Genomic DNA, 113,648 nt, shown 5'->3' on the forward strand with positions numbered 1-113,648 from the left:
CAACAACCGGCCCCGCAAGACCCTCGGTTGGCGGACACCAGCCGAGGTCTTCGAGGAGCAACTACGCTCACTACAACAGCCCGGTGTTGCAACGACCGGTTGAACTCGCCCAATACGGGTCCCGGCGCTTTCGCCGGGCCTGTCGCCGCTTGGGCGTGACCCAGTCCATGGGCCGCGTCGGGTCGTGTTTCGACAACGCCGTCAGCGAGGCGTTCAACAGCGTGCTCAAGGTCGAGTACGTCCACCGGCACACGTTCGCCACCCGCACCGAGGCCCGGCTGCGGATCGCGACCTGGATCACCGGCTTCTACAACACACACCGACTACACAGCGTGTGTGGGTATCAGAGTCCGATCGACTACGAGCACGACCATCGAGCCAACTCCGCCCTGGAGCTGGCCGCTTAGAAGATCTCCACAGTTCGAGGGGATTGACAATCGTGCGTACAGGTCCATGCCGCAGACGACCTCGCCGGCATGGCCTTACGCAGCGATCTTGCTCGCACTTCCCAACCTGGCGGCCGGGTCGTCGTGGGGCGCCGGGCGGCACGGTATCTGTCCAGGACTTCCCATATCGCCCCGCGGTGCCAGTCGCCAGCGGGCTGCGCTGGTCGGCGTGAGCAGACGGCTGCCGAAGGCATGATTCCCGTCATCGCCCGGGACCCTGCGCAGTCCGGGCGCGGGTGCGTTTTGCCGTCAGCGCGGAGGAACTCCCACCCGATGGTAACGGCTGTTACCATCGGAGGTATGGCGAAGAAACAGTTGGGCGCGCGCGTCGAGAACGAGATCGCGGAACTCGCCAAGGCTCGCGCCAAGGACCGCGGCCTGCCCCTGGGGGACTACATCGCCGCCCTTGTCCTGGACGACGCCGAAGGGCTGCGCCGACGGAGCCTGGACGCGGCACGCCGCTTCCTCGACGAGCACCGGGATGTCTTCGACGAGGCCGAAGACAGTGACCGCCACGCCCCGGGGGCGCACGCCGCGTAATGGACCTGTACATCGACGTCCCCTGGATCCTGCAGGTCGCCGAGATCGCGGGCGTGGAGGATCCCGCCCCTGATGATTACGGGGTGCCAGTGGCCGCGGTGGCTGGCCACCGGGCCGAGCTGCTGGAAACACCCGTCTATGACGGCCCCTACGCCCGCGCCGCCGCCCTGGTGCACATCCTCGGCCGCTGCCGCTGGCTGGAGCATTCCAACCTGGCCGTCGCCGCCGCAACGGGCGTGATGTATCTGGAGGCCTCTGGCATGCCGGTCAAGCCCACCAGGGAGGAAGCCGTCGCCCTGCGCGACCTGCTGCGTGATCCTGGCTGTACCGCCAAGAGGATCGCCGAGTTGCTGCGCGCCTGGCCGCAGGCCACCTGAGAAGCCGCCCCCGGTGTCGAGGCGCGCCCTGCCCTCGTGACGCTGGTGGCGGGCGACACCGGTTTGCCCCCGCCCTGCTGGCGACGATGGACCAGCCGAAGGTCCTCGGCCCCCGTCTGCACACCTATTCCCATGCCGGCGCCATCGAGGACGGCGTGCTGGCCGACTACCTACTCGTGTGCCCACCGTCACCGACGGCGAAAGCACGGCGCTCACCGCCCCGGACGCCGGACCCACCGCACGTCGCACCACCGCCCTGCACCTGGCCGTCCTCAAAGCCATGCGCCACCAGAATCTGCGCCACGTCATCGTGTACTTCCAGCAGATCGCCGACGCCGCCGACTTCGCCCGCCAGTCCCCCGCACCCTGCGCACCCTGACCCCCGACCAGCGCCCCGACTGGGCGGACGAGCTGAGCGTGCAGTCGATCAATGGCACCCACAAACCCCACCGGCGCGCCGACATCCTCGCCCGCTTCGCCGACGCCGACCGCGGGGTGCTGACCAACGCCCAGGTCCTCGGAGAAGGCGTCGGCCTCATCTGGAACTGTCAGGTCTTGCTGCTGGTCAGCTTCTTCTTGATAGTGAGGAACGTAAGGCACGATCGTGAATCGGTGCCACCGGCAAGCAGCTACTGGCCGGTTCACAGCCCGAGGTGGTGACGCACAGGGCCGAGTGCTGTCTGGAGGTCGTGGAGGTCAGTCGGGTCGGCGTGAGGGTTGAGCGAGGCGGCCAGATGCGGTGATGTGAAGTCCTTGCGGCCCTCGGGGTTGGTGGCTCGTAGATAGCGGAACCGGTTTCTCATATGGTCCAGCCCGGCGGGTCCGGACCTCTCCAGGATGTCGAGCATGTTGTTGAAGGTGGTCAGGACAGGGTCTCGCCACCACGTGTAGCGCACGCCTGGTGGAACGGGGAGATCGGCTGGCGGACCGAACAGAGCGAGCAAAGGATGGTCCTGGCTGTTGCCGAGCCACGCGCGCAGGACCGGCACGGCCTGCGCTTCCTCTTCACACTTGGCCGCCGTGCCGGTGTCGGCCGCACGATTCGCCGACTGCGCCTCGCTGCTCACGAAATGCTCTGCATCCGTCATGCCCCCATTCTTCGGTAGAGGTATGACATTCGGCTCGCCCGGGGGTAGCTCCGGCATGCTGCGGCGCCACATCTGCGACAGCTTCCGCTGCGATCCGGCTTCGGCCCGTTGCACCTGCCGCTCCAGCTGGGGCACGGCGCTCATGGCCACTCCAACTTCGAGGCGTCCCACCGGAGGCTGGCGAGGCCGATCCCCTACCTCGGGAGTGACGGTCCCTCAAGGGAATGGCGTGGGCGTTTGTCGTACCGATGATCTAAGGTCGCGCTGTTCTCTGGGGAGGGGATGACGCATGGTGCGTGGGGGACGGTGGGCTGTGCTGTGCGCGGCCGCGGTGCTGATGCTGGCGGGGTGCGGGCAGCGGGCGGCGGAGGCCAAGCCTGGGTTCGAGAGCGCGGAGAAGCTGCCGGAGAAGCTCGGAAAGGACGGCACCACCATCCTGGTGGGCGATCCGGACGCGAAGATGACCGTGCACCTGTACGAGGATCCGCGCTGTCCGTACTGCGAGAAGTTCGAGACCACCGGCGGTTCCTCGAAGTTGCGGGATGCGATGCTCGACCGCCGGACGAGAACCGAGTACACCCTGGCCTCCTTCCTGGACGACCGGGCCGGCGGCAGCGGCTCGAAGAAGGCGGTCAACGCACTGCGCGCCGCACTGGAGCAGGGCAAGTTCGTGGAGTACCACGAAGTGCTCTACGCCAACCAGCCCGAGGAGAGCGCCGACGGCTACACCGACGCCTATCTGCTGGAACTGGCCGACAAGGTAGAAGGCCTGCGCGGCCCGGAGTTCAACGCGGCCGTGAAGAACATGAAGTACCGCTCCTTCGTCACCGCCTCCGAGAAAGCGTACGAGCGGGCCGGAGGCGCAAAGGACCCCGAAGGACCGGGAACGCCCACCGCTGTGATCAACGGCAAGCAGATCCCGACGAAGTACAACGGCCTGCTCTACGACAGCGATGCCTTCGCCGAACTGCTGCAGCAGATCTACGCCAAGCCCTGGGAATGGGAAGAGACCTCCTCGGACTGGGGCGCCGTGTTTGAGGACCCGGACCAGTTCAAGGCCGCTCAGCAGAAGCTCGACAGCATCCGAGCGGAATCAGGAGCACGCCTGAAGCAGGCCGCTGATGCCCTCAGCACACCTCTGCAGGGCGGTGGTCCAGCGGCCGCGAAGGAGGCGGGCGGCCACGGAGCCGCGGACCGGCGCAGCCAGAACCCAATGCCGCCGACCGGCGGTCAGCGTGGTGCGGCTCGGGGTTAGAGTTCCACCCGGTCCGTTCAGTGAATCTACGTAAAGCCCCTTCAAACGTAAGGACGTTGATGAGACGTAATTCCCTCACCGGCTTAGCCGCAGTGTTCGTTTCGGCTGCGGGTCTGGCCGCATCGCTGCTGGGCGCCGGCCCGGCCGGTGCTGTTTCCGGCCAGCCGGTGATCACTCTTGACGCGCCGACGCCGGCGGCCTTGCCGGCTGCTCCTGCCACAGCGGGCGTGTACTTCGACTTCCACACCAAGACCAAAAACCTGACGGCACACGATGCCACGCTGACCGTGGACGCCCGGGGCCTGTCGAAGATCGCCAAGGTGGAGTTCTCGAGCAACTGCACCGCCCATGGCCTGGTCGCCACGTGCTCGGAGTCGTTCGAGTCAGGCTCCAACCCGAACATCGGCCTCGGGTCCATGACCCGGTTGACCCTGACGGCGCTCAGGGGCAGCCGACTGGGCGCCACGGGAACGTACAAGATCACCGGCCGGTCCGCGCATGCGCAGATCGTGGGCGGCACGGGATCGGTCACCGTGGGAGGGCCGTCCTTCGGCCTCGACCGCCTCGCCGATCACACCAACCTGAAGGTCGGCAGCAATGTTGCCGAACCGGTCCGGTTCACCAACGTGGGCAACCGTCCGGCCCGCGGTGTGCAGACTGTCCTGGCCGCCTCACCCGGCCTGGACTTCGCCGACCACTACTCCAACTGCAAGTACGGGTTCAACGGCGCGATCCACTTCGCGGAGTGCTACCCCAAGGACGCCATCAACATCGGAGAGACGGCTGCCCTGGCCGCCCCGGTGCGCCTGCATGTGAGCTCCACCGCTCTCAACACCTACCTCGACGCGCTCACCGCGCCTCTCGGTCAGCCGGGCTGGCCGGACGGCCAGGGCATCAGGTGGACGTGGGGCAAGGGGTCCGCGCTCAAGCTGAAGGTGATCAAGGCGGGCCGGCGGTCCTCGGCCCCGGCGGGCTCCGTCTCCCTGCCGCAGACGGGCACCGTCACCGACTACTGGGTCGCCACCCTGAGGGCCCGCAACACAGCCGATTTCGCCGTCTCCGGCGCGAGTGCTCAAGCCGGGGCGGGCACAACCGCGACCCTCGCCTTCCACCTGACTGCCAACGGTCCGGCGACCCTGTACGACCGCAGCGGCGGTGAGGGAGTGCCCACCGCCTGGGTGACGCTCCCGCCAGGCACCACCGCCGTCGGTCATTCGGCCAACTGCGCCCCGTGGCAGGAGAACAACCCAACCGCCGAGGCAAAGGGACCGTACGTCTGCAGGCTGCCAGGCATCATCGTGCCCAAGGGACAGGTCACCAACTTCGCCCTGACCCTCCGGGTCGACGACGTGGTCACACCGGCCAAGGGCGGCGTCCAGTTGGTCTGGGGTCCGGATCCGGCCGACTCCCACCGGCCTGATTTCGATCCGAACAGCCGCAACGACTCCGCCGTCCTCACCGTGAACTGAGCCACGGTCCATGACGGGAACCCGGACGGTGGTGCCGGCGCCCCTTCCTCCCCCGTCATGGTCGAGCGACCTCTTTGCCGCCGTCCGCGATATGTAAGCCGATGCCGGGCAGCGCCTGCTCGGCATCGGCGCGCGAGGCACCGCTGAGTAGGCCCGGAGCGCGGCACCGAGATTACTCCCAGCTCGTTTCTCCGGACCTCTCGCCGACCCACTCAACGAGCGGGGCCCCGTCGGCGTCACGCCGCCGCGGCCTGCTTCGCCAGCGCCGCGAGCGGGGAGCGCCGCCCCTTGGGGACCGCGCGCAACTTAGGAACAGTTGGGCTGTCTCAGCGGCTGCGGTGTCTCAGCCGTGGCGGCAACGTCGAGGCGTGGGTATCAACTGGATCGCCGAGTGATCTGTCTCAGATGGGGTTGGGCAACTTCATCCTTGCGTGGCGGAGATGGACGGCTGGAACCGTCGCGCGAGGTCAGCATCGCGCGGCACACCCTCTGAGGTCTTACCGGTCGCATTGGTGTGGAGATCCCGTAGTGAAGTCGAGTGATCCCCCAGGTGGCGTTATCTCTGGCCGATAATTGGACATGTGTGCCAGCACTGTGAAGGCGGCAAACGGGCAACTACTAGGGCGCGTATCTGGTTTTGATCAAGGGGTGGCCCGCGCGAGCTCCTTGATCCAGATCATCGAGCCGCGCAGGTGGACTCCGGCGAGGTAGCTCTTGGGTGTCTTGTCGTAGCGGGTGGCGATGCCTCTCCACGCCTTGAGCTTGTTGATCAGACGCTCGACTGTGTTCCGCTCTTTGTAGAGCGCGGTGTCGTGGCTGACGGGCCGGCCGCCCCGGCTGCCCTTCTTCTTGCGGTTGGCGGCCTGGTCCTTCTTCTCCGGGATGACCGCCTTGATGCGTCGTTTGCGCAGGTAGGAGCGATTGCCGCGGGACGAGTAGGCCTTGTCGCCGGCAGCAGCGTCGGGCCGGGTCCGGGGGCGGCCGACCGGCCCGGGCACCCGGACTTTCTTGAGTACCGGGATGAACTGCGGGCTGTCCGCCGCCTGGCCGGCGGTCAGGACGAAGACCAGCGGGCGGCACTTGCGGTCGGCGGCGACGTGGATCTTGCCGGTCTGCCCGCCCCTCGAGCGTCCGAGCAGGGCTGCTTTCAGGCGGGCCTTGTGCCGGCGCCGGATACGTCGCCGTTCCTCCCGCTCGGGATCAGCTAAAGCACCCTGCCCGTCTTGTCCTTCCGGACTGCCCCCTTTTGGCGGGCATTCTCCTCCTCGGCGGCCGCCTTCTCCAAGGCGGCCATGACCTCTTGACCGAGGTGCATCCCGGCAGCGTCGTGGTGAGCCCGGGCGGTGGTGGAATCCACACTGACCAGGGACAAGTCCACCTCACCCCGCTTCGCGGCCTCCGCGATCATCCCCTCCAGAAGCGCCTCGAAGACCCCGGCGTCCCGCCACTGCCGGAACCGGTTGGACACAGTCGTCCAGGCGCCGAACTCACTCGGCACCTCACGCCACTGCGCACCCGCCCTGAACCGCCAGATCACTCCCTCGAACTGCTGCCGCAGCCGCTCCGGGTACGGACCCCGCTCGCCGACCGGCAGGTACGGCTCGATCAACGCCCACTCGGCATCAGTCAGTTGCGCACGCGTCATACACGACGATCTACCGGATCCACCCCACCGCGCGGGCCAGATCCGGCAGATTGATCGAAACCAGATACGCGCCCTAGACGAGTCATTCCGATGTGATCAGTGGTCGTAAGCGATCAAGGACCGCGTGACGGGCTGGCCGGTCTTGTGGTTGTGCCAGAGTGCGTCCTGAACGTGAAGGGGAGCTTGGTGTAGGAATAGCTGCTCGATGCGATGCTCGCCCTGTCTGCGTTCCCGGACGCACCGTCAGCATTCGGAATGACTCGTCTAGGAGAACCCCCAACACCCAGGGGTCGACAATGCTCAGGTCTGGCTAAACGGTGGCCAGGTCAGGAGGCCATGATGAGTCCCATCTCTGAGCAACAGCACGGCTACCGCAGGGCGATGTCCGCCGGCGAGTGGCTGTACGCCGGCTTGGCTCCCCGTAACTCCAACATGGTTCAGTACGTGGTGGAGGGCGCGGGGACGATGGACGAGTCGCGGCTGGCCGACGCTGTGGCTCGCGCCTCGGAGGCCAGTCCTGGTACCCGGCTGGTGCGTGACGGCCGCCATCTCGTCGATGGTGGTGTTCCCCCACGTGTCCGGGTCATGGAGGCGGGCTCGTTCGACGCACGCCTGCTGGACTCGCCCGCGTTGCGGGACGTACTACGTAGTCCGGGCGCCACGTTCGAGGTGCTTCTCTTCCCGGGCGGCGTGAAGGGTCCGGACTCTGCCGAGGCGTCCGTCACGGTCGTCTTCCGGGCCTCGCACGGCGTGACGGACGCCCGTGGGCTGATGCTGTGGATCGAGGACGTGTTCGGGGTCTTGCGGGGATCGGAGCCGTTGGGTGCCCCGTCCACCCTGAGCAGGGACGAGTTCGTCCAAGACCTGGACTTGCCCGGCGGGCTTCCGCCGGTCTCCCGAAACGTCGCTGAACTGGCGTGGTCCTCGCCGCTGGGCCGACTGCCTCGCAAGCCTTCTGGAATAGTCTGGCGCCGGCGATCCGTCGACGGAAGCCACCCGGCGGCGACGGCGAAGGTGGCCGCCGCGGTGGCCGAGGTATACGGCCCGGACGGCAACGGCCGCTTCCTGGTACCCGTCGACCTGCGCCGACACGCACCCGGGATCCGTTCCACGGCCTGGCTGTCGCAGGCGTTCGTGCTGGACGTCAATGCCGGGGACAGCTGGCAGGAGGTGCACGGACACGCCATCAAGGCACTCGCCGACGGTGCGGAACTGGCGGTGCGCACGGACCCGAAGATGCTGAAGACCCCGCTGCCGCTGATCCGGATGTTCACCTCGGCCGTCGGCCGGGCGGCTGTACGGAAGAATCGGTACTCGGCGCTGTCTCTCGTCACGCATCTCGGCACCTACGATCCGGCGTCCTTCGACGCGGGTGACTTCAAGGCGACATCCTTGTACGCGCTGGGCGGTACGGGCCCCGGGGCCCCGCCCTCGATCGACATGATCGAGAGCGGTGGCCGAACCGAGGTGACCGTGACGTGGCAGGACGGACCCGGTGTCGCGGAGCGGGCGCAGGCGCTGCTGGATGTTGTCGAGGAGGCCCTGTCGCCCCGGACCAACAGGGTATGGGTGGGTAACGACACCGCGCGCGAGCTTGCGTCGAGTGCCTCGGTGGTGCGGCGCTTCCGAGAGCAGGTGTGGCGCACGCCGGACCGTATCGCGCTGAGCGGACCCGAAGGGTCGGTGACCTACCGCGAGTTGAGCCGACAGGCCGATGCGGTGGCCATGGCGCTGAGGAACCGGGGCGTGGGTCCCGGCGCGATAGTAGGGCTGCTCGCTGATCGTTCGGTAGCCCTGGTGGCGGGCTTGTGGGGAATCCTGCGTGCGGGTGCCTGCTACCTACCGTTGGACGCACAGCACCCGGACGCCCGGCTGTCCGGCCTGTTGTCGGATGCTGCGGCGGCATACTGCCTGGTGCAGGAGGTCCACGGGCAACGGGAGGTCGTACCGGAGGGGTGTGAGCGACTGTCGCTCGACCGACTGACGGCGTCTGCGGACCCGGAGAATGGCGATGAACCGCCGTTCGCGGACATTGAAGTGTCCCCGGATGACCTGGTGTACGTGATCTACACCTCCGGCTCGACCGGCCGGCCCAAGGGTGTGCAGATCGAGCACCGCAGTCTGACGCACTATGTCGATTGGGCCACACGCGAGTTCGGGGTGGACGCGGACACGCGGCTGCCGTTGATCACCTCTCCGTCGTTCGACGTCACGGGCACCTCGATCTTCCTGCCTCTGCTGGCCGGTGGCGAAGTCGTCTTGATGCCGCAGGAGCCGAGCCATCTGTCGCTGCGGCAGTTGTTGCAGTCCTCCGGTGCCACCATGCTCAACCTGACACCGTCCCACCTGGACCTCATCGGGCAGCTCGACATCGCACCGGCCGGTTACCGCAGTGTGGTCGTCGTCGGCGAGCAACTGCGTGTGGAAGTCGCCGCGCGCGCCCAGGAGATGTTCGGGCCGCAGTGCCGGATCATCAATCTTTACGGTCCCACCGAGGCGACGATCGGCTGCACCACCCACACCTTCAGGGTTGGCGACGACACCGGCATCGGCGTACCGATCGGGGTGCCGGGAGACAACACCAGCGTGCATCTGCTGGACCCAGGCCGCCGTTTCGTGGCACCGGGGGACGTCGGGGAAATGTACCTGGGCGGCGTACAACTGGCCCGTGGATACCTGGGCCGTCCCGACCTGGACCGCGAACGCTTCGTCCGACTCGCCGACGGCAGCCGCGTCTACCGGACCGGCGACCTCGCCCGCGTCACGCCTTCAGGTGACCTGGAGTTCATCGGACGCATCGATGACCAGGTGAAAGTGCGAGGCCACCGGGTCGAACCGACCGAGGTGGCGCGAACGCTTGAGGACCATCCAGGAGTGACCCGGGCGGTGGTGATCGCCAAAGCCCGGCGAGGAAGCACCTCGAAGGCGTTGCACGCGTACGTGGTCACCGACCTTGGAGCGGACGAACAGGACACCGTGGTTGCGGAGTTGGCGGCGTACGCCGCAGAGCGCCTGCCTGGGTACATGGTTCCCGCGACGATCACGGCGTTGCCCGCGCTTCCCTACACGGTGAGCGGCAAGGTCGACACGAAGGCACTTCCGGACGCTTTCGTGGAGGTTCAAGGGGCCGATGCGGGCGCGGTTGCGGAGGGGCCCATTGACCCGGTGGAGGAAGCTGTGGTCGAGGTATGGGAACGGACCCTCGGGGTGGAGCGCTCCCGGCTGGAAGGACGCTCGGACTTCCACCAGTTGGGCGGGGACTCGCTGTCCCTACTTACCATGATCGCCGGGGTTTGCCAGTCCGTGTTGGACGCCGAGGGAGAGGAGGCCTTCATGGCGGAACTGGCACAGATCGTGGGAGAGCCGACGCTGGATCAGGTCGTCGCCCTGTGCCGGAAGGTGACTTCATCACTGAACGCGGCAGGTCGCTCCTGATCCCATCGCGACCAGCGAGTCCGCCCCGGTCAAGACAGCGGCCGCCAGCAGCGCGAGGACGTAAACCAGAGTTGGGTGTGGCTCGTCTTGAGGGAGGATGAGTCGGGCTGCCACCTGGGTGGTGGAGATGGGTAAAGTTGTGACGGCCGCGCGCGAGTGTCGAGATGATGGATGCCGTGATGGATCGGATGTCTCTGAAATCTGAACTCGTGTCGTTCATGCGCGAGTACGAGTCGGCGAACAACAACCACGACATCGAGTGTGTCGTGCCGTTCATTGCCGAGGACGCCAGCTACTGGTTCTCGGACGGTTCATATCAGGGTATAGAGGAGATTCGATCCGCGGTCGAGAAGACGTTTTCGACCATCCTCGACGAGGTGTATGAGGTCCGGGACTTGAAGTGGCCCGTGCTTACAACCGATGTGGCCGTGTGCCGCTATCGGTTCGCGTGGACCGGTGTCGTTGAAGGCGAACCACGCTCCGGTCAGGGGCGGGGCACCAACGTCATCGTGCGGCGGAACGGCGTGTGGATGATGCTCCATGAGCATCTGAGCAGCTGATCCCTTCCGGCGGGTGATCAGGCGGTGAGAGTGTATTCGGCCTGGTCAGCGGTTTGGTATAGGCGTTCGTGTTCGCGGGTGACGTGGTAGCGCCAGTAGGCGTCGAAGTCGTTGTTGTTGTGGACGGCGCGGAGTTTGAGGACGGCTTCGGCGCCGGCCAGGCCCCAACGGGCGCCGGAGATGTCGAGTCGGTCGGCGATCAGATGGCGGCACGCGCCCTCGATCACGCCGGTCGCGATCGGCCAGCCCTGGGCGAGTGCCTGGTCGTAGCGCAGGAACTCTGCCTTGCCGGTCAGGTAGCGGACGCACGCATCGGCGCCGCGGCGCTGATCACCTTTCAGCCCGGCCCTGTCCGCCTGGGCGGTGATCGCCTCGGAGGCCCGGCCGCAGTCGCCGGCGAGGATCGCCAGTGCGTGGACGGCCACCCAGTCCTCGGCCGCCGGATCACCGGCGTCGTGGAAGCACCACGCCGCAGTCCACAGATATTCCAGGACGTGGACGATGTCGATGACGACGCTGATCGGGGTATCACGGCGGGCGGCCTCGGCCTGGATCAGCTCCAGTTGGTGAACGGCGCCGTCGACGAGCACGACCCACGGCCGCCGACGACCGGGATCGCGGGATCCGGCCTGGTCGAAAGCGCGGGAGATGACGGCGGCGGGGTCATCGACGACCGACCCGGACAGCCACTTGTTCCGCGCCGTGGGGCCCGGACGCAGTGTCCGGTCCCCGTGCCGGCCGCCGGGCGGGGCGATCACATCGTGCGGGCGGCGGCCGGCCGGTTCGGTGTCGTAGACGCAGGCGAGGGTGGCCATCCGCTTCCTCGTGGGTTTCTCCCCCGAGGCCAGCCGGGTGCGGAAACGGCCGCCTCCCCGTGCGGCGGCGGCTTTCCTCGTGGCGGGCCGCAGCGCGTCGGGCCGCATCACGATCCCCTTGCCGTCCACGGACATCACCAGCACCGTCGAGGAGGTGGACGGCAGGGCAATCCGTTGCGCGTAGAAGGAGTCGATGTCGGCGGCCGCGTCCACGACAGCCTGCTCGATCTGCCGTTTGCCGATCACCGGCCCGCGCCTTCGGCCGATCGCTGCGGTGGCGGCGTCGAACGAGCCGCGGGCGGCCTCGATCGCCGCCAGCCGGACCAGGCAGTGACTGTCGATGGTGCGGCAGTGACAGTGCCACGTCAGCGGGGTGGAGGTTGCTCACGCCCGGCGCCCGCCACGCGCACCGCCGCACGACCACCGTGCCGAACAGCGTGGCCAGCAGCCGCCGATGTCCGTACTCGACCCGCGTGCGCGTGACACCGTCGGGACCAGTCGGCGGGTGGGGGTGGGTTCGGGCGGCGTCCTTCTCCCGGATCGCACGCAGCTCAAGGTGGTCCGACAGAAGCTGCCGCAGGAAATCCCGACCACGGATGTCGAGGAGTTCTTCCAGCTCATCATGGTGCAGTGCATTGGCCGCCGGATCGGTGAGATCCGCAACGAGCGAGGTGAATAAACGAGTTGAACGGTCAAAGGGGTCAGCACTCGAAGGCGTGTCGTACGGTTCCACGGGGCTCTTCTTCCGGACACGTTTGGTTGGCACCTTCGAATCTAGGCAGGAGAGCCCCGCTCCCGTCGCGGCTTCACGATTCCACCCCGCCCTCCCGGCCGGCCGGAGTGAAACGGCCCGGCCCGTCCTCGAACAGCCAGCCGCGTTCCACCAGCCGTTTCAGCTTCGAACGCAGCCCCTCGACCTTCGACTTGTCCGTACTCAGCCCGGCCGCGGCGGCCACCTGGGCAGCCCGCAACGGCTGCCCGGCGTCGACCAGGACCTCAACAATGTCCTGATAGGCCCTCGGCAGCACCGACACAGCGATACCCGGGCGCCACGGCGGCACCGTCAGTACCCCGATCGGCGAAGCGGGAGCGACAACGGCAGACGAGGGCCCCGGCCCCGCGGTCACCACAGCATCCGCGACCGGCCCGGCCACCGACTGATCCGTACCCGCCCCGCCGAGGATCTCGGAAACCGTCTCCCGGGCGATCTCCAGCCGGGACAGTCGCTCCTCAGCCACTGCCAGACGCTCGTTCAACAACCCGATCTCACGGCGGATCCCGGCTACTTCCTCCCGCGCCGCCGCCTCACGCCGGTGCAGCTCTTCGATCAACGAACTCATCCGGCATCGCCTCACTCCCACCCGAAACGGTAGAAGCTACCGGACCCCCACAACAGGCCGACTCACAACTTCGCAGGTCAGCACGTCACTTCAGAAGAGCCGCACCCACCAGAGTTGGGTGCGGATCCTTTGAAGTGATGCTCGACTCGGGTCAGTGACCGCCTTCGTGCTGTGGTCGTTTGCTCAGCAGCTGGCGGGCAGCCTCGACCGCTTCTCGGTTGAGCTGTTCACGTGAGACGCCCCAGTTCTCTTCCCAGCCGTCCAGATTGTGTGCGCAGTGGACGAGTGGCTCCAAGTCGCCTGGATAACCGAGGTCGTAGGCGATGTCTGCCAAGATGAGGTGTGTGCCGGTGGCCGGATGGAGAGACCCGTCCGCCATCTGGCCGGCGATCCAATAGGCCATCGCCCACTTCGCAGCCCGGGGGTCGGCAGGCGGGTGAAAGGCCAGCCCCAGCTCCTCCAGCACCTGGTCGAAGAGAGCAGGTGCTTCGGGTTCCTCGCTACGCAGAAGCCCCGCGAGCATGGCGAGGGACGGGGCCTCGACTCCGGCGATCAGGGCGTCCACCCCGGCCTGAATGAGGCGGTCAGATCCGACGTGCCTTCCGAATGCCCTCTCACGCGCAATGTGGCTGAACTGCTTGAGTGCCTCGTCGTGCGTCATCTGGGCCTTTCCTACCGGCGTCTGGAGACGGCAGCCTCGCATCTGGGGCGCATCAGCGCCAACGGGTTCCGGTGTACTTCCTACTCGGGGCGGTTGGCCTGGGAAGACGCTGATTGGCGTGTGGTCGGCGCCGTCGTACTTCTACCGTGGCAGGGTGGAGGTGGGGCGCCATGGTGTCTTTGCTGGAAGAACTTCAGTTGCGGGAGGCCGCCGCTCGACAGCGAGTGGAGGAACTTCAGGCTGAAGCTGCGGAGTTGGCCGTTCGGCTGGAGAAGGCGCGGGAGAATCTTTCGCGGTTGGAGATCACGCGGGAGACCGTCGCGCAGGTGTTGGCGGAGCTCTCGGCTGCAGAGGCCGAACCAGAGGTTCCGGCCAGGGATGCGCCAGAACCGAACGAGACAACGGCACCTCACGGCGTCGGGGTGATGATGGTACCGCCATGGCGGGAGGGCCTGGTCGTGGCGGTACTGCCGGATATGTACCGGGACATCGTGGAGATCATCGCTGACTCGCCGGGACCATTGCAGGCCAAGCAGATCGTGCCGCGGATCGGGCTGCCGACGACGACCGGGAAGATCGAAGGGACCCGAGGCAAGCTGAAGCGGCTGGTGGAGCGAGGCTGGCTGGACGAGGACGTGCCGGGACAGTTCGCCCTCGCCCGCCGAGGCCCGGGGCGGGACCGGGCCAACTCCTAGTGACCAAGGGGCTCTTCTCCGTAGATTCGAAGGTGCCAACCAGAACGAATCACTGCCGAAGAAGAGCCCTCGATGGAACCGTACGACGCCTTGTCCCAGCCTGACCCGTACTCCACCTCCCGTGATGCCTTCGAACACCTCATCTCGACGCTGGCCGGCGCCCCGGCGGCGGAAATGTCCCACGACGAACTGGAAGCTCAGCTCGAACAGCTGGGACGCGAGCTGCTCCGGCAGCTGATGCAGGACCACCTTGATCTGCGAGCCAGGAAGGAGGAAGACGCCGTGCGTGCGGACGGAGGGCAGCCCGTGGTTCTCGGGCCGGAAGGACTGCCGCGGGCCTGGCAGGAGAGGGGGCACCGTCGCTGGCTGACCTGCGTGTTCGGGCCAGTGCGAGTGACCCGGATCGCCTACCGCGGCCGAGGCGTGCCCAACGTGCACCCGGCGGATGCAGCATCGTCGTTGCCCGCGGGCCGGCACTCACGCGGTCTGGTCCGGCTCGCGGTCCTGGAAGCGGTGCGCGGCTCGTTCGACCAAGCCGCCGCCGCGATCGAGCGACGGTGCGGGAAGGTACTGGGCAAGCGCCGCCTCAAAGAACTGGTGGTCGCCGCCGCCGTCGACACGGCCGCCTACTACGCGGTGAAGATCCCCACCCCGTGCACCCGCGAGATGCCGCTGGTCATCCAGATCGACGGGAAGGGCGTGGTGATGCGGCCCGAAGCCCTGCGCGAAGCCACCCGCCAGGCCGCGGCCAAGACCGCGGCGGCCGGGCGGCGCGGACGCCTGGCTCCGGGAGAGAAACCCAACCGCAAACGCATGGCGACGGTGGCCTGCGTCTTCGATACCGCTCCCGCTCCGCGTCGGCCGCACGACATCATCCACCCACCCGGCGGCCGCAGCGAGATACGGCCGCCGCGGCCGGGCCCGAAAGCACAGCAGAAATGGTGCACCGCCTCGGTGATCCGTCCCCCGGAACAGGTCGTCGCCGACGCCTTTGCCCAGGCCGAGGCCCGCGACCCGCAGCATCTGCGCGATTGGATCGTGCTCGTCGACGGCGCCCGCCACCAACTCGACCTGATCCGCGCCGAAGCCGCCCGCCGCGGCATCCGCCCCCACGTCCTGCTCGACTTCGTCCACGTCGCCGAGTACTGCTGGACGGCCGTGCACGCCTTCCACCCGCCCGGCAGCCGCGAGGCCGAAACCTGGGCCGCGGACAAACTCACCGCAATCCTCGCCGGACACGCCGACCGCGCTGCCACCGAGATGACCGCCCAGGCCGCAGCCGAACAGCTTCCCGCCGCCCGCCGCGAGGCAGTGATCACCTGCCACCGCTACCTCACCGGCCATCTCGACCAACTCCGCTACGACACCGCCCTCGCGGCCGGCTGGCCGATCGCCACTGGCGCCGTCGAAGGCGCCTGCCGCCACCTGATCGCTGACCGCCTCGACATCACCGGGGCCCGCTGGGGCCTCGACGGTGCCGAAGCCGTCCTCCAACTCCGCGCGCTGATCACGAATGGAGACTTCGAGAACTACTGGATCTTCCATGCGGCTCGCGAACATCAACGCCTCTACCCCAGCCCTGACCAGCAGGACTACAGCCTCACGGCTTGATCCCGACCGTCACTTCAGAGGATCCGCACCCAAAAGCGTTTGGGTGTAGACCGCTACGAGTGACCTTTCGAGTGGTTTACGACCGTGTCCTGATGTGTTGTGATGTCCGGGTTTCTAACGTGTCCAATTGCTGGTCTTTACGCTCAGGTGAATGCCGCGATGTGGTCGGCGATGAAGGTGCGCAGCGAGCGCGGCGCGGCGCCGGTGATCGCTGCGACCTCGTCAGACAGCCATGCTGCGTCGCCCTCGGCGATCAGTCCGAAGGCCTGGGCGTTGGAGGTCGCGACTGTTTCGGGTAGGCCGGCTTGGACCATCGCCGCCCGGTGCTCGGCGGGAGTGGTCCGCCGGTATTCGATCTCGTAACCGAGCGCGTCGGACAGTTCCTTGGCGACGTCGTTGTAGGTGATCAGGTCCGGGCCGGTCAGCCAGTAGGTTCGGCCGGCGTGCACCGTCGCCTCGGCGGCCACCGTTGCGGCGGTGGCGGCGACGTCGCGGGTATCGATCATGCCGACCTGGCCGTCGCCGGCGGACATCACGAACCTGCCCGACTGTTTGATCACCGGAGCCAGGGCGAGGAGGTTTTGCATGTAGGCGTTCGCCCGCAGCAGCGTGTAGGAGAGTCCGGAGGTCTCCAGGTACGCCTCGATCCGCGCCTGGCCGCGGCGGCGCTCGACCGGGGAATCGTCCGACGCCTTGCTCGTGATCTTGATGATGTGACGTACGCCTTCGCGCACCGCACTGGCGATGACCGCGATCTCCTGGGCGGGAATGGCCGGGCTGACCAGGATGACGGTCTCGATGCCGCGCATGGCCGCGTCGAGCGTGTCCGGGCGTTCGAAGTCGCCGGTGATGATCTCGACGTCGGCCCTGGGCGCGCGGGCTGCGTCGCGTACCAGCGCCCTGGTGGGTTGGTGCTGCGCGCCGAGCAGCCGGGCGGCTTCGGAGCCGACGTTTCCGGACGCGCCGGTTACCAGAATCATGGTGTTCTCCCTCGCAAAAGGTCAGAGTGCGGAGATGCATCCGGCGTCGACGGCGAGGACGGTGCCGGTTCGGTCGGACCTGCTCACCGGCGAGGTAGGCGATGACATGGGCGACCTCGTCCGGCTCCTCCGCCCGACCCAGGGGCTGGCGGCCGCGAAAGTGTCGAGCATCTCGCCCATGGATTTGGTGACCTCGGTGCGGCTCGGCCTGAGCGCGACGGCGTTGATGCACACGCTGGCCGGACCGTACTCGGCCTCCCACGACCGGGTCAGCGCCTCGATCGGTGTTTCTTAGGCCTGCATCAGTTACCTATTTGGCGTCAGTGACTACGGCGATCTGACGGATGAAGGTGTCTTCCACGGCGGAGTGGAGGAGGAAGTCGGCGACGTTTACGCGAGAGGTGGAGGGGAAGATCGGCAATTTCGTGACGTCCGCGAGCGCGACGGCGTTGTAGCGGGTGCTGTGACCGTTGTTCAACGCTCCGGGGTATTCGAGGGTCCATTTCAGATCGCTGGCCCTCAAGAGCACTTCCGATGCCGCTTTGTCTGTGTAGGTTCTCCGAAGCACGGTTCGGAAAATGGGGCCGACGAGGAATGAGGCTTTGGCGAGGGAGTCGCCGACTCCGAACGCCGACAGGATGACGAAACGGTCAACGCCTGATGTTTTCGCGGATGCGATGACTGCGCGGACGGTGTCGGTGATCAGCGTTGGGGTCTCGCGGGCGTTTTTCACTCCGAGCGTGCTGATGATCGCGTCGTGGCCTCGGGCTGCAGTCGCGATCACGGTGGCGTCGGTGACGTCGCCGCTGACGATTTGAGCGCGCGGATCAACGGTGGCGTCGGCCCGCCGAACGAGGGCAGTGACCTGGTGTCCCTGGTCGAGTGCCTTTTTCATGAGGAGGACGCCGGTGCGCCCGGTCGCTCCAAGGACAAGAAACTTCACGATACTTCGCTCTCTATCAAAGGATGAATGGGCGTGCCGGTGTTGCGGCCAATCGGCAAGGGCCCGATTCTCGCCCATGCGCTGTCGGCCCCTCAGGTCTCTACCGGTGGCGGCGGCCCGTGCAGCAACGGCCCAGCTCGTCTGGGCCCGTGCACTGCGGCAATCAGCCGCCCATCACCGGAACATCGTCAGGATCATCTACTAATCTAGTCAATGAAACTGACTATGCCAAAAGCGGGGTCGAGACCCGTTGGCGCCCGCCGGCTCCGGCGGCTCGGGGCCAGCGGGAATCGGTGCGGACTGCTCGGTGCGGCCGGGTCTACCGCGCGTAGGGGTCGGTGATCTCGCGGAGTTGATCCAGGATCTGCTGCAGCAGCGTGAAGTTGCGGGTACCCAGGTATTCCTTCCACTCCGCGAGGATCTTGTCGAGTGTCGCCTTGGCTACCTCGACCGCCCGCCGGCCGCGTTGCTCGATCAGGATCAGCCGGGCGCGGCCATCCGCGGGGTCGGGGACCCGGCGGACGTAGCCCAGGCGTTCCAGTTGATCGACCATCACACTGGCGCTCTGCTTGGTCATTTGTGCCTGGTCAGCGAGGTCCGTGAGACGCGAACCTTCCGGGGCGATGCGCTGGAACACCCGGCACTGGGCGAGGGTCCAGTCGTCGAACCCGGCATCCTGCAGGGCCCGGAACATCCGGTCCTCGGTGTAGCGGTATGGGATGAACAATGACGTCCCTAGATCAACCCGCTGCTCGTCGTCCATGCCGCTCCCAGCTCCATCGCCCGCCTGATCCCGCGAGGTTTACACCCTACGTCGCCGCCGATTCGACCGCGGCGGCGGCGCGTGCCGCGGCGCTGCGCACGCTGCGTTCCGCATGCGCCACCTGCCCCTCGGCGACCTCGTACCTGCCGCTGTTGCCATCGGTTCGGATCTATGACTACAGTAGTAACGAAAGCTGACTAGTTCGGATGGCAGCAGTCGATCTGGTGCTCATAGATGCCAAACGAGGGTCAGCTGGCCCACCGCATCATCGCGGGGCTGTGCCCGTCCCGCGGGCGCTGCGCCACTCCCAACTCACCCCGAAACCCAATCTCAAACAAAGGACCAGAACTCATGATTTTGATTACCGGAGCCACCGGCACTGTCGGTTCGGAAGTCATCACAGCGCTCCTCCCCACCCAGGCAGGTCACATGAGGGTTCTCACCCGCAATCCTGGCGCGGTTTTCCCCGACGGCGCCCAGAAAGTCGTGGCCGATCTCGGTGACAGCGATCTGGCACCCGTGCTGGACGGTGTACACGCGGTGTTCTTGCTAACCGACGGGCTCCACATCGCCGCACACGATCGCCGGCTCATAGCCGCGGCGCAGCGAGCGGGCGTGGAGCGGATCGTCAAGCTGTCCGTGCGCAACGTCGGACACGACGCCACCGACCCGATCACCACTTTGCACCGGGCCGGCGAGGAGGCGATCCGCGACAGCGGCATCGGGTGGACGTTCCTGCGGCCCACCGCGTTCATGTCCAACGCGCTCAACTGGGCGGGAATGATCGCGGCCGATCAGGTCGTGTACGCCCCGTTTGCCGCAGGCCGGGCCGCTGTCGTCGACCCGGCGGACATCGCAGCGGTCGCCGCGGCCTGCCTCACCCAAGACGGCCACAATCACCGCGTCTACGAGCTCACCGGCCCCGAACCGGTCGGCCCCTCCGACCAGGTCGCAATCCTCAGCCAGGTGCTGGGCCGCGACCTGCGCTACGCCGAAGCCGACCCGGCCAGCACGCTCGCGCAGATGGTGTCCTACGGCATGCCTGAGGAGCACGCGCACGCCATCATCGAGCTGTTCCGCTCCACCGTGGAACCGTGGAACTCCGAGCCGACAGGCGACATCACCGCAGTCACTGGCCGCCCGGCACGCAGCTTCACCGACTGGGCCCAGGCCCACCGCACCGAGTTCCTGACCCCCGAAGCCGTCCAGAACGCCGCAACCATCGAGGAGTCACGATGAGCGCCTCCGGCCCCGGGGTCGACACCCACGAGATGGTTCTGATCCACCGTGTCATCCGGCGCGAGTTCGGCCAACTCCCCCGACTATTTCGCTCCGCGGCCAACGACCGTGCACGATCAAAGGTCATCGGCGCGCACGCCCGGGAGATGCTGGACTTCCTGCACACCCACCACACCGGCGAGGACGAACTGCTCTTTCCCTTGCTGCGCAAGCGAACCACGCTCGACCCGGATCTGATGGACCGGATGGACGCACAGCACGCACAGGTCGACGACACCGTCACAGCCGTCAACGCGCAACTGCCAGTGTGGACAGCGACCGCCGACGCAGCCACCGGCGAGAAGATGGCCGCCCGCATCGAAGCCACGATGCCGACACTGATCGATCACCTGGCCGAGGAAGAGCAGAAGCTGCTCCCGGTCGTCTCGGTCACCCTGACGCAAAGCGAATGGGACGCACTCGGCAAGCACGGCATGAGCGCGATCCCGCTCACCCGGCGACTGGTCATCCTCGGCCACATCACCGAGGAAGCCGACGACGCGGAACGCCAGAGGTTCATGCAGGTCATACCCGCCCCAGCCCGTTTGGCCTACAAGCTGATCGGCCACCGCCAGTTCACCCGCGAAACCACCGCGCTCCGCGGTTGACCCAGCTCGCGACCCGGCGCCACAGCCCAAACCCATCTTCTCTCCAGCCAGAGGTGCGACCGCCATGGCCCTCACGATGTCACCCACCTTCGTCCTCGTCCCCGGAGCCTGGCAGGGAGGCTGGGCCTGGCAGCCGGTCGCCCGGCGGCTGCGTGAGGTCGGCTATGCGGCCGTTACGGTCACCCTGCCGGGCCTCGCCGACCGCGATGATCGCGCCGGACTCCGGCTCTCGGATGCGATCGATCACGTCGTGGCCGAGGTCGAGCGCCGCGACCTCGCTGAGGTCGTCCTGGTCGGCCAGAGCTGGGGCGGCTACGTGATTACAGGCGCCGCGAATGCACTGATCGGCCGCCTGGCCAAGGTGATCTACTTCAACGCCGTCGTTCCGGCCCGCGGCACGGCGATGGTGGACGAGAACGCCGAGTACGCGGCACTGACCCGGGCCGCGATCGCGGCCAGCCCGGACGGCACCATCGGCCTGGTCCGCGAGCAGGTTCCGATGCTCATGCCGGAGGCCGACGAGCAGACCAGAGACCTGTTCTTCGAACTGCTCGTGCCGCAGCCCGGCGGCTACTTTCTCGACCCGCTCGACGTCGACGACGTCACTACCCTGGGCGTGCCGGCCGGATACATCCTCAGCGAGGACGACCGGGCCCTGGCCCGGCCGGGTGCCGAGTTAGCCTCCCGTATCGGTCTGACCCCGGTGCTGGTATCGGGCGGTCATGAATCGATGCTCACCCGCCCGGACGAGGTGGCCAAGGCACTACTCACCAGCGCACTTTCCTAGTCAATATGCGATTCGCAGCGCCAGCTCCGCAAATGAAGATGGGTGTGGACCGTGCTGTGTGACCGGTCTGGTCAGGCTGCGAGGGTGAGTTCTTCCTGGTAGCGGGCTTGATGGATGCGCTGGTGTTCCCTGCGGAGATGCCAGGCGAAGTAGGCTTCGAAGTCGCCGTTGGTGATCAGGGCCCGGAGCTTCAGCACGGCCTCGGCGCCTTTCAGGGACCAGCGGGCCCCGGTGATGTCGAGGCGGTCTTTGACCAGGTGGCGGCAGGCGCCTTCGATGATGCCGGTGGCGATCGGCCAGCCTTTGGCCAGGGCGGTGTCGTAGCGCAGCCAGGGCCGTTTGTTCTCCAGGTAGGTGCAGGTCTTCTCGACGGTGGCGAGTTTGTCGTCGGGCAGGGCGGCGGTCTTGGCGGCGTGGCGCAGGTCGGCCACGCATCGCTCGGAGCTCCCGGCCAGGATGGTGCGGGCGTGGCGGGCGACGAACGCCTCGATGTCTGGTCCGGCCTTGTCGTGGAAGCACCAGGCGGCCTTCCACAAGTAGCCGAGTTATCAACGGGTTTTAGCTTCTGATGCGGCGTTCTTGCACTTCAGAACGTTGATGAGATTGCTGCCAGGTAGCGTCAGCGCAGGCTGGAAAGTTCATTGACGTGGCGGGTGGGGATGCCGAGGAAGAGGTCGGGCTGTGCCGGGCCATGGACGATGTTGAGCGTGTCGAGTCGGTAGGTCCATTCGCCGCCGCATGAACCGGTAAAGCGGTAGTTGATCTGCCAGCGGAGCCACTCTCCGCGGGCGAGGCGAACAGCCGGAGGACGCCGCGATCTGCGTGGCATGCCGAATGGCGTGGCGACCAGCTGAACCCGCAGCAGTCCGTCGACTTCCCGCAAGAGCACGCCGGCGTCCGTGCTGGAGTCGGGCATGCTGTCGTGCGTCACAGCCCGGGGCTGGAAGTCTCCGGCTTCGTCCATCCGAACCTCGTGCATGAAGGGTGGCGAGCCGAGCGGCAGCGGAAAAGCCGTCGGGGTCGCGTTCCGACGCGCGGCTTCGAGCCCGCCGCGGGATTGTTTGGTCCATGACGTGCGGACCCACTGCACCACTGTCTCCACGAGGCTGATCCTGCGGCATGGCGGTGGCTGGCCGCTACTCCGTTTCGGCGGGGGCCGTCCGTGGCAGACCACGGCGGGCGAGTTCGCGTCGGAGGTCGAGATTCTCGCCGTGTGCCTGGGCGAGGGCATCCCGCAATGCCTTGTCGTTGTCGCGGAGTTGTTTCTTCAGTCGTGTGATCTCTGCGGTGAGGGCGAGGACGATGTTGCTCTCTGTGGCTCCGGCCGCGGCTGGAGCTGGAGCGGCTGCGGCCTGGTGCTGACGCCGGAGGTGTTCGATGCGTTCGCGCAGGGTGGGGTGGGTGTAGAGGAAGGAGTGTGAGACGCCCGCCTCGCGTTGGATGGACTGGAAGGTCACGGACTTGCCGCGCTTGACCAGGGTGCGGATGGCGGTCTCGGCGGCTTTCGTCTTGGCCTCGGACTTGCGGCGGGCGGCCTGGCTCAGGGTGTCGATACGGCGTTGCCGCTGGTCGTTCATGGTTGTGGCTTCCGGTGGCGGGTCAGGTCGATAGAGACGGGGGTAGGGGTGCTGGGGCTGCCGGCCCCCTGGATCGCGCGGCCGAGGTTGGCTCGCATCGCGCCCAGGAGCTTGACGAGGGCCTCGCGTTCGGCTCGGCGCTGGAGGAGCCAGACGTTGTCGTCGGGCATGGGCCGGCCGTGCCGCTGCTGGAAGCGTGTGGTGTTCCGTTCCATCAGTGTGGTCGTCTCGGCCAACTGCCGTTCCAAGATGTCCAGATGGCTGTCGTCGGTGACGAAGACGCCGCAGGTCAGGCAGGCATTGCCCTTCTCGCACTTCTGGAGGGGCGGCAGCAGGCAGTAGCCGTTGGGCAGGAATCGGTCGGCGCGGTCCAGTAGGTGCAGCGAGTCGTGGTCCTCCTGGGAGAAGACCACGCGGGTGCCGTCGGCTTTGAACTTGCGGGTGGCCAGGAACGCCTGCTCGGCGTGCTCCTCCCGGCGTGCGACGTAGTGCATGGACATCGTCGGTGTGGAGTGCCCCGCGTACCGTTGCAGGACGTGGACGGGCAGGCCGAGCTCGGCGAGTTTGGTCAGTTTGGTGTGCCGGAAGCGGTGGGTGTGGCTAAGGCGGATCGGACGCCCGGCTGCGTCGGTGATCTGTGTCAGATCGCTGAACAGCCCCAATGCCCGGCCGTAGTTGGAGTTGCCGTAGGGCTTCGTTCCGTGGGCGTTGGCACGCTTCTGCGGGAAGAGGTGCGGCGGGGCCCCTTCGGGGAACCGTTCGCGCAGCCACTGCCGTTGTTCTTCGATGATGGCGACGGCCTCCGCGTCGATCAGGATGTTGTCCGGCGCCTCGTCGATCTTGCTCTGGCCGTAGTGGAACCGGGCGACGGCTTCCCCTTCCGCGGCCTGGACGGCCGCGGCGGTGGCCGGGGAGAGACAGTCGAAGGTGCAGAGGCAGATCTCGCTGGCCCGGCGGCCGGTGAGAATCTGCAGCAGGAGCATCCGCATCAGCTGGGGATCGTCCTGGCCGGGAAGCTCGTGCACCAGGCCGTCGCGGGTGACGGTAGTCGTTCGGGTGCTCGGCTCGGCGAGCACGGGAAGACAGGTGGTGATCTGCGCCAGGGCATGATCATCGACATAGTGGGTCTCGTCGGCGACGGGCTGATGGCGTCGCAGTCGGGTGCGTTGCCGCAGCCAGATCGCGGGATGCGCCTCGGTCAACTCGTCCCAGGGCGAGGGACCCAGGACCTGCGCAGCCTCATGGCGGTGGTCGATGAGCAAGGTCATCAGTTCAGCGATGGCCCAGACATCCAGATTGACCTTGTTGGTGGAGACCTTCTCAGGTGGGCGGTTCACCGAGGACCGGTGACCTGGCTCGCAGGCCCAGCGCCGGAAGGCGGCGGCGAAGCTCCCGGCCTGAGCCGCGTCGCGGATCGCCTCGGCCGGATCATCGAGGATCTCCAACCAACGTGCGAAGCGCAGTAGGGCCGGGCTTCGCTGGCCTGTCAGGGTCGACCAGGTGATCGTCCCGGCCTCGAGGAGGGTGCCGAGGTGCCACTTGATCGCGTTCCGCACCCATGGCAGCCGCGCCGCCCCTGGGGAGCACCCAACCGATCGGCACGGTTCGCGCTCCCGCAGCGGAATGCGCGGATCGCAGCGCGGGTGCCAGGTATCCATCTCCCACCAGATGCCGTCGTGCAGACGGGCCGTCAGTGCCAGGCGCGGATAGCCGAGCAGGCGCTCCAGGCGGGCGCGCCGGCCCTTGTCGGCCGCTGGCAGCCGACCGTGCTGGTGGTGGAACCAGATGCCATGCAGTCGCAGGAGTTCCGTCTTCTCGACCCAGGCCAGGGAGTGCGGCAGCGGATATTCACTTTCGGCGGCCCAGGCCAGGACGGACGCGAACTGGTTGACCACATCGACCGCGACCTTCATCCCGTCCCGGTGCTGCCAGTGCGCCATCCACGCCAGCTCGTTGCGGAGCCGCTCGGGAACCCCGTGGAGGTGCACCGCGCGGCCCCGCCCCGCTTCGGCCATCGACTCCCAATTGCCAATGCCGGGACCGATGACCGTGCTGTGCCACTGGGGCGGCAGATCCGCAAGGATCCGGGTTACTGGATCGGCGACGGACGTGGGGACCAGTCGCAGTCGTGCCGTGCGGTCACCGGTCATGCTCGGTCCGCCATCCCGCGGTGTACGTCTTCCAGTTCGCTGCCGCCCGCAGGGCCTCGTCCTCGCTGACCCAACCGTAGAGGTCCAAAGTGGTCTGGACGTGTGCGTGCCCGAGTCGCCGGGAAACCACCCAGTCCGCCGTACCTGCCAGCAGCAGGGCGGTGGCGTGGCTGTGCCGGAACCAGTGCGCGCTCCAGTCCTTGGGGCCAAGGCCGCGGCGCTTGAGCGCGTCGATCTTGTCGCGGACCGTACCCTCCCGCAGCGCGGCCAGGAAGGGAGGACGCTGCAGGTTGACGAACAGGGAGTCATCCGCAGAGATAGGCATCCCCAACTCAGCGGCCCGCAGGGCAAGATGAGTCAGATAGTCGGCGTAGAGACGCTCCAGATCAGCGCCGACGTAGACGCGCCGGGCCCGCATCATCTTCACCCGGCACCATTCGTGTTGTCCTCACGCGGCACGATCTCCACATGCGGAGTTGCCCCCTGCCCCATGACGAAGTCGCGAATTCGCAGGCCCAGCACCTCACCGATGCGCATCCCGCTGTCCGCGAGCAGCGCGAACAGGAACCGGTCGCGCAGGTTACCGACCCACTCGCCGCGTACGTCGTCCCAGATTGCGCAGCCGTCGAGGATCGCCTGGATCTGCTGGGGTAACAGGATCGGCGGCCGGTCGCGGCGCCTGGTCTTGCGCACCCGTACCAGCGAGGAAGGCCCGGCGGGCATGCCGACGTTCAAATGCGCGAGCAGCCCGCGGGCCGGGATGCGCCGTGGGGTGCCGCGCAGCAGCCGCTTGGCGACCGGTACCTCGTGCACCGCGTCCTGCCATCGGTAGAAGGAGATCAGCGCGGCGAGCCGGGACTCCAGCGTCGTGTCCTGCGGGACGGTCCCATCAGCGGTCGGGAGAAGTGCTGCGGACCGGCCGTTGCGTAGCCACGACAGATAGGCTGATACCGCCGGAACCCCCAGGTCACGCCATGCGGCGGCGTCATCACGCTGTTCCAGGAAGCTCCACCACTGCGCGAGCGCGGTGGCATAGGAGCGGACCGTGTTCGGTGACCACTCGGCCCGATGGGCTTCCAGCCACTCCTGAACCGGCACCACTGTCCGGTACGCGTCGTCGACGACTGTCCAAGTTCGGCCTCCGCTTGGTGGCTTGGCCGTGATGCTGTACGCCACGCTCGTTCACTCTCGTTGAAGAAACCCCGTCGATAGCACTGAAACAACGAGGGAGAACCACCGCGCGTCACGCTCGTCGTTGACGTAGGAGAGAGTCAGAGAGCTCCCGTTGATAATTCGAGGACGTGGATCAGGTCGCAGACGATGTGGATGTCGACGCCGCGAACGAGGACTTCGGCTTGGATCTGCGCGATCTGCGGTTCGGCGCCGTCGACGAGCACCACCCAGTCTCGCTCGTAGTCGGGGTCGCGGTCCTCGGCCTGGTCGAACGCGGCCGACACGACGTCGGCGATGGTGTCGGCCACGGATCCGGTGAGCCACTTGTTCCGGGCCTTGGGGCCGTCGGCGCGTTCGGTGTGCGGGTCGGGCTCGGCGTCGGGGTCGGTGATGACGTCGTCAACGGTGCGTGGCGCGGCCGGTGAATCCCAGACCGCGCCGAGCACCGCCATACGCTTGCGGCCGTTCTTCTCCCCGGCGGCCAGCCGGGTCTTCATCGCGTTGCCGCCGGCGTCCTGCTTGGCCTCGGCCATCTTCCTGGTCTGCTCGCGCAGGTCTTTGGGACGCATCACGATTCCCTTGCCGTCGAAGGACAACGCCAGCGGGACCTTCGCATCGGCGGCGGCCGGGGCGGTGCGCCGGTAGTAGGCGTCGATGTCGGCCGCGGCGGCGACCACCAGCTGCTCCAGGTTCGCCTTGCCGATCCCGACCCCGCAGCGGCGGGCGATCGCGGCCCGGGCGTCGTCGAACGAGCCGCGCACCGCCTCGACCGCGGCCTGCTTGCGGATCCCGTGGCTGGCCCGCCCGGTCGGCAGGTTCAAATCGGCGTCCAGCGGGTGCAGGTTTGCACAACCCAAGGCCCGGTAGGCGATCCGCGTGACCGTCACCGTGCCGAACACTGTGGTCAGCAGCCGCTCATGCCCTGGTTCCACCCGGCGGTGGGGCACATTCTCGGCGTCGACGACTTCCTTGCGCTGCGGCTCGCGTATGGATCGCAGGTCCAAGTGGTCCTGCAGCATCTGTCGCATCACCTCCAGCCCACGTGTGGAGATCATGTCCTCCAGCTGGTGATGGGTCAGTGCATCGGCCGCAGGGTCCGCCAGGTCCCCGATCAGCGCCCGCACCAAGCCCGCCGAGGCGGCGAACCCCGACAGGCCAGCCTCCAAGTCCGCGACCTGCGGCTCCTGCGGGCCGCGGCCGACGCCGGCCGCTCTCACCGGGCCGCGCCCGCGGCCGGGGCGAACAGCCCGTCCTCGACCCGCACCAGCACCCCGTCATCGGCCAGACGCCGTAGCTTGGCACGCACTGACTCCGTGGCGTTCTTCCCCTCCGGCAGGCCCAGCCCCTGACACACTTGCTTGACCCGCAACGGCCGTCCGGCCCCGGCGAAGACCTCGCGGATCCGCGCGTACACCGCCTCGTCCCGGACCGCCCCACGCACCCCGGGCCGCGGCCCGCCTCCGGACACCGCCGGACCGACGACCGCATCGACGCCGTCAGCCACCGCAACCAGCTGTTGCCCGGCAACAGCCAGACCCGCCACCGTCCGCCGCGCGATCACCAGGTCCGACAGTGGGCACCGGGCCTCGTCCAGCCGGTCCGCCGCCGCCAACGCCTCGACCCGCAGCTCCTCCACCAGCACCAGCGCCGCCGCCTGACGCTCCTCCAACCGTTCCAGCACCGATTCCACACCGGCCTCCTCAACGCGCCCCACCCCGGCCGCCGCTGGCGGCCCCGACACCGGACACGTTAGAAACCCGGACATCACAACACATCAGGACACGGTCGTAAACCACTCAAAAGGTCACTCGTAGCGGTCTACACCCAAAGCGTTTGGCCTGGTGGCCGAACTGTTGCTGCGGGGTCGTTGCTGTGCCGAGTTGGGGGCGCTTGCGCCCTCACCGGCCGACCTGGGAAAGCTCCTCGTCGGCCTGGCGCTCGCTGCCACCCGCAAGGATGCCGACGGCTTCGGCGCCCGGATGAAGGCAGCAGCCGAGGCGGCGATCCGCGCTGACACCTCTCAGACGGGCCATTAGGGCGGTGGCAAGGCCTGGACAGCCACCGCTACCGAGGAGACAGGGAGTTGATCCTGCGCCTTGCCATCCCGTGCGCGTGGCCGGCCCTCCCATACGGTGGAGGCCGCGACGTTGCGTCCCAGGCCCAGTAGTTGGCCCTGGATCCGGAGGTATCCAAGTGGGGATTCTCCCGTGCCAGACGGATGACAAGCCTCTGCTGCCCTTCCACGACGGCCCGATCGCTCCAGAACGGGGGGCGTCCACGGGCGCGTTGTACGACGGCGAACTGGTGGCGAAACTCAAGGTCTCGATGTCCTCTACCGCACCTGACCGGGCCAACAGCGCCAGCCACCGGAGGGTCTGGCACCCGAGCCGGTAGATCAGACGTATCGCGGCGATCCCACGACATGCTCCAAACCAGCCACCATGTGCCTGCTGTCCGGCCACATAGTGATGCCGAACCTACAGGTCAGCGCGGGTGACACAGTTTCCGGCACGCACAGGGATCAGACCTGGCGCAGGGCGCCGCCGTCGACGTCCCACTCTGCGGCGGTGACCTGGCTCGACAAGGGTGAGACGAGGTAGGCGATGACCTGTGCGAGGTCCTCGGACGTGCCCCACCGGCCCGTGAGCAGCGGCCGGACCTCCGCCGTCATGCGAGTCAGCGCACTCTGTCTGTCCGTACCCCACACCTTGGCGGCCTGCTCGGCGAAGCCGTCCGGCCCGTCGTACAGCGGGGTGAGGGTGGGCCCGGGGACCACCACGTTCGAGCGGATGCCCTGCGGGCTGAACTCGGTGGCCAGCGAAGTGGACATCGCCAGCAGCGACAACTTCGCCGCCGCGTAGTCCTGGTTGCCCGAATGCGGCAGCCGCGCCGAGTCACTGCCGACGTGGACCAGACTGCCGCCACCGCTCTCGAGCATGGCGGGTATGGCGGCGCGGCTCATGCGCCGGGCCGCGTGGAAGTTGAGGTTAAAGGTGGCGAGCCACTGCTCGTCGGTGATGTCCAGGAAGCCGGTACGAGCTTGCAACCCAGCGGCGTTGTTGACCAGCGCGTCGATACGGCCGTGCTGCTCAAGCACAGCGGCGATCACCCGGTCGGACGTGGCCGGGTCACCTACGTCGGCGACGTGCACGTGCGCGGTGCCGCCGGCGCCCTCGATCTCGGCCTTGGCCTTGGCCTTGGCCTTGGCCAGCTTGTCCGCGCTGCGGGCTACCAGGACGGGGATGCCGCCCTCGGCGGCCACCAGCAGCGCGGTGGCGCGTCCGATACCCGAGGAGGCACCGGTGATGATGACAACTTTTTCGGTCAGTTGCAGATCCATGACGTTCTCTTTTAAGGGTGAGGTCAGTGGGGTGTCGGCCGGGTCAGCGTGAGGTCCCGGGTAGCAGCTGTCAGGAGAGCTGGTCGAGCAGTTCCTGACGGTGTGCGGTGGCCCATGAGCCGAAGTGGATGGGTTCGCGGCCGAGCAGGTCCCGGACCGTGCTGGTGGTGACCGCGGAGTAGTCCATGCGGCCCTCGAAGGTCTGTCGCGCCCAGATCAGCGTGCTGGCCGCGTACGCGGCGTCCATGTTGGCGGGCGCGGTGTCCAGCCCGGCCTCGATCATGCGCATCAGATCGTCCGGGGTCATGACCAGCGCGGGGATCTCCTGCCCGAGGGCGGCGGAGAGGACCTCGGCCACCTCGGCGCCGTTGAGGAGATCGGCGGACAGCTCGTACACCTTGCCCGCATGCGTCTGGGGGCCTTCGGCCAGGACCTTGGCCACGACCGCCGCGATGTCGTCGTTGGCGATCCAGCCGACCTGCTTGTCGCCCATCGGCCACACCATCTGGCCATCGCGCAGTCGGTTGATGCCGAGCAGGTTCTCCATGAACACGTGCGGATGCACGTTCGCCCAGGCCACCTTGGAGCCGGCGATGTAGCGCTCCACCAGTTCGTGCCAGGCGAAGTGCGGGTCGGTGGAGCGTCCGTCGCTGAATACACCCAGGTGCACCAGGAAACTCACGCCGGCGTCCTCGGCGGCATCCACCAGCGACTTGGTCTGCTGGTTCATCGCCGAGGTGTAGCCGGTCATCACGAACAACCGGTCGATGCCCTCGAGCGCGGCGGGGAAGGTGTCGGGGTCATCGAGATCGATACGGACCGCTTCCTTCCCCTCCTTGATCCACTGCTCGACGGTCGACTTGCTGCGTGAAGCGCGCACCGGGATCGCCTGGCCGGGGGTCTCCTCCAGGAACTTCACGACCGCCGCTCCGGTGCGGCCGGTGGCCCCGAGAACCAGCACCCGCGGGGTGTCCGTCTTCTGCATCTGTCTCTCCCTTGAACTCATACGAAAGCAATCACTTTCGTATGACTCGATAGTGATTGCTGTCGTATCCTGTGTCAAGTCGACGCGAGACCGGAGGAAGATCGTGCGTACCTGGGCAGAGAACGACCCCAAAGCGCGCCTGATGGCGCGCAAGCGCGAGGCGATCATCAACGCCGCCCTCGCGGCCTTCCTCGACGAGGGGTACGGCGGAAGCTCGGTGAACCGCATCGCCGCGAGCGCAGGTGTGTCCATCACGACCCTGTACCGGCATTTCGAGAGCAAGGACGATCTCTTCGTCGCCGTCATCCAGGAGGCCTGCGACACCTCCGCACAGACCGCGAACCCGCAATGGCTGGGCCTGCCACCCCTGGAAGGCCTGACCGAAGCGGGCTGCGAACTCCTCCAACACATCCTGTCCGAGCAGCAGTTGGCGCTCTTCAGAGTGGTGGCCCGGGACGCGCAGCGATTCCCCGAGCTCGGCCGCCGCTACCAGCAGGAGATTCTCGGAGACCGCGTAGCCCTGTTCACACGGCACCTGTCCCACTGGCCGGAGGAACTGCGTGCCAAAGTCAGCGACCCGACACGGGCCGCGCACGTCTTCTCCGCCCTCCTCCAAGCGGAGATCGTGGACACCACCCTGCTCGGCGGACCGGTCCCCGATCCGACCGCCATCCGGATCCGCTCCCAGGAGGCCGCGAACGACCTGCTTGCCCTCGCCCAGGCCGGACGGCTGTGAGCCGGCGACGGAATAACCGCGAGCGCACGCATGCGCCGCAGACCAGCCGCACCACGTCACCTCGCAAGACCGCCTCGCCTCGCCCGGTCCCCCGCTTGGGCTGAGGGCCACCCGGGGAGCAGCGCGCTCGGTGCGCCGCCGACGGGCGAAGCTGAGCCCCAGCCGAGCGCGAACGCCGTGGGCACGCTCATCAACGCCGCGAACCGAGCCAGGTCCATGGCGACCATCACCGGCCGCTTGCGGCGGAACTCCACCCACGGGCCGAGCAGCACCGCCACCGCCCGCCAGCCACGCAGCTGCCGGGCCGCCACCTCCGTCGGCCCGGCGTGCAGCACAGGGATCGCGATCAGGGGGAACGCGTCGAACGCGAGCCACGTGCCGAACGTGCTGTATCTACCCAGGTCCTAGTGCTGGATTCCGCTTTCGGTGGGTATAGCTGCTGGTAGCGGGGCAGTTGCGGGTGCTCGGGGGCGGGTGCTGGGTAGTGGGCCGTACTCAAAGAGGAGATCGGCACCCGCTTCTGGCCCGACCGGGCCACCGCCCGCGCCGACATCTTCGACTTCATCGAGACCTTCTACAACAGACGCCGCCTGCGCAAGCACATCCACTGGGGCTATCTCACGCCCCACGAAACACGCCTGCGCTACCGGCAAGACCAAGCCCTCGCGGCGTAACAACAACGTGCCCAAGATCACGGGGAAACTTCAGGTTGACCTCGATGGCCAGGTGACGGCCGAGGCCGGCGAGCTTGCGCTGGATCTCCACGGTGAAGGGGCCAGTGCCCGCACCCAGCTCCACCACGACGGGCTCGCCGCGTTCTGACACCGGTGCGCAGATCAGTCGGGCCAGGTGCTGTGAGCTGGGTGCGATCGCACCCAGCTGGGCCGGTGAATGCAGCAACTGCCCCAGGAACAGGGTGAGATCGGTTTGCTTGGGCGGACTGGTCATGATGATGCTTCCCTCAATCGTCGGGCCTGCAGGGTCTCGGCCGCGCTGGTGAGGTGTCGTCACTGGATTCGAGTGATCTCCTGGGATTGCTGTGGTGCTCGCGTGCGGGAGAGAGCGCGATGGCCGATGTGCCGGGCAGGGTCGGGCTAATCGATCGGCACGACTTGGTTGCGGCCCTGGATCTCGCCGCGCGGCAACGAGTGACGATCATCTCGGCGCCCGCGGGCAGCGGGAAACGTCTGTGTTGCGGCTCTGGGCCGCTCAGCCGGATCAGCAGCGCCGAATCACGTTCGTCTCGGTGTGGGCTGGCCGAAACGCAGCTGTTCCGGCGCGATCTGATCGGCGCGATCCGTGGTGCTCTGAACGAGGCGGCGGAGCCGCTGGCTGCGTCGCCGGCCTTCGACGGCAGGGGCAGATAGGCACAGGATTCCGAGGTCAGGGTCGAAGCCGATCTCCACGAAGATCGCGCCGGAGGTGTGCAACGCGTACTCGCTGTCCTGCTCTTGCGTCATCTGATGCGTCTCGACTCGCGATCGGACTCCGTGAGTCCGCCCCAAACTCCGAACTCTTGTCGTGTTGACAGCGCGAAATCAGCGCACTTCTCCCGTACCTGGCACTCGGAACAGACACGGCAGCTGTAAGTCTTGATCGTTAACGTGTCTGTACAGGTCAGGTGGTGCAGGCATGGGAACGGCCACCGCGATCATGGTCGTTTGTGAAGACAACGCAAGATGTGGTGGCCGTGGAGGCCACGATAGCCCAGCAGGAGTGGACGGCCGCGTTCGGGGACGTGATGGCACAGGTCGCGGACTGCTTCCCGCGGCGGGACTCGCGGCTGCTGGCTCGGGAGGCGGTGCAGGCGATGCTGATGGAGCTGGAACGGCGCAACTGCTGGTCGCTGGCCGAGGCATTGGGGCATGGCGGACCGCACCGGCTGCAGCACTTCCTCTCTCGCGGCGTGTGGGACCACGACCTGGCCCGGGACCGGCTCGCGGTCTGGGCGGCCGGTGAACTCACCGAAGAGGAAGCGGTGTTGGTGGTGGACGAGACCGGGGACGCGAAGTCGTCCACGGACTGCGTCGGCGCCGCCCATCAGTACTCCGGTGCTCTGGGCGGGGTCGGTCTGTGTCAGGTCGCCGTCCACCTGGCCTATGCCTCCACCCGCGGCCATGCGCTGATTGACCGGGAGCTGTACCTGCCGGCCGGCTGGGCCGCGGACGAGGAGCGCCGCCTGCTGCGGCACGTGCCCGACGCGGTGGAGTTCGCCACCAAGCCGCAGCTTGCTGCCGCCATGCTCGCCCGCGCCCGATCCCTGGGCATCGCGGCGCGCTGGTTCGCCGGGGACGAGGTATACGGCGGGAACGAGCTGCGCCGCACCGCCCGCGCCCTGGGCTTCGACTACGCCCTGGCCGTGAAGGCCGACCACCGCGCCACCACCCAGGCCGGCCGCCTGACCGCCGCCGAACTCGCCCGCCGCGTCCCGAAGAAGGCGTGGATGCGGATGCGCACCGGCCACGGCCTGAAGGGCGACCGGCACTACGACTGGGCCCTGATCGACGTGATCGCGGACGACGCCCCCGCAGGCGAGACGGCCGCCGCCGGGCACGCCCGCCTGGTCGTCCGCCGCCACCGCTACACCCGTGAACTCTCCTTCTATCGCTGCCACTCCACCACACCCGTCAGTCTCGCCGGCCTCGTCCACATCATCTGCACCAGGTGGAAGATCGAAGAGGACTTCCAAGGCGCGAAGGGGACCACCGGCCTCGACCAGGGCCAGGTGACCTCCTGGAGCTCGTGGATGCGCTGGAGCCTGATCAGCCTGATGGCCGCCGCGGTCCTGACCGTCACCCGCGCCCGCACCCACACTGCCGACGCCGCAGGGATCGACCTCGTCCCGGCCAGCCCGCGCGAACTCCTGGCCGTCCTCCGCGCCACCGTCATCCCGATACCCCGCCGCGACCTCGACCACGTCCTGCACTGGTCCGCCTGGCGCCGCCGGCACCAACACCGCGCCACTGCCTGCCACCGGCACTGGAACAACGTCACCGCGGCGGCGACTACGTGACCCGACGACCAAGATCACGACTTACAGCTGCCGTGACAGATGGCCGTCGCTGCCTGTTCCCGCGCTTGGCGGTCCAGGCCCCGTTCGCCAGATGGGGAATAGAAGAAAGAACTTCCCATCCCTCGGCATGCGGCCTCCATTTGCCAGTCCCAGAAATCTATGCGGGGCGCAAGGTGCCTGCTTAGGCTCATTTTCCCCTCCAGGGAAGTAGATCTTTCCCGATCTGAGCTTCCCCCGAGATGCGGAGTGAGTTGACAGAGGGTCAGATGGGACTCATGAGAGGAACATCGACCATGGCTGCCCCCAGAAAGTACTCGCTGGAGTTGCGTGAGCGTGCGGTGCGGATGTATCGCACCTCCGACCCGAAGCCCCAGATCAAGAAGCTCGCCGTCGATCTCGGTGTGCACCCGGAGGCACTGCGCGGCTGGATCCGCCAGGCCGAGGCCGACGCCGGCGAGCGCGACGATCGGCTGACCACCGACGAACGCGCGGAGCTCACCGCGCTGCGCAAGGAGAACGCCCAGCTCAAGCGGGCGAACGAGGTACCGCGGACGGCCTCGGCTTTTTTCGCGGCCCAGCTCGACCCAACCCGGCCCAGGTGACGGCGCTCCTCGACGAGCATCCACGCCTGGGGGTCGAGCCCGTCCTGCGGGAACTGCACATCGCCTCCTCCACCTACTATCGCTGGCGCCGTGCCGAACGCGAGCCGTGCGAACACCGGCGCCGCGACGCGGAACTGACCGAGCAGATCAAGGAGATCCACGCCGGCTCGGGCGGGATCTACGGCTCGCCGCGCGTCCACGCCGTCCTCAGGCGCGAGGGCGTCCACGTGGGCCGCAAACGGGTCGAGCGACTGATGCGCGAGGCCGACATTGCGGGCATCAGCCCGCGCCAGAAGGGCTTCACTCGCCGGGACCCCAAGGCCACGCTCGCCCCGGACCTGGTCGAGCGCGACTTCACCGCGCCCGCGCCGAACCGGCTGTGGGTCACCGACCTCACGATGATCTCGACCGGCGAAGGGCCGCTGTGGCTCTCGGCGATCCGGGACGCGTTCTCCCGGAGAGTGGTGGCCTGGGAGACCTCCGCCCGCGCGGACGCCGACCTGGTCCTCACCACACTGGAGTACGCCCTGGCCAGCCGGGAGGTCAAGCCCGGACAACTCGTGCACCATGCCGATCACGGCTGTCAGTACACGTCCGTGAAGCTGACAACTCGCCTACTGAGGTCTTCTCGGCAACGTGACGGTTGCGGTACGTGACTGTGCGCGGGGCGGTTCGATGTCGCACGGGGTGACCTGGCGTCAGACATGAGCGAAGCCCCTGGTAGGAACGGGTCTGCGAAGATCAAGTTCCGTACAGCCAGAGGCTTCACACGTTGACCAGTATCACCTACACCGCTGTGCTCGATGTCGGCAGGGAGACCGCCGAGACCCTGGCCCGGCTCCTGCGCGAGCACCGCGAACGGCTCGGCACCCGCAAGGGCACCCGCGCCCTGGGCGTCTTCAAGCAGGGGGTTCTCGTCCTGCGGTGGTTCGTCGACGGGGCCCGGCTGGCCCAACTCGCCCGCGACAACGGGGTATCCGTCCCCACCGCCTACCGTTATCTCCACGAGGGACTGACCGTGCTCGCCGACCACGCCCCGGACCTGTCCACCGCGCTGGAGCAGGCGGCCGCCGCCGGCTACACCCACCTCAACCTGGACGGCACCGTCATTCGCACCGACCGCGTCGCCGCACCCGGCCCCAACAAGGCCGACTTGTGGTGGTCGGGAAAACACAAGCACCACGGCGGGAACGTGCAGGTCATATCCGCCCCCGACGGCTGGCCGCTCTGGGTCTCCCCGGTCCGGCCCGGCCGCGAGCACGACACGACCTGCGCCCGCACGCACGGCCTGATCGCCGCACTGGACCGGCTCGCCGCCGCCCTCGACATCCCCACCCTGACCGACCTCGGCTACGAGAACGCCGGAGACGGCTTCCGCCACCCGGTCAAGAAGCCCCAAGGCCGCGAACTCACTCTCGACCAGAAGACGTTCAACAAGGCGATCCGCGGCATCCACGGCGTGGCCGAACGTGCGAATGCCCTGCTCAAGGTCACCTTCAAGGCCCTGCGCCGGGTCAGCCTCGACCCCGGCAGCATCACCCGGATCGCCCGCGCGGCCCTCGTCCTGCTCCAGATGGAACACGGCCGCACCACGTGAACGAAGATCACAAACGGTCACGAGACGTTACCGAGAAGAGTTCACTGAGAGCGGGAGTTGCGGCGTCCATGGGCTCGGTCGGGGACTCGTACGACAACGCCCTCGCGGAGAACCTCTGGATGCTCATCAAAACCGAAGGCATCCGCGGCCGCACCTTCACCACCCGCTCCGAGGCCAACCTCGCGCTCTTCGAGTACATCGACGGCTTCTACAACTCCCGGCGCATCCAGAAACGGCTCGGCTACCTCAGCCCCGTCGAATTCGAGGAGAAGCACTACGCCGACCAGGCAACGGCCAAACGAACGAACCTGAAACCCCGTCAACCCGCCCTGACCAGCTGATCAGCACCTCCCACACACCGGGGGAAGCTCAATCAAACAGTGAAGGTCATTTCTCGTTCGGCAGGGAGATGCCCTCACTGGGCACGGCTCGCGCTGGAAACCTTTCGTTATAAAGGCTGGCGCCATGACAGGCCCATTTATACCGATCCGCCAACAGCCTGGCGGCAACCGAAACGCGATCACCGCCAGGTGTTCCAGCCACTGGAGAGTTGGCCCGGTCGATGATGGAGCGATCGCAATCCGCATCAGGAACTGCCTGAGGAAGCGGACGCGGGATCATCACAAGATCAGTGTGAGCCCTCAATCGATGTGCCTACCGTGCGCTCGGGCTTACGTTGGCGCGGGACCTCAGTTGGAAGGAAAGGACGAGAGTGGAGACCCCGTGAACGAGGCTGAACAGACCGAAGACCGCGGCGAGCGAGACCACCCCGACGTCGGGGCGCGCAAAGAGCACGAATGCCAGCATGATCGAGATCAGGCCGGTCAGGGTCGTGAAGGCGCGATAGCCGGCCCTCATACCAGGGAGGAGGCCCAGTGCGATCTCGCCGGCGCCGGCCATCAGTGCCCAGACGCCGATGCACACGGTGAGGGCGAGTGCTGTGATGCCAGGCCAGGTCAGCGCGACACATCCTGCCCCGAAGGAGATGAGTGCCAGGAACAGCCAGCCGAGGACAGGGCCGACGCGATCACTGCTGAATGCGCGCAGTGACTCCACGGCGCTGAGAAGGAAGGCGAAGACAGCGAAGACAATTACGAACGCGCCGATGGTGATGCTGGGCCAGAGGACTGAGGTGGCCCCGAGAGCGATGCTGAGCAGGCCACGCCACAGGAGCGTTGTGGTGGATTTCGGCATTCGTTCTCCTCTTTGGTAGGTCCGGGCTCTCGCCTTCGAGGGCAAAGCAGCTCGACAGGCGGATGCTGAGGTCGGTGCCGGTGGTTAACGCCGCGATGTCGGCGGACGCGAAGACGCAGCCGGGGCTTGGGAAGGACCGGCGCGGCGGACGCGCCGGTTATGAGCAGGTGTTCGGTGCGGCCGAGATGGCGGCACCGCAGTTCTGCAAGGCGGGAGTCAGGTCCAGCGTGGCCAGCGTGATGGCGTGCACATGATGTCGTCGATGTATCGCGGGTGGTGCAGGACGCCGTCGCGCCGACTCCCGGCCCTTGTCGATTCCGATCTGTTCGATGCGTTGCCAGGATCGCGGGTGGGCGTGTGACGGGTCATCACTCGAATCCGGCGATTCGCATCGTTGGCGTCGGCGAGGCGTTTCCTGGTGACCCGTTGTCCTTCAGGCGCGGTTTCGGGCCAGCAGTCGCAGTTCACGGCTGCGCTGTACGGCCGAGGAGCGGTCGGTTGCGCCGAGCTTGGCGTAGATGCGGCGCATGTGGGTGTTGATGGTATTGAGGGAGACCGATAGCTCGTTAGCGATCTCGGGCCTGGTGAGGTTCGTCGGCAGGAGGCGCAAGACCCTCAGCTCGCTCGGGCTGAGCGCCTCGGCTGGACCGCCGGGCGCCCAGGCAGCTGCTGCCAGGGTGCCGTCGTGGACCATGTCGAGGATGTCGGCGATCAATGCGGCGTGTGCTTCTCCCCGTGGCCCCAGGGTGTCCAGCAACTGCCACGCACCCGTCATCGCGAACGGGAAGATCAACCGGTCTGGTTCCGCGATGGTCAGTGCCCGTTCGATGCTGACCTGTGCGGCGCGCCCATCCCCCAGGTCACGGCAGGCGAGCGCGTCGAGGAGGTTGGCTTCGACTCGCGTGAGGTACGGGTTGACGGGGGCTGTGCCGTCCAGGACCGGCCGGAGTTCGTGGCGGGCTCGTTCAGGGTCCTTTTCGGCCAGGCTGATGACCGCTGCGGCGTTGCTGGCTTCACCGCTCGAAGCCTGGCGTTCGTCGAGGTCGGAGAGGGTCTCGCGGGCCAGGTCGACCATGCCGAGCCGGGCCTGGCATGCGGCGGTCCAGCCGATCACTCTTATCGCCAGCGCGTGCTCGCCGACCATGCGGGCCTGGACCCGCCGGGCGGCGGCCAGTTCCTCCAGTGCTTCGTGGTGGTGGCCGTGCGCTGCGGGGACGCATGCGGCGAGCAGATGGGCCAGCACCCGTAGTCCGGGTTCGCCCGACCTCTCGGTTGCTTTACGGGCGCGCTTCAGCCAGTGTGTGCCGCCGTCGAACTCGCCGGTCCAGATCAGCATTCCGGCGAGTGTCACCTGCGCCGGCGCGATCACCGAGTTGTTGTCCCAGCCATGCCGAGCGGCGAGAGCGATGGCTTCCTCGCAGCGCCGACGGGCCTGCGAGAAGGAGCGGGGGCAAGAAGCGAGTCCGTAGTAGGAGAGGCACGCCACCTCCAGGTAGGGGCGGCCGATGTCCCTCGCCAGGGCGGCGCCCTCCAGCAGGTCCTGCTCGCTGTCGGCCAGCCGTAGCAGCCAGGCTTTGACGACACCGTGGTTGAGGAGGGCGACGGCGCGCAGGTCACTGCTGAGCGCCGTCTCGGCACCCGACTGGCTGGCGGCGTTGGTGGGCAGGGCTTCGACCAGTTCGGACACACCATCGAAGTGACCGCGCAGGCGTGCCAGCAGCAGTTCCAGGGATGCAATGGCCATGCGGAGTCGGGACCGGCGGTTCACTGGTGTGGTTGCGGCATAGGACCGGGCGACATCCAGGTGTGCGGCGGCCTCGTCGAGACACATCCTGTCGAGGTCGGTGATGGCTTGGACCAACGACAGACCGGGGTGGTCTTTGGCGGCTTGCGCAGGAAAGGCGCGCAGCAGCGCGGACACGGTTTCGGTCTGCCCGTCGAGAGTGAGGCTGACGGCGTGGTCGGTGAGCAGGTCGGCCGCCTGACTCCAGTCGCCCGCGGCTTGGAAATGGTGGACGGCATCGGCGATGTGCGAGTGGTCTGTGAACCAGTGCGCGGCGATCCGGTGCAGGTCCGGGATGTCTCCTGGGAAGGTGCGGCGCAGTTCGAGCCGGAGCAGGTCACCGAACATGTGGTGGTAACGGAACCACGTGCGGTCGGCGTCGAGTGAGACGACGAACGCGTTGGCGTCCTCCAGGTCCAGCAGGATCCGCTCTGCCCCGGCGGAGCCGCTCAGCAGGTCGGCCAGCTCACCGTTGACCTGGTCCAGGAACGAAGTCCGCAGCAGCATTCGCTGAACGTCCAGCGGCTGCCGGTCGAGCATCTCCGCCATCAGGTATTCGGCGACCGTACGGTCGCTGCCGGAGAACTCGGTGACGAACTGGGCTGCGTCGGCTCGCCCTTCGAGTGAGAGCACCGCCAGCCGTAGCCCGGCCGCCCAGCCCTCAGTCCGCTGATGAAGCATCGCCGCAGCCGCTTCGGGCAGCGCAATTCCCGCGGTGGCCAGGAGGTCACGCGTCTCCTCCTGGCTGAAGCGCAGTTGTGCGTCGCGGATTTCGGCCAACTGCCCTACAAGGCGCAGCCGGTGGAGGCGCAGTGAACGGTCCCGTCGAGTGGCCACGATCGCGTGGACGTCCGGCGGGAGACTCATCAGGAGCCTCGTGAGCTGCTCGACAGCATCGGCAGAACTGAGCTCGTGCAGGTCGTCGATGACCAGGAAGAAGGGCCTGCCCCAGTCCATGAGCTCGGAGAGAACCCGGTCCACCATGGCGTTGCCGTCGAAGCCACGAGCGACCGGCTGCTCCACCTCGCCCGTGCCGGTAGCAGACCGGACCGCGGCCAGGAGAGCGAGCCAGAACTGCTGGGCATCGTGCTGGCCGGGCCGTACGGACAGGAAGGCGATGTGACGGCTTTGACCAGACCGGTTGGCCCAGACCCGCAGCAGTGACGTCTTCCCGCTGCCAGCGGGAGCGGAAACGATCGTCACTGGCATTTGGGCGGCTTGGTCCAGCAGGCTGACGAGACCATGACGGTCGATCAGCCCCTGCCGCCCCTGGCTCGTTGGGCGACCAGAAGTCGCCGTTGCTGACCGTTTGGTCATCGCGCCTCTCCCTTCCCGCGTCTGAACTCCGTCACCGGTCGCTGTGTGTCGAGAGCGCAGCCTCGTGGTCCCACCGCGCCTGGGATGCAGCGATCACCGTGGCCTCCAGCCCCTGTGATCTTGGGCCGATTCGATCAGGCAACTCACCGGGATCAAGGGATGGCCTGTCGCCAACTGCGCGGTGAGGCTGGAAGCCGATAACGGACGGGGAAGCAGTGCCGGGCGCCATTCGACGGCGCTTCGAGGGCCGGTGCTGGTCCTCTCTCGCCCCCTCGCGGCGATCGGGCCCGACCTGGTGCTCGGAAATACCCATGCCCTGCAACTGCTCGGCTCCTCGGGGCCCTGGCTCATCGAGCCCAGGGCCCCGTTGCAGCCCGGCACATGTGAGGCCGGTGCCCGGCGCTGGCCCCCGCGGCGTGGCCTGGCCTCTGGTGCGGCTACCTGAGCGGGCCGGCGACGCCAGTCCCGCCGACACCGGCCAGGTCCGGGCCGAGCCGCTCAGCCCGAGTGAACTGCGGGTACTGCGCCACCTGCCGACCAACCTGACCCGGCAGGAAATCGCCAACGGGGTAACGGTCTCGCTGAACGCCGTCTGGCGGATGACGGCGACGCCCCAGGGAACGCCGAGCAGGGCCACGAGGGCAAGGCCGAGAGGCAGTGGAGCCGGTCGGGCGACGGCAAGTGCCAGGCAGAGGACTCCCACCACGGCGCAGGCGCGGGGCGATACAGCGCACGGTCGGCGCGCCATGCCTCAAGGCTCGCCGACAGGGCCATCGCGGCGGCGAGCGCGACGACTGTGGCGGCACACAGCAGCCACGCGATGGAGGCGGGGTGCGCCCGTCGTGGGCGTGCTCGACCAGGCCCGGCATGGCCGCGCCCATGGCGGTCACGGCGGCGGTCAGCGGTAGGACGGCGATGATCCAGTGGACGGTCGCCGCGCGGGTCGGTCGCGGCGGGCGGCGGCCGACGAAGTCGAAGTACGTCGACCAGACGCCGAAACCGATCATGACCGCGACGAGACCGACGGCGATCGTGAGGGCGTCTGCGCTCTCGTGGGCCAGCCCGTCGACGACGCCGAGCACCGTCTCGCCGAGCACGATGATGGTGAACAGGCCGAACCGCTCGATGAGCGCGGGCGTGATGGTGAGGCCGGGGGGCGCCGTCCCGATCATGACGCTCAAGCCTGCGAGATAGAGGAGATCCAGCAGGAGCCAGACCGCGAGGCGAGTGTCGGCCGGCAGCAAGGCCGTTGCGGCCAGCAGGGCCGCACAGGCGATGGTCCCGCCCACGAAGACCTGGCTGGAGCGGCGGTACTCCGCACTCGTGCCGCGCTCGGCGAACAACCAGACCAGGGCGAGGACCGCGAACAGCACCGCGGCGCTGACCGAGAAGGCGAAGCCACCCGAGCCACTGGCCTTGGGGATGAACGCGCCCAGCGGGACCATGGCGAGGATCTGCACGAGCAACGCTGTGCGGCCCCGGGCGTCCTCGCGGCCGTGCAGGTCGTGGTAGAGACTGAGGCTGCCGTTGAGCCAGACGATCCAGATCAGCGTGAACACCGCGGCGAACTCCGCGAGCCCGCGCCACGACAGGTGCGCGGACAGGTGATGGGCGGCCTCACCGACCAGCACGACCACGACCCGGTCGTAGAAGAGCTCCAGCGGGCTGACAGCGCGTTCGAGCGGCTGTTCGCCGTGCGGGCGCGGCGGCTGCCACAGCAGACGGCGCAGCCGCGCCCAGCGTTCGAATGCCCCAGGCATGATGCGTGTGCGTCCGGATCAGATCAGAGCTCAAGGGGCCGCATGTCGGTCCAGTTGACCAGGAGGCGGCGCTCGGCGAACAGCCACTGCCCCTCCCGCTTGACCATCGTGTCGAGGTAGCGGATCGAGGCGACCATCATCGTCCGCGGCCCGTCGTCGGCCTCCGTCAGATGGTGGGCCAGGCAGTAGGTCTCCCCACTCGCGCGGTCGCCCTCCAGCTCGATCGTGCTCTGCCCGTTGAAGTGCATGGTGGCGGCATAGGCGTTGAGCGCGTCGAAGACCGGCGCCAGCGACTCGCGGTCATGCAGCTCCTGCGTGGGCTCGGGGTCCCTCGCGTCCATGTACACCACGAAGTGGGTGTCCTCGGTGAACAGGGCCATCTGGCCCTTGGCGTCGCGCCGGTCGGCGCAGTGCGCGTAGGCGTCGACCAGTTCGCGCAGGGCGAGCCGGTCGGCGGCCTCCGCTCCGGTGACTGACGTATGGATACTCACGGCGACATCTCCTCCACAGGTTGCGGCGCCTTCACTGCACGCCCCTGTTCAGGGTTGCCGCCGGGCAGGTGAAAGGTCCTCACCGGATTCCGGTGATTCCCGCTGACCGTCCTGCCGCCCGGACATCTCTACGCCCCGAACCGGGTGATCTGGTCCGTCCGCAGGATGCGGGGGCCGGAACCGTCGAGCCGGGCAACGGCGATCATCGCCCGCCCGAGGTGCTCGGTGCTGGTCACGTAGCGAGGTGCCACGCGGCGCAGGAGGGGATAGAGCCAGGACGTGAGCCGGTAGAACAGTCGGTACCACCGCGTTCCGGAGGTCTCCCCATGGACCGGCTGGATCCATCCGGGACGGAAGGCGTACGCACGCATGTCCATCGCCATCAGCGCATTCTCCGTCCGGCCCTTCACCCGGGCCCAGAAGACGCGCCCCCGCTCCGTGCTGTCGGTGCCTTCCCCCGACACGTACACGAAGGTCAGGTGCGGATTGCTGGCCGCCACTACTCGCGCGGCCTCCAGGGTGTAGCCGTACGTGATCTTCTCGTACTCCTCGGAGCTGTGCCCCGCCGACGACACTCCGAGGTCGAGGTCATGCGGCGGTTACCCGGTGCGGGCGGGCAGTTCGCCGATCGCGTGGCGGATCGCGGTGAGGAAGGTCTGGATCAGGGGGTGCTCCCCGGCTCCGGCGCGTACGGTCGCGAGTACGGTGCGCGTGTGGCCGGCGGAGCCGTCGAGGACGAGGCCGGGGGCGCGGTCGAACCACAGCATGTCGGGCAGGAAGGCCACCGCGTGGCCCTGCTCGACCAGCCGTGCGTGGACCAGCATGTCCGCGGACACGTAAGCGACGTCGGGCTCGAACCCGGCGGCGTGACAGATGGCCGTCGCCCATGCCCGGGCGGGCGTGCCGGCGGGTTCCATCACCCAGGGGTGCTCGGCCAAATCAGCGAGCGACGCCACGGGTGCGGGGGTTGCCAGCCGCATGGCGTCCTCGCACAGCAGGTGGTGCTCGAAGTCGGAGGCGCGGGCCGGTGGCGCGTGCCCGGGGAACGTCTCGTCGATCACGAGGTCGAAGTCCCGGGTAAGCAGACCGGGCAGCGAGGTGTGGGGCTCGGCCTGGCTGGCCTCCACCCTTGTCCGGGGATGGTTCTCCCGCAGCCAGGTCAATGCGATGGGCATCAGTGCGAGCATCGCGGTCTGGAAGGCCGCCACCCTGATCGTCCCGGACACCTCCCGCAACGAGGCCGCGATCTCCGCCTCGGCGCGCTCCAGCTCCCGCAGCGCCTTCTCCGTGCGGGCGACGAGGATCTCCGCCTGCGGTGTCAGCCGGACCCCCCGGCCTTCCCGCTCCAGCAGCGGAGCGCCGACTTCAGACTCCAGCAGCGTCAGTTGCTGGGAGACAGCCGAGGGGCTGTAGGACATGGCCGAGGCGACAGCAGCCAGCGTGCCGCGGTACTTCAGTTCCCGCAGCACCGCCAGGCGGCGCAGGTTGTACACGCCCCTCACTCCATTCATCAGATTCTGTGACCTGTCTCCTCCAGAAACATTCACTTTACTCAAGAGAGGTGCTTTGGGACTGTGAAGGCAGAGCAGCACCGCACAGATGGGAAAAAGGGCATGGACATCGAAGCGCTCCGCCAGGACACCCCGGGCACCGCGAACCGGATTCACCTCAACAACGCGGGCGCGGGCCTACTGTCGCGTCAGACTCTCAAGGCCGTGACCTCCCATCTGGAGCTGGAGGCCGCGATCGGCGGCTACGAGGCCGCGGGCCGGGAACGGGACCGCATTGATGCCGTCTACGGGCGCATCGCCCGACTGGTGGGTGGGCAGGCGGACGAGATCGCGCTGTTCGACAACTCCACCCACGCCTGGAATGCCGCGTTCTACTCCATGACGTTCAAGCCGGGCGACCGCATCCTCACAGGCCGGGCCGAGTACGGCAGCAGCGTTCTGGCCTACTTGCAGACAGCCCAGCGCACCGGAGCCGAGGTCGTCGTCGTCCCCAACGACGAGTCCGGCCAGCTCGACACCGCCGCCCTGGCGAACCTGATCGACGACCGCACCAAGCTGGTGGGTATCGCCCACGTCCCCACCAGCGGCGGCTTGGTCAACCCGGCCGCCGAGATCGGACGCATCACCCGCGCCGCCGGCGTTCCCTTCCTCCTCGACGCCACCCAGTCCGTCGGCCAGTTCCCCGTGGACGTCGCCGAGCTCGGCTGCGACATGCTCACCTCCACCGGCCGCAAGTTCCTGCGCGGCCCGCGCGGCACGGGCTTCCTGTGGGTGCGCCCCGAGGCACTGGCATACCTGGAGCCGCACGTGACCGAGATTGCCGCGGCCACCTGGGACGGCAAGCGCAGTTTCACCTGGCACGACGGCGCGCAGCGTTTCGAGACATGGGAGGTCAGCTACGCCAACGTCCTGGGTTTGAGCGCCGCCGTCCAGCAGGCCCTGGACCTCGGCATGGACGAGATCGGCCGACGCACCCTCGCCCTCGGCGCCTGTCTGCGCGACCGGCTGGACGCCGTGCCCGGCATCACCACCTACGACCTCGGCCGGCAGCGGTGCGCGATCGTCACCTGCAAGGTCGATAACATGGCCACGGCCGATGCCGCGGCCGCCCTCGCCGGGCACGGCATCAACGTCAGCACCACCGACCCGGTGCAGACCCAGTTCGACACCGAGGACCGGGACGTCCACCCGCTGGTACGGCTCTCGCCGCACTACTACAACACTGAGGCCGAGATCGACCGCGTCGTCGGGGTCCTCGCCGAACTCGCTGCGGCCCGCTAGTGTCCTGCGCCAGTAGTTGATCGTTAGTTGTGTGTGACTTCTGCTGCTGGTGCGTCAGTTCCTCGTCGGGGCCCGAAACTGGAGCCGTTGCTGCTGTCTGATGACGAGCGGGCGGAGTTGGAGCGGTGGACGCGTCGGGCGACATCGGCCCAGTCCCTGGCTCTGCGGGCGCGGATCGTGCTGGCGTGTGCGGGGCCGGAAGTACCGCCGATTGTCACGGTCGCCCGAGAGTTGCGGGTGACCGCGGACACGGTCCGCAAGTGGCGGAGGCGCTTCCTTGCCGAGCGGCTGGACGGACTGGTCGACGAGCCCCGGCCGGGCCGACCGCCCACCATCAGCGTCGATCAGGTGGAAGCGGTGGTGGTCACCACGCTGGAACAACTGCCGAAGAACGCCACTCACTGGTCCCGGAAATCGATGGCGCAACACAGTGGTCTGTCGAAGTCCACGGTCGGCCGGATCTGGCGGCAGTTCCAGCTCAAGCCGCATCTGGCGGACACCTTCAAGCTTTCGACCGACCCGTTGTTCGTGGAGAAGGTCTACGACGTCGTGGGCCTGTACTTCAACCCGCCCGAGGGTGCGGTGGTGCTCTCGGTGGACGAGAAGTCGCAGATCCAGGCCCTGGACCGGTCCCAGCCCGTGCTGCCGATAATGCCGGGCATGCCCGAGCGGCGCACCCACGACTACGTGCGCAACGGCCTGACCACCTTGTTCGCCGCCTTCGACGTCGCCACGGGTGAAGTCATCACGGCCCTGCACCGCCGGCACCGGGCCGTGGAGTTCAAGAAGTTCCTGATCAGGATCGACAAAGAGGTCCCCGCTCACCTGCAGATCCACCTGATCGTCGACAACTACGGCACCCACAAAACCCCTGCGATCAAGGCCTGGCTGGCCAAACACCCACGGTTCGAGCTGCACTTCACCCCGACCGGCTCTTCCTGGATCAACCAGGTCGAGCGGTGGTTCGGCTACCTCGCCCACCAAATGATCCGCCGCGGCGCACACAAGAACATCCAGGCCCTCGAAGCCGACATCCGCGCCTGGGTCAAGGACTGGAACGAAGACCCCAAGCCGTTCATCTGGACCAAGACCGCCGAAGAGATCCTCGACTCCCTTGCCCGCTTCTGCCGACGGATCTCTGGCGCAGGACACTAGTAGGGCTTGGTCAGGTCCGTATGGGTGTGGGTATGTTGCGGTGGCAGGTGGGGCAGGCGCCGGTCCAGAGGGCGAGGAGTGTCTGTAGCTCGCGGACGACCTGGTAAAGGCTCAGGCCGGCGCCGCGTCTTTTGGGGCCCGGGCCAGTCGTTGCAGGGTGCAGAAGGCATGCGCAACGGAGACAAGGGTGACGTGGTGGTGCCAGCCATTCCAGGTCCGGCCCTCGAAGTGGGCAAGTCCCAGGGCCTGCTTCATCTCCCGGTAGTCGTGCTCGATGCGCCAGCGGAGCTTGGCGAGCCGGACCAGCGTGGCCAGAGGCATGCCCGAGGGCAGGTCGGACAGCCAGAACTGCACCGGCTCGCTCTCACCGGCGGGCCATTCGGCCAGCAGCCAGCACACGGGCAGTTCCGGGCCGTCGGTGGCCTGGCGGACCTCGCGTCCGGCAGGCCTCACCCGCAGGGCCACGAAGCGGGAGTACATCCGCTTGCGGCCCGAGCGGCCGGTGCCGGGCCGGGAGCCCTCCCGCCACTGCACCGGCCTGGCCGCCTTCCGGCCCGCCGCGATGACCAGCTCCTTCACCGAGCGCGGCTTGTCGGGATACTTCGCCACCGGCGGGCGTCCGGACCCGGAGTACGGCTCGGCCACCGGCACCGCGTCGGCGGGCTGGGCCGACAGCGTGGTGGAGATCCCCACCACGTAGTTCAGGCCGCGGGCCTGCAGTCCGTGCCGGAAGGCGGCGGCGTCACCGTATCCGGCGTCCGCGACGGCCAGCGGCACTTCGAGTCCCCAGGAGCGGGTCTCATCGAGCATGTCCAGGGCCAGCTGCCACTTCTGCACATGCCCGACATCGTCCGGGATGCCGCAGGCGGTGCGGCGGGCAATCTTGTCCGCGTCGGCCTTCGGTGAGGCGGGATCCCACGTCTGGGGCAAAAACAGGCGCCAGTTGACCGCCGCCGAGGCGTGGTCGGACGCGAGGTGGAGTGAGACGCCGACCTGGCAGTTGGTGACCTTGCCCGCGGTGCCGGTGTACTGCCGCGACACACACGCCGAGGCAGTCCCGTCCTTCAAAAACCCGGTGTCGTCGAAGACCAGGGCGTCCGGCCCTATCGCCTCCTCCATCCGCCAGGCGAGCTGGGCCCGGATGTGCGCCGGGTCCCAGGGGCTGGTGGTGATGAAGTTGGCCAGTGCCTGACGATTGCCGTCCTCCCCGAGCCGGGCGGCCATCGGCTCGACCGACTTACGCTGCCCGTCGGTCAGCAGCCCCCGCAGATAAACCTGCCCCCACCGGCGCTGATCCTTACGCGCAAACGGCTCAAACACCTCCGCCGCAAACGCCTCCAACTCACCACGCACCACAGCAATCTCGTCCGGAGTCACACACCCTTAACGCCACACCGGACCGGCAGGACACGCACCACCACAACCGACCTGACCAAGCCCTACTAGTGTCCTGCGCCAGTAGTTGATCGTTAGTTGTGTGTGACTTCTGCTGCTGGTGCGTCAGTTCCTCGTCGGGGCCCGAAACTGGAGCCGTTGCTGCTGTCTGATGACGAGCGGGCGGAGTTGGAGCGGTGGACGCGTCGGGCGACATCGGCCCAGTCCCTGGCTCTGCGGGCGCGGATCGTGCTGGCGTGTGCGGGGCCGGAAGTACCGCCGATTGTCACGGTCGCCCGAGAGTTGCGGGTGACCGCGGACACGGTCCGCAAGTGGCGGAGGCGCTTCCTTGCCGAGCGGCTGGACGGACTGGTCGACGAGCCCCGGCCGGGCCGACCGCCCACCATCAGCGTCGATCAGGTGGAAGCGGTGGTGGTCACCACGCTGGAACAACTGCCGAAGAACGCCACTCACTGGTCCCGGAAATCGATGGCGCAACACAGTGGTCTGTCGAAGTCCACGGTCGGCCGGATCTGGCGGCAGTTCCAGCTCAAGCCGCATCTGGCGGACACCTTCAAGCTTTCGACCGACCCGTTGTTCGTGGAGAAGGTCTACGACGTCGTGGGCCTGTACTTCAACCCGCCCGAGGGTGCGGTGGTGCTCTCGGTGGACGAGAAGTCGCAGATCCAGGCCCTGGACCGGTCCCAGCCCGTGCTGCCGATAATGCCGGGCATGCCCGAGCGGCGCACCCACGACTACGTGCGCAACGGCCTGACCACCTTGTTCGCCGCCTTCGACGTCGCCACGGGTGAAGTCATCACGGCCCTGCACCGCCGGCACCGGGCCGTGGAGTTCAAGAAGTTCCTGATCAGGATCGACAAAGAGGTCCCCGCTCACCTGCAGATCCACCTGATCGTCGACAACTACGGCACCCACAAAACCCCTGCGATCAAGGCCTGGCTGGCCAAACACCCACGGTTCGAGCTGCACTTCACCCCGACCGGCTCTTCCTGGATCAACCAGGTCGAGCGGTGGTTCGGCTACCTCGCCCACCAAATGATCCGCCGCGGCGCACACAAGAACATCCAGGCCCTCGAAGCCGACATCCGCGCCTGGGTCAAGGACTGGAACGAAGACCCCAAGCCGTTCATCTGGACCAAGACCGCCGAAGAGATCCTCGACTCCCTTGCCCGCTTCTGCCGACGGATCTCTGGCGCAGGACACTAGTGTGATGCGCCGGAAATGACGAGTTTTATTTCTTGTCAGTTTTCGGTGCCGGGTGGGGCGATCTTGGCGAGGTAGTCGGCGAGCGAGTTGAGGATCTCGTCGGCGGTCTTGGTCCAGGTGAAGGGCTTCGGGTCCTCGTTCCAGGTTGCGATCCACGCTTTGATGTCGTCTTCCAGGGCCTTGACGGAGGTGTGGACGCCGCGGCGGATGAGCTTGTCGGTCAAGAGGCCGAACCAGCGCTCGACTTGGTTAATCCAGGACGAGCCGGTGGGGGTGAAGTGCACGTGGAAGCGTGGGTGTTTTCCGAGCCACGTCTTAATCTCGGCGGTGTTGTGGGTGGCGTAATTGTCACAGACCAGGTGGACGTCGAGGCCGGCGGGCACGGCCTGCCGAACCCCGCGGCCGCTCGCCGAGACCGACCACGGCCGACGGCACTCTCTGTGAGGATGGAGGCATGTCCACACCACGCCTTCGCGAGGCAGCCCGCGTCATCGTCCTGGACGGTGACGACCGAGTCCTTCTCCTGCGATACGAGGAAAATGGGAGCTTTTGGGCGGTGCCCGGCGGGTCTTTGGAGCCTGGAGAAACCCACCTCGACGCGGCCCACCGAGAACTTCACGAAGAACTCGGGGTGATCGACATGAAGGTCGGTCCCGAGCTGGCGGTCCGCACCAAGGACCACCCTGTCGGAGGCGAGACAGCCCGGCAGGTCGAGAAGTACTTCGTGGCCGTCGTGGACCCGGAAACGGTCAACCCGGCCCAGGCCAGCCAGCCCGACGACATCCGTGCCTGGCAATGGTGGAGTCTGCACGAGATGCAGGAGACGGCTCAGACGATCTATCCGCTCGGCCTCGCAGTCCTCATCACCGACTATCTCCGAAACGGGCCGCCAGCCACACCGCTCGAACTGGCTGGATAGGGCCGTCAGTCCACGGAATGGCCGGTCTCGGTGCGGGACGTGGCGGATGCGGGGCGCCATGGGTGGGTCAGAGCCGTGACGGTGAGCGCGGCGACTCCGGCCAGGCAGAGCCAGGCGAAGAGATCACCGATCTGGTCGTAGATCGTGGTGACGCCGTGCGTGGGAACGTAGGCCACCACGGTTTGTCGGCCGGTTGTGAAGTAGTCGGTGGTGGCGAGGGCCTGGCCTTTGTTGTCGTAAGCGGTCGAGACGCCCTCCGCGTCCTGACGCACCACCGAGTAGCCATCCTCGATGGCTCGCAGGCTCGCTTTCATGGTGTGCGCGCCGCCGTATGCCTTCCAGTCGTGGGAGGGAACGAGCATGATGTCGGCCCTGGTCCGCATCATGGCGGGGAAGTCGGCGTCGTAGCAGATGACATTGGCGATACGGCCGTACGGGGTGTCGGCAACGGGCACGTGGCCGTCACCGGGGGTGAACTTCTCCGAGCCGGGGATGGGATGCGCCTTCTGATAGGTCCACAGCACCTTTCCGTGGGGGTCGATGAGGATCGCCTCGTCCCTGCCGTAGGCGGGGGCGGTCGTGCTGTAGACACGGAGACCGATCTCCAGATAGACACCCGACCGACGGGTCTGCTCCTGCGCGTCCGCAATGGCGGCGGACTCGTGGGCCTCCTGGGTCTTGACCCCCTCCTCGGGCCAGACCACGATCTTCGCTCCGGCGGCGGCCTCGCGTCGGGTGGAGGCGAGCAGGTCGTTCTCGACGGCGGTCATCGCGGGCTCCACTGTCGAAGCAGGAGCGGCGGCGATACCTGCCGACCCGCCGGTGATCCGACCGAGCGTGGTCTTGAGGTGATCGGTCACGGTCCGGTCAGGGCTCACCCCGGCGATCCGCACGGTCGTACTCGTGGACGGGCTGAAGGCGAGCCGGGCACTGCCCGTGAGCACGACGGTCAGCAGGACCGCCCCGTAGACCAAGCTGCCGCGCCACGAGGGCCGTTCCCAGATCCGGTTGACGGTGCTGGCGAAGTACGCGATCAGGAATCCGATCCCCCACGAGCCGGTGACCGAGATGATCTGCAGGAGCGGGAGGTCACCGTACTGGGTGACGGCCAGCGAACCGTAGGCCGTCCCGAATGGCGACAGCACGGTGATCAGGAACTCGCCGCCCGCGACAGCAGCGGGGAAGGCCAGGGCAGCCACCGCGGGACGCAGCCGGTTGACCAGCAGTCTGTCGGCCAGGAACGGCAGCGTCTGCAAGGCGGCGAGGGCAGCCGCGCCCGCCGCGGTCACGGGGTTGAGGCCGATCGCCGACTCCTGGACCCAGAAGACGGCGGCGGCGGTGTGCGCCGGCCAGATCCACAACGCCCCGGTCCATGCGCGGCTGAGGCGGGTGAAACGCAGCAGGAGCACGGGGAAGATCCAGGCCGCGGCGGCGATGTCCCACCGGCCGCCCACCGCGAACAGCATCGTTCCGGTGCCGAGCAGCAGGAGGAGCGGCCGCACGGCGGGCGCCGAACCTCTCTGATTCTTGGGAGCGTTGCTCACGTTCGTCGCGCCGCGCTGAGGCCGTGCCGTCGGACTGGTCCGCCCGACAGGGGGGTTTGACACCGGGAAGTTCGTCATGGAAAAGACGCTAGGAGGGCGCATGCGCGCAGCGCCTCGGTCCCTATGGCGATCTCCCGGGCGGCCGCGCAACTATCGATGCACCCCTGACGGAGGATCCGCCGAGCCCTCATCTTCCTCTAACCTGACGAACCGAAATGATCACTACCATGTATGCCGCGCCACGAACCGTGCGGCGATGGACAGCCGACCGGCCGCGTCTGACGGATGTGGCCCTGGGCGGTGGCATCACGCTGTTCGATATGGCCACGGTGCTGGACCGCACACCGGAGCCGGACGGCTGGGGAGTGGCCCTGTGGGGCATGCAGACCGCTCCGCTGCTGTGGAGGCGGACACGTCCATGCGCCGTCCTGGCGACGATGACCGTCCTCTACGTGGTCTTCCAGATACTCAGCCCGATCCACGGCCGGATACCCGGCCCGTTCCTGCTCATGATCGGCGTGTATGGCGTGGCCCGCTACGCGACGGCCTCGGCGAGCCTGCCGGGGACGCTGCTGTGCCTCGCGTCGGCCACCGCCGCCGACGCCCTCACCGGGCACTGGCAGAGCCCGCGTCTCGGATCGCTGGAGCCGATCAGCGCCACGACGTTCGTCTTCTTCTTCACCCTTGCCTGGACCCTGGGGTACGGCAGGCGCAGGATCGACGCCGACGCCGCACGCCTGCGTGACCTCAATCAGCGTCTCAGGGCCGAGCAGGAGCGCAACGCCCGGCAAGCGGTGGTCACCGAACGGGCCCGCATCGCGCGGGACCTGCACGACGTGGTCGCCCACCATGTGAGCGCGATCGCCGTTCTGGCGCGAGCCGCCGAGGAGGGCATGGCGAGCGGCGTTCCACCCACCCTGGAAGCTGCAGAAGCCGCGGAAGCCATGAAGAGCGTCGGTCTCATCGCGCGGACAGCCGACACCGCGCTCATTGAGATGCGCCGCCTCCTCGGACTGCTGTCGTTCCGGGAAGAAGGGCTCGCGCCCGAACCGTCCTTGTCTTCGGAGCATCTTGAGCCGCTCATCGGCGCCGCGACGTCGGCGGGGTGCCGGGTGACGTACGTGTCGGACCTCCGGGCGCGGACCGATCCGTCCACCGGCATGCTGATCTCGGGCTACCGGATCATCCAGGAAGCACTGACGAACGTGATCAAGCACGCCGGGCCTGTCGGCGTGCAGGTCACCGTACGCGGTGACGACTCCCGCCTCACGATCGAGGTCGAGAACGACCCTGCACCACCGGACCACCGGTCCGTTCCCGGCAGCGGCCGTGGGCTCGTCGGCATGCGCGAACGTGTGGCGGCCTTCGACGGCGTGCTGCGGGCCGGCCCGCGCGAGGACGGCGGCTGGCGACTGTGCGCTGTCCTGTCCGCGAAGGCGTCTCAACCGGCAGAGGAGAGCGTATGACCGTACGAGTACTTCTTGCCGACGATCAGGAGATGGTCCGGACCGCGCTCCGGCTGGTCATCGACCGCCGTGAAGACTTGTCCGTCGTCGGCGAGTCAGCCGACGGGGAGCAGGCTGTCGCTCACGCGATCGAACTCCAGCCGGACGTCGTGCTGATGGACGTCCGTATGCCCGGCATGACCGGCGTCGAAGCCACGCGGCGCATCGCCACCCGCTGGCCCGGGCCGGGCGAGCCTCCGCGTGTCCTCGTGCTCACCACATTCGATCTGGACGAGTACGTGCACGCGGCACTGCAGGCCGGAGCCGCCGGCTTCCTGCTGAAGAACAGCCCTCCCGACCAGCTCACCCAGGCCATTCGCGCGGCCGCAGGCGGGGAGGCCGTACTCGCCCCGAGCGTCACGCGCCGCCTCATCGACACCGTCACCGCGTTGCCTGCCGCTCTCCTGCCCAACGCCCCCGTTCACCCCGACCCCGCACCGCGCGAGGGCGGGCCTGACGACGGGCTGAACGCGCTGACCGAACGCGAACTTCAGGTCCTTGTCCTGGTCGCCCGAGGCATGTCCAACGCCCAGATCGCCACGGCCCTCGGCCTCAGCGAGGGGAACGTGAAGAGCCGCGTCAACCGCATCCTCACCCGTCTGGGACTGGAGAACCGTGTTCAGGCCGCACTATTCGCCCACCAGGAGGGTCTTACCGGAAACATCCGGATGGCGATAACGCCCAGCTCTCAGCAAGCCGTGGCAGGCAGAACCGGTGACTACTAGCGTGCCCTGGCCCATGCAAATGCTGCGGTGCAGCCACAACACCACCACCTGGCGACCGCCACCACGACGACAACCACCCACTGGACACCGGAGCAGCACCCCTGCTCATCACCGGCGAGCAGCAGGACCAGTGTCCCGTCTCAGAGGATCTGGCTCCGGCTTGATCACGAACCTCGCTCGGTATGCGCATACCACGCCAACGATGGAGAGACCGCGAAGCAACGTGTTGATTCTTTACGGGCCCTAATACTGCAACCGCATCTGGGGTGACGATCAACGTTGCCTGTCGTTGATGTGACTGTGTGCTGATGCGCTGACGATCGAGCAGGTCGAGTCGTGGTCCGAGGGGATAGCCGGGCTGCATGCCCGGTTCGCCCACCGTTTCGGCAGGTCCGAGCCGCGTGAGCGAGCACTGGACTACCTTCAGGGACTGGTCGCGCCGCTGGAGAAGAAGAACGGCTGGACGCTGGCCGAGCAGGTCGGCCAGCTCCGCCCGGACGGTGTCCAGCGCCTGCTCAACCTCTCCGACTGGGACGAGAACGCGGTCCGTGACGACGTCCGTGACTTCGTCGTGGAGACCATCGGCGCCAAGGACGCGGTCCTGATCGGCGATGACACCGGCTTCCTGAAGAAGGGAACCAAATCCGCCGGTGTCCAGCGCCAATACTCGGGGACTGCGGGCCGCACGGAAAACTGCCAGATCGGAACCTTCCTGGCCTACGCCTCGGCACGAGGACGCGCCCTGATCGACCGCGAGCTCTACCTCCCGGCCTCCTGGGCCGATGACCGGGACCGCTGCCGGGCCGCCGGCATTGACGACGAGGTCTGTTTCGCGACCAAGAACGAGCACTTCAGACGGATGCTGCAACGCGCCATCGACGCCGGTGTCCCGTTCGCATGGGTGACCGCGGACGAGGCATACGGGCAGGTCAAGCACACACGATTCTGGCTGGAGCAGCGCAAGATCGCACACGTGATGGCCACCAAGGTCAACGACACGGTGGTCACGACCGACTGGGCCGAGGTCCGGGTCGACGAGCTGATCGCCGCGCTGCCCCGGCAACGCTGGAAGCGACTGTCAGGCGGGCCGGGCGCGCACGGCGAACGCGTCTACGACTGGGCGCGCGTCGCGATCCGCCCCTGCTGGGAAGACGGCTTTGGGCACTGGGTGCTGGCCCGCCGCAGCGTCAGCGACCCCACCGAGATCGCCTACTACGTCTGCTACGGACCGGCCTCCTCTCGACTGAAAGACCTGGTCAAAGTCGCCGCAGCGAGGTGGGCGGTGGAGGAGTGCTTCCAGACCGCCAAGGGCGAGTGCGGCCTGGACCACTACCAGGTCCGGCTTTATCGGGCCTGGTACCGGCACATCACCCTGTCGATGGCCGCACTCGCCTACCTGACCGCAGTCCGAGCCCAAGAAGCCACAAAAGGGGCGGCGCAGACGACGAGCAAGACCTCATACCCCTCAGCGTCCCGGAGATCCGCCGGTTGATCGGGCACCTCGTCATCACGCCCCGCCACCACACCAACGAACACCATCTGAGCTGGTCACGCTTCCGTAGACGCAGCCAGGCCCGAGCCCGCCGCTCCCACTACAAACGTCGAGGCCACAACCCCCAGATGCGGTTGCAGTACTAAGGGCTTGCAGATCTTTAACACGTCGTCTTGATCTTGTTGCTGGGTCTGTCGGTCTGGGTGAGGACCCGAGCCTGGAGGGCTGCGAGAGCTACGGGTGGGGTCGTCGCGGGAGCGATGACGATGCCGTGTGCCTTGAGCAGTCTCCGGTTCTTCAGGAGTGTGCGGTGCATGGCGGTCCGGCTGCTGCCGAACAGTACGGCGAGAGGTTCTGCGGCAAGGGCGACCCGCGGGTGGAGCACGGTGGCCAGGACTTGTTCGGGGAAGGACCAGCGAGGAGACCCCGTCCTACCTCACCCACCACCTGTCCCTGGCCGGACGCTCGGACACGCTGTTCACCGACGATGCGATCACCCTGATCCACGACACCTCACGCGGCTGTCCCCGCGCGGTCAACAACCTCGCCGTCCAGTCCCTGCTGTCCGCCTACGCCGACGGCAAGTCCATCGTCGACGAGACCAGCGCCAGAGCCGCCGTCGCCGAAGTCACCGCCGAATGACCAGCATCCTCACCCCGGTCAGACGTCACCTTGGACACGCGCATGCAGATGCTCGTCATGCCAGCCGTCCGAGTGCAGCAGGGCGCTTCGCATCACGCCTTCCAGAGCGAACCCCGCTTTCGTCGCCACCCGGCAGGAAGCGGCGTTGGCGACGGAGTGGGTGATCCGGAGGCGATGCAAACCCAATTCGTCCAGCGCCCACCGACTGACACGGACAACGGCGTCGACCATGGCGCCGCGACCCCGGCCGACCGGAAGGAGCCAGTACAGGAACTCAGCGCTGCCGCCAGCAAGATCGAAGTCGGCCAGACCGATCAGGCCCACGGGGCTGCCGCCCCGGGGCTCGGCAATCGCCCAGATCGCAGCCTCCTCGGTCCGCCAGCGCTTCTCCCACCGCGCGATCCGGTCGCGGGCGTCATCCAGGGACAGGTGTCCAGGCCGGTTCCACTGCTGAACGTCCGGGTCCTGGCATGAGTCCACCAGGACCTTGGCGTCAGCAGGTGACCACGGGCACAACTCAAGGCCGCTGGCCAGGCCAAACACGGGCTGATCGGTCTGGCTCATCCAGCCCGAGGGCACAACAGCAGGTATCGGAACGATCATCTAAGCATCATGCCAAAGCTCCACTGGGATGATCGGCACCCCGAGCATCCCAGTGAGATCTTCTCGGCAACGTGACGGTTGCGGTGCGTGACAGTGCGAGGGGCTGGTGTCCCGCGGGGTGACCTGGCGTCAGATAGACGGGAAACCCCTGGTAGGAACAGGTCTGCCAAGATCAAGTTCCGTACAACCAGAGGCTCCACGCGCCTTCCAGTATCACCTACACCGCTGTACTCGATGTCCGCAGGGAGACCGCCGAGACGCCGGCCCGGCTCCTGCGCGAGCACCGCGGCCGACTCGGAACCCGCAAGAACACCCGCTCTCCGGGCGTCTTCAAGCAGGCCGTGCCCGTGCTGCGATGGTTCATCGACGGCGCGCGACTGTCCCAACTCGCCCGGGACAACGGGATATCGCTCCCCACTGCCTACCGCTACCTCCACAAGGGGCTGACCACACTGGCCCATCACGCCCCGGACCTGTCCACCGTGCCGGAGCGTGCCGCTGCCGCCGGATACACCCATCTCAACCTCGACGGCACCATCATCCGCACCGACCGTGTCGCCGCACCCGGCCCCAACGGCGCCGACCTCTGGTGGTCCGGAAAACACAAACACCACGGCGGCAACGTCCAGGTCATCTCCGCGCCGGACGGCCGGCCGCTGTGGGTCTCGCCCGTCCGCCCCGGCCGCGAACACGACACCACCTGCGCACGCACCCACGGACTGCTCGCCGCACTCAACCGCCTCGCGACCATCCTGGACATCCCCACCCTGACCGACCTCGGCCACGAGAACGCCGGCCCCGGCTTCCGGCACCCGGTCAAGAAGCCCCGAGGCCGCGAACTCACCACCAGGCACAAGACGTTCAACCAGGTCATCCGCGGCATCCACGGTGCCGCCGAACGAGCCAACGCCCTGCTCAAGGCCACCTTCAAGGCCCTGCGCCGGGTCAGCCTCGACCCTGGCAGCATCACACGCATCGCCCGCGCGGCCCTCGTCCTGCTCCAGCTCGAAACCGGACGTGGCCTACGTGGAAGCCGAGTACTTCGGCGGTGTCGGCGAGCAACACGCTGCCGTCTGGGCTGATGGAGCCGTCGTACTGGGACCACTCCACGTACCGGAGGGTCAGCCCTTCGGATCCGCCGGCAGCCCGATCTCGCAGGCCCTCCGGAGGCTGGGTGTGGTGGCAGATGCAGCCACGGACGAGTTCGCAACCGTGGAGCTGGATCGCCATCGGCACAGCGAGGTCTGGATTGCTTAGGCGGCGACTTCCGGATTCCTGCAGCGATGGGCAGGATGCAGGATCCGCTCGCGGAATCTGCCCATAACTGCGAGAACTCGCCGCCGTCGCCTAACCGTGCCAAGCCTGTGCACTTGCGGCAATGCGGTCGCTACGGGTCCTGCCGAACCCGCTGGAACTGGGCCCTGACCGCCTTCGCCGCCTTCCCCATCTCCCACTGGAAAAAGATCCAGTCCTCGAATCCCCTGGAACGGATCAACCGCGAGATCAAGCGCCGCACCGACGTCGTGCAGGTCTTCCCCAACCCGGCAGCGCTCGAACGGCTGGTCACCGCCGTGCTCAGCGACATGCACGACGAATGGATCGCCTTCCCCCGCCGCTACCTGTCCGAAGGCAGCATGACGGCCATCTACGCCGCCGAACACGCCGACCACACCACCCATGCACTCCCCAACACCCCGAACGCTACGGACGATTGATCGCCTACACCATCACAGGGGACGTGACCTCGTGCCGTCCACGGCCACCAGGCGCAAGCCCCGGTAGAAGGTGCAGGACTGGCCGCGGTCGGCGACCGGTCCGGACACAATCGTGAACAGGCGGCGCAGCGGTGCGCTGCCCAGACGGCGCCGGGCCCGTGACAGCGACGAGGCACACGGGCGCGCCACGGGCACGGCGTCGAATCCGGCCGTGAGCTTGTCCCACACCGCCCGGTAGGACGACCGCTCGAAGAAGGCGAAGGCGAGCACGAAGTACACCACGACGCGCGCCGGCAGCAGCCGCAGTCTCCGCTCCCGCGCACCCGTGTCCTCGAGTACCGCATCAACCAGTTCGGGGTCGATGATCTGCGTCAGCTCGCCCAGATGGCCGGGCGCGTATACATCCGGGGTTACCGCGCAAGACTGGATGCTGACAGACTTTTGCGACAACGGGACCTCCAGATCGCTCGTTCCATGGCTCGACACCACGGGGACTACCAGAGGTCCCGCCGTCTTGACAGAGCGCGCGCAGCCCAAACGCAACGGTGTTGCCGCCACGTGGTGTAGCCGATCAAGTACTCGGAATGCGCAGGTCATCGCCGCATTGACGCGATTCGGGGCCGCCAATGGCACTGACGGTAGGTCAGCCGATCTCAACGCGGGGACCGTTGCCCATCAGGTGGCAGACGCGCGGCTTACCGGAACGCGTCGAGCAAGGTCGCTTACACCACGAAGCGGGACACGACCTACAGCTGCCGTGTCATACGTCGATCTGCTCGAAGATGTGCGGGTACGACACGATGTCGTCGGGGAACCCGGCCGCCATGCGCTGGAACTCCGGGCTGCCGAACGCCGTGGCGAGCGCCTCGGTCGACTCCCAGACCGCGACGTTCATCAGAAGTTGACTGTCCGCCGTTCCCTTGTGCATCTGCAGGGAGACGAATCCCGGCTGAGCCTTCATGAACTCGGCCTGCCTCCGAAAGAGGGTCAGGAACGCTTCAGTCCTCTCCTTCGGGACGAAGAAGGTGTTGGCCAGGACGATGGGCCCGGTCTTCTCCTTGAACTGCGCGAACATCGGCGTAATCGGGTCCAGGCTCTGCAGCTTGGCCATTTTCGGTACTTCCTCTCGCTATCGGTTGTCCCACGGCACCGAGGCCGGCCACCGCCGTACTGGATCCGGCGACGCTCACGAAGCTCGCTTGTCCGTGCGGGTACTGCTTTCTGGGGACCGTTCCATCGTCCCGGCGTAAGCGGGCCGTGAAGTCAGCCGCAGTTCCCGTTCCTATGGGCGACTTCGGTCGGACCGCGTGAAGCCGTGCCATACCTGGGGATGACACCGGACCCTGAGGGGGCGCGGGCTCGCGGCCGACACGGGCGGAGGTGAAATTCCGTCAATCCCACGCAGTGACGTCATTTCCCGTGAACATCTCCGCTGCCGCCGAGCGCCGAGCGACTCCCGAACTGGTGGAGAAACGCTGTCGTTTGAAGTGGACGAAGCCAGCCGAGCGGCGTGCTGCCGGAGAGGCGGGGGTATCGGCGGCGGGGGAGCTGTCAGAGAGCCGTCTGGAGGCACTGGATGCGATCGATCCGGCGTGGTGCCCGGCCTGGGGCATCGACTGGCAGCGCGGCTTCCACCTCACCCTCGCCCACGTACGGTCCGGCGGGGCGCTGCCCGTACGGGCGGGCGAGGTGCTCGTGCAGGCAGGACCTCGGAGCCTGGACGGTCGCGCAGCGGGTCGGCTGGGATGCGCTGACGCCCGCGCAGCAGTGGCTGCTCGAAAGCGTCCTTGGACTTGAGCCCGCCGGCGAGGCGGAGCAGCCGCCTGCGCGCCGGACGCAAGCCGGCCGGTGGGCCGGCCATCGCACTGCGGCTCATCAGTTCCACGCCCGCGAGGGGCACTTGAACGTGCCGCGCAAGCACGTCGGTGACTGGATAGCTGCCCCTGCTCGGGGCATGCCTGATCTCCGGTCGGCGGGACCGGTGGAGATCAGGTGGTGGCGGGCGTCCAGGGTCTGCCTCGCATGGCCTGGCTGAGGGCGTCGAGCATGTTCTGGCCGTGACGGTCGGCGGTGGCCAGGTAGGTCCGGATCGCGGCGAAGTCCTGGGCCCCGCGCAGGGTCCGCAGGCTCCCGGACACCTTGATCCGCAGTTTCGCCATCCTGATCGTCTGCTCGGCCGGGTTGTTGTCGAAGGACAGGTCCAGGTCGTGGACCCAGCGCAGGTAGCCGTCCCAGCGGCTGTGCAGTCGCTTGAAGAGCGCGTTGTGCTTGCACTCGGTCTTCGAGGAGCGTGCGACCGTGGCCTCGACCCCGTCGCGGACCGCCGCCCGCAACGCCTTGAGCTCCCCGGCCTTGACCCGGTCGGCGACCCCCTCTACGCCCGTGACGCGGGCCGCGTCGGCGGTCCTCAAGGCGGAGTAGTACAGTCCGTTGCCTGCCCTTGGGCGGTGGTCAGGGCTCGGCCGTCAGGGCTCTACGGAGCCGATCGAGAAGCCGCCTCGTTGACGAGGAGAGAGTCATGATGACAGCGAAGCCGTCCGGGGTCTGGGCCACGGCCGTCGGGGTCGCCCGGGTCCGGGCACGCGAGACCCGGCGCGAGAACCCCTTGTTCCTGGACCCGCTCGCGGAGGCATTCGCCGCCGCCGGCGGCCTGCCGGTGGACGGGGAGCCGCCACGCGCGCCCGTGGACGACGCGGCCCGGCGGCGCTGGGGCGCGGTCGCGTTCTCGATCGTGGTCCGCACCCGCTTCCTCGACGAGCTGCTGCGCGACGCGGCCGACGCGGGCTGCCGCCAGGTGGTCCTGCTCGGCGCCGGCATGGACAGCCGGGCCTACCGGCTCGACTGGCCGTCGGGGACCCGCTTGTTCGAGATCGACACGGCGGAGCCGCTGGGCTTCAAGGAGTCGGTGCTCCGGGCCGAGCGGGCCGAGCCCCGCTGCGAGCGGATCACCGTACCGGTCGACCTACGCGAGGACTGGCCCGGTGCCCTGGCCGCTGCCGGGCACGATCCGGCGCTACCCACGGTGTGGATCGCCGAGGGCCTGCTGATCTACCTGCCGCAGGATGCGGTCGAACGCCTGCTCGGGCAGGTGGGGGAGCTGTCCGCGACCGGCAGCCGGATGGGCCTGACGCTAAGTCAACCCGGTGTCGTCGAGCGCTTCGCGCAGGACACCGGCACCGCGGCGTCGATGTGGGTCTCTGAGATGCCGCCCGACCCGGTCGCCTGGCTGGCCGGTCTCGGGTGGGACGCCCGCGCGTACACCCTGCGTGAACGCGCGGCGGCGTACGGACGCCCGGTCACGGCGCCCGAGGAGCAGCCGCCGAGGCACGGCGGCCTGATCTCTGCGGCACGCCGCTGAGCACGGCGCACGTCCGAGCACGGCACTGGATAGCTGCGACAGCAGCGACACGATCATCACGACAGCATCCCAGCCACCACCGACAACCACGGCCCCTCTGCTCACCTGCAGCGATGACTTTGCGTGGCTGGATAGCTGCCCCTGCTCGGGGCATGCTTGCTCTTCGGTCGGCGGGACCGGTGGAGATCAGGTGGTGGCGGGCGTCCAGGGTCTGCCTCGCATGGCCTGGCTGAGGACGTCGAGCATGTTCTGGCCGTGACGGTCGGCGGTGGCCAGGTAGGTCCGGATCGCGGCGAAGTCCTGGGCCCCGCGCAGGGTCCGCAGGCTCCCGGACACCTTGATCCGCAGTTTCGCCATCCTGGCGGCGGGTGTGGTAAGCGGAGGCGACCGCGCCGCCGCGCGAGCGGCACGGCGAGCCGGGCTGCGCGTCACACTTCGCACAGGCGTGCTGTTCGACGTCGTCGGCATCCGACCGGTCGGCTGGGGAAGGGCGTTGAGGGTCCGTCACGGGCCCGGATTTTCGCACAATGCAAGTCTCAGAACGGGGTCCGTTCCGCTTTTAAGTGAGAACAGGTTCTGAGAACCGATCCGGGTTCCGGAGGATTCTCCCTGCCTTTGAATGATCTCGCTCGGACAAAGGACCGTTTGTGCGAGTCCCTGGCCGCCTATAAAGGCCCAGTCTATAGTGATCATTCGTTCGAACGGTGAGGGGGAGCATGATCGACGTCGACGGGTATCTGGCCGTGCTGGGGGTGGCCCGACCGACGGCTCCGACCGCCGAGGCGTTGTGGGCGCTGCACCGTGCGCAGGTGGAACGGGTCGCCTACGAGACCCTCGACAACCAGCTCGAACGCCCGACGGGCATCAGCGCCGAGGAATCCGTGACCCGGATCCTGCGCGGGCGCGGCGGCTACTGCTTCCACCTCAACGGGGCCTTCGCCGCGCTGCTGACGGCCCTCGGCTACGACGTGACCCTGCATCGGGCCGGAGTGCAGGACGAGGTCGAGGACCCCGCGGGCCCAGGCGGTGACCATCTCGCACTCACCGTGGGGCTCGACGGCGAGCGGTGGCTGGTCGACACAGGGCTCGCCGGCGGCATGTACGAGCCGCTGCCGCTGCGCGAAGGCACGTACACCCAGGGGCCGTTCACCTATGCCATGGCCCCGTCGGCGGTGGTTCCCGGCGGCTGGCGGTTCACCCACGACCCCCGTGGCGCCTTCACGGCGATGGTCTTCGCGCCCGAGCCCGTGGAGCTGTCCTCCTTCGCCGCGGAGCACCACCGGCTGTCTTCTTCCCCCGAGTCCGGATTCGTCAGGGTTCTCCAGGTCCAGCTCCGCGACGCCAAGGGCGTGGACATGCTGCGCGGCTGCGTGCTGCGCCGGATCGACGCCGAAGGCACGCACGAGCGGATCATCGACGCGGTCGCCGAGTGGTACGACGTACTGGCCGATGTGTTCCATCTGAACCTGGCCGATGTCGACGCCTCCGCGCGGGCCCGGCTGTGGCACCGCGTCCGCGCCGAACACCGGGAGTGGGAGGCTGCGAGACAGCGTGTAACCACGCTCTGACGGCAGGTGCGGGACGAGCGGGACGAACTCGCCGTCCCCGACTGAGCATCACGCATCTGGACTGGGAGCCATCTGGGAGCCAACCCGCTCCCATAGCCCCTTCGGGACCGCTTGAGAGCGCCGTGAGTCAGCGCACTGACCAGGACGAGCCGCGGGTCCTTCCAACCGGGTGAGATCGGCCGCCACGGCCCGGCCTCGGCCCGCGCGGAGTTGACCACGTCGTCGTAGAGCTCGGTCCGCAGAGTGGGGATGTCGTCGTCGTGCCGGGCCCTCAGCCCGATCTTGCTGCCCTTTAGGGCGCGTATCTGGTTTTGATCAAGGGGTGGCCCGCGCGAGCTCCTTGATCCAGATCATCGAGCCGCGCAGGTGGACTCCGGCGAGGTAGCTCTTGGGTGTCTTGTCGTAGCGGGTGGCGATGCCTCTCCACGCCTTGAGCTTGTTGATCAGACGCTCGACTGTGTTCCGCTCTTTGTAGAGCGCGGTGTCGTGGCTGACGGGCCGGCCGCCCCGGCTGCCCTTCTTCTTGCGGTTGGCGGCCTGGTCCTTCTTCTCCGGGATGACCGCCTTGATGCGTCGTTTGCGCAGGTAGGAGCGATTGCCGCGGGACGAGTAGGCCTTGTCGCCGGCAGCAGCGTCGGGCCGGGTCCGGGGGCGGCCGACCGGCCCGGGCACCCGGACTTTCTTGAGTACCGGGATGAACTGCGGGCTGTCCGCCGCCTGGCCGGCGGTCAGGACGAAGACCAGCGGGCGGCACTTGCGGTCGGCGGCGACGTGAATCTTGCCGGTCTGCCCGCCCCTCGAGCGTCCGAGCAGGGCTGCTTTCAGGCGGGCCTTGTGCCGGCGCCGGATACGTCGCCGTTCCTCCCGCTCGGGATCAGCTAAAGCACCCTGCCCGTCTTGTCCTTCCGGACTGCCCCCTTTGGCGGGCATTCTCCTCCTCGGCGGCCGCCTTCTCCAAGGCGGCCATGACCTCTTGGCCGAGGTGCATCCCGGCAGCGTCGTGGTGAGCCCGGGCGGTGGTGGAATCCACACTGACCAGGGACAAGTCCACCTCACCCCGCTTCGCGGCCTCCGCGATCATCCCCTCCAGAAGCGCCTCGAAGACCCCGGCGTCCCGCCACTGCCGGAACCGGTTGGACACAGTCGTCCAGGCGCCGAACTCACTCGGCACCTCACGCCACTGCGCACCCGCCCTGAACCGCCAGATCACTCCCTCGAACTGCTGCCGCAGCCGCTCCGGGTACGGACCGCGCTCGCCGACCGGCAGGTACGGCTCGATCAACGCCCACTCGGCATCAGTCAGTTGCGCACGCGTCATACACGACGATCTACCGGATCCACCCCACCGCGCGGGCCAGATCCGGCAGATTGATCGAAACCAGATACGCGCCCTAGCATGCGGGCTTCCTATCGACTTGGCTCGCCTACGGCAAACGAATATATGGATAGCCCGAGTTGACGCGGTGGCGGCGGCAGCAGTCGTTGGGCGAGACGCCCGAAAACCGGTGGCACGGCCCCGTTGCGCGTCATTACCGTGCTGTCGGACCAAGTCGTCGAGGCGAGGAAGAGCCCTTGTACACCCTGTGAGACCTCCCAAGCGCTGATTCGTCGCGCGTCGCGCACTGCGCGCCGTGCTGCTTCTTGCTGCGGACTTTCTCACTGAAACCGGTGTACTTCTTTGCTCACCAACTGGGTGGTCACACCCACCTGCCTGCCCATCGTTCTCCGCCGTTGCCACACGTGCGCTTCCGGACGCTTCCGGACAAGCGGCAAGTTCCGTGTCAACGCCAACCACAAGCTCATCGACGCCTGGCTCCTCGCGCTCTGTTCCAACTGTGGGGACACCACGAAGATCACGGTCCTGGAGCGCATGAACGTCCGCTCCGTACGGCCTGATCTGCTGGAGCGGATGCACGACAACGATCCCGGTCTGGCAGCCGAGTTGCTGCAGGATCCGGTCGTGCGGCGCCGTAACCGCATCGTCCTCGACTGGGTCGGAGCCTGGCGTCTCGACACGGGCAGAACGGATCACTTGGACCACGAGGTGATCGATATCTCGGTCCGCTTCGCGGCGCGGATTCCTGTCCGGCCGGTGCGGCTGATCGCCGAAGGGTTCGGTCTGTCACGGACCGAGGTCGAGAGGCTGATCACGGAGGGCGCACTCGTCTCGGCCGTGCGGCTGAGCGGCAAACGCTCCGGCGACTTCACCTTCCTGCTCAAGCGCTGAGCCCGGTCGGGGCCAGGGCCTGTTCGGCGGGACCCGCCGGACAGGCCCTGGCCCCCGCCTCACAGCAGACCGTCCAGCCGTCGCACAGACGAGTGGCCGCCCATGCGCCGACGGGCAACGAGGGCTGCCTCCCAGCGGTCTGTGAGGCCGACCAGAAGGCGTCTGCACACCAGGGGTCACATGGGCATACCGCGCGGAGACGCTCGGGGTGGTTGAGGACGCTGGACACCGTGCCGGTGGATACGTCGGCGCGACGAGCGACGCCGGCGAGCTTCGCGCCGCCGTGACCGGTGCGTGCGGCTCCTTGGCCCCGGAACACGTAGGTCTTCCCATGGCACGAGCACCACGGCGACGAACTCCTCGTCGCGCCCGGCCAGGAGCGCGGCACGGCTCGGCGATCAGAAGGGCGCGCCAAGGGGATCGGTGATGACCTTCTCCGGTCCCCGGTCACGGGATCGGCCGGCTCGTTTTCCGCGCCGTCTGCGGCGGGCTGCCGGGTTGGACGCGTTCAGACCCGCGTCGATGGCGTGCTCGAGGATCAGGTGCAGGGTCGAGCGCCAGGTTTTCACGCTGGACGCCGCGTACAAGGACCACTCTGCCTTCTCCCGGCGCTCGACGTCCGAGCGGAGTATCCCCAGGAGCCCCACCTGACCGCGTGGATGGGCTCCCGCCTCGCCCCGGCGACCTGGTGGTGGACGCGGGCGCTCACACCGTCTACTTCACGGTGCTGGCCTCCCGGCTCGTCGGGCCCGCCGGCCGCGTCGTCGCCATCGAGCCGTTCCCTGTCGTCCACCAGGCGCTGACGGCAATCCTCGCGGCCAACGGGCGCGGCAACGGCCGCGCTTCTACCAGGTCGCCCCGTCCCTCCCGGGCACTTCGGCGATACCCGCGCCCGCCGTACACCAGCGCCCCTACCTTGCAGCCCGAAAGCTGATCACGGGGCGTGCGGAAGGGGCCTAGCTGTGGGGCGGGATCTGGGTCTGGATGGGGTGGTGGACCACTTCACCCTGTCCAGCGACGAGTCGGGCTGGTTACGGAACAAGACCGGCGCCACGAGGCTGGGCTTCGCCGTTCAACTCAAGTTCTTGACCTGGCGCGGCCTTCCCAGGATGCGCCTGGAGCTGCCGCCCGACGCGGTCGAGAACGTCGCCAAACAGGTCGACGTCGCCGCGTCCGAACTGGCCTTCTACGACTTCACCTCCCGCGCAGCCAAGCGGCACCGCAGCGAGCTGCGGGATCTAACCGGCTGGCACGAGTGCACCAAGACCGACCAGGTCAAGCTCGTCTCGCACCTGGTGGACGTGATCTGGCACGACGAACGCCGCGAGGAGCAGGTACGGGCCGAGTTGCTTCGGCATGCACCAGGCCGACGAGCGCACCGTCGCCGAGGTCGCCGCCCGCCTCGCGCGGGCGAAGGACTGCACCCGCCGCCTGGACGCGCTGGTCTTCACCGACCGGTGTGTTCCGTCAGGCGGCCGGACGGAGCACTCGTGCCGCCAGCAACGCCTCGACGAGAGCCGCCTTCTCCTCGTCGGTCAGCTCGCCGGGCAGTTCCCGAACATAGAACACTCCGGTCTGCGTGATGAACTCCAGTGCGGGGTGAGCGAGGTCGTTGACCGACAGGACGAGGTCGCCCGCGTCGTCGCGCAGATCGCATTGGCCGTCGTGCCGGGAGATGGACACCTTCGTGGTCGCGTCGCGGAAGACCCGTCGGGATGCCGTGACGTTGCGTGTGTCGTACCAGACAGCAGGCAGGGTCTCGCCGAACATGGTTTCGTAGCGCGCCTTGAACTCGTCGAAGGTCATTTGCTCGCAATGCCCAGTCGAGGGCCGTTGCGGTGCGTTGTTGGGGCTGTGTGGAACGTAGCGGCCGAAGAAGCGCTGGCAGAAGTCCATGTACTCGGCGGTGTAGAGGATGAATTGGTGCCAGGCTTCGTCGACCCGTACCGAGTACATCTCGCAGATCACGTCCGGATCCGACTGGGACAGGACGATGAATCGCTTCGCCTCGGTAAAGAGCCACTCGGCTTCGTCGACCGTGTCGACGAAGTGGTCCTTCACGAGCTTCTCGATGACGTAGGGCGCCTCGAAACCGACGGCATCCAGGGCCGACCCGGTCGGTTCGGGTCGCTCGGTCGGTGTGCGGTCCAACGGTTGGTGCGGGGCCAGGTTCGTCATGGTTGTGTGTTCCTCGTAAACAGGCCGGACTCCTCGAGCGCCTCGGCGATCACCTGCCGCTCGTCCTCGTACAGATTTCCCGGCAACTGACGTAGGTCAAAGACATTGGTTCGTGCGGCGAAGGCGAGCGCGTCGCGGGCCACCCTGCTCATGGCCAGCTCCTCCACCCAACCCTCGGGCGTCTCCACGCCCAGCCGGACGAGGCCGCTTTCCTCGTCGTCCCGATGGCTCATCGCCAGATCCGGGTGGGTGCGGACGAGCATCCAAGAATGGTCGCCGCGTCCTGCGACCGCGTCGCCGCCGCGAAGCCGCTCGATGAATCGCCGGGTCGCCGCAGTGCCGGCCCGATGGCAGCGGTTCAGCAGGATGCCGGCCTGGGGAGAGTCGACCGAGGCCAGCAACTGCGCCACCTGGCGGACGACGATCTGTCGTTGCCGAGCAGCCAGCACCCCGTCGTATGGATGGCCACGATCGGCCAGCACCCGGGCCACGAACTCGTCGAGGATGGGCAGCGACCGTTCCTCATCGACCAGCCGTTCCCCGTCCCGAGGGCTGATGACGTGGAACGACAGCGACCACCGGTCTGTGCTGTTGCTCGGTTTGTGGATGCACGGCTCGTAGATGAAGCCGGCGCGTCCCGCCGACGCTTCGAACCGGTTCTTCGGGACCAGCGTCCGACTGCGGTAGGACTCCTCGCGGTCGTAGGTCAGCACCTCAAGTTCGTTGCGGCACACGGCGGTGATGGTCCACGCGGTGTGCTCGTGCGGGCCGGGCTCGCTGCCGGGTCGCCAGTAGCCGAAGGCGAACCGGATGCCGAGATCGGGCATGGTGAAGAACGGGGTTAGCCCTCGCCGGGGCACTCCGCTCTCGACCAGGTCCACTTCATGGGCCATACAGTCAACGAGGAACTCGTCGTCGCCCACGGCGGCCGAGACGGCCGTCCGCGTCGCCGCCACGTCGTCCCGCTCCGGGTGCTCCCGCGCCTGCGCCGGCGGGAAGGACCGCGCATCGAGGAACCCGCACAGGTCGTCGAGCTTCACCGAGGGCCGCCGCTCTCACATGCAGCCACGCGACTGGCACACGCGGCAAGTCGATTGGCAGGGCGGGTCCACGAAGCAGAGCGAGCGGCAATCGGCGGCCATCGTGCTGTCGCGGGCCATGATGCGCAACCGACCATGGCGCGACTCGACGAGCTGGGGCTGGGTGACGAGCGGCGCTCCCGCTCGCGCCGACGATTCCGTGCGCCCGCCCGGGCCGCCGAACATATGACGCACCAACCGGGCCGCGGTATGGACAGTCCGCGTGCGCTTGAAGATCACCGCAGAGTCATTGCGGAGCCAGACGATGACCCCGTCGTTGGGCAGTGTGGTCTCAGCTGCCTTCTCCACGTGCAGAATCTCGTCGGCCGGGATCTCGACATAGACCGAAAGATCCTGCAGGGATGGGAAGAGCCGGACCGGATCGCCCTCGTTCATCGGCCCGGCATAGCCGGGCAGGGACATCACGTCGGACACGTCGACGCCTTCGGCGAGGAGCTTCTCCATCACCCGATTCTGGGGGAACGACTCTTTAGCCATGTCCGATTTGACCATATTGCCACTTTGGTACTTGGTATTGAGTGGTCAGCGTGGCGGCCTGCCTGAACGACGAGTGGCCGCAGCTGGCCCGCACCGCCACCGCCGAGCAGCTGTTCAACGGATACCTCGGCGCCCGTCAGCCCTCCGCGCCGTCCTCGTCTCATCATCGAGCCCGGCCGCGTCCGGGTCCCGCAGCGGGCGCAGGGTGCCGCCCGCCGGCCGGCTGGCGGTGAAGCTGTAGCGGCCCAGGACGTTGAGATTGCGGTGCTTGAGCGGGGACAGCCGAGCTACGTCCTCGTCGCGGATCTCGTGTCCCTCGGCGCGAAGCTGGGCGACGGCGGCGTCGATGTACCGGGTCGTCCAGAGCACCACCGTATTCAAGACGAGACCCAATGAGCCCAACTGATCTTCCATCCCGTCCCGGTACGCCTGGTGGATGGTGCCCTTCTTGCCGTGGCAGATGTCGCGGGCGAGCTTGTGGCGGGACTCCTGGACGGTGAGCTGCTTGTGCATCTGGCGCCGGTAGGTGTCGTCGACCGGGTCGACGACGGCGAGGAGGTGCAGGGTCTTGGCGATGCGCCCGTACTCGGCGAACTCCTGCCCCAGCGGGGTCGGGTGGCCCTCCCGGCCGAACATCCGCAGCAAGTCGTACGCCCTGACCTGGTTGGTGACCAGGGAGCCGGCCACCCGCAGCATATCCGGCCAGGCGGTGATCACCTTCTTTACGTTGACCTTGTTGCGGGCCAGTAACTCCAGCGGCCCGTACCCGCCGGCCGCCTCGGCACCAGGCGTGCACCTCGAACAGCAGGTCCGGCAGGTCGATCTTCGGGAGCATCTTCTCGACCCGGCCGCGCAGCCACGCCAGCGACTTCGGCTCGCCGAGCGCGTGGAGCTTCTCCACGTTCAGCTTCGCCCGCCCGTTCGGCTGGACCTCTCCACGTGGCCAAGGCCGAGCGCGCCTACGGGTTTACCCGCCCGGCAGATCTGTATGTCGGCCTGCGTACACATCAGCCGGGTCACGGGCCGCACGCATCCTGAAGCACCTGTCTGCCCGCCTCCGGAAGAATCGGTTCCGGTCACGCCCGGTTCCCTCCGCTCGGTGCGCGGAGGCCGGCCGCGGCGCCGCCACGTTTCCCCAACCCCCTGCCGAACTTCCTTGTTCGGCCGCACCTGTCCGCATTTTCGCCGGCGGTGTCCGCTGCGAACCGGCCACGTGCATAAGAAAACGAGAGCTCAGCGGCCTGCAGATGGCCGGAAAAAAATCGGCCGGAATCGTAGCTGACAGCAGGATTCTAGATCGCGTTACGTGTCATGTCTCCGTCGCTTAATGCATAGCCGTCACCGTCCAGACGGAGAGTCACCCCCACGATGGAGGAACCGTGACCGGTTCGATGAGCCGCCGTAGATTTTCCCTCCGCCCGCTCGCGGCACCGCGTACCGCGCTGCTCGGCATGCTGAGTCTGTTCCTGGCGTTCGGCGCCGCCGGAGCCGGAGGCGCCACCGCCTCCGCCGTCGACACGAACTCGCTGCAGCTGTCCGGCACCACCACGTCCGGAATCCACAACACCTACGAACCCAGCGCGTTCACCTACCTCGCGCAGGGCCTCGACACCGGTACCTCGATGATCGAGCTGGACGTCTGGGACGACGCCTTCACCCAGGAGTGGAAGGTCAGCCACGACAGCCTGACCAGCAACAGCAACAACTGCGTCAACGCCTCCTCGGCCGCCGACCTGTACACCGGCAGCGCCAACAAGGACCTGGAGAGCTGCCTGGACGACGTCCGGGTGTGGCTCGGCGCGCACCCCGGCCACGGGCCGCTGATCATCAAGTTGGAGATGAAGGCCGGCTTCCAGGCCAGCTTCGGGATGAGCCCGGCCAAGCTGGACCAGTCGATCACCGCGCACCTGGGCAGCCTGGTCTACAAGCCGAACGACCTGCTGAACAAGCCCGGCGGTGGCCAGTACGCCACCCTGGACGACGCGGCCAAGGCCGGCAACTGGCCGACCCGGGCGCAGTTGGCGGGCAAGGTGCTGCTGGAGATCATCCCCGGCACGGTCGAGGAGAACAACCCGACCGACACCCTGTGGACGGACAGGGAGTACGCGACCTACCTGCGCAACCTGCACACCGCGGGCACCACCGCGCAGGCGAACATCTTCCCCTCGGTGCACAACGCCGCGTCGGGCGACCCGCGCACCCGCTACTCCGACACGACGCTGCGGCCCTGGTTCGTGGCGTTCGACGGTGACGCGGCCACATACATCAACAACGGCATCGACACGAGTTGGTACGACATCAACCACTACCTGCTGTTCATGACGGACTCGGAGAATGTGTCGCCGGCTCTCGACGACGTCAGCCCGTCGTCGGCCGACGCGTCGGCACGGGTCGCGCTGCTGGCCAAGGCGCATGCCACGGTCGCGTCGAACGACTGGCGGGGCCTGCCGGACGTGCAGTCGCTGGTCCTGCCACGCGGCTGATCCACGGCTGATCCACGGTTCTGCTGCTGATCTGCTGCTGAATCGCTCCACCGCTCAACCCGCCGGGTGCCTCGGTCGGTCGGAAACCCCGATCGGGGCACCCAGCGTCGCGCGTGACCTGTGCACACGGCATTCGCTCACGTTGATCCGAAGCGCCAGTACGTGGTGAAGCACTCCAGCGTGAGCTCGGCGTCGAGTTCGTTGTTCCACACCCCGGCGAGCCACATCGGGACGGTGTCGAGACGCTCGCAGACCACGATGCTCTCCGGCTGGTACGTCAAGTAGCAGCGACTCTCATCCGCGAATGCCCCGCCCGGCCCGTACTGGGAGAACAGCATCACCAGGCGCTCCCGGTCGGCCTTCGCGAAGGCCTCCAACTGTTCTGCGTAGCCGTCCTGCTGCTCGGCACCGACGCACTTCAGGACGACCGCGAGGATCTCCTGCGACAGGTCGCGGTCGTAGCGAGAGTAGCCGGTCAGGGATACGAAGCTCCGCTCGGCCGCCTCAAGCACCCGGTGCACCTGCTCCTCCCCCACGGCGTCGACCGCCGCGGGCGAGCGGCCCGGTGCAGGGCTCGGTACGGGCGGCGGCGGTTCCGGCGCGGCGGCCGCCGCGCGGGCCTGATGCACGGTGCGGTCGGCGATGTGGGTGAGTCTGCTCGCGACCGCCTGGACGGCACCAAGCCAGCCCTCGCCGAACTCGTCGCTGCTGCCGGCGGGCGCCTGCGTGTGCAGCCCGGTGACTTCGACATGGGCGCCTTCCACGGCCCCGGCCTCGATCACCGCCAGGAGCTGCTGTGCCTCACCCGGTGTTGCGCCCGCGGCTTCAAGGAGACCGGCCACACGACGCCGGCCGGTCGCGGGCTCCCTTCTGGTGTTACCTGAGTTCAACGGAGTAGCTGTCTCCGTCGAACTGCCATCCGTCGGTGCCTGCGCCGATGTCCTGCTCGATGACGTCTTCGATGAAGTGGTCCTCGAACTCGTCGTCGCTGAGCTCGCCGGCCACCCAGAGTTCCTCGATCTCGTCCCAGTCGCCCCTTTCGCCATCGATGCGCAGGGGCGCGGCGTCGCGTGTTCCGCGCTCGCGCCGGTCCGTGCCGGTGGTGACATAGCCGCTGATCTCGTACTGGCCGTCCTTGACGTGGTCAGGGATCGGTTCGGCGGGGCCGGTCGATGGCCCGTCCCAGCGGGTGCGGCATGTCCGTGCGGGGCCACTCCGGGATGTCGATGAGGTAGATACCGGCACTGGCCTTGTCGAACGCCTCAAGGGGCCCGGTGTGCAGCGGCCTGTTCGGAGCCAGGGGAACGGCCGAATGTCAATCCCGTCGAACTGTGGGGATCTTCTAAGCGGCCAGCTCCAAGGCGGAGTTGGCTCGATGGTCGTGCTCGTAGTCGATCGGACTCTGATACCCACACACGCTGTGTAGTCGGTGTGCGCTGTAGAAGCCGGTGATCCAGGAGGACGCCACGACCAGTTCGGCGTCATGGCGTGCCCCCATCGCGTAGCCGAGCAGCCGGCGCGAGAACAGGTCGATGACGGTGGCCAGGTAGAGCTTGCCCTCACCGGTGGTGATCTCGGTCATATCGCCGCACCACACCTGGTCCGGAGCGTCCGCGGTGAAGTCCCGCCGCACGAAGTCCGGGGCCGCCGACCGTTTGCCGGGCCGGGTCAGCCCGCGCCGGCGGCGGATCTTCCGTCCGGCCAGGCCCAGTTCGGACATCAGGCGGGCGATGGTGTTCACCGAGACCCTCCAGCCCTCGCGGACCAGGATGAGCCAGACCCTCGGGGAACCGTAGGTAGCGCCGGAGCTCTCGAAGATCTGCCGGATCGCGTCGGCCAGCCGTCCGCGCCGGACCTCCCGCGCGGTGTTGGGCTTGTCGCGCCACTTGTAGAACCAGGACTCCGACACTTCCAGGACCCGGCAGGCCAGACGGTGCGGGACACGGTGCGCGGTCCTCTGGTTACCGATGAACGCGGCCAGGGCGGCCGGGTCCGTCTCGGTCACATCGCCCAGAGGACCATGCACCGCTTGAGGACATCACGCCCCATCTCCAGCTCGCGTATCCGCTCGTTCTTCTCGTTCATCTCCCGCCGCAGCCGCTCCAGCTCGGCGCGCTCGGCCTCGCGCATCCGTCCCCCCGGCGCGGGCTCGGCCGGCCGCTCGGACGACGCCGACCCGTTGCACCGCCACCGCGACACCCAGCTGTGCAGTGTGCCGGAATGCACACCGAGCTCCTCGGCGACCTCCGGGGCCGACCTGCCCGTCTCGATCACGATGCGTACAGCACCCTCACGAAACTCAGGCGCGTACGTCCGTTGCATGGACCCCATAAACCCCAACTTCCCCTGCAATCACGGACTCCACGCTATGAGGGGAGGGACAATGACCGCATCCTCCCGCAACAGCGTCTTCTACCAGCAGTTCCTGCAACTGATCGAGGACGCCAACCCGGACGGGGAGATCTGGATCGTCACCGACAACCTGTCCAGTCACAACAGCCTGTCCACCCGGACCTGGCTGGAGGACCATCCCCGCATCCATCACACCTTCATCCCCGTCGGCGCGTGCTGGCTCAACCTGCAGGGAGGCTGGTGGCGCATCTTCCGCAACGCCGCTCTTGCCGGCCGGTCATTCGGCAACCGCGACGACATCGAACACGCCACCACCCTGGCAACCAGCCAGCTCAACTCCCGGGCCGGCCCCTGGGTCTGGGGCAGACCCGCACCGCCAACCCGCCGACTACGGCGCCGATACGTGTACACCGTTTGAGGAATCCAGCACTAGTTGTCCGTCCCGCCTGGGGCGTTTGGTCCGGTGACGATCGGGCCGTTGCGGGCGTCCACAGGATCGGCGGTGGGGATGGTGGTAACCAGGGCCAACGTGACACAGCAGACGGTCAGAACCGGAAGAAGCACCCGGGCACGCCATGCCGAGACACGAACGGGACGCTCGATCAGTCGGTAGCCGGCCGCGGAGAGCAGAACGGACGCGCAGACGGCCACGGACACCTTCGTCACCTGGCTCCACTCCGGGTGGTCGACACCGACGTAGGTCCATACGGGCCAGTGCCACAGGTAGAGCCCGTAACTGCGGTGCCCCAGCCAGAGGAGCGGGCGGGACGACAGTGCCCTGCGGAACCGCTCTGCGTGCGCGACGGTATCGATCAACGCGGCCGCCGCGATCCCTGCCAGAGGCAGTTGCCAGGCGTAGAACGCGGCTGAGGCGATGTCTGCGGTGCACCACAGCCAGCCGAGGACCGCCACCGCCGGCCAGGCGAAGCGGGAGAGCAGACCCGGGCGGAACGCGATGACGGCTCCGAGCAGGAGCGCCCCGGCCCGGGTGTCGGTGCCCAGATAGGCGCGGTCCTCGGCGCCGGGGAGGTAGAGAAGGTACGCCAGCAGGTAGCAGACCGCCGCGGTTGCGAGGAGAAGCCGGTGGGGATGGCGGACCCGTCGCGCCCCCCAGGTGGTGAGCCCGATCAGAAGAAGGGGCCACAGGAGATAGAACTGCTCCTCGACGGCCAGGGACCACAGGTGGTTCAGCGGAGCCTGCTCCTGGGTCGCGTCCCAGTAGTCGACGTGTCCAAGAATCGCGTACCAGTTGGACGTATATGTGAGGGCGGCCAGCGTCTGAGCGTTGACGGTGGGACGCAGTCCCGCAGGATCCTCCAGGAGCATCCACGTCTGGACGGCTCCGACCACCAGCAGGACGGCGGGGAGGAGTCGTTTGACCCGCCGGAACCAGAAACTCCTCAGCGGAGGACGCGGGGTTCGGGCTCGTTCCGTCAGGAGCAAGCGGGTGATGACGAACCCCGAGATGACGAAGAACAGGTCGACGCCGAGGAATCCGCCGTCCAGCCCGATCCCATAGTGGAACGCCATGACCGCCACGACGGCGACGGCCCGCAGGCCGTCGATAGCGTCGATTCTCCCGTGGAAAGTCTCTCCTCCCGATGTGGCCGGACGTTGTTCAAGGGCCAGCGACACCTCAGGCACCGTCCTTGGTGAACATTGCGTTCAGAGCCCAGTTGGCCAGCCGCGCGCGGGCGGGTTTGGTGGGGTGGGCGGTCGGGTCGTAGACCTTTGTTCCTACGAGGACTTTGGGGCACCCGTCGTCATTGCACAACTGGCCGCGCAGATCCAGCAGTCGCACACCGGGATGTCTCGCTACGGCTTCCCGGAGGACCCGGTTCATCACCAGGGCGGAGGCACGGTACTTCGGATTGCCGACCTGCTGCGAAGTCATCAGGTACAACGGGGTGTTCCGGCTGGTCAGAATGGAGATCGCCTGGTTCAGCCGGTTACGGAAGGCCTGCTCGTGGGCCGGTGCGGTGAGATCGCGGGGCTCTTTGTCGCCTGCCAGCCGCTGCGGGGTGACATCCCAGAAACCGACTGTCAGCAGGGTGGCATCGGGCTTGTACTTCTCCAGATAGGAGGGCCACTGGGTGGGCCACTTGCGGCATTCCTCCGGTGTCTCGTTGCCCACGGGGAGCAGGATTCCGCAGCCGCCGAGTCCCGCGTTCACGATGGTGTTGTGAGAGGCCCCGACTTCGCTCATACCGTGCCCGATGCTGGCGGACCAGGAGTCCCCTACCACCAGTACGGTCTTCCCGGTCACCGCGGGGGAGAGAGAAGGGGAACCGAGAGGGGGAACTGCTGCCCCGTAGTGTGGTTCACCGGCATGGGCCGGGACTGCGCCGGAACGTGTCGTCGTGTTCTTCTCGACATGTTGTGGAGCGCAACCGCACGCCAGCACGGCGACCACTCCGGCGACGCCGAGTTGGCGAATTCTTCCTCGCATCATGATTACCCACCTGGATTCTCGGGAGTCCGTCATCGTCGGACGGCGTTTGTGGATTCCGCGCGCAGAAGCTTTGTAATCAGGCGGAACGACACCCGCGCTACCTCGGAAGCAATCGAATTTATCATCAAGAGGTTAGCCGTCCGGCCGCTGGCGTGAGGTTCTGGCACGCCCGTTGTCGATGCATCATCCGGTGGCAGTCTTCCGGTCACCCAGGGCCGATCGGGTGTAATGCCGTCTAGCCTCGCCGTGTTGGGCAGTCGTCCAGCCACTCCTCCCCAGTACCCTCTGGTTCGTTGAGTTCTCGAAATCTACTGGTGAACTGTGTACTTCCTTCCTTGGAGGGGCTGGCGCAAATGCCCGCGTTTCAAGTACTGAAAGGCGTCTCCCTGTGCCTGGCAACCGGTATTTTTGGCTGCCTCAGTGGCACCCCCGAGATCGCTCAAGAGCCGACACACTCGGACATTCCCTGCTATGCCACTCCATGCTTCGCCCCTGAAACATCCCCAGCCTTGCGTAACACCGGCCTCCCCCCGTGGGGCGCCCCCACCCTCCTGCCGGGCGCGGAGGGGAAGAAAGTGCTGGTGGTCGGAGATTCCTGGGGGATGGCTACGGCCGCCGGGATTTCCAAGGTCTTTGCCGGAAAGGGGCAAGTCACGGATGCCGCGAAAGGCGGCTGCGGGATCCGCGTTCAACACAGGACGGGTTCCGTAAATTGTCCGAACTGGGAGATCGACTGGCCTAACCTGATGGACAAGGTGCGTCCAGACGCGGTTCTGATGAGCGTCCAGATGGACACGATGGTCCAGCCGATCGAACCGGGCGGGAAGCCCGTGACGATTCTCGACGACGAAGCGAGAAGGAAGTTCGTCACCAGTCTCGACAAGGCCATCCGGATCCTCTCCCGAAGGCGGACCCCGGTGTACCTACTCGGATGGCCTGGCCCGTATCACCCGGGCTCGGTGACGGTCGCATACTCCGGGATTCTTCTGGAATTCAGTAAGAAGTATCCCGGAGTGCATCACCTGGATACCCACCACCAGCTCTGCAACGATTTGAATCAATGCCCGAAAGAGATTTCCGGGATTCCCGTCTACGGCCCCAGTCATCTCAGTAAACAATCTGAAGCGCGCTTTGGGAATTGGATTCTCAATTCCATGTTCCATGTAGAAGCATTGCATGAGAAATAATCGAGAAGACTGGAGTCTGTGGAAATGAATGGCGTGAAGGTCATGCGAGCGGCAGGCCCGGGGCTACTGGCGGCCGCCTTGCTGGCGCTGCTGCCGGCGCCCGCGCACGCGGCGGACGGGGAATTCTCCTGGAGCACCTCCGGAGTGGGTGCGATGGACGGAGTGCTGTCCTCCCCAAAGTCGGGCCGCTGTTACTCCCTGGTCGGGAACAACTCCCCATTCTACGCGTCGAACAACACGGACCGGACGGTTCGTTCGTACCAGTCCAGCAGCTGCCGGGGCGAAGTCCAGAGCACCATCGGTCCCGGTGAGTTCGGGCACGTCTTCAAGTACGTGAAGTTCGATTAGCGCGGGGGATTCGGTTCACGCACGGAGTCTGTGTAAAATCGGGGAGTGGTGCGATGGCTGCTGCTCCAATTCCAGTCCCCGCAGCTGCAAAGCGGGCACGCGGTTCTCCCACACCCGGCTTTTCGACATCGTTCACCGACTGGCAGTGGCTTAGTACTCCAGCCGGACTTCTAGACTTTCCCTGGTCAACGGCCTGGCGGCGGGGAGTTTAGCGGGTGCGCGGCGGGTGCGGGACGGTCTTGCCGGGGGCCGTCCCGCGAACGTGTGCCCGCGCCGCATGTAGTGACAGCGTCGGGCACACGCTTGGTGGCGGCGCCTCCAGCGGGACCAGCTCACCGCGTGGTCGCTGCGTGGAGGATGGTGGCGGGGCTTAACTGCCAGCAGACGGCGGATTTCAGCGGGTGTGAGGTCCACGAGGTCGGGCGCGTGTCCACCTCGGCACCCCTTTTTCGCGTTCCTGGACGGCCATCGCGGCGAGGAAGGCGTGGGCGAGCGGGTACCGGTGCCCCTTGTACGACGGCGACGTGCTCCCCGCGGACGATCCCCCTCCAGCATGATCAACCCGAGGATCCTCCCACGCCATCCGCCCACGTGACAGTGCCCGTCTCGTGGGTCGGCGAGGTGAGATCGATGGCCTCTTCGCCGCCTGCCAGCCGCTGCGGGGTGACATCCCAGAAACCGACTGTCAACAAGGTGGCATCGGGCTTGTACTTCTCCAGATAGGAGGGCCACTGGGTGGGCCACTTGCGACATGTCTCCGGGGTCTCCTTGCCCACGGGCAGCAGGATTCCGCAGCCGCCGACTCCCGCGTTCACGATGGCGTTGTGAGAGGCCCCGACTTCGCTCATACCCTGACCGATGCTGGCGGACCGGGAGTCCCCTACCACCAATATGTGTCGTCGTGTTCTTCTCCACATGGTATGGAGTGCAACCGCACGCCAGCACGGCGGCCACTCCGGCGACGCCGAGTTGGCGAATTCTTCCTCGCACCATGATTACCCACCTGGATTCTCGGGAGTCCGTCATCGTCGGACGGCGTTTGCGGATTCCGCGTGCGGAAGCGCTGTAATCAGGCGGAACGACAACCCGCGCCGACTCGGAAGCAATCGGATTGTTCATCAGGACATTAGCTGTCCGGCCGCTACTGCCAAGTTCTGGCGCGCCCGTTGGTGCACCATCCGGAGGCAGCCTTCCGGTCGGCTTGGCCCGATCCGGTGAAATACCGTACAGCCGAGTCGTGTCGGGCGGTTGTCTAGCTGCCCCCTAGTACGCTCTGAGGTCGTTATCCGAGTTCTCGGAACCTGCTGATGAACTGCGTGCTGTCTTCCTCCGGAGGGACTGGCGATAATGCCTGTACTTCAAGTGCTGAAAGGTGTTTCCCTGTGCCTGGCGGGCAGTATTTCGGGTTGGCCGAATGGAGTCCCCGGGGTTATTCAAGAACTCAAGCCGGTGCGCTCGGATATTCCCTGCTATGCCGCTCCGTGCTTGTTCCCTGAAACATCTCCATCCTTGCGTAATACCGGCCTCCCCCCGTGGGGGGATCCCACGCTCCTGCCGGGTGCGGAAGGGAAGAAAGTGCTGGTGGTCGGAGATTCCTGGGCGCGGGATGCGGCTTCCGGGATAGCTGCGGCCTTTGCCGGAAAGGGGCAAGTCAAGGATGCCTCGGCACTCGCCTGCGGGATCCGTAAGCCGATCAATCCGATGCCGAACCGAAATTGTCCGAACTGGGAGGTCGAGTGGCCTGCCCTGATGGACAAGGTGCGTCCGGACGCGGTTCTGCTGAGCGTCCAGTGGGATGTGGCCGAGCAGCAGATCGCCCCGGGTGGGAAGCGGGTGACGATTCGCGACGACGAAGCACGGAGGAGGTTTGTCACCAATCTTGACCGGACCATCCGGATCCTCTCCCAAAGGCGGACTCCGGTCTACGTCTTCGGGTCTACCTTTACGCATGTCCCGGGCTCGGTGGCGGTCTTGCTGTCCGGGATTCTTCTAGAATTTAGCAAGAAGTATCCTGGGGTGCATTACCTGGATATCTTCCACCAGCTCTGCAATGATTTGAATCAATGCCCGAAGAAGATTTCCGGGATGCCCGTCTATGGCACCAACGTGCACTGCAGCAAGGAAACCAAAGTACGCCTCGGGAATTGGATTCTTAATTCGATGTTTCATCGGTAGATGGCGTGCATGAAAAATATTCGAAAAGGCTGGAGTCTGTGGAAATGATTGGCGTGAAAATCGTGCGAGCGGCCGGCCCGGGACTACTGGCGGCCGCTCTGCCGGCGCTGCCGGTGTCCGCGCATGCGGCTGACGGGGACTTCTACTGGAGTACCTCCGGACTGGGTGAGCAGGACGGAGGGCGCTGTCACCTTGTTGGACGTGTAAGCGTCTGACGGTGCGTCGGGGCATGGTGGGCCCGCGTTCCGGGCCTGTGTTCAGGCCGTGGTGGGCCGGCCGACAGCGCCGGTGATCTGGTCCCAGATGGCGAAGCGGATGGTCATCTCGGCTCGGTGTTCGGGGGCGGTCATCAGGTGGCGGCGGGGCCGGAAGTGGGGTGAGATGCCGCTGAACGCGGACAGGAACCGCTGGGCCGCGCCGCCGCTGCGGAAACCCTTCATCGCGCGTTCACGCTGCCGCGTGGGCTGGTGGCTGTTCTCGGCCCGGTTGTTCAGGCCCTTGTGTGAGCGGTGTTCGACCGAGGGCATGACCTCGCGGTGGGCCGCGCCGTAGGAGCGGAGCTTGTCCATGACGATCACTCGCGAGCACCGCACGCGACTTCTTCATCAGCCTGCGGAAGAAGCGCCGGCGTCGGCCTTGTCCCGGCGGCTCTGCACGAGGATGTCGAGCACGTTGCCGCCCTGGTCGACGGCCCGCCACAGGTACTTCCGCTCCCTGAACCGTTCCGGGTTTGATCGAGGCTCGATCTTTTGGAGGGATCGAGTCTGTTATGGCGAAGCAATATCCGAAGGAGCTCAAGGAGCGGGCTGTGCGTCTGGTCCTGGAGACTCGTGATCAGTACAAGACCGAGTCCGCGGCGATCCGCTCGATCGGAGCGAAGCTCGACATCGGGCCGGAGTCCCTGCGGAACTGGGTGCGTCAGGCCGAGGTCGACGCCGGCGCCCGGACCGGCACCACGACCGAGGAATCCGCCCAGCTCAAGGCCCTCAAGAGGGAGGTCTCCGAGCTGAAGCGGGCGAACGAGATCCTGAAGGCTGCGGCGGGTTTCTTCGCGGCCGAGCTCGACCGGCCACACACACGCTCGTAGCGTTCATCGACGAGCACCGGGACCGCTTCGGCGGAGTCGAGCCGATCTGCAGAACGCTCTCCGAGCATGACTGCAGCATCCACCCGTCCACCTATTACGCGCACAAGAAGCGCCCGCCGTCGGCCCGTGCCCTGCGGGACGCGGAACTGGCACCGCTGATCGTGGAGATCTTCCGGGACAACTACAGCGTCTACGGAGCCCGCAAGATCTGGGCCGAGTTGAAGCGCCGGGGCCACCGAGTGGCCCGTTGCACCGTCGAGCGCCTGATGAAGGCCGAGGGCCTCACGGGAGCGGTGCGCGGGAAGAAGATCGTCACCACCGTGACGGACAGGGAAGCGGAGCGGGCCCCGGACCGGCTGGGCCGGCAGTTCGTGGCCAGCGCCCCGAACCGGGTCTGGGTCGCGGACTTCACCTATGTGGCCACCTGGTCCGGCACCGTCTATGTCGCGTTCGTCGTGGATCCCTTCTCCCGCCGGATCGTCGGCTGGTCGGCCGCGACGAACAAGCAGACCCCGCTGGTGCATCCAGCGTTCCTCCTCGTCGTCCCAGACGGCGGCGGCGTACCTGATCGGCGTCCAGGCGTCCTCGGCGATGCCCGCGATCGCCTCACGGATCTTCTTCCTGACCGCGACCGCGAGCGAGAACCGTGCACCGGCTGTGCGGCAGACCTGGACGACCTTGTGGGAGAAGTACGCGGAATCGGCGCGGACGATGATCTGGGCGGTGATGCCCATCGCCCGCACGGTGGCCAGCGCCTCGCGTAGCAGGCTCGCCGCGCCCTTGCCGGAGCCTGCCGAGCCCTTGCGCAGCCTGGTGGCCACGATGACCGGTGCGCACGTTGTAGATCCTGCAAGTTGAGCACCAGGCGAACCCGATGCAGCGCTCGAACATGGAGGACTCGGGCGGATAGAAGCGGTACTGGTACGAGCGGACGGGCGTCCCGTATGCGGCACAGATCCGGCGTTCACCGTCCAGAACGGACCAGCCGCTCCCGACCTTGCGCCAGTGCTGCCGCCCGGCCGGTGCTCTTCAAGTCGTCATGTCCAGCATTCTGTCCGACCGAGGCTGCACGGCACAGCCGTCCGTACAAATCTTGGCCATCGACCACAGACCGTGACGGCCCTTGATCGGCTTCACGAAATCCGTGCCTGAACCAAATTCAGCCGTTGCCGACACAACTCTGTGTCAATTCACGCGCGGGAACATCCCCGCGCCCGAGGACCTGCCGTTGGCGCCGGTCGGACGACTCGCGGGCGGGACGCCTGTCGTCTCCGGCACGCAAAACCTTCCATACATCCGATCCATTGCTCCGGATTTGCCTACACGGAGGCCGCTTCCTTTGCATCGAACCGCATACAACCCGTTGACAGCGTCAAGCGTAGGCTGCCAGGTTGACTCCATTCATCGGATGTCTCGGTCTCCCTTCGGGCATGCCCGCGGCTTGACGGATCCCGGAGCGGTCATGAAATGGATGGCGTCGACGTGCAAGATCCTCGGTTCTGTACTCGCATTCGGACTGGTCGGCGCGGGAGCGCTGGGCGTGTCGGCAAGTCCGGCGCGGGCCGCCACCGCATCGGTGCTGTGGGCAGCGCCTGACGGCCACGGTGCGGCGTGCACATCGAGGAATCCCTGTTCCCTGACCACCGCGCAGGCCGAAGTACGCGCTCTTGAGCACGGCCGGAACCCGGTGAGCCCCAGGGTCGAACTCCTCGGCGGGACTTACCGGTTGAGCAAGACGTGGAAGTTCGGCACGGAGGACTCCGGCAAGCCCGCGCACCCCGTGGTGTGGGAGGCCGCGCCCGGCGCCCACCCTGTCATCTCCGGCGCCTCCCAGGTCACCGCCTGGCGCGAGGTGGGGAGTACCGGTGTGTGGGCCGCACACGTGCCCCACGGCAGCGCCACCCGCCAGCTCTACGTGGATGGCAGGGAAGCCCCCATCGCCCAGGCCACCCCGGCGGCCCTGCACTTCACGGGCAACTGGGCCGGGTCGGCCACAGGGTACGACCTGTCGAACGACGCCGCGGCCCTGGCCTGGTTCGCACACCTCACGCCCGCGCAACTGGCGCAGGTCGAGTTCGACTATCCCGCGGGCAACGGCGCGTGGACCGACTCCAAGTGCGGGGTCGCACGGATGTCCGGCAGCACGCTGGTCATGGACCAGCCCTGCTGGACCAACGTCACCGACATCGCCCCGTTCAGCCAGGGCACCGGCGGCCTGCCGTCGATGTCCACCTCACAGCTGCCGGCCACGATCCGGGGCGCCCGCAGCCTTCTGACGCGCGGTCAGTGGTTCCTGGACAGCGCCACCGACACGCTCTACTACACGCCCAAGAGCGGTCAGCGGATGGCCGGCCTGGACGTCGAACTGCCCCGGCTGGAGAAGCTGGTGCAAGGTGCCGGCAGCCTGACCAGGCCCCTGCACGACATCACCTTCGCGGGCCTCCAGTTCTCGTACGCCACCTGGAACGCCCCCTCGTCACCGGCGGGCTTCGCCGACGTGCAGAGCAACCTGCACAGAACCGGCGCCAACAACCAGGGGCTGTGCACCTTCTCCACACCCGCCGGCAGCTGCCCGTGGGGCGCGCTCACCCAGCCCCTCGCCAACGTCGCCTTCACCGGGGCCAGTCATGTGACGATCACCGGAGACCGATTCGTCAACCTCGGGGGCGCCGGCCTGAGTTTCATGTACGGGGGATCGCACAACGTCATCGACGGCAACGAGTTCACCGGGATCGCCTCCACCGCGCTGTCACTGGGCTGCACGTACGACCCGACTCCCACCGCCACGCCGGCCTCGGTGATCAAGGATCATTGCACCCCTGACCCGAAGACCGTGCAGGCCGACCAGGTCGGGACGAACGAGATCCTGGACCACACCACGGTCTCGAACAACGTGATCCACGATGTCGGCACCGACTACCGCTCGGCCTGCGGCATCACGCTGCTGTTCAGCCGCCACGCCACGATCACGCACAACGAGCTCTACGACCTGCCGTACACCGGGATCACCGCAGGCGTCATCCAGGGCCACGTCGACGAAGCCGACCATCCGCAGAACTCGACCAACATCAACGCCGACAACACGATCAGCGACAACCTGATCTTCGACGTCATGCAGGTCCTCGACGACGGCGGCGCGATCTACATGGAAGGCCACCAGGCGCAGTACGTCTATCAGGCCGACGGCACCATCGACGCGACGGCCACCCTGGCGCACGGCCTGCACGTCACCGGCAACGTCGTCTACAACGACGGCTCGCGCTTCAACGCCTTCTACGACGACGCCGGTTCGGAGTGGATCAGCTTCAGCGGCAACGTCGAGTTCCACCCGCTGGCCGCACTCGGCGCCCAGGGCGGCTGCTCGGCCACCGGCCACTTCTGGGTCACCGGCAACTACTTCTCCGACCCCGCGGGCAGCTACTTCTGCACGCCGCCGATCGACTCCCACGTCAACGACAACCCCACCATCCCCGCGTCCCCGGGCCCGGGTGACATCCCCGTCTCTCTCCTCGCCCACGCGGGCGTCACCGACGGACACCGGTCGCTGGTGGGCGGCCTCCCCCTCGAACCGAGCTACATCTCCGCGCCGACGCCCGTCGCCGCCGGCTCCTCAACCGAACGGGTCCTCATCGCCGGAGCCGGCTTCTCGCCCAGCACCCCGGTGTACTTCCGCGACCGGCGCGCGACCGACGTCCAGTGGATCTCCTCCGGCTTCCTGATCGCCACGGTACCGACCGGTGCCGACGGCACGGACGTCACCGTCGGCACCTACGTACCCCGTCCGGTCATCACCGCCCCCACGGGCGGCACCACCGGCCTGGCGGACACCTTCACGGTGCGCGGTACAGCGGTGGCCGGCAACACCGTCGCGGTCACCGACAGCGCGAACCCGGCAGGCTGCACCGCAACCGCTGCCGCCGACGGCACCTGGTCGTGCACGCTCACCGACTCCTCGCCCGGCCAGCAGCCCCTGTCCGCCACGCAGTCCGACAAGGACGGAGCCACGTCCAAGCCGTCGACAGCCGTCCTCGTCTACGTCGGCACCCCGCCGGCCGCAGCACGCCTCAACGACACCGATCCGTCGATCGTCTACAGCACCTGGGACTACTTGGGAAGCCGAGGCTACGGCGACCACGACGACGACGTCCACTACGCGACGACCGACGGCAGCAGCATCACCTACACGTTCATCGGCACCGGGATCAAGGTGTTCGGTGAGGAGTTCACCGATCAGGGCAACATCGGCGTGTCGATCGACGGCGGACCCGCCACCGTCGTCGACACGGTGCCTGCCGACGGTGCGCGCCACGCCGATGCTGCCGTCTACACCAGCACCGCACTCGCCTCCGGCGTCCACACCATCGTGGTGACCAAGCTCTCGGGCACCTACGCCACCTTCGACGGCTTCGAAATCGACAACCCCGCCTCCCAGTAACCGCTGGACGCGCCGCCCACGAGCGGGGGTTCACGCCCCACTGGAATCCGGGCAACGGCAAGCCTCCGTGCGGTGGAAGGAACCCCACCGCACGGGGGCTGCGCCACCTGCATCAGCGAGGTCTCGGTGTCCATGCCAAGCACATCAACCGGCCCTGCGCAGCGAACGCATCCCAGTACTCCAGCAGCGTTTGGTGCTGGTCATGAGGGGGTGAATCTCCTGTCGTGCCCTCTCAGGCCAACCCGCCGAAACGGGGCGTCTCACCCAAGGCCGACAGAGAGGGCATGAGACTGACCCCATTCGGGGAGCATGTGGTCGCAGCGGCCGGAGAGATCCGCGCGGACGAAAACCACGGTGAAGTGGCCTGTCAGTCTGACGGCTGCGAGGCGTGCAGCGATAATCGGCCCAGTGACTTCTCCACCGCATAGTTGGGCGCGTGCTGAGCGGCTCGATGCCGCCCGGACGGTCGATGCCCTGCACGCCCAGACCGGTGTCCGCTTGACTCTGGATGGCCCCTGCCCAGGCGGGCAAGTCGGAGCAGCCTATGTGCGCTGGCCCGACGATCACCGCTCCGTCCTCAAGTGGCGACCGCATAGCCAGGCGGCGGACATGCAGGCAGGGCCACTCGCCGTTACTGAAGTGCTGCGGCTGGCAGGTTATCCGGCGCCGGCTACTGAGTTGATCGCCCAGGTTGGCCACGCGGTGGTCATGGTGCAAGAGCTCCTGCCGGGCACGAAGATCGACCACCTCGACCACCGCAGCCTGGATCAGGCGCTCGAACTCAACCGGTTGCAGGCCGATCGGCTTGCCGACCGCCCCGATACTCCAACGGTGGAGTTTCACTTGCGTGAGGACGGGCCTGGCTACTGCCTGCACGACCCTTTGCGCCAGCACAACCGCCGCAGTGCCGCGCTCGAACACTGGATCGCCGCTGTCGGCGCGGACCACCCCGCTCGAATGGCCGGGCACGACGCTGTGCACATGGACTTCCACCCCGGCAACATCCTGGCGACCGGCGGCGCGATCACCGGCGTCATCGACTGGGACGGTGCCGCCCGCGGTGATCGGCGATTCGACCTGGTCACCCTGCGCTTCGGCATCCACTCCAAGGAAGCCGACCCGGGGGTGACACAACATCTCGACGCTGTCCTCGATTCGCTCCCCGAGGACATCCTGCGGCCCGCATGGGCTCACATGAGCCTTCGCATGGTCGACTGGGCCATCAGACACTTCACCCCGGCGGACGTGGAGCACTGGCTGGACCTCGCCGAACAACGCGTGAGCTGACGGCACCTGAGGAAAAGACACGACCGGGAGACAGAACCCGGCGCTCGCGGTCAGCAGCAACCTTCACCCCTGTGCACGACCACACCCCCGGCACCCTGACCGGCCTGGACCGCTACCTGCACCACCGGACCGGAGGGATGATCGGCGCCCTATCCCACCAGATCCGAGGGGCCGCGATCGACGCGATCCTCACCGGCACCGAGAAGATCACGAAGAAGAGCCTCGACGCCGTCCCGCTGGACCACACCGCCGAGACCACCCGGCCCCGGACCAAGCCCCGCAACCAGCGATGACCAGCCCTTTCGGGTCCTTCGATCCACTCGCACGGCTCCCTGTCCGGGTCCGCCTCCAGCCCGGCGAGAGCACCGATTCCTACATCCGCCGCCTGGCCCGCGCCAACTACCTCAAGCCCAGCTACCTCCATGGGGTCCTCACCGCGTCGCCGAACTGGTTCGGAAAGCCCCGGCTCGAACGGCTCTCTGTCCTGACTGGACACTCGCCAGAAGTGCTCGAGCGCGTCCTGGCCGACGCCAGACCATCTCTCCCACCGCGTCGTCGAGGCACCGCCCGGAAGTCGAAGGGCACGGACAAGCCCGCTCTCTACCGGCGAATCCGCCGTGACGCCGAGGCCGATTCATTGTCAGCGGACACTCATCAACACATGCTGCCTGGACCCGCGAATATGAGGTGCGTCGCGGCCCGGGAGCAGCGCCGGCAGCCGTAGGAACGGCAGTGGCGGGATGCAGTACGCCGGTGGCGTCGAATTTCCTGGCATCGGCGCGGTTGGCGCCGGTCAGAACTGGTTCCTCCACACCCGCAGCACGCTCGCCCGGCCCTGGTCGTCCAAGGTGACGACCAGGAGCGTGAGGAAGGTGCCGAGGCCGGAATCGACGCGGACCTCTCTGATCGCCGCCGTGTCACCGTTGACCAGCAGGACCTCCCAGTCGAAGGACCTGCCCCCGGGCTGCACCGCAGCGTTCTCCTGCCATCCCTGGACGATGGCCGCCCGACCGATCCAGTCGGCCGGCTGCGGCCATTGGTGGTATTCGGCGTCCCGGGTGAACAGCGCCCCGATGTCCGCGGCCCGTCCGGTGCGCCAGGCATAGACGTAGGCGCCGACCCAGCGGGTCACCTGGACCTGGGTGAGCATGGCAGTCCTCTCCTCGGCGGAGCCCGACGGCGGGGCTCCTTCTTCAGCCATTGGACGGCCGGCACCGCACCGCGGGACACGACGTGAGGTGCAGAGCCGACGGCGATTCCTGCCGCCGCCCCCCTGCTCGCGGGCGCGCCGTCGAGCGTTGCGCGAGTTAGGATCATGCGATCGTCATGGGGAGGCCGAGCGCCGTGCAGGTCTACGAGTCACACTCGGCCGAGGAACTGGAGCAGTACGCGGCCTCCTCGTTCGCGCCCGCACTCGCTGCGGTGCCCAAGGACTTCCACTGCCGCACCACGCTGTCGGACCTGGGCGGCGGCATCGCAGCCGGCACGTTCCAAACCCGCCCCCTGCGTATCCAGGCCACCCGCAAGGGCATAGCCCGCGGCGACGGTATGGACACCCTGATGCTGTGCATCCACCTGTCCGGCGCCGGAACACTGGAACAGCACGGACGTGAGGCGTCCATCTCCCCCGGGGTAGCGGTGCTCTTCGAATCCGGCACCCCCTTCGACCTGAACTACCCGCAGACCGGGGAGAGCCTGACCCTGCAGATTCCCCGGGACCTGCTGCCGCTGCGCGGCAACGAGATCTCCCAGGGACTGGCCCAGTCCATTCCCCTGGACTCCCCGTCCCTGCAGCTGCTGCGCATGTACCTCGATCAGCTCCACAAGGTCGCGGGGAGCTTCACCGCCCCGCAGCGCGGCGACGCCGCCCGCGCGTCGATCGACCTGCTCGCCATGACGCTGCGCGGCATGGCGCCCTCCGTGCAGGCCGACGACATCCTGGTGGAGGTCCTGCGCGACCACATCCGCGCCAGCCTGGGCGATCCGGCGCTGACCGTGGCCGAACTCGCCCGGCGCCACCACATCTCGGTGCGCCAGGTGCACGCGGTCTTCGCCAAGGCGGGCTCCACCCCGGCGGACTTCATCCGTACCGAGCGCCTGATCGCCGCCCGGCGCCTGCTGGCCGACCCCGCCCACCCCAGCCGCACCGTGGCCGCGGTCGCCGCGTCGGTCGGCTTCTCCGAACTGCGGACCTTCGAGCGCGCGTTCCGCCGCGAACACGGACTGACGCCCGCCCAGTGGCGCAACGACCTGCCCCGTCCCCACACGGGCACGACACACACGTAGCACCCGCCGCCCGAGACGTCCGCGCCGAGACGCACCGCAGTCCGCAGCTGGCAGGGGCCCCTCGCACGGATTGTCGTGTGCCCTGCCGATCAGGTCGTGTTGGCGGTACCGCGCCGCGCAGTCCAATGAGGATGTCCCGCTGACACGGCGAGGACCCGGCCCCGCCGCACTTCGTTAGGACGCTCTCCCATGGCCCGATCGCTTCTCCCCGCAGCCCGGATCCGCTGGGGCGCCGCCGCGTGGCTCCTGGGCGTGCTGCAGTACTTCGTCTGCCAGGTCGTCGTCGCAGCCCAGTGGAACACCCCCTACAGCTGGACGCGGAACTTCATCAGCGACCTGGGCAACACCGCCTGCGGCCCGTTCTCCACCCCGCACGGGCAAGCGGCCTATGTGTGCTCACCGGCCCACACCACCATGAACGTCTCGTTCGTCGTCTCCGGTGTCCTGGCCGCCGCCGGGATCGTGCTGCTGCGACCGCTGTGGGCCAAGCGGCGCACCGTCACCGTCGCCACTTGGCTGTGGATCGCCTCCGCGGCCGGAAAGGTGCTGGTGGGCCTGGCCCCGGAGAATACGAACATCGCCCTGCACTCCCTGGGCGCGCTGAACATCCCCTGCGGCGGCCTGGCCGTCCTGCTGCTGAGCCGGCGCGGCGGCGGGCTGGGCCGCCCGTGGGAGCGCGCCGGTCTGGCGCTGGGCCGCCTCGGACTGATCGGTGCGACCCTGTCGATCACCGGGCAGTTCACCACCCACCTCCCGCTGGGCGCCGGCCTTGCCGAGCGCCTGGCCTCCTACCCGGCCAACGGCTGGATGGTCCTCATCGGCGCTCTCGCTATGGTCCGCGCACGCGCCCAAGCACCCACCACGGCAGGACCCGTCACCGCGGCAAGGACGCCGCGGGTTGAGCCCGCGCGCTGACGCGCTCGCTACTGTCGCCTGCGCCCCGCCGATCCCGCCGTTGCCGGACCCCCCAAACGCGAAGGGCTGTCACCCCGCACCATGGACGAGACCGTGCACGCTCCAAGCCGCCGCACCCAGGAGACCCTGCTGGGCCGGGAGCGGGAACTGCGGGAGATCGATGCCTTCCTGGACCATGCCGCTGACGAGGGCCAGGCCCTGCTGCTGACCGCCGATGCCGGAATGGGCAAGACCGCGCTGCTGGACGCGGCCGCCCAAGTGGCGGCCGGGCGCGGGATGCGGGTGCTGCGCCTGGCGGGTCTGGAGTTCGAGGCCGACCTGGGCTTTGCCGGACTCAACCAACTGCTGCTGCCGCTGCGCGAGGTGCTGCCGGAACTGGACCAGGAGTACCAGCAGGCGCTGCAGGTCGCGCTCGGCCTGCGGGAGGGGCCCTCGGTCAACCGCCTGCTGATCTTCAACGCGGTCCGTGAGCTCCTGGCCCGCAGCGCCGGCCCCCAGAGGCTGCTACTGGTCGTCGACGACGTGCAGTGGCTGGACGAACCCAGCGTCGCCGCCCTGGGGTTCCTCACCCGGCGCCTGACCGCAGGCCACGTCTCGGTGCTCGCCGCCGCGCGCACCGGCCGCGAGGAGGTCGCCGACCGCCTCGGCGCGCCCGTCATCACCGTGAGGGCCCTGAACGACGAGGCATGCGGACAGTTCCTGCGCCGTCACTTCCCCGACCTGGCCGAGGCGGTGTACGCGCGCCTGGTCGAGGAGGCCCACGGCAACCCGCTCGCGCTGCGCGAACTGCCCACCGCGCTCACCGGCCCACAGCGCGCCGCCCTGGCCGCCCTGCCCCCGGTCCTGCCCCTGACCCGCCGACTTCTCGCCTTGTACTCCTCCCGCATCGGCCCCCTGTCGCCGCGTGCCCGTGAACTGCTGCTGTTCGCGGTCCTGGACGGCACCGGGGACCCCGGCGTCCTGGACCCGGACCGCAGCGCCACCCTGCTGGAGGACCTCGCCCCAGCCGAGGCGGCCGGACTGCTGCGCATCGACCCCCACACCCTGCAGCTGACCTTCCCCCACCCCCTGGTCACCGCCGCCATCGTGGAGATGGCCGGCGGCGAGGAACGCCGCCGCGCCCACCAGCGCCTGGCGCAGGCCCGCGCCGCCTTCCCCGACCAGCACGCCTGGCACCTGGCCCAGGCCACCCTGGGCCCCGACGAGAACGCCGCCGTCCTGCTGGAGGACTCCGCGCACCGCCTGCTGCGCCGCGGCGACGCGGTCGGGGCGGTCACCGCCCTGTCCCGGGCCGCGGACCTCAGCCCCGAGCCCGCAGGCCGGGCCCGGCGCCTGGTCGAAGCTGCCTACCTGGGCGCCGACGTGACCGGCCAACTCCACCAGACCTCACGCATGCTGCAGGAAGCCCGGCGGATCGACCCGGGCGTGGACCGCTCCTGGCAGGCCGCCGTCGCCACCGCGCACGTGCTCTTCTACCGCGACGGTGACCTCACCACCGCCCACCGCCTGCTCACCGAAGCCCTCGACACCCTGCCCGACCCACTGCGCGCGGACGACGAACTCCTGCTGGGCGCGCTGCACACGCTGCTGATGATCTGCTGGACCGGCGGCCGGCCCGACCTGTGGCCACCGTTCCACCGGGCCCTGGCCCGGCTGCGCCCCGAGCCGCCCACCGTCCTGACCGCGTGCGGCTACACCGTCTCCGACCCGGTCCGCACCCCCGACGCGGTCCTGGCCCACCTGGACGCGCTGATCCGCGACCTGCCCCGGGAGCAGGAGTCCACCCGCGTCATCCGCGTCGGCCTGGCCGCGATCAACCTGCACCGCACCGCCTACTGCCGCGAGGCATACCAGCGGGTCCAGCGCGACGCCCGCGCAGGCGGCGCCATCACCTCCGGCATCAAGTCCATGGCCATCATGTCCACCGAGGACGTGTGGACCGGACGCTGGGCGGACGCCGAGCAGCAGGCCCAGGAAGCGCTCGCGTTCTGCGACAGCCACGGCTACACCTTCCTGGCCTACACCGCCCGCTACACCCTGGCCCTGCTCGCCGCCGGCCAGGGCCGCCACCGCGAGGCCATCGACCTCGCCGACAACCTCAGCACCTGGGCCGTGCCCCGCGACGCCCGCGCGATCGCCCGCCACGCCATCCACGTCCGCCTCCAGGTCGCCGTCAACGAGGGCGACTTCGAACAAGCTTGGGAGCACGCCACCGCCATCTGCCCGCCCGGCGAACTGCCCTCCCACGTGCCGCACGCGGTCCTGGTCACCGTCGACCTGGTCGAGGCCGCGATGCGCACCGGCCGCCAGGACCAGGCCGCCGCCCACGTCCGCGCCCTGCACCAGGCGAACCTGGCCCGGCTGTCCCCGCGCACCGACCTGTTCGTGCGCACCGCCACCGCCCTGGCCGACCCCGCCGACGGCGACCGCCTCTTCACCGCCGCCACCCAGGTTCCCGGCGCCGAGCACTGGCCGCTGGACCTGGCCAGAACCCGTCTCCTGCACGGCGAATGGCTGCGCCGCAACCGCGCCACCACCAGCGCCCGCACCCAACTGACCGCCGCCCTCCACGTCTTCCGCGCGCTGGGAGCGCAGCCCTGGGCGGCCCGCGCCGAAGCGGAACTGCGCGCCGCCGGACGCCCCTCCATCTCGCGTCCCGCCGGGGATCCGCTGACCGCGCGCGAGCGCGACGTGGCCGACCTGGCCGCGCAGGGGCTCAGCAACCGGCAGATCGGCGACCGCCTGCACCTGTCGCCCCGCACGGTCGGCTACTACCTGGGCCTGGTCTACCCCAAGCTCGGCGTCACCTCCCGCGCCGCACTGCGCGACGCCCTGCAGGACACCGACCCGATCGCGGACCCGGCTGCCGACAGGGCCTGACGCCGTCCCTCCCGGCACCGGGCAGGAGAAGCAGTCACCCAGGACCGCGGGGTGGCTGCGCCCGCGCGCGGACCTGTCGGATGACAGGGGTCCGGCGCCGACCCTGCCAGGGCACCACCTCCAGGACCGTGCGGTTACTGGTCGAATGCGAGGTTCCTGGCGCCCTGACAGTGGCGGCAGGCTCGAAGGGAGCCGGCGGGACAGTCCGCCGGTCCGGGTCATCGGCCCGGTTCCGTCGCAGACGTGAGGACCCTTCCATGCACTATCTACGTGGCTTCATTCCCTGGATCGTCTTCGCCGCCGTCGCCGGCTTCGGCTGGCAGTGGGGTGCGCTCAGTGCGCTGGTGATCGGCGTGTGGCTGATCATCGGTTCCCGCTCGGCTGGCGTGGCCAGGGACGCGCTGGTGCTGGAGGGCAGCACGGTGGTCTACTTCGCCGCCGTCACCGCCCTGGCCTTCGCCCAGCCGCACAGCGGCCTGCACCCGTGGACCGGGGTGCTCTCGTTCTGCTGGCTGGCCGCCACCGCCTGGGCCACCCTGGCCATCGGTCGGCCCTTCACGCTGGGCATCGCCCGCCGCAGCACCCCGCGCGAAGTCTGGGACACCCCCCAGTTCCTGCACGTCAACGTCGTCATCACCCGGGTCTGGGCCATCGCGTTCACCCTGACCGCCGCAGCGCAGGCCCTGTGCCACCTCGCCCACGCAGGCACCGCCGCCACCACGGCCTGCCAGGTCCTCGGGTTCCTCGCCCCGGTGGTCTTCACCAGCCGCTACCCCAAGGTCATGCAGGCCCGCTGGGCCGCGGCCATGGCCGCCCAGCGCCTCCCCGCGCCGGACCCGGCAGCCGTGGTCCAGATGCCCGCCAACCGCTGACCCCTCTGACGTCCCCTGCCGGAACGGATCCCGATCGCTGATGACCACCGCCGCACCCCACTTGCTGGGCAACTTCGCGCCCGTCGCCGACGAGGCCACCCTGACCGACCTGTCCGTCACCGGAACCATCCCGCCCGACCTGACCGGCTGGTACCTGCGCAACGGGCCCAACCCCCAGCAGGCATCCTCCGCCCACTGGTTCCTGGGCGACGGCATGGTCCACGGCATCCGCCTGGAAGCCGGCCGTGCCACCGCCTACCGCAACCGCTGGGTGCGCACCGAGAGCCTGCGCACCGGCGCCCGGCTCCACGACGACCAGGGCAACCTGGACCTGACCGCCGGCGCCGCGAACACCCACGTGGTCCGGCACGCCGGGCGCACTCTGGCGCTGGTCGAGTCCTCGTACCCCTACCAGCTCGACATGGCACCGGGCTGTGAGCTGGACACCCTGGGGGTGTACGACTTCCAGGGCCGCCTGCGCACCCCCATGACCGCCCACCCCAAGACCTGCCCCACCACCGGGGAGCTCCACTTCTTCGGCTACGGAGCGCCTGACGCCCCGTTCCTGACCTACCACCGGGCCGACGCGGCCGGACAGTTGACAGTCAGCCGCCCGGTCGAGGTTGGCGCGCCGACGATGATGCACGACTTCCACCTCACCTCCGGCCACGTCGTGTTCATGGACCTGCCCCTGGTCTTCGACCTGCCCAAGGCCCTGGCCGCAGAGCCCGGCCTGCCCTACACCTGGGACCCCGGCTACGGCGCCCGCCTCGGCGTTCTGGACCGCGCCGACCCCTACAGTCCGGTGCGCTGGTTCGACATCGCCCCCTGCTATGTCTTCCATACCCTCAACGCCCACGAGGAGGGCGAACGCCTGGTCCTGCACGCGATCCGCTACGACCGGCTCGGCGACGGCGTGCAGGTCGACGCCCACGGAACCCTGTGGCGCTGGACCGTGAACCTGTCCACCGGCACCGTCCGCGAGGAGCAACTGGACGACCGCCCCGCGGAGTTCCCCCGCATCGACGACCGCCTGGCCGGCCTGCCCTCGCGGTACGGCCACGCCAGCGCCACCCGCACCCCCGGCAGCCAGCAGCGCCAAGGCGCGGTCCACCGCTACGACCTGCACACCGGTGCGGTCACCAGCCACCTCCTAGGCCCCGGCCGCACCCCGGGAGAGGCCGCCTTCGCCCCGGCCGACGACCGCGCCGGAGGCCCCGGGTACCTCATGGCATTCGTCCACGACGCCGCCACCGACCGCAGCGACCTGGAAATCCTCGACGCCGAACACCTCCACACCCTGGCCACCGTCCACCTGCCGCGCCGCGTCCCGGCCGGCTTCCACGGCAACTGGCTCCCCGACCACACCCGGGCCTGACGCCGACGCCTCGCACCACGGCCCCTGAGCGCGGCCACCGGCCATGCCCCGCCCCGTGCCCACCGCTCCCGGGGGGTAACCGCGGTGCCCCGCGCCTACCGTTCCGATTGAAAGCAGGCCGATCTCTTTGCTGCACCGCTACGGCGCCTTCATCCACCGACGCGCCAGATTCGTCCTGGTCCTGGCCGCGCTGGCCCTGACGCTCTGCACCGCCCTGGGCATCGGGGCGTTCGGCCAGCTCAAGGGTGGCGGCTTCAACGACCCCCACGCTGAGGCAACCCGCGCCGAGCATGTCATCGACACCCAGTTCGGCGGCCGGACCAACCTGGTGTTCCTGCTGCACGCCACCACCGGAACCGTCGACACGCCCGCCGCAGCTGATGCCGGCCGCACCCTGGCCCAACGCCTGGGAAGCGAACCGGACGTGGACGCGGTCGTGTCCTACTGGACGGCCAAGGCTCCGGCGCTGCGCTCCCACGACGACACCCAGGCGATCGTCGCCGTGCACGTCACCGGCGACGACGACCAGTCGACCACCCGCGCCAAACAACTGATCGCCCGCTACGCCGTCCCCAGCGCCACCGCCACGATCCAGGCCGGAGGCAGCGCCGCGGCCTCGGTCGACATCAACGAGCAGGTCACCACCAGCCTGCTGCGCGCCGAAGCCATCGCGGTCCCGCTGACCACGATCCTGCTGCTGTTCGTCTTCGGCAGCCTGGTCGCGGCCCTGCTGCCGCTCCTGGTCGGCACCGTCGCGATCATGGGCACGTTCGCCGAGCTGTACCTGGTCGGCTCGGTGACCAGCGTGTCCGAGTTCTCCATCAACATGACCACCGCCCTGGGCCTGGGCCTGGGCATCGACTACTCGCTGCTGCTGGTCAGCCGCTTCCGCGAGCAACTCGCCCAGGGCCAGGCGGTACCCGAGGCGGTCGCCACCACCATCGCCAGCGCGGGGCGCACCGTGCTGTTCGCGGCCGCCACCGTCGCCTGCGCCCTGACCGCGCTGCTGGTCTTCCCGCAGTACTTCCTGCGCTCCTTCGCCTACGCGGGCATCGGCGTCGTCCTGATCTCCGCCGCCACCGCCCTGCTGGTGCTGCCCGCGCTGCTCTCGGTCCTGGGCACCAGGGTGAACAACGGCAGGATTCCCTGGTCGGCTACCGCCAGCCGCGGCGGCGAGTCCCGGATCTGGCGCCGCACCACCACCGCCGTACAACGCCGCCCCGCCCGGTACGCGGTGCCCGCCGTGCTGCTCCTGCTGTTCCTGGCCCTGCCCCTCACCCACGCCCAACTGGGTACTCCCGACCAGGGCGTGCTGCCCAAGGACACCGCCAGCCGCCAGGTCAGCGACCACCTCGCGGCCGACTTCAGCGGCCAGGGAGACCAGATCGACGTGGTCACCACCGCCGCCGTACCGCCCTCCGCACTGGGCGCCTACGCCCGCACTCTGTCCCAGCTGCCTGGAGTCGTCGCCGTGGACAGCAGCACCGGAAGCTTCCGCAACGGGACACCCACCGCCCCCTCCCTGGACCCCGCCACCCTGGGGCGCCCGCACGCCCAGCGCCTCGTGGTCGCCACCTCCCTTGCGGCCAAGTCCCCAGCCGCCCAGGACCTGGTGGCCAAGGTCCGCGCGGTACCGGCGCCGGCCGGGGCCGACCGACTGGTCGGGGGACCGGACGCCGACCTGGTCGACACCAGCGCCTCCATCGGCGCCCACCTGCCCTACGCCGCCCTGATCATCGTCGCCAGCACCCTGCTGCTGCTGTTCGCGTTCACCGGCAGCCTGTTCCAACCCCTGCGGGCGCTGCTGTTCAACGCGCTGACCCTGTCGGCCACTGCTGGTGTGCTGGTGTGGATGTTCCAGGACGGCCACGGCGCGGGAGCGCTATCGTTCACCGCCCGCCCGATGGACATGTCGATGCTGATCCTGTTCCTGTGCATCGCCTTCGGCCTGTCGATGGACTACGAGGTCTTCCTGATCAGCCGGATCAAGGAACTGCACGACCGCGGGATGCCCACCGCCGAGGCGGTCACCACCGGCCTGGCCCGCACCGGACGGATCGTCTCCGCGGCAGCCGCCCTGTTGGCGGTCAGCCTGCTGGCCTTCGCCGCCGGAACCGTGAGCTTCCTGCAGATGTTCGGCATCGGCGCCGGCCTGGCCATCGTGCTCGACGCCACGCTCGTGCGCGCCGTCCTGCTGCCGGCCGTCATGCGGGCCCTCGGCGACGCCAACTGGTACTGCCCGGCCCCCCTGCGCCGACTCCACCGACGCATCGCCCTCGCCGAAGCCTGACACCGCGCCGGATCCCGGCCACCCCGGGCCGGGACTGCCGCACCGAACCCGACCGGCAACAACAACTCCCAGCTCCACACCGGAAGAAGAGGAACCTCTCCCATGCCCGACGTCCTTGAAGTGACGACCCTGCGGCCCGCGCCCGGACTGACCGCGCAGGACTTCATCACCGCCAACGCCGACATCAACGACTACCTGCGCAAGCAGCCCGGCTTCCAGTGGCGGCGCATCGCGGTGACCCAGGACGGCACCGTCATCGACATCGTCGCCTACGACACCATGGCCCACGCCCGCGCCGGAGCCGCCGGAATCACCGGCGTCATGGGTGATTCACCCGTCCACGCCACCATCGACCAGGGCAGCGTCGACTGGCAGCTCACCGACGTCCTGCAGCACATCGAACAGCCCCGCAGCTGACCCGCTGCCAGGGCCGGCCGCGCCGCCCCCCGCGCCCCCGGGCGCCCTTCCACGACCCACCCCCGTACCGAACCGGAGCATCCCATGACCACCACCGCCACCGCTTCCACCCGCAAGATCGTCCTGGTGACCGGTGCCTCCAGCGGCATCGGCGAGGCCACCGCCCGCCACCTGGCCGCCGCCGGACACCACGTCGTCCTCGGCGCCCGCCGCGTGGACCGCCTGACCCTGCTGGTCAAAGAACTGACCGAAGCAGGCCACAGCGCCGAGTACGCCGAGCTCGACGTCACCCGCCTCGACAGCGTCACCGCGTTCGCCGACGGCGCCCTGGCCCGCCACGGCCGCATCGACGTCCTGGTCAACAACGCCGGCGTGATGCCGCTGTCCCCGCTGGACGCCCTCCACATCCAGGAGTGGAACCAGATGATCGACGTCAACCTGCGCGGCGTCCTGCACGGCATCGCCGCCGTCCTGCCCGCCATGAACACCCAGGGCGCCGGCCACATCGTCAACATCGCCTCCACCGCCGCCTACCGAGTCGACCCCACCGCGGCCGTCTACTGCGCCACCAAGTTCGCCGTGCGGGCCCTGTCCGAGGGCCTGCGCCAGGAGAACACCGCGGTACGCGTCACCGTCGTCAGCCCCGGCTTCACCCAGTCCGAACTCGCCGACCAGGGCGGCGACGCCCAGGCCCAGGGCGCCGCGCGCGCCGCCACCGAACAGATCGGCCTGCCCGCCTCCGCCATCGCCGAGGCCATCGGCTACGCGATCGCCCAGCCCGACGCCGTGGACGTCAGCGAGATCGTCGTACGCCCCACCGTCCAGAACTGACCCCGACCCCCGACCCACCAAGCACAGCGACACAGCGGCCCGCCTCGCCGGGCCGCGCCCAGGAGAACCGTGCATATCCCCGCATCCGACCAGAAGTTCACCCTGACCATCGACGGCCAGCCCGTCGCAGGCGCCACTGACTTCGCCGTCACCAACCCCGTCACCGGCAAGTTCCTGGCGCTGGCCCCGCACTGCTCCGACGAGCAGCTCGACCAGGCCGTCGCCGCCGCCCGCACCGCCTTCCCCGCCTGGGCCGCCCTCCCGGTGGATGAGCGCCGCCAGTACCTGCGCCGGATGGCCGATACCATCGAGGCCCACACCGAGCTGCTCGCCGACCTGGTCACCCAGGAGCAGGGCAAGCCTCGCCCCGTCGCCCGCGCCGAGGTCGCCGGCCTGGCCTACTGGCTGCGCGCCACCGCCGACATCCCACTGGCGGACACCGTCAACCAGGACGACCAGGAGCGCCGGTCGATCACCCGGCACGTGTCGCTGGGGGTCGTGGCGGCCATCACGCCGTGGAACTACCCGCTCGGGCAGGCGTCGTTCAAACTCGGACCGGCGCTGCTGGCCGGCAACACCGTGGTCCTCAAGCCGTCGGCGTTCACGCCGCTGGCCAACCTCAAGCTCGGCGAGGTCCTGCGCGAGGTGCTGCCCCCCGGCGTCCTGAACGTGATCACCGGAACCGGCGGCCTGGGCTCGCGGGTCACCAGCCACCCCGGCTTCGACAAGATCAGCTTCACCGGGTCCACCACGACCGGGCGCACCGTCATGGCCAGCGCCGCCGCCACCCTGGCCCGGGTCACCTTGGAACTGGGCGGCAACGACGCGGCCATCGTGCTGCCGGACGTGGACGTCAAGCAGGTCGCCCCCCAGCTGTTCTGGGCCGCGTTCGCCAACACCGGCCAGATCTGCCTGGCCACCAAGCGCCTGTATGTGCACGCGGACATCTACGAGGACCTGGCCCGCGAACTGGCCGAGATCGCCGCCACCGTCACCCTCGGCGACCCCGCCCAGGACGAGAGCGTCGAGCTGGGTCCGCTCTCCAACCTGCGCCAGTACCAGACCGTCGTGGACCTCCTGAACGACTGCCGCGACCAGGGCTACTCCTTCCTCAGCGGCGGCCTGCCCGACCCCGACAGCGCCGGGTACTTCATCCGGCCCACGCTGGTCGACAACCCCCCGGACAGCGCCCGCATCGTTCGCGAGGAGCAGTTCGGGCCCGTCCTGCCACTGCTGAAGTACACCGACACCGCCGACGCCGTCGCCCGCGCCAACGACAGCGAATTCGGCCTGGGCGCCTCGGTCTGGGGCACCGACACCGAAGCGGCCTACGCCGTCGCCCAGCAGCTCCAGGCCGGGACCGTATGGGTCAACGAATCGATGCACCTGCACCCCCAGGTCCCCTTCGGCGGCCACAAGCAGTCCGGCATCGGCGTCGAAAGCGGCCAAGCCGGCGTCCTCGCCTTCACCAACACCCAGACCCTGACCGTCAAGCACACCCCGGCCGCGGCGTAGCCGAACCGCACGGACCACACCGCCCGGCCCGTGCCGGGCGGTGTGGTCCGCGACCGGTCCACGCGCACACCCTCCCCGGGGTGCGCTCCGCCGACCATGCCGAGGGCGGTGGCCATGCTGGCGTGCTCGTTGCAGCGCGGCGAGCCGCGCAAAGCACATCCGCCCTTCAAGCTGCCAGCCCCGGACCTGGCCCAGGTCCGGAACCAACTGTTCGAGCAAGAGGAGATACACCCGTGGACTACGCCCTCGACAGCGAACTCGCCGCCGTCGCACCCTTCATCCCGAAGGTCGACCTCTGCGACGTGACGGCAGCGCGCGAACTGGCCCGCCAGTTCTCCGGCCAAGCCCCCGCCTACGAATCCACCAGGCCGCTCACCGTCCAGGACATCGCGATCCCCGGCGAGCAGGGAGCGCCGCCAGTGGCCGGACGCCTCTACCTGCCCGCCGACCGCTCCGGCCCGGTCCCCGCGCTGCTGTACCTGCAAGGCGGCGCCTACGTCCTCGGCGACCTGAACGGTGGCGACGGCCAAGCGCGCCGCGTCGCCGACCAGACCGGCACCGCGGTCCTCGGCGTGCAGTACCGCCTGGCGCCCGAGGACCCGTACCCCGCGGCCTTGGACGACTGCTACGCGGCTCTGCGGTGGCTGGCAGGCAGCGCCGGCCAGGAGCACGGCATCGACGCGAACCGGATCGGCGTGCTCGGCGAGAGCTCGGGCGGCGGCCTGGCCGCAGCGCTGTGCCTCCGCAGCAGGGACCACGGCGGGCCGGCCCTGGCCGCCCAGTTCCTGGACGCCCCCACGGTGGACGACCGGCTGCGGAGCCACTCCATGCGCCACCTGCCCGACACACCCACCTGGCAGGCATCGAACTCGCCCCTCAGCTGGCAGCACTACCTGCGCGGCACCGCGCAACCGGGAGACGCAGACGTACCGCTGTACGCCGCCCCCGGTCGGGCCCAGCTCACCGACCTGGCCGTGCTCCCTCCCGCCTACGTCACCGCCTACCAGGTCGACCCCACCCGCGATGAAGGACTGGACTACGCCCACCTGCTCATCCAGGCCGGTGTCCCGACTGAACTGCACCACTACAGCGGCGCGTTCCACGTGGCCCACGCCATCCCCGGCACCGCCATCGGCGCCCGCATCACCGCCGACCGCATGAACGCCATCCGCCGACTCCTGCACAGCCCGAACCCACCCGCCTGACAGCACGAACCGCCACCAGGGAACCCCGCGTCCGCAGTGTGCGCCTGGGGGCGAACACCGGAAGTTCAGGGCACAGCCAGACCTACCCCTACCTCCCCCGATCGGGGATGCCGCGAGGGGGCTGCCCGACCACATGGGCCGGCCCGCGCTACCTATGACAAGGAGTTGGAATCCGATGGACAAGGTCGAGACGATCGTCAGTGCCATGGCCGCAGGGGCCGGGCACCCGGTGGTCCAGCGGACCCAGACACGCTTCCGCATGGACCTGGTGGAGAGCTGGGGCATCCCCGCCGGTGAAGTTTCCCGGGAAGCTTCAGTCCTCGCCCTGCCCCTTTCGCTGGACCACCCCCCATCACGGTGCGGGCCGATTCCTCCGGCGCCGTCCGCGAGCTACCCTCACGAGCCCGGAGAGGGCAGCGCCGCCGTGTCAACGAGATCAACCGGCTGCGCGGCCACTTCAATTGGGGGAATCAGACGGGAGCCAACTCTCCCCGAGCCAACGGCGGACTGCCTCCGCCTCCCCAGCGCGCCCGAGTCCCTCAAGCAGATCTGCCTGCAGGTCCAGCACAGTGCGGAGTTGCGGGAGCACGGAGGGCATCCGGGCAATGTGGCAGCGGTAGAGTTCCACGGCCTCCCCCGTCGCACGTAGCGCCTCGGAAAGGTCACCCCTCATCGCCAGAAGCGTGGCCAAGACAGCTAGCGAGGACGCGAGGTCGGGCTCGTAGGCGGCCGGGTTGTCCGCCGCGAGCCGGCGCCGGATCTCCACCGCCTCCTGCTCGGCAGTGACGGCTTCGTTCCGGCGCCCCGCCTTCCACAGCTGGGCGGTGAGGCCGGACAGCGAGAGCGCGAGGTCGGGGTCGTAGGCGCCCGGCTTGTTCGCGTCCTCCACCTCGCGGCGTAACCCGGTGATGGCGGCTCGGACGGCGAGGGTGTCGGGGTGATCGACGCCCAGCACCCGTCTCGTGTCAGCAAGCAACTGCACGAAAACAGCGGCAGCGCCGACGTCGTCCCCCACCGCCGCCAGCCACCGGCCGGAGTTGGCTCGGATGGTGAGGGTCCGGGGGTGGTCCGGGCCAAGTACCCGCAACGTGTGATCGAGTAGCTCGGCATAGGTGGCAGCGGCGCCTGCCGGATCGCCCGCAGCCCCCCGACAAGACGCCAAGTTGGCTCGCGTCGTCAGGGTGTCGGGGTGGTCAGGGCCCAGGACCGGCAGCATGTCGGCCAGCAGCTGCTCGAAGGCGGCGGCAGCCCCGACCGCGTCACCGGCCTTCCCTCGCTGCACAGCAAGATTGTTCCTGGTAGTGAGAGTCTTAAGGTCGTCCGGCCCCAGCACTCGCTCCTGTACGGCCAGCAACTCCTCGAAAGCAGCGGCAGCGGCGACCGCATCTCCCGCCTCACCACGCCAATAAGCCAGGTCGTGCCGGGTGGTCAGTACGTAAGGGTGATCGGGCCCCAGCAGCGGCTGCATATCGGCCAACAGCTGCTCGTGCGCTGTGACGGCGCCGGATACGTCGCCCGCGTTGCCACGCCAGTTACCCAAGTCGTTTCGTGTGACAAGGGTGCTGGGATGGTCGGGGCCCAGTAGTCGTAAGTTATCCGCCAGTAACTGCTCGAAGGCCGCGGCAGCACCGGCCGCGTCCCCCGCTCTCCCCCGATAGGTGGCGACACTGGCCCGCGTCATGAAAGGGAGGTGGTCGGGACCCATTACTCGCAGCTCGTCGGCCAGCAGTTGCTCGAAAGCAGCGGCAGCGCCGGCCGCGTCCCCCGACTCACCGTGCCATTTGGCGAGCATAGCCCGGGCGCTGAGGGTGGTGGGGTGGTCTGGGCCGAGGACCCGCAGCTCATCGGTCAGCAGCTGCTCGAAAGCAGCGGCGGCACCAGCCGCATCTCCCGCCTCACCACGCCACCTGGCAAGCTCTTGGCGGGCGCCCAGGGTATACAAGTCAGCAGCACCGAGACGGTCATGCGCAAGGGTTGCCATGTGCTCGTAATGCTTGATCACGGCAGCGACCCGACCGGATTCGCCAAGACTGCTGCCGAAGCGGAACAGCACCGCAAGCCCGGCTCCGTCCTGGAACAAGGCGTCCTCGGCATGTCTGACCAACGCTGCGGTGTTGGCACGCAGGGCCTGGCTGAGGGCGGTGTCGCGTTCAAATTCAGGCCAGACGTCGAACAGGGCATCGGCGGCGGTGCGAGCGAGGTGCTCCTGCTCGTGCGAGGCGAAGGTGTCCCGGGTGGCGCGTTGGATGAGCTGGTGGACGCGCACGGCATGATGGGGGGTGTCAGGGGTGTGGTCGATCAGGCTGAGTCGGTGCAGCACACGTAGTGCGGCGACAGCCTCCTCGGCCGTCACCGGGGCGGATTCCTGGTGGCCGGCGGCGCGATGACCCGCCAGGTGGGCGCGCGCCTGTTCGCTCATGAGGACGGTATCGGGGATGCCGTTCGGGTCGAGTATCGCAGTGAGCTGGAGCATGGGTCGGGCCAGACCCACGGGCCGGCGCTTGTCGGCACGTTCGATGGACAGCGACCAGGTGGCGGCGACGGTGGTGGTCTGGTCGTCGGGCAGCGCGCTCGGTTCGGGCAGCAGGTCGGCCAGCTTCCTGATCCGGTCGGCGAACAGCCGGCGATAGTTGGCGCAGGTGATAGCAGTGTCGATGAGGTAGGCGCCGGCCTGAGAGAGCGCGAGCGGCAGATGTCCCAAGTCGGCAGCGAGAGCGTGGATCTCGTTGGCGGGCTCATGACGGCCGTGGGCGGTAAGTACGGCGGTGAGGTACGCAACAGCCTCTGCGGGCGTGAACATGCCTACATGTACGAGGCGTCGCCCCTCTCCTGACAGGGCGGCCTCACGACGGCGGGTGGTGACGAGGGTGCGGCCGTGCCGGTTCGGCGGCCACAGGCCGCGCAGGTCGGCCGGGTCGGCCAGATCGTCCAGGACCACCAGCCACCGGCACCGCTTCGGGCCGTCCTTGGGTTCCAGCCAGGCCAGGAAGGCCCGCGCGGCATGCTCCGGGTCACTGGGGTCCTCCGCCAGCACCTCTGCGCCGGCCTGCGCGTACCCGTCCATGATCGCCTGGCGGCTGCTCGCGCTGATCCACACCAGAACATCCACGCTGCCGTCCTCCCAGGCAGCGCGGGCGTAGTCGGCGGCCAACTGGGTTTTGCCCACCCCGCCCGTCCCGGTGAGCACCTGGCTCAGCACCGCAGTACCCCCGTTGTCGACTGCGGCCCGCAGCTGGTCGGCCTCGGTCCGGTGCTGGAAGGACAACGCGCGAGGCGGGATCACACCGACCTGGTGCGGCCAGACAGCTGGGTCACGCGGCGCGGCGTGGTGGTGGACCTGCTCGGCGTAGCCAATGGCGATACTGCCGTGGTCGGCAAAGATGCTGCTGATCCGGCTCAGTGTGGCCGAGGTGGCTCCGGGTACGCTCAGCCCTCGTGCGGACCCGGCTGCGAAGGGTTTCCCAGGGTCACGTTCCCCATGATCCAGGCAGCTGCGGAGCCGTGGTCGGCCTGAATCTTTACATCCCCCATGACGGCTTGTCCGCCGTCACCAACCGATGGCCCGCCGTCGGAGGCGTACTGGGCCAGGAGAGCGCGCAGTTCCTCAGCGGCGCGAACCCGTTCAGCCTCGCCGAGGCTTTCCAGCACGGCCTCGATCCGCGCCTGCCACACCGCCTCCTGGCGGATACGCACCCGCGCGGCCTCGGCTGCCTCGGCAGTCTCCATCTCAATTGCGGCCTGATCCAGGCGCTGCAGCTCCGCCCGCTCACGCTGCTCGTCGCCCCGGCCGAACCAACGCGCTACCGCCTGTCGCAGCCCGCTCCACACGTCCGTCCCCGCGGCCTGCACCACCGCTGTCCCGCCCGCTGCGGCCAGCGCCGTTAACGCCTGCTCCAACATCCCCGTTTCTCCCTCCCCAAAGCCCAGTTGATCGCATCAGCACGGTAGCGCCGTGTTCTGTGCCCGCGCAGTACCAAGAGAGAATGCACCAGAGCCGGATCCGGTTCCCGCTCATGATTGTCGCTCTTGCCGACGATGCGGCGCAGCACGGCCCGCGTCCCAGCCATCACCTATACGACCGCCCGGTAAACCATCTGCTCCGTCCAGCACTCCCACGAGTCGCCCTCGCTCAGGTCCTCAGCCAGCCGTTCGGACAATCGACGCAGACCGAACGCGGGCCGCACCGCGGCGAAATCTCTTTGCAGAAGTTCCCCCACGGGTTGGGTGGCCGCACCCCACCACCCCGCCCGGGGTGGTGGGGTGCGGCCGGTGCCGGGCGGGCGGCCGTGAGGACATCGCCCGCCCGGCGGCTGGGGGTCCGTCAGCGGCGGCTGGCCCGGGCGGCGGCTGCGGCGTTGGAAGATCTCCGGCTGTAGTACAAGGCGACGAAGAGCGTGTGCTCGGCGTCACCATGAAGGTGAACACCGACAACGACATTCATTTCTTCACGCGAGTCGACCTTGCATGATCTCGAGCACCCGATCGCGCTGCTGATCAATGAAGAAGTGGCCGCCGGGTAGTTCATGCAGCTCGAAGTCACCCCGAGCGTGTTGGTGCCAGGCACCGACCTTCGCAGCGTTCACATAGGGGTCACTGGAGCCGAAAAGTGCCACCACCGGACAGTTGATGACGTTCCCCTCGCGGTGGCGGTACGTTTCAATGGCGCGGTAGTCGGCTCGGACGGCCGGCAGCAAGAACTGACGTAGTTCGTCATCCGCCATGATCGCTGGGTCTGTTGCCCCGAGCCGGACCAGCTCGCCCACCAACTCTGCATCGCTGAGTTCGTGTTTGTGACTGCCCCGGCTCAGCGAGGGAGCGCCGCAGCCGGACACGAACAAGGCACTCACTTGGTGGCCACGGGCCTCGAGGCGGGTCGCCACTTCGAATGCCACAGCTGCCCCCATGCTGTGACCGAATAGCGACGTCGGGCGATACAGGTGAGGAACCAGCGCATCGACGACGTGGTCGGCGAGTTCCTCGATCGAATCAATGAGACGTTCCCGATAGCGGTCCTGCCGCCCCGGGTACTGGATGGCCAGGACCTCGACGTGAGGGGCGAACTCTCTTGCCATTGGGCCGAAGTAGGACGCGGCGCCGCCGGCGTGTGGAAGGCAGACGAGTTGCAGTGCAGATGTGGACGCGAGCCCGAAGGTGCGAATCCATGGATTGACAGGATAGGACACGTGTCCCTCCGCGATGAGAAGTTACTGAGGTGCCACCGAGCCGGGCGCGAGCTGGACCGCCAGCCCGAACAGGTCTTCCGGGAGCTCGTCGAGGAAGTCCGTCATCAGGCCGTTTCGCCCGGTATCGGACCGCTCGAAGACCACGGTCCGGCACCCGCGATCACGCGCGGAGTCGAGGATCCGGCCCAGCGCGGCCTCCTCCACGCCCTTGCCCAACACCGGGCAGGACACGGTGAAGGCCGAGACGACGCAGAGATCGTCGCGATGGCTCAGGGCGATGGTCACCGCTTCCCCATAGTCGCCGAGTCGGTCGCGGACCCGACCCAGGTGGATCTCGATGTCGCCGATGGCGGCCCGTTCGGCGAGCACATGTTCACTCTGGACGGTTCCGAGCGTGAAATCCTTGGTGCGGATGAGGCTTTCCGCCAGCCGCGGGACGGCATCGCGATCACCGACCCGGAAGTCCACCTGCACGTCGAGGCCGGCGACGTAGTCCTCGAGCGACATCGCCGCTTCCGGGCGAGACGCACTGACGACCTCCGACTCGGCCCCGGGCAGGTTCACCGGAGCCCGGTCGAAGATCCCGCTCGCCGCGAGCTCCGACGGCCACGCGACCGGTTCGTCGCCAAGCTCGACCACCCGCGGTTCCGCGTTCCTGGGACCGGCGACGACGAGTGCCAGCCCGGTGAGTTCGATGCCGAGCTGCTCGGCGATGTCGCTCAGCTGGACGTCCAGGGCCCGGTCGTCGACGACCCAGTCGTCGAGGCAGTCGCGCCAGGATTCACCGAGGCCGGCCGCGATCCTCGGCCATACCTCGGCCAAGTCCCCGGAACCGCGGACGGCGACGCGTACCCCGGCCCGGCGCACGCCCGGCAGGACGGACCCAAGGACGTCCGCGCCGTCGACGCCGAGCAGGCTGTCCGCGTCGAGCACGATTGCCTCGACCACGGGACCGAACCGGGTACCGAGCACCGCTGCCAGCTGCCCGCCCAGCTCGGCGAAGACTTCCTCGGTATAGGGGATCTTGGCCAGCGCGAAGAGCGTCGGGTGGTAGGCCCGCCGCGCGCCGACCGCGCGGACGGCCGCCTCGGCGTCGGCGAGGCCGACGTTCGGCAGGCCGGCGAGTCGTCGGCGCACCGCTTCCCGGGCAGCGACGGCCGTCCAGATCCGGCCACCTGCGGCGCCGTGGTCACCCACGCCAAGCCCCGCGCCCTCCGGGAGCGAGGGCAGGACAAACAACAGGTAGGCACCCCACCGGCTGGTGGCCGCCATCGCCGCGTCGGCGAACTCGAGCAGCGAGCCCTCCCCCAGCTCCTCGAACCGAGGTGCCACCACCAGGACGTCGGGCTGGGAGCGCGCGACCTCGCTGCGGGGATCGATGCACTGCTGCACGATCTGGTTCAGCGGCCCGACCACTGCCTTCGCGTCCAGACCAGCGTCGTGCGCCCTGACGCCGAGGTACGGCACCAGGGGATCGATGGTGTAGCTCGCCAGAACACGGATCGTTATCGCGTCCTGGCCAGGCTCCAGCTGAGCCCAGCGGCGACGCAGTGCGAGGGCGCTCATCAGCCTTCTTTCACGAGTCGGTCGGCGTCGGCGAGCACGGCTGCCAGCCGGGACAGGAACTGTGCGGCGTCGCGGCCGTTGATCACGCGGTGGTCGAAGGCGACCCCGATGTGGGCAATCCGGGCCTGGACCACGGCGCCGTCCTCGGCGAGCACGAGCTCCCGCATGGTCGAGCCGAGGGACACCATGGCCGTCTGCCCGGGGAATACGATCGGCTGCGCGAACAGGACTCCCTCATCGGTGCTGAGCGAGACGGTGATTCCCGCCCCGGCGAAGTCGCGCTCGCTGAAGTCGGAGCGCATCGCCTTGATCCGGTGTTCCATGAGAATGTCTGCGATGGCCGCCACGGACTTCTCCGCCGGATCGGGCACGACCGGGATGAACAGTCCCTTGCCGACGTCCACAGTCACGCCTACGCCAGTGCCTGCGTGGTAGAACGCAGGAAACTCGGCACGCAGCCCGCCGACCGCCTTGACCAGCAGCTCCACCAGCCCGATCAAGGTGCTCTCCCGCTCGGACGCTGCCTTCGCCGCGTCGACGGCGGATCCGACGTTCACCTTGGTCACGGTGAAGGCCGCCGGGATGGTCCGGTGCGACTCCGTCACCACGTCCGCGACGGCCTGCTGCCGCTTGCTCACCGAGGCGACCGCGGGTTTGCCCGAGTCCGCGACCAGCCGCTCGACGTCACCGGTCTTGATCACGGTCTTGCCGAGCACACGCAGGGCATCCTCCCGGATCCCGTGCCGGGCGATCAGCGCCTTGGCCGCCTCGGTGATCACCAGTTGCCGGACCTCCGGGCCGGCGTCGGGCTTCGCCTGCGCCGCCACGAACTGTCGGCGCTCCTCCTCGGTTGCGAAGATCCGGCCGATGACGTCGCCCGGCCGGCAGTCGTCCCGCTCTGCGGCCAGCCGGTGCAGGAATCCGCCGGTCTCGCACTCCAGCTCCTCGGCGGCCTTGGAGGTCTCCACGACGGCGATCGGCTCGCCGGGCGGGAGCTCCTCGCCGTCCTCGAACAGCCACTGCACCAGGACGTAGGAGTCGTCGTTGTTGTTCAGCTTGGGAATGGTGATGTCAGTCATTCGCGGCCTCCGCCAGCGCTTCGCGGATCGTCTTGTCCTGCACCAAGACCTCGCGTTCGAGATGGGCGGCCGTCGGGATGATCGAATCCGCCGAGTGGACCAGCCGGATCGGCCTGCGCAGCGAACCCCACAGCCGGGGATACAGACTCTGGGCGACCTCACTGCCCCAGGTCCCGCCGGCCACCCCCTCCTCTACGATCACGATCTGCCGTGCCTGGGCCAAAGTCGGCAGCAGCGGCTCCACGTCGAATGGGTAGAGCTGCGAGGGCACAAGCAGCTGGCTGACGGTCTCCTCCTCGAGGAACGCGGTGCGCATCGCGGCGAGCGCCCGGTTGGCCATCCCGCCGGGCGCGATCACGATCTGGTCGAACACGTCCGGCCGTTCTATGAAGACCCGCGCCACCGGCGGATCCCCGTCGATGAAGTCGTACCCGAAGAGGTCGTCCACCGAGCCGTCCTCGTACATCTGCTGGGTGTAGAGCACCTTGTCCTCGAACAGGATTCCCGGCGTCTCCCGGGCCAGCATGGTCTGCAGGACGTCCCGGCTGTCGTGGAAGGGCGACAACTCGAACAGCCCCAGGTCGGGGACGCCGACGAAGTGCTTCTGCGGGGACTGGCTGTGGGTCGGGCCGTAGCCGCGGCCACCACCTACCGGGCACCGGACCACGAGCCGCAGCGGGACTCGCCTTCCGTACATGGACACCGACTTGCTGGCAAAGTTGACGATCTGGTCGAAGCCCAGCGTGATGAAGTCGCCGAACATGATCTCGACGACCGCCGTGTCCCCGGCCAGCGCCAGGCCCGCTCCGGCCCCGACGATCGCTCCCTCGCTCAGCGGGGTGGACAGCACCCGTTCGGAGAACCGGGTGGACAGGCCCTTGGTGACCTTGAACGCGCCGCCGTAGGGATCCCGGATGTCCTCGCCGAGCAGGACGGCGGTCTCGTTCCGCTCGAACAGCTCGTGCAGGGCGAGGTTCAGGTTCTCACTCACCCGCACGGGATCTCCCAAGTGGACAGTGGCCGATCGGTGACGTCCCGGACGACCTCGGCGACGCGTTCCCGCTGACGCCGGTCGGCGGCGTCGAACTGCTCAGGGAATCGCCTGGAGTAGGAAACAGACCAGTCGTGCGCGGCGGCTTCTTCGATCAGCGCCGCATCACGGGTGTCGTCACCTTTGCTGTGCGGACCGACACGGTAGGTGTCGAACTCGACGACCAGCGGCGTGCAGTCGCGGCGCACAGCCGAGATCAACGGCGCCAGGTCCGCGCGGATCGCCGTGACGTCGGTGCCGGTAACGAGGTGGTGCCGGATCCCAAACGCGCGAGCGCGGGCGGCGACCGTGCCCGCCATCTGATCCGTTGTGGGAGTGGACTGGGCGATCTTGTTGTGCTCGACGACGACCAGCAGTGGAAGGCCCCACAACTTCGCCATGTTGAGCGACTCGTACACCGAGCCTTCACCCCAGGTGCCGTCGCCGATGTACGTGACCGCGAGCAGGCCTGCCGCTTCCCGTTTCAGCCGCAGGGCAACGCCCACGGCCACGGGGAGGCTTTCCCCCTGCACCCCGGTGGACAGGTAGGTGTCGCGGTAGATGTGCTGGCTGCCGCCGACCCCGTGGCACACGGCACCTTCGCGCCCCATGATCTCGGCGAGCAGGCCGTACGGATCATCGAAACGCGCGAGGTAGTGCCCGTGCCCGCGGTGGTTGCTGAACACGAAGTCCCGCTCGGCCAGCAGCGGGCGCAGCACGACCGGGACGTACTCCTGGCCGAGGCAGGTGTGCGTGGTCCCGTTGAGCTTTCCCTGACCGAACAGGTCGAGCAGGCTCTCTTCGAAGTGCCGGATCATCAACAGCAGGTCGAGATCCTCGTCGGCGAGCGGGGACGGCGCCACCGGCTGCGCAGGTTCCGCAACGAGCGTCATGACGGCATTTCCTCTCCGTCCAGCACCGCGCGCACTCCCTTTTTCTCCAGCACCGCGCGAATATTGCCTACCGAGGTGAAGGACTTGATCTCCGCGACCGAGAACCGGACCGCGTAGGCCTCCTCAAGGGTCGCCACGAGCTCCATGTGCTTCAGGCTTGTCCAACCGGGCAACATCGCCGGCGTGTCCGTGTCCCGCACCGAGGCCGGGTCGACCGCGAACAACTCGGCCACAAGTTTGGTGAATTCCACGTTCGTATCTCCCATTACCGCAGGGTTCAAGCCCGCAGGCTGGCCGGTCGTATGTCTTGCCAAACCTCACCGATGCGGGCCAGGCATTCCGCCTTACTGCCGACGAACCCCTCACCCTGCCAGCCAGGCACTCCGGCCCGATCGGCCGGCCAGATGGAATACTGTCCTTCGCCGTTCACGACGACTCGGTACTGCTGTTCCACAAGCGGTCCTTCCAGGGTTGTTCACCGGCTCATACCGTTTCCGGCGCATTCTCTTTCGCGTATTCGTCGTCGTGGTCCGGTATTCGGGACTCGACCTCCCGCAGCGGCCGGAACAGGAAGGCGCCGAGCGCGAGCAGGACGCCGAGCAGGCCGGTGAAGACGAAGATCAGCGCCATCCCGGATCCAGCCCCGTTGCCGACCAGCGGGCGCAAGACCCTGGCCAGGGCGCCGCCGTGGCGCATGGCCGGTTCCAGAACGAAGTCCGAGATCGGACCCGCCGTACCGAAGGCGATGGGGGGCGCGAGGTTGTCCACGAGGTTCCGGGCCGCGAACACCCGGCCCTGGACCTCGGGTGCTACCTTCTGCTGCCAGATCGCCTGCTCGTAGCTGAGGATGAACGGCAGGCACGACCAGGCAAAGAACCAGCCCACGGACCAGAACACAACCGACTGCCCGAGGCCGAGCAGCACCCGGCCGAGCACGCTGAACACGACGATGCCCGGCAGGATCCGGACCATCTTCCGCTCGGTCGGGCGCAGCGCGCCGACCACCACCCCGCCGATGACGCCGCCGATCGCGCCCACCGCCTGCACGACGCCGACCTGGCTCTGGTCTCCGCCGGTGCGAGCCATGATCATCGGCGTAAGGACGATCCAGCCCATCGCCGCCAGGACCGTGAGGGTAAAGGTCATCAGGCTGAGACCGAGCAGCCCGGGACGCTGGATCATGTAGCGGAAGCCGAACAACGAGTCGCTCAACCGTCCGCCGCCGTTCGCGGCAGTCTTCTTGACCACCTCCGGCATCGTGACCAGGAAGATCGTCCCGATCGCGACCACATAGGACAGCGCGTCGACCGCGAGGATCAGCTTGATGTCGGCGAAGGTCAGCAGGACCGCGGCCAGCCCCGGAGCGAACACGCCGGGCACGGACTTGCTCAGCGACATCATGGCGTTGGCCCGGGGGAATTTCTCCTTGGACATCATTTGGGAGATCGTCGCGTTGTAGACCGGCACCTGGAACGCCAGGCATGCACCTGTGACGATGTTGATCAGGTAGAGCTGCCAGACCGCGGCCGACCCGGCCCAGAACAACGCGATCATTCCCAGGGTGGAGACCAGCGAGCCGACGTCACTGATGATGATCGTGAGCCTGCGGTCCCAGCGGTCGATGAGCGAGCCGGCGATCGGGCTGAACACGGCCGTAGCCAGGAATGCGCAGAACGTCATCAGCGCCAGATCCGAGGCGCGGCCGGTCTTGTCCCAGATCCAGATACTCAGAGCGAAGTTCGTCATCCTGGTGCCCAAGGTGGACAACAGCTGACCGGACCAGATCACGGTGAACCCGAGAAAACCGGACGGGCGTCGGGTTGATATCTCTTTCACTTCTTCCTCCCGGCCGGTCCCGGCTCGGTGAGGTCAGAGCCCTCGATCACC

Annotated in this window: 109 protein-coding genes and 17 pseudogenes (2 of these 126 only partly in view); 62 read left to right on the plus strand and 64 right to left on the minus strand. The window is 68.0% G+C overall.

Translation table 11 applies throughout. The annotated features are described in order from the left end of the window. From OG747_RS49345 to OG747_RS49370, 6 genes and pseudogenes are all read left to right on the plus strand, one after another. Positions 1-103, plus strand: a pseudogene (locus OG747_RS49345) (IS30 family transposase) (it extends 1,099 nt beyond the left edge of the window). Between the two features lie 52 nt (positions 104-155). Beyond that, positions 156-407: an integrase core domain-containing protein gene (locus OG747_RS49350; protein WP_331744286.1), complete on the plus strand. Its 252-nt coding sequence runs from the start codon at positions 156-158 to the stop codon at positions 405-407. Between the two features lie 339 nt (positions 408-746). After that, a complete protein-coding gene (locus tag OG747_RS49355; RefSeq protein ID WP_405886284.1) occupies positions 747-986 on the plus strand; it encodes a hypothetical protein in 240 nt (79 codons plus the stop codon). After that, positions 986-1,363: a fic family toxin-antitoxin system, toxin component gene (locus tag OG747_RS49360; protein ID WP_331744281.1), complete on the plus strand. Its 378-nt coding sequence runs from the start codon at positions 986-988 to the stop codon at positions 1,361-1,363. Before OG747_RS49355 ends, OG747_RS49360 begins: the two co-directional genes overlap by 1 nt. Before the next feature lie 178 nt (positions 1,364-1,541). Then, on the plus strand, positions 1,542-1,742 hold the full coding sequence (locus OG747_RS49365) for a hypothetical protein (protein WP_331744279.1): 201 nt from the start codon (positions 1,542-1,544) through the stop codon (positions 1,740-1,742). 38 nt (positions 1,743-1,780) lie between these two features. After that, complete coding sequence (locus OG747_RS49370) at positions 1,781-2,023, plus strand: hypothetical protein (RefSeq protein ID WP_331744277.1); 243 nt, start codon at positions 1,781-1,783, stop codon at positions 2,021-2,023. Here the strand turns inward: OG747_RS49370 and OG747_RS49375 are convergent. Continuing rightward, the gene (locus OG747_RS49375) at positions 2,005-2,595 is read right to left on the minus strand and encodes a hypothetical protein (protein ID WP_331744275.1); all 591 of its coding nucleotides are present in this window, start codon (positions 2,593-2,595) and stop codon (positions 2,005-2,007) included. The two genes, OG747_RS49370 and OG747_RS49375, sit on opposite strands and share 19 nt — an antisense overlap. Before the next feature lie 145 nt (positions 2,596-2,740). Between OG747_RS49375 and OG747_RS49380 the strand changes: the two genes are divergently transcribed. Continuing rightward, the gene (locus tag OG747_RS49380; protein ID WP_331744272.1) at positions 2,741-3,706 is read left to right on the plus strand and encodes a thioredoxin domain-containing protein; all 966 of its coding nucleotides are present in this window, start codon (positions 2,741-2,743) and stop codon (positions 3,704-3,706) included. A gap of 200 nt (positions 3,707-3,906) precedes the next feature. Further along, positions 3,907-5,175: a hypothetical protein gene (locus OG747_RS49385; protein WP_405886286.1), complete on the plus strand. Its 1,269-nt coding sequence runs from the start codon at positions 3,907-3,909 to the stop codon at positions 5,173-5,175. Between the two features lie 641 nt (positions 5,176-5,816). Here OG747_RS49385 and OG747_RS49390 read toward each other — a convergent pair. Then, positions 5,817-6,820 (minus strand): annotated as a pseudogene (locus tag OG747_RS49390) (IS5 family transposase). Positions 6,821-7,159: 339 nt separating this feature from the next. On the opposite strand from OG747_RS49390, the gene OG747_RS49395 reads away from it, so the two are divergent. Beyond that, positions 7,160-10,255, plus strand: a complete 3,096-nt coding sequence (locus OG747_RS49395) for an amino acid adenylation domain-containing protein (RefSeq protein ID WP_331744267.1) — start codon at positions 7,160-7,162, stop codon at positions 10,253-10,255. A gap of 188 nt (positions 10,256-10,443) precedes the next feature. Beyond that, positions 10,444-10,815, plus strand: coding sequence for a nuclear transport factor 2 family protein (locus tag OG747_RS49400; protein ID WP_331744265.1), 372 nt, complete (start codon positions 10,444-10,446; stop codon positions 10,813-10,815). A 17-nt stretch (positions 10,816-10,832) separates the two neighbouring features. Here OG747_RS49400 and OG747_RS49405 read toward each other — a convergent pair. The 3 genes and pseudogenes from OG747_RS49405 to OG747_RS49415 form a co-directional block, all read right to left on the minus strand. Next, positions 10,833-12,363 (minus strand): annotated as a pseudogene (locus tag OG747_RS49405) (ISKra4 family transposase). 73 nt (positions 12,364-12,436) lie between these two features. After that, on the minus strand, positions 12,437-12,970 hold the full coding sequence (locus OG747_RS49410; protein ID WP_331744261.1) for a hypothetical protein: 534 nt from the start codon (positions 12,968-12,970) through the stop codon (positions 12,437-12,439). 151 nt (positions 12,971-13,121) lie between these two features. Then, positions 13,122-13,631 (minus strand): hypothetical protein, encoded by a 510-nt coding sequence (locus tag OG747_RS49415; RefSeq protein ID WP_331744258.1) that lies wholly within the window; start codon positions 13,629-13,631, stop codon positions 13,122-13,124. Positions 13,632-13,801: 170 nt separating this feature from the next. Between OG747_RS49415 and OG747_RS49420 the strand changes: the two genes are divergently transcribed. Both OG747_RS49420 and OG747_RS49425 read left to right on the plus strand, forming a co-directional pair. Further along, entirely contained in the window at positions 13,802-14,326 is a 525-nt protein-coding gene (locus OG747_RS49420; protein ID WP_331744255.1) for a hypothetical protein, read from the plus strand. 72 nt (positions 14,327-14,398) lie between these two features. Beyond that, on the plus strand, positions 14,399-15,937 hold the full coding sequence (locus OG747_RS49425; protein ID WP_331744251.1) for an ISKra4 family transposase: 1,539 nt from the start codon (positions 14,399-14,401) through the stop codon (positions 15,935-15,937). Positions 15,938-16,080: 143 nt separating this feature from the next. Here the strand turns inward: OG747_RS49425 and OG747_RS49430 are convergent, their stop codons facing one another. Further along, a complete protein-coding gene (locus tag OG747_RS49430; protein ID WP_331744248.1) occupies positions 16,081-16,917 on the minus strand; it encodes an NmrA family NAD(P)-binding protein in 837 nt (278 codons plus the stop codon). Here OG747_RS49430 and OG747_RS49435 point away from each other — a divergent pair. Continuing rightward, on the plus strand, positions 16,916-17,212 hold the full coding sequence (locus tag OG747_RS49435) for a hypothetical protein (RefSeq protein ID WP_331744246.1): 297 nt from the start codon (positions 16,916-16,918) through the stop codon (positions 17,210-17,212). The genes OG747_RS49430 and OG747_RS49435 overlap by 2 nt on opposite strands. Before the next feature lie 15 nt (positions 17,213-17,227). Here OG747_RS49435 and OG747_RS49440 read toward each other — a convergent pair whose 3' ends face one another. Both OG747_RS49440 and OG747_RS49445 read right to left on the minus strand, forming a co-directional pair. After that, positions 17,228-17,860: an NAD(P)-binding oxidoreductase gene (locus OG747_RS49440; protein WP_331744243.1), complete on the minus strand. Its 633-nt coding sequence runs from the start codon at positions 17,858-17,860 to the stop codon at positions 17,228-17,230. Positions 17,861-18,179: 319 nt separating this feature from the next. Beyond that, positions 18,180-18,623 (minus strand): MarR family transcriptional regulator, encoded by a 444-nt coding sequence (locus OG747_RS49445; protein WP_331744240.1) that lies wholly within the window; start codon positions 18,621-18,623, stop codon positions 18,180-18,182. A gap of 351 nt (positions 18,624-18,974) precedes the next feature. Here OG747_RS49445 and OG747_RS49450 point away from each other — a divergent pair, with 351 nt between their 5' ends. From OG747_RS49450 to OG747_RS49460, 3 genes are all read left to right on the plus strand, one after another. After that, entirely contained in the window at positions 18,975-19,862 is an 888-nt protein-coding gene (locus OG747_RS49450; protein WP_331744237.1) for an NAD(P)H-binding protein, read from the plus strand. Next, on the plus strand, positions 19,859-20,509 hold the full coding sequence (locus OG747_RS49455; RefSeq protein ID WP_331744234.1) for a hemerythrin domain-containing protein: 651 nt from the start codon (positions 19,859-19,861) through the stop codon (positions 20,507-20,509). Before OG747_RS49450 ends, OG747_RS49455 begins: the two co-directional genes overlap by 4 nt. Positions 20,510-20,573: 64 nt before the next feature. After that, positions 20,574-21,296 (plus strand): alpha/beta hydrolase, encoded by a 723-nt coding sequence (locus OG747_RS49460; RefSeq protein ID WP_331744231.1) that lies wholly within the window; start codon positions 20,574-20,576, stop codon positions 21,294-21,296. Positions 21,297-21,367: 71 nt separating this feature from the next. On the opposite strand, the pseudogene OG747_RS49465 reads toward OG747_RS49460, so the two are convergent. From OG747_RS49465 to OG747_RS49500, 8 genes and pseudogenes are all read right to left on the minus strand, one after another. Further along, positions 21,368-21,610, minus strand: a pseudogene (locus OG747_RS49465) (ISKra4 family transposase); the annotation flags it as partial. Between the two features lie 305 nt (positions 21,611-21,915). Then, the gene (locus OG747_RS49470; RefSeq protein WP_331765063.1) at positions 21,916-22,398 is read right to left on the minus strand and encodes a hypothetical protein; all 483 of its coding nucleotides are present in this window, start codon (positions 22,396-22,398) and stop codon (positions 21,916-21,918) included. Positions 22,399-22,432: 34 nt separating this feature from the next. Next, positions 22,433-22,873 (minus strand): DUF6262 family protein, encoded by a 441-nt coding sequence (locus tag OG747_RS49475; RefSeq protein WP_331765064.1) that lies wholly within the window; start codon positions 22,871-22,873, stop codon positions 22,433-22,435. Further along, positions 22,870-25,023 carry a tyrosine-type recombinase/integrase gene (locus OG747_RS49480; protein ID WP_331765065.1) on the minus strand — a complete coding sequence of 718 codons (2,154 nt, stop codon included), beginning with the start codon at positions 25,021-25,023 and terminating at the stop codon, positions 22,870-22,872. Before OG747_RS49480 ends, OG747_RS49475 begins: the two co-directional genes overlap by 4 nt. Continuing rightward, on the minus strand, positions 25,013-25,444 hold the full coding sequence (locus OG747_RS49485) for a tyrosine-type recombinase/integrase (protein WP_331765066.1): 432 nt from the start codon (positions 25,442-25,444) through the stop codon (positions 25,013-25,015). Before OG747_RS49485 ends, OG747_RS49480 begins: the two co-directional genes overlap by 11 nt. A 2-nt stretch (positions 25,445-25,446) precedes the next feature. Then, positions 25,447-26,199: a site-specific integrase gene (locus OG747_RS49490; protein WP_331765068.1), complete on the minus strand. Its 753-nt coding sequence runs from the start codon at positions 26,197-26,199 to the stop codon at positions 25,447-25,449. Positions 26,200-26,294: 95 nt separating this feature from the next. Then, the gene (locus OG747_RS49495) at positions 26,295-27,413 is read right to left on the minus strand and encodes a hypothetical protein (RefSeq protein WP_405886291.1); all 1,119 of its coding nucleotides are present in this window, start codon (positions 27,411-27,413) and stop codon (positions 26,295-26,297) included. Next, positions 27,410-27,886 carry a hypothetical protein gene (locus OG747_RS49500; RefSeq protein ID WP_331744225.1) on the minus strand — a complete coding sequence of 159 codons (477 nt, stop codon included), beginning with the start codon at positions 27,884-27,886 and terminating at the stop codon, positions 27,410-27,412. The genes OG747_RS49495 and OG747_RS49500 overlap by 4 nt, the downstream gene beginning before the upstream one ends. A 151-nt stretch (positions 27,887-28,037) precedes the next feature. Between OG747_RS49500 and OG747_RS49505 the strand changes: the two genes are divergently transcribed. Beyond that, on the plus strand, positions 28,038-28,232 hold the full coding sequence (locus tag OG747_RS49505; RefSeq protein ID WP_331745110.1) for a hypothetical protein: 195 nt from the start codon (positions 28,038-28,040) through the stop codon (positions 28,230-28,232). A gap of 485 nt (positions 28,233-28,717) precedes the next feature. On the opposite strand, the gene OG747_RS49510 is transcribed toward OG747_RS49505, so the two are convergent. Both OG747_RS49510 and OG747_RS49515 read right to left on the minus strand, forming a co-directional pair. Next, positions 28,718-29,536, minus strand: a complete 819-nt coding sequence (locus OG747_RS49510) for an SDR family oxidoreductase (RefSeq protein WP_331744222.1) — start codon at positions 29,534-29,536, stop codon at positions 28,718-28,720. 70 nt (positions 29,537-29,606) lie between these two features. Continuing rightward, complete coding sequence (locus tag OG747_RS49515) at positions 29,607-30,521, minus strand: NmrA family NAD(P)-binding protein (protein WP_331744219.1); 915 nt, start codon at positions 30,519-30,521, stop codon at positions 29,607-29,609. A 103-nt stretch (positions 30,522-30,624) separates the two neighbouring features. Between OG747_RS49515 and OG747_RS49520 the strand changes: the two genes are divergently transcribed. Beyond that, complete coding sequence (locus OG747_RS49520; protein ID WP_331744216.1) at positions 30,625-31,257, plus strand: TetR/AcrR family transcriptional regulator; 633 nt, start codon at positions 30,625-30,627, stop codon at positions 31,255-31,257. A 161-nt stretch (positions 31,258-31,418) separates the two neighbouring features. Here the strand turns inward: OG747_RS49520 and OG747_RS49525 are convergent. Next, a pseudogene (locus OG747_RS49525) lies at positions 31,419-31,658 on the minus strand (MFS transporter); the annotation flags it as partial. Between the two features lie 129 nt (positions 31,659-31,787). Here OG747_RS49525 and OG747_RS49530 point away from each other — a divergent pair. After that, positions 31,788-31,931 (plus strand): annotated as a pseudogene (locus OG747_RS49530) (hypothetical protein); the annotation flags it as partial. Here OG747_RS49530 and OG747_RS49535 read toward each other — a convergent pair. Next, positions 31,876-32,205 (minus strand): hypothetical protein, encoded by a 330-nt coding sequence (locus OG747_RS49535; RefSeq protein ID WP_331744213.1) that lies wholly within the window; start codon positions 32,203-32,205, stop codon positions 31,876-31,878. The pseudogene OG747_RS49530 and the gene OG747_RS49535 overlap by 56 nt on opposite strands. Before the next feature lie 119 nt (positions 32,206-32,324). On the opposite strand from OG747_RS49535, the gene OG747_RS49540 reads away from it, so the two are divergent. After that, positions 32,325-32,624 (plus strand): hypothetical protein, encoded by a 300-nt coding sequence (locus OG747_RS49540; protein WP_405886294.1) that lies wholly within the window; start codon positions 32,325-32,327, stop codon positions 32,622-32,624. Positions 32,625-32,713: 89 nt separating this feature from the next. Here OG747_RS49540 and OG747_RS49545 read toward each other — a convergent pair whose 3' ends face one another. Further along, positions 32,714-32,887, minus strand: coding sequence for a WhiB family transcriptional regulator (locus OG747_RS49545; RefSeq protein WP_405886540.1), 174 nt, complete (start codon positions 32,885-32,887; stop codon positions 32,714-32,716). A gap of 33 nt (positions 32,888-32,920) precedes the next feature. Here OG747_RS49545 and OG747_RS49550 point away from each other — a divergent pair, with 33 nt between their 5' ends. From OG747_RS49550 to OG747_RS49570, 5 genes are all read left to right on the plus strand, one after another. Beyond that, entirely contained in the window at positions 32,921-34,270 is a 1,350-nt protein-coding gene (locus tag OG747_RS49550) for an IS701 family transposase (protein WP_405886296.1), read from the plus strand. A gap of 293 nt (positions 34,271-34,563) precedes the next feature. Beyond that, the gene (locus OG747_RS49555; RefSeq protein ID WP_331744206.1) at positions 34,564-34,872 is read left to right on the plus strand and encodes a transposase; all 309 of its coding nucleotides are present in this window, start codon (positions 34,564-34,566) and stop codon (positions 34,870-34,872) included. Continuing rightward, positions 34,869-35,528, plus strand: a complete 660-nt coding sequence (locus OG747_RS49560) for an IS3 family transposase (protein WP_331744203.1) — start codon at positions 34,869-34,871, stop codon at positions 35,526-35,528. The genes OG747_RS49555 and OG747_RS49560 overlap by 4 nt, the downstream gene beginning before the upstream one ends. A 140-nt stretch (positions 35,529-35,668) precedes the next feature. Beyond that, positions 35,669-36,469 carry a transposase family protein gene (locus tag OG747_RS49565; protein WP_405885520.1) on the plus strand — a complete coding sequence of 267 codons (801 nt, stop codon included), beginning with the start codon at positions 35,669-35,671 and terminating at the stop codon, positions 36,467-36,469. A gap of 68 nt (positions 36,470-36,537) precedes the next feature. Next, on the plus strand, positions 36,538-36,810 hold the full coding sequence (locus tag OG747_RS49570) for an IS3 family transposase (RefSeq protein ID WP_331744200.1): 273 nt from the start codon (positions 36,538-36,540) through the stop codon (positions 36,808-36,810). A gap of 313 nt (positions 36,811-37,123) precedes the next feature. On the opposite strand, the gene OG747_RS49575 is transcribed toward OG747_RS49570, so the two are convergent. Then, positions 37,124-37,663: a DUF308 domain-containing protein gene (locus OG747_RS49575; RefSeq protein ID WP_331744197.1), complete on the minus strand. Its 540-nt coding sequence runs from the start codon at positions 37,661-37,663 to the stop codon at positions 37,124-37,126. Between the two features lie 74 nt (positions 37,664-37,737). On the opposite strand from OG747_RS49575, the gene OG747_RS49580 reads away from it, so the two are divergent. Then, the gene (locus tag OG747_RS49580; RefSeq protein ID WP_405886299.1) at positions 37,738-37,917 is read left to right on the plus strand and encodes a hypothetical protein; all 180 of its coding nucleotides are present in this window, start codon (positions 37,738-37,740) and stop codon (positions 37,915-37,917) included. A 179-nt stretch (positions 37,918-38,096) separates the two neighbouring features. Here OG747_RS49580 and OG747_RS49585 read toward each other — a convergent pair whose 3' ends face one another. From OG747_RS49585 to OG747_RS49605, 5 genes are all read right to left on the minus strand, one after another. Beyond that, positions 38,097-40,763 carry a LuxR C-terminal-related transcriptional regulator gene (locus OG747_RS49585; RefSeq protein ID WP_331744194.1) on the minus strand — a complete coding sequence of 889 codons (2,667 nt, stop codon included), beginning with the start codon at positions 40,761-40,763 and terminating at the stop codon, positions 38,097-38,099. 437 nt (positions 40,764-41,200) lie between these two features. Beyond that, positions 41,201-42,523 carry a low temperature requirement protein A gene (locus tag OG747_RS49590; RefSeq protein WP_331744191.1) on the minus strand — a complete coding sequence of 441 codons (1,323 nt, stop codon included), beginning with the start codon at positions 42,521-42,523 and terminating at the stop codon, positions 41,201-41,203. A 23-nt stretch (positions 42,524-42,546) separates the two neighbouring features. Beyond that, a complete protein-coding gene (locus tag OG747_RS49595) occupies positions 42,547-43,014 on the minus strand; it encodes a nuclear transport factor 2 family protein (RefSeq protein WP_331744188.1) in 468 nt (155 codons plus the stop codon). Positions 43,015-43,142: 128 nt separating this feature from the next. Further along, the gene (locus tag OG747_RS49600) at positions 43,143-43,589 is read right to left on the minus strand and encodes a hypothetical protein (protein ID WP_331744185.1); all 447 of its coding nucleotides are present in this window, start codon (positions 43,587-43,589) and stop codon (positions 43,143-43,145) included. A gap of 24 nt (positions 43,590-43,613) precedes the next feature. After that, positions 43,614-44,507 (minus strand): LysR family transcriptional regulator, encoded by an 894-nt coding sequence (locus OG747_RS49605; RefSeq protein ID WP_331765078.1) that lies wholly within the window; start codon positions 44,505-44,507, stop codon positions 43,614-43,616. A gap of 120 nt (positions 44,508-44,627) precedes the next feature. On the opposite strand from OG747_RS49605, the gene OG747_RS49610 reads away from it, so the two are divergent. Then, positions 44,628-45,806 (plus strand): aminotransferase class V-fold PLP-dependent enzyme, encoded by a 1,179-nt coding sequence (locus OG747_RS49610; protein ID WP_331744179.1) that lies wholly within the window; start codon positions 44,628-44,630, stop codon positions 45,804-45,806. 33 nt (positions 45,807-45,839) lie between these two features. Further along, complete coding sequence (locus OG747_RS49615) at positions 45,840-46,961, plus strand: IS630 family transposase (RefSeq protein WP_405886173.1); 1,122 nt, start codon at positions 45,840-45,842, stop codon at positions 46,959-46,961. Between the two features lie 111 nt (positions 46,962-47,072). Here OG747_RS49615 and OG747_RS49620 read toward each other — a convergent pair whose 3' ends face one another. After that, on the minus strand, positions 47,073-48,338 hold the full coding sequence (locus OG747_RS49620) for an IS701 family transposase (protein ID WP_331744176.1): 1,266 nt from the start codon (positions 48,336-48,338) through the stop codon (positions 47,073-47,075). A gap of 102 nt (positions 48,339-48,440) precedes the next feature. Here OG747_RS49620 and OG747_RS49625 point away from each other — a divergent pair, with 102 nt between their 5' ends. Beyond that, complete coding sequence (locus OG747_RS49625; RefSeq protein WP_405886173.1) at positions 48,441-49,562, plus strand: IS630 family transposase; 1,122 nt, start codon at positions 48,441-48,443, stop codon at positions 49,560-49,562. A gap of 35 nt (positions 49,563-49,597) precedes the next feature. Here the strand turns inward: OG747_RS49625 and OG747_RS49630 are convergent. After that, positions 49,598-49,945: pseudogene (locus OG747_RS49630) on the minus strand (transposase); the annotation flags it as partial. 71 nt (positions 49,946-50,016) lie between these two features. Between OG747_RS49630 and OG747_RS49635 the strand changes: the two are divergent. Beyond that, the gene (locus OG747_RS49635; RefSeq protein ID WP_331744173.1) at positions 50,017-50,481 is read left to right on the plus strand and encodes an NUDIX domain-containing protein; all 465 of its coding nucleotides are present in this window, start codon (positions 50,017-50,019) and stop codon (positions 50,479-50,481) included. A 5-nt stretch (positions 50,482-50,486) separates the two neighbouring features. Here the strand turns inward: OG747_RS49635 and OG747_RS49640 are convergent, their stop codons facing one another. Beyond that, a complete protein-coding gene (locus tag OG747_RS49640; RefSeq protein ID WP_331744170.1) occupies positions 50,487-51,983 on the minus strand; it encodes a nitrilase-related carbon-nitrogen hydrolase in 1,497 nt (498 codons plus the stop codon). Between the two features lie 257 nt (positions 51,984-52,240). Between OG747_RS49640 and OG747_RS49645 the strand changes: the two genes are divergently transcribed. The 3 genes from OG747_RS49645 to OG747_RS49655 all read left to right on the plus strand — a co-directional run bounded on the left by OG747_RS49645 (position 52,241) and on the right by OG747_RS49655 (position 55,747). Beyond that, positions 52,241-53,491, plus strand: coding sequence for a histidine kinase (locus OG747_RS49645; RefSeq protein WP_331744168.1), 1,251 nt, complete (start codon positions 52,241-52,243; stop codon positions 53,489-53,491). Beyond that, the gene (locus OG747_RS49650) at positions 53,488-54,255 is read left to right on the plus strand and encodes a response regulator transcription factor (RefSeq protein ID WP_331744166.1); all 768 of its coding nucleotides are present in this window, start codon (positions 53,488-53,490) and stop codon (positions 54,253-54,255) included. Before OG747_RS49645 ends, OG747_RS49650 begins: the two co-directional genes overlap by 4 nt. A gap of 319 nt (positions 54,256-54,574) precedes the next feature. Beyond that, entirely contained in the window at positions 54,575-55,747 is a 1,173-nt protein-coding gene (locus OG747_RS49655) for an IS701 family transposase (protein ID WP_331745029.1), read from the plus strand. A 160-nt stretch (positions 55,748-55,907) separates the two neighbouring features. Here the strand turns inward: OG747_RS49655 and OG747_RS49660 are convergent. Further along, positions 55,908-56,168, minus strand: a pseudogene (locus OG747_RS49660) (ISAzo13 family transposase); the annotation flags it as partial. On the opposite strand from OG747_RS49660, the pseudogene OG747_RS49665 reads away from it, so the two are divergent. Next, positions 56,159-56,389: pseudogene (locus OG747_RS49665) on the plus strand (AAA family ATPase); the annotation flags it as partial. The pseudogenes OG747_RS49660 and OG747_RS49665 overlap by 10 nt on opposite strands. An 18-nt stretch (positions 56,390-56,407) precedes the next feature. Here the strand turns inward: OG747_RS49665 and OG747_RS49670 are convergent. Beyond that, positions 56,408-56,992, minus strand: a complete 585-nt coding sequence (locus OG747_RS49670) for a GNAT family N-acetyltransferase (protein ID WP_331765081.1) — start codon at positions 56,990-56,992, stop codon at positions 56,408-56,410. 212 nt (positions 56,993-57,204) lie between these two features. Between OG747_RS49670 and OG747_RS49675 the strand changes: the two genes are divergently transcribed. Both OG747_RS49675 and OG747_RS49680 read left to right on the plus strand, forming a co-directional pair. Then, positions 57,205-58,074 carry a transposase family protein gene (locus tag OG747_RS49675; protein ID WP_331745026.1) on the plus strand — a complete coding sequence of 290 codons (870 nt, stop codon included), beginning with the start codon at positions 57,205-57,207 and terminating at the stop codon, positions 58,072-58,074. Positions 58,075-58,419: 345 nt separating this feature from the next. Then, a pseudogene (locus OG747_RS49680) lies at positions 58,420-58,707 on the plus strand (transposase); the annotation flags it as partial. 12 nt (positions 58,708-58,719) lie between these two features. Here the strand turns inward: OG747_RS49680 and OG747_RS49685 are convergent. From OG747_RS49685 to OG747_RS49695, 3 genes are all read right to left on the minus strand, one after another. Further along, a complete protein-coding gene (locus OG747_RS49685; RefSeq protein ID WP_331744159.1) occupies positions 58,720-59,157 on the minus strand; it encodes a transposase domain-containing protein in 438 nt (145 codons plus the stop codon). Between the two features lie 310 nt (positions 59,158-59,467). Further along, positions 59,468-59,818, minus strand: a complete 351-nt coding sequence (locus OG747_RS49690) for an antibiotic biosynthesis monooxygenase family protein (RefSeq protein WP_331744156.1) — start codon at positions 59,816-59,818, stop codon at positions 59,468-59,470. A gap of 877 nt (positions 59,819-60,695) precedes the next feature. Further along, on the minus strand, positions 60,696-61,118 hold the full coding sequence (locus tag OG747_RS49695) for a transposase (RefSeq protein ID WP_331744152.1): 423 nt from the start codon (positions 61,116-61,118) through the stop codon (positions 60,696-60,698). 107 nt (positions 61,119-61,225) lie between these two features. On the opposite strand from OG747_RS49695, the gene OG747_RS49700 reads away from it, so the two are divergent. Beyond that, positions 61,226-62,065 carry a class I SAM-dependent methyltransferase gene (locus OG747_RS49700; protein ID WP_331744149.1) on the plus strand — a complete coding sequence of 280 codons (840 nt, stop codon included), beginning with the start codon at positions 61,226-61,228 and terminating at the stop codon, positions 62,063-62,065. Between the two features lie 186 nt (positions 62,066-62,251). Here OG747_RS49700 and OG747_RS49705 read toward each other — a convergent pair whose 3' ends face one another. Then, complete coding sequence (locus OG747_RS49705) at positions 62,252-62,422, minus strand: hypothetical protein (RefSeq protein ID WP_331745108.1); 171 nt, start codon at positions 62,420-62,422, stop codon at positions 62,252-62,254. A 359-nt stretch (positions 62,423-62,781) separates the two neighbouring features. Between OG747_RS49705 and OG747_RS49710 the strand changes: the two genes are divergently transcribed. Continuing rightward, positions 62,782-63,633: an arylamine N-acetyltransferase gene (locus OG747_RS49710; protein WP_331744147.1), complete on the plus strand. Its 852-nt coding sequence runs from the start codon at positions 62,782-62,784 to the stop codon at positions 63,631-63,633. Between the two features lie 140 nt (positions 63,634-63,773). Here OG747_RS49710 and OG747_RS49715 read toward each other — a convergent pair. Beyond that, positions 63,774-63,938: pseudogene (locus OG747_RS49715) on the minus strand (N-acetyltransferase); the annotation flags it as partial. A 10-nt stretch (positions 63,939-63,948) separates the two neighbouring features. Next, positions 63,949-64,951: pseudogene (locus OG747_RS49720) on the minus strand (IS5 family transposase). Positions 64,952-65,311: 360 nt separating this feature from the next. On the opposite strand from OG747_RS49720, the gene OG747_RS49725 reads away from it, so the two are divergent. Continuing rightward, entirely contained in the window at positions 65,312-65,860 is a 549-nt protein-coding gene (locus tag OG747_RS49725; RefSeq protein ID WP_331744145.1) for a DUF1062 domain-containing protein, read from the plus strand. 196 nt (positions 65,861-66,056) lie between these two features. On the opposite strand, the pseudogene OG747_RS49730 reads toward OG747_RS49725, so the two are convergent. Continuing rightward, positions 66,057-66,507 (minus strand): annotated as a pseudogene (locus OG747_RS49730) (hypothetical protein); the annotation flags it as partial. Between the two features lie 8 nt (positions 66,508-66,515). On the opposite strand from OG747_RS49730, the gene OG747_RS49735 reads away from it, so the two are divergent. Both OG747_RS49735 and OG747_RS49740 read left to right on the plus strand, forming a co-directional pair. Continuing rightward, the gene (locus tag OG747_RS49735; RefSeq protein WP_405886304.1) at positions 66,516-66,794 is read left to right on the plus strand and encodes a hypothetical protein; all 279 of its coding nucleotides are present in this window, start codon (positions 66,516-66,518) and stop codon (positions 66,792-66,794) included. A gap of 58 nt (positions 66,795-66,852) precedes the next feature. Next, a complete protein-coding gene (locus tag OG747_RS49740) occupies positions 66,853-67,443 on the plus strand; it encodes a DUF4158 domain-containing protein (RefSeq protein WP_405886542.1) in 591 nt (196 codons plus the stop codon). On the opposite strand, the gene OG747_RS49745 is transcribed toward OG747_RS49740, so the two are convergent. The 4 genes and pseudogenes from OG747_RS49745 to OG747_RS49760 all read right to left on the minus strand — a co-directional run. Further along, positions 67,328-68,038: a hypothetical protein gene (locus tag OG747_RS49745; protein ID WP_331744141.1), complete on the minus strand. Its 711-nt coding sequence runs from the start codon at positions 68,036-68,038 to the stop codon at positions 67,328-67,330. The genes OG747_RS49740 and OG747_RS49745 overlap by 116 nt on opposite strands. Further along, on the minus strand, positions 68,035-68,961 hold the full coding sequence (locus OG747_RS49750; protein WP_405886306.1) for a hypothetical protein: 927 nt from the start codon (positions 68,959-68,961) through the stop codon (positions 68,035-68,037). The genes OG747_RS49745 and OG747_RS49750 overlap by 4 nt, the downstream gene beginning before the upstream one ends. Before the next feature lie 132 nt (positions 68,962-69,093). After that, complete coding sequence (locus tag OG747_RS49755) at positions 69,094-69,582, minus strand: hypothetical protein (RefSeq protein ID WP_405886308.1); 489 nt, start codon at positions 69,580-69,582, stop codon at positions 69,094-69,096. Between the two features lie 147 nt (positions 69,583-69,729). Continuing rightward, a pseudogene (locus tag OG747_RS49760) lies at positions 69,730-70,404 on the minus strand (Tn3 family transposase); the annotation flags it as partial. A gap of 662 nt (positions 70,405-71,066) precedes the next feature. Between OG747_RS49760 and OG747_RS49765 the strand changes: the two are divergent. Beyond that, on the plus strand, positions 71,067-72,098 hold the full coding sequence (locus OG747_RS49765; RefSeq protein ID WP_331745023.1) for a phosphatidylinositol-specific phospholipase C domain-containing protein: 1,032 nt from the start codon (positions 71,067-71,069) through the stop codon (positions 72,096-72,098). Positions 72,099-72,235: 137 nt separating this feature from the next. On the opposite strand, the gene OG747_RS49770 is transcribed toward OG747_RS49765, so the two are convergent. From OG747_RS49770 to OG747_RS49785, 4 genes are all read right to left on the minus strand, one after another. Then, the gene (locus OG747_RS49770) at positions 72,236-72,940 is read right to left on the minus strand and encodes a hypothetical protein (protein WP_331744132.1); all 705 of its coding nucleotides are present in this window, start codon (positions 72,938-72,940) and stop codon (positions 72,236-72,238) included. A 34-nt stretch (positions 72,941-72,974) separates the two neighbouring features. Further along, a complete protein-coding gene (locus OG747_RS49775; protein ID WP_331744129.1) occupies positions 72,975-73,343 on the minus strand; it encodes a hypothetical protein in 369 nt (122 codons plus the stop codon). A gap of 97 nt (positions 73,344-73,440) precedes the next feature. Beyond that, a complete protein-coding gene (locus OG747_RS49780) occupies positions 73,441-74,103 on the minus strand; it encodes an IS3 family transposase (protein ID WP_331744127.1) in 663 nt (220 codons plus the stop codon). Beyond that, positions 74,100-74,429 (minus strand): transposase, encoded by a 330-nt coding sequence (locus OG747_RS49785; protein ID WP_331744124.1) that lies wholly within the window; start codon positions 74,427-74,429, stop codon positions 74,100-74,102. The genes OG747_RS49780 and OG747_RS49785 overlap by 4 nt, the downstream gene beginning before the upstream one ends. A gap of 52 nt (positions 74,430-74,481) precedes the next feature. Between OG747_RS49785 and OG747_RS49790 the strand changes: the two genes are divergently transcribed. Then, entirely contained in the window at positions 74,482-74,868 is a 387-nt protein-coding gene (locus OG747_RS49790; protein ID WP_331744122.1) for a transposase, read from the plus strand. 11 nt (positions 74,869-74,879) lie between these two features. Here OG747_RS49790 and OG747_RS49795 read toward each other — a convergent pair whose 3' ends face one another. After that, the gene (locus tag OG747_RS49795; protein WP_405886311.1) at positions 74,880-75,980 is read right to left on the minus strand and encodes an acyltransferase family protein; all 1,101 of its coding nucleotides are present in this window, start codon (positions 75,978-75,980) and stop codon (positions 74,880-74,882) included. A gap of 106 nt (positions 75,981-76,086) precedes the next feature. Then, positions 76,087-76,935 carry an SGNH hydrolase domain-containing protein gene (locus OG747_RS49800; RefSeq protein ID WP_405886313.1) on the minus strand — a complete coding sequence of 283 codons (849 nt, stop codon included), beginning with the start codon at positions 76,933-76,935 and terminating at the stop codon, positions 76,087-76,089. Positions 76,936-77,237: 302 nt separating this feature from the next. On the opposite strand from OG747_RS49800, the gene OG747_RS49805 reads away from it, so the two are divergent. After that, positions 77,238-78,089: an SGNH hydrolase domain-containing protein gene (locus OG747_RS49805; RefSeq protein WP_331765092.1), complete on the plus strand. Its 852-nt coding sequence runs from the start codon at positions 77,238-77,240 to the stop codon at positions 78,087-78,089. 24 nt (positions 78,090-78,113) lie between these two features. Next, on the plus strand, positions 78,114-78,437 hold the full coding sequence (locus OG747_RS49810; RefSeq protein WP_331744113.1) for a hypothetical protein: 324 nt from the start codon (positions 78,114-78,116) through the stop codon (positions 78,435-78,437). A gap of 557 nt (positions 78,438-78,994) precedes the next feature. Here the strand turns inward: OG747_RS49810 and OG747_RS49815 are convergent. Continuing rightward, positions 78,995-79,285, minus strand: a complete 291-nt coding sequence (locus OG747_RS49815; RefSeq protein ID WP_331744109.1) for a hypothetical protein — start codon at positions 79,283-79,285, stop codon at positions 78,995-78,997. A 499-nt stretch (positions 79,286-79,784) separates the two neighbouring features. Here OG747_RS49815 and OG747_RS49820 point away from each other — a divergent pair, with 499 nt between their 5' ends. Further along, positions 79,785-80,612 (plus strand): SGNH hydrolase domain-containing protein, encoded by an 828-nt coding sequence (locus OG747_RS49820; protein WP_331744106.1) that lies wholly within the window; start codon positions 79,785-79,787, stop codon positions 80,610-80,612. Positions 80,613-80,869: 257 nt separating this feature from the next. On the opposite strand, the pseudogene OG747_RS49825 reads toward OG747_RS49820, so the two are convergent. Continuing rightward, positions 80,870-81,283, minus strand: a pseudogene (locus OG747_RS49825) (DDE-type integrase/transposase/recombinase). Positions 81,284-81,381: 98 nt separating this feature from the next. On the opposite strand from OG747_RS49825, the gene OG747_RS49830 reads away from it, so the two are divergent. Continuing rightward, entirely contained in the window at positions 81,382-81,699 is a 318-nt protein-coding gene (locus tag OG747_RS49830) for a transposase (RefSeq protein WP_331744104.1), read from the plus strand. Between the two features lie 5 nt (positions 81,700-81,704). Continuing rightward, positions 81,705-82,217 (plus strand): annotated as a pseudogene (locus OG747_RS49835) (IS3 family transposase); the annotation flags it as partial. Between the two features lie 102 nt (positions 82,218-82,319). Here the strand turns inward: OG747_RS49835 and OG747_RS49840 are convergent. Next, a pseudogene (locus OG747_RS49840) lies at positions 82,320-82,667 on the minus strand (transposase); the annotation flags it as partial. A 494-nt stretch (positions 82,668-83,161) separates the two neighbouring features. Between OG747_RS49840 and OG747_RS49845 the strand changes: the two are divergent. The 4 genes from OG747_RS49845 to OG747_RS49860 all read left to right on the plus strand — a co-directional run bounded on the left by OG747_RS49845 (position 83,162) and on the right by OG747_RS49860 (position 88,145). Then, on the plus strand, positions 83,162-86,134 hold the full coding sequence (locus OG747_RS49845; RefSeq protein ID WP_331744102.1) for an Ig-like domain-containing protein: 2,973 nt from the start codon (positions 83,162-83,164) through the stop codon (positions 86,132-86,134). A 408-nt stretch (positions 86,135-86,542) separates the two neighbouring features. Continuing rightward, positions 86,543-87,421: a phosphotransferase gene (locus OG747_RS49850; protein ID WP_331765095.1), complete on the plus strand. Its 879-nt coding sequence runs from the start codon at positions 86,543-86,545 to the stop codon at positions 87,419-87,421. Between the two features lie 71 nt (positions 87,422-87,492). Beyond that, on the plus strand, positions 87,493-87,714 hold the full coding sequence (locus OG747_RS49855; RefSeq protein ID WP_405886315.1) for a hypothetical protein: 222 nt from the start codon (positions 87,493-87,495) through the stop codon (positions 87,712-87,714). Then, the gene (locus OG747_RS49860; RefSeq protein ID WP_331744100.1) at positions 87,711-88,145 is read left to right on the plus strand and encodes a TniQ family protein; all 435 of its coding nucleotides are present in this window, start codon (positions 87,711-87,713) and stop codon (positions 88,143-88,145) included. Before OG747_RS49855 ends, OG747_RS49860 begins: the two co-directional genes overlap by 4 nt. Before the next feature lie 69 nt (positions 88,146-88,214). Here the strand turns inward: OG747_RS49860 and OG747_RS49865 are convergent, their stop codons facing one another. Then, positions 88,215-88,571, minus strand: a complete 357-nt coding sequence (locus OG747_RS49865) for a nuclear transport factor 2 family protein (RefSeq protein WP_331744098.1) — start codon at positions 88,569-88,571, stop codon at positions 88,215-88,217. Between the two features lie 176 nt (positions 88,572-88,747). Here OG747_RS49865 and OG747_RS49870 point away from each other — a divergent pair, with 176 nt between their 5' ends. The 10 genes from OG747_RS49870 to OG747_RS49915 all read left to right on the plus strand — a co-directional run bounded on the left by OG747_RS49870 (position 88,748) and on the right by OG747_RS49915 (position 102,010). Further along, positions 88,748-89,707 carry a helix-turn-helix domain-containing protein gene (locus OG747_RS49870; RefSeq protein WP_331744096.1) on the plus strand — a complete coding sequence of 320 codons (960 nt, stop codon included), beginning with the start codon at positions 88,748-88,750 and terminating at the stop codon, positions 89,705-89,707. A gap of 189 nt (positions 89,708-89,896) precedes the next feature. Then, complete coding sequence (locus tag OG747_RS49875) at positions 89,897-90,622, plus strand: DUF998 domain-containing protein (protein ID WP_331744094.1); 726 nt, start codon at positions 89,897-89,899, stop codon at positions 90,620-90,622. 93 nt (positions 90,623-90,715) lie between these two features. Next, positions 90,716-93,502 carry an AAA family ATPase gene (locus OG747_RS49880; RefSeq protein ID WP_331765098.1) on the plus strand — a complete coding sequence of 929 codons (2,787 nt, stop codon included), beginning with the start codon at positions 90,716-90,718 and terminating at the stop codon, positions 93,500-93,502. A 257-nt stretch (positions 93,503-93,759) separates the two neighbouring features. Continuing rightward, positions 93,760-94,374 (plus strand): hypothetical protein, encoded by a 615-nt coding sequence (locus OG747_RS49885; RefSeq protein WP_331744090.1) that lies wholly within the window; start codon positions 93,760-93,762, stop codon positions 94,372-94,374. A 40-nt stretch (positions 94,375-94,414) separates the two neighbouring features. After that, positions 94,415-95,752: a carotenoid oxygenase family protein gene (locus OG747_RS49890; protein ID WP_331744088.1), complete on the plus strand. Its 1,338-nt coding sequence runs from the start codon at positions 94,415-94,417 to the stop codon at positions 95,750-95,752. 127 nt (positions 95,753-95,879) lie between these two features. Continuing rightward, positions 95,880-98,042, plus strand: coding sequence for an MMPL family transporter (locus tag OG747_RS49895; RefSeq protein WP_331744086.1), 2,163 nt, complete (start codon positions 95,880-95,882; stop codon positions 98,040-98,042). Positions 98,043-98,144: 102 nt separating this feature from the next. Further along, positions 98,145-98,459, plus strand: a complete 315-nt coding sequence (locus OG747_RS49900; protein WP_331744084.1) for a hypothetical protein — start codon at positions 98,145-98,147, stop codon at positions 98,457-98,459. Between the two features lie 84 nt (positions 98,460-98,543). Beyond that, the gene (locus tag OG747_RS49905; protein WP_331744082.1) at positions 98,544-99,290 is read left to right on the plus strand and encodes an SDR family oxidoreductase; all 747 of its coding nucleotides are present in this window, start codon (positions 98,544-98,546) and stop codon (positions 99,288-99,290) included. A 69-nt stretch (positions 99,291-99,359) separates the two neighbouring features. Next, positions 99,360-100,805 (plus strand): aldehyde dehydrogenase family protein, encoded by a 1,446-nt coding sequence (locus OG747_RS49910; RefSeq protein ID WP_331744080.1) that lies wholly within the window; start codon positions 99,360-99,362, stop codon positions 100,803-100,805. Between the two features lie 233 nt (positions 100,806-101,038). Continuing rightward, on the plus strand, positions 101,039-102,010 hold the full coding sequence (locus tag OG747_RS49915) for an alpha/beta hydrolase (protein ID WP_331744078.1): 972 nt from the start codon (positions 101,039-101,041) through the stop codon (positions 102,008-102,010). A gap of 457 nt (positions 102,011-102,467) precedes the next feature. Here OG747_RS49915 and OG747_RS49920 read toward each other — a convergent pair whose 3' ends face one another. The 11 genes from OG747_RS49920 to OG747_RS49970 all read right to left on the minus strand — a co-directional run. Continuing rightward, positions 102,468-105,275 carry a tetratricopeptide repeat protein gene (locus OG747_RS49920; protein ID WP_405886319.1) on the minus strand — a complete coding sequence of 936 codons (2,808 nt, stop codon included), beginning with the start codon at positions 105,273-105,275 and terminating at the stop codon, positions 102,468-102,470. 161 nt (positions 105,276-105,436) lie between these two features. Continuing rightward, entirely contained in the window at positions 105,437-105,910 is a 474-nt protein-coding gene (locus OG747_RS49925) for a hypothetical protein (RefSeq protein WP_331744075.1), read from the minus strand. Between the two features lie 545 nt (positions 105,911-106,455). Continuing rightward, on the minus strand, positions 106,456-107,193 hold the full coding sequence (locus tag OG747_RS49930) for an alpha/beta fold hydrolase (protein ID WP_331744073.1): 738 nt from the start codon (positions 107,191-107,193) through the stop codon (positions 106,456-106,458). A gap of 21 nt (positions 107,194-107,214) precedes the next feature. After that, complete coding sequence (locus tag OG747_RS49935; RefSeq protein ID WP_331744071.1) at positions 107,215-108,759, minus strand: hypothetical protein; 1,545 nt, start codon at positions 108,757-108,759, stop codon at positions 107,215-107,217. Next, complete coding sequence (locus OG747_RS49940) at positions 108,759-109,838, minus strand: 2-oxo acid dehydrogenase subunit E2 (protein ID WP_331744069.1); 1,080 nt, start codon at positions 109,836-109,838, stop codon at positions 108,759-108,761. Before OG747_RS49940 ends, OG747_RS49935 begins: the two co-directional genes overlap by 1 nt. Further along, positions 109,831-110,835, minus strand: a complete 1,005-nt coding sequence (locus OG747_RS49945) for a transketolase C-terminal domain-containing protein (protein ID WP_331744067.1) — start codon at positions 110,833-110,835, stop codon at positions 109,831-109,833. Before OG747_RS49945 ends, OG747_RS49940 begins: the two co-directional genes overlap by 8 nt. Further along, positions 110,826-111,761, minus strand: a complete 936-nt coding sequence (locus OG747_RS49950; protein WP_331744065.1) for a thiamine pyrophosphate-dependent dehydrogenase E1 component subunit alpha — start codon at positions 111,759-111,761, stop codon at positions 110,826-110,828. The genes OG747_RS49945 and OG747_RS49950 overlap by 10 nt, the downstream gene beginning before the upstream one ends. Continuing rightward, positions 111,758-112,012 carry an acyl carrier protein gene (locus OG747_RS49955; RefSeq protein ID WP_331765105.1) on the minus strand — a complete coding sequence of 85 codons (255 nt, stop codon included), beginning with the start codon at positions 112,010-112,012 and terminating at the stop codon, positions 111,758-111,760. The genes OG747_RS49950 and OG747_RS49955 overlap by 4 nt, the downstream gene beginning before the upstream one ends. Before the next feature lie 26 nt (positions 112,013-112,038). Further along, positions 112,039-112,215: an MbtH family NRPS accessory protein gene (locus OG747_RS49960; RefSeq protein ID WP_331744061.1), complete on the minus strand. Its 177-nt coding sequence runs from the start codon at positions 112,213-112,215 to the stop codon at positions 112,039-112,041. A gap of 29 nt (positions 112,216-112,244) precedes the next feature. After that, complete coding sequence (locus OG747_RS49965; protein ID WP_405886544.1) at positions 112,245-113,507, minus strand: MFS transporter; 1,263 nt, start codon at positions 113,505-113,507, stop codon at positions 112,245-112,247. 86 nt (positions 113,508-113,593) lie between these two features. After that, positions 113,594-113,648: the 3' portion of a condensation domain-containing protein gene (locus OG747_RS49970; RefSeq protein WP_331744057.1), read on the minus strand. Its footprint extends 6,602 nt past the window's final position; the window shows 55 of its 6,657 coding nt (coding positions 6,603-6,657); its start codon lies off the right edge, out of view — the gene reads right to left on this strand; it ends in the stop codon at positions 113,594-113,596.

This window comes from Streptomyces sp. NBC_01384, from assembly GCF_045040035.1.
Classification (GTDB): domain Bacteria; phylum Actinomycetota; class Actinomycetes; order Streptomycetales; family Streptomycetaceae; genus Streptomyces.

Coding starts and splice junctions, on each gene's coding strand:
- OG747_RS49745 (WP_331744141.1), bottom strand. CDS start 68,038: ATGACGAACCTGGCCCCGCACCAACCGTTGGACCGCACACCGACCGAG.
- OG747_RS49650 (WP_331744166.1), top strand. CDS start 53,488: ATGACCGTACGAGTACTTCTTGCCGACGATCAGGAGATGGTCCGGACC.
- OG747_RS49820 (WP_331744106.1), top strand. CDS start 79,785: ATGCCTGTACTTCAAGTGCTGAAAGGTGTTTCCCTGTGCCTGGCGGGC.
- OG747_RS49905 (WP_331744082.1), top strand. CDS start 98,544: ATGACCACCACCGCCACCGCTTCCACCCGCAAGATCGTCCTGGTGACC.
- OG747_RS49610 (WP_331744179.1), top strand. CDS start 44,628: ATGGACATCGAAGCGCTCCGCCAGGACACCCCGGGCACCGCGAACCGG.
- OG747_RS49885 (WP_331744090.1), top strand. CDS start 93,760: ATGCACTATCTACGTGGCTTCATTCCCTGGATCGTCTTCGCCGCCGTC.
- OG747_RS49700 (WP_331744149.1), top strand. CDS start 61,226: ATGATGACAGCGAAGCCGTCCGGGGTCTGGGCCACGGCCGTCGGGGTC.
- OG747_RS49515 (WP_331744219.1), bottom strand. CDS start 30,521: ATGCAGAAGACGGACACCCCGCGGGTGCTGGTTCTCGGGGCCACCGGC.
- OG747_RS49645 (WP_331744168.1), top strand. CDS start 52,241: ATGATCACTACCATGTATGCCGCGCCACGAACCGTGCGGCGATGGACA.
- OG747_RS49860 (WP_331744100.1), top strand. CDS start 87,711: ATGACCAGCCCTTTCGGGTCCTTCGATCCACTCGCACGGCTCCCTGTC.
- OG747_RS49690 (WP_331744156.1), bottom strand. CDS start 59,818: ATGGCCAAGCTGCAGAGCCTGGACCCGATTACGCCGATGTTCGCGCAG.
- OG747_RS49710 (WP_331744147.1), top strand. CDS start 62,782: ATGATCGACGTCGACGGGTATCTGGCCGTGCTGGGGGTGGCCCGACCG.
- OG747_RS49890 (WP_331744088.1), top strand. CDS start 94,415: ATGACCACCGCCGCACCCCACTTGCTGGGCAACTTCGCGCCCGTCGCC.
- OG747_RS49670 (WP_331765081.1), bottom strand. CDS start 56,992: ATGATCGTTCCGATACCTGCTGTTGTGCCCTCGGGCTGGATGAGCCAG.
- OG747_RS49635 (WP_331744173.1), top strand. CDS start 50,017: ATGTCCACACCACGCCTTCGCGAGGCAGCCCGCGTCATCGTCCTGGAC.
- OG747_RS49415 (WP_331744258.1), bottom strand. CDS start 13,631: ATGACGCACGACGAGGCACTCAAGCAGTTCAGCCACATTGCGCGTGAG.
- OG747_RS49400 (WP_331744265.1), top strand. CDS start 10,444: ATGTCTCTGAAATCTGAACTCGTGTCGTTCATGCGCGAGTACGAGTCG.
- OG747_RS49535 (WP_331744213.1), bottom strand. CDS start 32,205: ATGACCAGTCCGCCCAAGCAAACCGATCTCACCCTGTTCCTGGGGCAG.
- OG747_RS49875 (WP_331744094.1), top strand. CDS start 89,897: ATGGCCCGATCGCTTCTCCCCGCAGCCCGGATCCGCTGGGGCGCCGCC.
- OG747_RS49965 (WP_405886544.1), bottom strand. CDS start 113,507: ATGACGAACTTCGCTCTGAGTATCTGGATCTGGGACAAGACCGGCCGC.
- OG747_RS49790 (WP_331744122.1), top strand. CDS start 74,482: ATGACCGCATCCTCCCGCAACAGCGTCTTCTACCAGCAGTTCCTGCAA.
- OG747_RS49460 (WP_331744231.1), top strand. CDS start 20,574: ATGGCCCTCACGATGTCACCCACCTTCGTCCTCGTCCCCGGAGCCTGG.
- OG747_RS49800 (WP_405886313.1), bottom strand. CDS start 76,935: ATGACGGACTCCCGAGAATCCAGGTGGGTAATCATGATGCGAGGAAGA.
- OG747_RS49870 (WP_331744096.1), top strand. CDS start 88,748: ATGGGGAGGCCGAGCGCCGTGCAGGTCTACGAGTCACACTCGGCCGAG.
- OG747_RS49395 (WP_331744267.1), top strand. CDS start 7,160: ATGAGTCCCATCTCTGAGCAACAGCACGGCTACCGCAGGGCGATGTCC.
- OG747_RS49420 (WP_331744255.1), top strand. CDS start 13,802: ATGGTGTCTTTGCTGGAAGAACTTCAGTTGCGGGAGGCCGCCGCTCGA.
- OG747_RS49575 (WP_331744197.1), bottom strand. CDS start 37,663: ATGCCGAAATCCACCACAACGCTCCTGTGGCGTGGCCTGCTCAGCATC.
- OG747_RS49950 (WP_331744065.1), bottom strand. CDS start 111,761: ATGACGCTCGTTGCGGAACCTGCGCAGCCGGTGGCGCCGTCCCCGCTC.
- OG747_RS49900 (WP_331744084.1), top strand. CDS start 98,145: ATGCCCGACGTCCTTGAAGTGACGACCCTGCGGCCCGCGCCCGGACTG.
- OG747_RS49410 (WP_331744261.1), bottom strand. CDS start 12,970: ATGAGTTCGTTGATCGAAGAGCTGCACCGGCGTGAGGCGGCGGCGCGG.
- OG747_RS49555 (WP_331744206.1), top strand. CDS start 34,564: ATGGCTGCCCCCAGAAAGTACTCGCTGGAGTTGCGTGAGCGTGCGGTG.
- OG747_RS49475 (WP_331765064.1), bottom strand. CDS start 22,873: ATGAACGACCAGCGGCAACGCCGTATCGACACCCTGAGCCAGGCCGCC.
- OG747_RS49360 (WP_331744281.1), top strand. CDS start 986: ATGGACCTGTACATCGACGTCCCCTGGATCCTGCAGGTCGCCGAGATC.
- OG747_RS49865 (WP_331744098.1), bottom strand. CDS start 88,571: ATGCTCACCCAGGTCCAGGTGACCCGCTGGGTCGGCGCCTACGTCTAT.
- OG747_RS49450 (WP_331744237.1), top strand. CDS start 18,975: ATGATTTTGATTACCGGAGCCACCGGCACTGTCGGTTCGGAAGTCATC.
- OG747_RS49355 (WP_405886284.1), top strand. CDS start 747: ATGGCGAAGAAACAGTTGGGCGCGCGCGTCGAGAACGAGATCGCGGAA.
- OG747_RS49480 (WP_331765065.1), bottom strand. CDS start 25,023: ATGACCGGTGACCGCACGGCACGACTGCGACTGGTCCCCACGTCCGTC.
- OG747_RS49935 (WP_331744071.1), bottom strand. CDS start 108,759: ATGAGCGCCCTCGCACTGCGTCGCCGCTGGGCTCAGCTGGAGCCTGGC.
- OG747_RS49570 (WP_331744200.1), top strand. CDS start 36,538: ATGGGCTCGGTCGGGGACTCGTACGACAACGCCCTCGCGGAGAACCTC.
- OG747_RS49590 (WP_331744191.1), bottom strand. CDS start 42,523: ATGCCTGGGGCATTCGAACGCTGGGCGCGGCTGCGCCGTCTGCTGTGG.
- OG747_RS49380 (WP_331744272.1), top strand. CDS start 2,741: ATGGTGCGTGGGGGACGGTGGGCTGTGCTGTGCGCGGCCGCGGTGCTG.
- OG747_RS49445 (WP_331744240.1), bottom strand. CDS start 18,623: ATGGACGACGAGCAGCGGGTTGATCTAGGGACGTCATTGTTCATCCCA.
- OG747_RS49810 (WP_331744113.1), top strand. CDS start 78,114: ATGAATGGCGTGAAGGTCATGCGAGCGGCAGGCCCGGGGCTACTGGCG.
- OG747_RS49510 (WP_331744222.1), bottom strand. CDS start 29,536: ATGGATCTGCAACTGACCGAAAAAGTTGTCATCATCACCGGTGCCTCC.
- OG747_RS49585 (WP_331744194.1), bottom strand. CDS start 40,763: ATGACCAAACGGTCAGCAACGGCGACTTCTGGTCGCCCAACGAGCCAG.
- OG747_RS49795 (WP_405886311.1), bottom strand. CDS start 75,980: ATGGCGTTCCACTATGGGATCGGGCTGGACGGCGGATTCCTCGGCGTC.
- OG747_RS49485 (WP_331765066.1), bottom strand. CDS start 25,444: ATGATGCGGGCCCGGCGCGTCTACGTCGGCGCTGATCTGGAGCGTCTC.
- OG747_RS49940 (WP_331744069.1), bottom strand. CDS start 109,838: ATGACTGACATCACCATTCCCAAGCTGAACAACAACGACGACTCCTAC.
- OG747_RS49765 (WP_331745023.1), top strand. CDS start 71,067: ATGCTGAGTCTGTTCCTGGCGTTCGGCGCCGCCGGAGCCGGAGGCGCC.
- OG747_RS49755 (WP_405886308.1), bottom strand. CDS start 69,582: ATGGAGAAGCTCCTCGCCGAAGGCGTCGACGTGTCCGACGTGATGTCC.
- OG747_RS49435 (WP_331744246.1), top strand. CDS start 16,916: ATGGTGTTCTCCCTCGCAAAAGGTCAGAGTGCGGAGATGCATCCGGCG.
- OG747_RS49540 (WP_405886294.1), top strand. CDS start 32,325: ATGGCCGATGTGCCGGGCAGGGTCGGGCTAATCGATCGGCACGACTTG.
- OG747_RS49925 (WP_331744075.1), bottom strand. CDS start 105,910: ATGTTGGAGCAGGCGTTAACGGCGCTGGCCGCAGCGGGCGGGACAGCG.
- OG747_RS49705 (WP_331745108.1), bottom strand. CDS start 62,422: ATGGCGAAACTGCGGATCAAGGTGTCCGGGAGCCTGCGGACCCTGCGC.
- OG747_RS49425 (WP_331744251.1), top strand. CDS start 14,399: ATGGAACCGTACGACGCCTTGTCCCAGCCTGACCCGTACTCCACCTCC.
- OG747_RS49375 (WP_331744275.1), bottom strand. CDS start 2,595: ATGAGCGCCGTGCCCCAGCTGGAGCGGCAGGTGCAACGGGCCGAAGCC.
- OG747_RS49455 (WP_331744234.1), top strand. CDS start 19,859: ATGAGCGCCTCCGGCCCCGGGGTCGACACCCACGAGATGGTTCTGATC.
- OG747_RS49830 (WP_331744104.1), top strand. CDS start 81,382: ATGGCGAAGCAATATCCGAAGGAGCTCAAGGAGCGGGCTGTGCGTCTG.
- OG747_RS49815 (WP_331744109.1), bottom strand. CDS start 79,285: ATGAGCGAAGTCGGGGCCTCTCACAACGCCATCGTGAACGCGGGAGTC.
- OG747_RS49785 (WP_331744124.1), bottom strand. CDS start 74,429: ATGGGGTCCATGCAACGGACGTACGCGCCTGAGTTTCGTGAGGGTGCT.
- OG747_RS49430 (WP_331744248.1), bottom strand. CDS start 16,917: ATGATTCTGGTAACCGGCGCGTCCGGAAACGTCGGCTCCGAAGCCGCC.
- OG747_RS49845 (WP_331744102.1), top strand. CDS start 83,162: ATGAAATGGATGGCGTCGACGTGCAAGATCCTCGGTTCTGTACTCGCA.